The following is a 114103-nucleotide window of genomic DNA, read 5'->3' as shown; positions in this document are numbered from 1 at the left end:
CATGCCGCCGCCGAGCGCTACGGAAAGCAAGTATCTGGCAGCCGCACCGAGCGCAGCGCCAGCACCCACGACGAGGAATTGAGGCATGCGGCCTATGTTACTTCCAGTTCATCCCTTGGGACTCTACGAACGCGCGCACCTCATCCACTGGCTTATTAAGCTTGGGGTCGAAGGCTAGGTAGGCCTTGGTCTCGCGGGCCACAAGGCCGGAGAGGAGGAGCAAGCCAATGAGGTTCGGGATGGCGATGAGACCGTTAGCCAGATCAGAGAAGGTCCAAGCGAGCTCGAGCTCCGAGACGGAGCCGACAAAGAGTAGGCAGGCAAAGAACATGCGGTAGGGGATAGAGGCCTTGCGGCCGCAGAGGGACTCCAGGGAACGTTCGCCGTAATACGCCCAGGCCATGATGGTGGAAAAGGCGAAGAAAATAATGGAGAGCGAAACGATGGTGCCGCCCCAGTCGCCAGGAAGCACGCGAGAAAAGGCCTCGGCCGTCATGATTCCGGCCTCGTCGCGGCCCATATCCCAGGTACCGCCCACAACAATGACCAAGCCAGTGATGGTTACCACGATGATGGTGTCAATGAAGGTTTGCGTCATCGATACCAACCCCTGGCGCGCTGGGTGCGGGGTCTTGGCAGCCGCGGCGGCGATGGCGGCGGAGCCCATGCCGGACTCATTGGAGAAGATGCCGCGGGCAACACCGTATTGAATGGCCATCATGATGGTGGAGCCCACGAACCCGCCACCAGCGGCGGTGCCGGTAAAGGCATCGCTGAAGATCATAGCAAAGGCGGCGGGAATCTCCGCGGCATGCGAGAAGATTACATAGAGCCCGCCCAGGACGTAGACGATGATCATCAACGGGACGAAGGCGGCGGTAATGCGCCCGATGGCCTGGATTCCGCCAAGGAGTACGGAGCCCACCAAGACGAAGAGAATCGCACCGGTGGCCGCCGGGGCGATACCGAAGGTCGATTCCATATTGGTGGCCACAGCATTGGCTTGGGCGAGGTTGCCGATGCCAAAGGAGGCGCAAATTGCAAAGATGGCAAAGAATACTGCGAGTACCGATCCGAGTGGTCCGGGGATGCCACGCTTCAGGTATTGCTGTGGCCCGCCGGACATCTCGCCCTTGGAATCCGTGGTGCGAAAACGCACGCCCAGGTAGGCCTCGGTGTACTTGGACGCCATGCCCACGAGGCCGGTAATCCAGATCCATACCAGTGCGCCAGGGCCGCCGATGGACAACGCGGTGGCCACGCCCACGATATTTCCCACTCCCACGGTGGCGGCAAGGGCGGTGGTCAGCGCCTGATAATTGGAAATATCACCCTCAGTGGAGTCGTCGCCGGAGTCGCTGGCGAAGACGTGGCGCAGTGCGCGGCCGAGTGCGCGAAACTGGAGTCCGCCCAAACGAATGGTCAGCCACAGGCCGGTGCCCAACAGGAGGGGAATGAGGATGAACGGTCCCCACACCACGGTGCTGATGGCGGAGAGGATGGAATTAAGCGAGTCCATTCTGTAAATCTAGCGAACTATAGAAATGGAGTAAATTTGCCCATACCCCCAGCCGGGGGAATATTCGTCCTGCGCAACTACGGGAGAGCAGGCAAGCTGGGATGGCATACCACCCCAACCCTTCAAGGAGTACGCCATGGCCCACGAGCGCGCCGGCACGCTGGCACAGCCCGCGGATCTTATTGATATCGCAGAATTGGTCACCGCCTACTACACCCGTACCCCGGACGCCGATAACCCGGATCAGCAGGTGTCCTTCGGTACCTCAGGCCACCGCGGCTCCGCGCTGGATCGAGCCTTTAATGAGGCTCATATCCTAGCGATTACCCAAGCCATTGTGGATTACCGCGCGGAACAAGGCGTTGCTGGGGCGATTTTCATCGGCCGCGATACCCACGCGCTGTCCGAGCCTGCCATGGTCTCCGCCCTTGAGGTGCTGCTGGCCAATGGGGTGGAGGTTCGCGTCGACGAGCGCGGCCGCTACACGCCGACCCCAGCGGTCTCCCATGCCATCCTGACCCACCCTGGCGCCGATGGCATCGTGATTACCCCGTCCCATAATCCTCCCCGCGATGGCGGCTTCAAGTACAACCCGCCTACCGGTGGCCCGGCCGACGCTCAGGCCACGGATTGGATTGCGGGCCGCGCGAACGAGTACCTGCGCGCTGGGCTGGAGGGTGTGAAGCGGACGTCTGTCGCGGGCGTGCTGGACGAGCGCTGCGTGAAGCACGACTACGTGCACAACTACGTGGCTGACCTGAAGAACGTGGTGGATATGCAGGCCATTAAAGAATCCGGCCTGCTCATCGGCGCCGATCCCATGGGTGGCGCTTCCGTGGATTATTGGCAGGCCATCGCTGACCATTACGAGCTCAACATGACCGTGGTGAATCCGGAGGTGGATTCCACTTTCCGCTTTATGACCTTGGATACGGATGGAAAGATCCGCATGGATTGCTCCTCGCCGGATGCTATGGCCTCGCTTATTGACGCCCGCTCTAAGTTCGACCTTGCCACCGGCAACGACGCCGACGCGGACCGCCATGGCATTGTCACTCCCGATGCCGGACTCATGAACCCCAATCACTACCTCGCCGTGGCTATCGAGTACCTCTTTAGTCACCGCCCGCAGTGGGGGAGTGCTGGTGTGGGAAAGACCCTGGTGTCTTCCTCCATGATCGATCGCGTGGTGAAAAGCCTAGACCGCGAATTGGTGGAGGTGCCCGTCGGCTTTAAGTGGTTTGTACCGGGGTTGCTCGAAGGCACCATTGGTTTCGGTGGCGAGGAGTCTGCCGGGGCGTCTTTCCTGCGCTTCGATGGCTCCGTGTGGTCCACCGATAAGGACGGCATCATTATGGATCTACTCGCCGCGGAGATTACCGCCGTCACCGGCAAGACTCCGTCCCAGCGCTACGCAGAACTGGCGGAGAAATTCGGCGCCCCAGCCTATGCCCGCACCGACGCCCCCGCTAACCGCGAGCAGAAGGCCATCCTCAAGAAGCTGTCTCCTGAAAAAGTTTCCGCCACGGAGCTAGCAGGCGAGGACATTGTGGCCAAGCTGACGGAGGCACCCGGCAACGGGGCGGCGATTGGCGGTTTGAAGGTAGCGACGGAAAATGCCTGGTTCGCCGCTCGTCCTTCCGGCACTGAAGATAAGTACAAAATCTATGCCGAATCTTTCTTGGGTGAGGAACATCTCAGACAGGTGCAAGCAGAAGCACAGGCAGTTGTTGCCAATGTTTTAAAGGGTTAACGCTAAACTCATCCTCGTGAGTAGCAAGATTAATGGGAAGCTGATGCTTGATGTCATCAGCTTCATCGCCCGCTTTGGCATGGCCTGGGTGTGGATTGACGCCGGCGTGCATAAGCTTGGCAAGACCCTAGACATGACCCAGGCCATTAAAGGCTATGACATTTTTACGCCTGATTGGGCTCTTTACCTCGCAACGGTCATTGGCCCACTGGAGGTTATTGGTGGCGTGCTCTTGCTGCTCGGGCTGTTTTTGCGAAAGTCCTCCATCGTGGCCACCGTCGTGTTGCTGCTCTTTATGGTGGGCATCGCTCAAGCTTGGGCCCGTGGACTGGATATTGACTGCGGCTGCTTTGGCTATGACGCCCAAAATCCTGACCGAGGAATGGATTATGCGAAGACGCTGCTGCGCGACGCCGCATATCTATTCCTGACCCTATGGACCATCAAGCGCCCCTTCACCAAGTTTGCCCTTCACCCCTAGTAGTTGGGCAAGGTAGGCTGATCGAGTCCGAAGAATTGCAAAGGCAAGGTTCAAATGAGCAAAGTAACTGACCCGAACGCCAAGGGTGGCAACGGTTTTATCTGGGGAGTCGGAGTACTCCTCGTTATCATTGCCGTAGTTATCGGCTACATCGTGTGGAATGGCAAGCAGTCGTCCACGGATTCTGTCGATGCCCTTGACGCCAAGGACGTAAATATGTCCATGGAGTACAACGACGGTGCTATTACCCTTAAGTCTGAAAGCGCCAAGAAGGGCACCCCTGAGGTGGATCTCTACGAAGACTACTCCTGCCCGCACTGTGCCGAACTGGCTCAGGCCACCGACGGTGACATGCAGAAGGCCATCGAAGACGGCAAGCTGATCGTCCACGTGCGTACCCTCAACTTCTTGGATGGCAAGGACATTGAAAACCAGGAGGGCTACTCCACTAAGGCGGCAGCCGCTATGTCCGAGCTGGCCAAGTCTGGTGATATCAAGACCTACTGGAACCTGCGTGACTACATGCTGCAGAACCAGCAAAAGGTGGCTACTTCGTGGGACATCAAGGATATTGCTGACGCCGCCAAGGAGTTTGGCGCGGACGATGATGTCGTTGATTCCATCAAGGATGTAGACGTCAAGCAGGGCAATAAAATGGCGAAGACCAACTACGACAAGCTGGATAAGGAAACCGGCACCGTATCTTCGCCGCGAATCGTCAAGGATGGCAAGGATGTTCCATCAGAAAAGGATCAAAAGGCCGGCAAGAACCTGGGTGACTGGGTAGAGATCGTCACCAAGTAGCAGGCGATTTGGAGAGTTAAATACCCTCCATGTATATTTAAGCGAGTCGCAGCCCACAGGGTTGCACCTCGTTTGAGGGGCTATGGCGCAGCTGGTAGCGCACCACACTGGCAGTGTGGGGGTCACGGGTTCGAATCCCGTTAGCTCCACAATATAAAGGAGAGGAACATTAGTTCCTCTCCTTTTCTTATTGCGAGGCTAGAGCTCCCCGAGATCCTCATCGAGCATGCACTGATCGATGGCGATGCCGACGGCCGCGCCGCTGCCCATCGCTTGCGAGACCTGGTCTGGGGCGCTGACCACATTGCCCGCCGCCCACAGGCGCGGTACCGAGGTCTGGCCACGCTCTACGCTGATCCAGCCATCTGTTGATTCGCAGCCGGCATCCCGCAGCAGTGCGTCATTGGGCAGAAAATCGGGCCCAGTAAAGCACGCTTCGTAGGTGTCTTCTCCAGCAGAACTGTGCACCTTTACACCGGTTGGAGTCGCTTCATCTGCTTGAACCTGTGTCGCCTCTGCATCGACTACTTTTACGCCCAATCCGGCGAGTTGGGTGCGATCAAGCTCGGTGAGCTCAAGGCCGTTGGGGTAGAAGGTCAGTGTGCTCGTCCACTTGGACAGCAGTTTGCTGATGCGGATGGTAAAAGGCGGATTCGCGCCGCCGATGAGCGCAACCTTCTTCCCGGTGACTTCGTAGCCATGGCAGTACGGGCAGTGAAAGACCCTGGTGCCCCACAAATCGCTGAGGCCGGGGACGGCAGGGAGCCTGTCCGTGAGTCCCGTAGCGACGAGAACGTGGCGGGACTCGAGGACCTCGCCGCCGGCAAGTTCTACCTGCCAAGGCCCGCGCTCGGAAACACGGGTGAGTTTCTCCACCGATCCCTGGGTAATGGTTCCTCCGAACTTCTTGACCTCCGCGTGACCGCGCTGAAGCAATTCGGCGGGAGCCGCGCCATCGAGGCCAAGGATGCCATGGGCATGTTCGCTGAAGCGATTGCGGGGAGCGCCGGAATCGATTAACTGAATATTTCGGTTAGCGCGGGCCAAGGTGATGGCGGCTGCGGTGCCGGCAAAGCCACCGCCGATGATGATGACGTCCGAGTACATTGCTCCTCCTTTATAGGAAGTGGGTAGCATGGTGCGCAGCCGAGTATATGCAGACAACATCGAAGGGGCTCGCGCGCAGAATGACTGATGAATCCACAGGGTTCTTTACACGCGAAGCGATCTATGGGGCGTCACCTGTACAGGCGGTAGGCAGGTTCTTTGTAAAGTACTTCAACTTCCGTGGCCGAGCGTCCATGAGTGAGTTTTGGTGGGTTTTCGGTTTCCTCGTGCTGATTTCTGTGGCAATCGGCATTATCGATCGGCACTTCGGCGTGGATATTGAGACTATTGCAGAGGCGGTACTTGTGATTCCAGTCGTTTCCTTGATGTGCCGGCGGCTGCACGATTCCGGGCGGACAGGGCTGCTATGCCTGATAGGGTTCATTCCCGTGTTCGGTGGAATCGCGTTGCTCTTTATGATGGCTCTGCCCACGCGCGAGCATGCGGCGCTTTAGAAGTTTCCTTGCCTGATTAGGCTGGGCGGCATGCTGACTTTTTCAAAGCGAGTACGCGACACGGATCAAGCAGGTGCCGAGGCGGCTGGATTGCGGTGGCTCGGGGAGGCCACCGACGCGGTGGTCAACGTCGTGAGCGCCGACGGGCTAGAAATCGTTACCGAGCGCGTGGACGAGGTCATGCCTACGCCGGAGGCGGCGCGGACATTTGGTGCGGAGCTGGCGCGCATGCACCGTGGGGGAGCCGAAGCGTTTGGCGCGCCTCCTACCGGGTGGGAAGGCAAGAACTTCATCGGCAGTATCGAGCAAGACTGCATCCCGACGGATAATTGGGGCGAGTTCTATGTTGAACAGCGAGTGCTGCCCTTCGCGGAACTAGCGGGGATTAGTGCAGCGCAGTTGGACTTGGTAAGGCGTGCCTGCGATGCCATCGCCGCGCGCAGTTGGGATGTGGCGCCGGCGCGCATCCACGGCGATCTATGGGCGGGCAACCTGCTTTTTGGAGCGGATGGCGGCATCATGATTGACCCCGCCGCCCATGGTGGGCACCCGCATACGGATTTGGGGATGTTGGCGCTTTTCGGGGCACCGTACCTTGAGGAGATTTTCCGGGGATATGGTGCGCCTAAAGACATCGAAAAATGGATTCCCATGCACCAGCTGCATCCGTTGGCAGTGCATGCGCTGACGCACGGCGCCAGCTATAACCGGCCGCTGGAGCACGCTGCGGCCGCTACCTTGGAGGCACTGGGCTAAAGGTTCGGCCCCTGCGGCATGATGCGCTTGTGAGCGCCGCGGTGCCATAAGGTTTCGATGCGTTCGCGGGCGGCGTCGGGAACCGCTTTGCCCTCCAGGTAGTCATCGATGTGGGCGTAGGTGACGCCGAGGGCTTCTTCGTCGGGAAGCTGGGGCTTATCGTCCTCCAAGTCCGCGGTGGGGACCTTCTCCCAGGTAGAGCGCGGGGCACCAAGGTGCTCTAGGAGGGCGGCGCCTTGGCGCTTATTGAGGCCGGCCAAGGGGAGGAGATCCGCCGCGCCATCGCCCCACTTGGTAAAGAAGGCGGTGACGTTTTCCGCCGCGTGGTCGGTGCCGATGACTAGCGCGCCGACCTCACCGGCGATGGCGTATTGGGCGGTCATGCGCAGGCGCGCTTTGGTATTGCCGCGGTTGAAATCGGTGACGTCGGCAAGCTGCAGCGCATCTGCCACCTGTTCGTCGAGGGCCAAGGTAGCCGGCTTGATATCGACGGTGGGGCGGTGATCGGGCTGGATGAAATCCAGAGCAATCTGGGCATCGTCCTCATCGGCCTGCACGCCGTAGGGCAGGCGCACAGCCCAAAACTCCGCGCCGTCGACGCGGTCCACCGCCATCTGCGCGAGCTTTCCCGCCAAGGTGGAATCCTGGCCGCCGGAAATACCCAGCACGTAGCCTTTAGCGCCGGTGGTGCGCAGGTAATCAACCAGGAAATCCACGCGGCGCTGCACTTCGGCTTCTGGATCGATAAAGGGACGCACACCCAGGGTCTTTATGATGGTTTGCTGCAGTTTTTCGGCATCATTCGACATGACGTTCATGGTAGCCGCCTGACACAATATTGTGCTGTGAATAAGGAAGTTTATGTCAAGGTAGTAGCTGGAATAGCGGCCCTGGGCGGGCTGTTATTTGGATACGACACCGGCGTGATGTCCGGTGCCTTGCTTTTTATTAGTCCCGCATTCGACATGAGTGCCCACCAAGAGGGTTGGGTGACCTCGATGCTGCTCGTGGGTGCTGCAGTAGGGGCGCTGACAGCCGGGCGCATCGCCGATAGATATGGACGCCGCTTCACGCTGATTGCAGGCGGCATCATTTTCGTGCTGGGTTCTATCTGGTGTGCGCTTTCCGGCTCGGTGGGAATGCTGGCAACGGCGCGCACCTTTTTGGGCTTTGCCGTGGGTGCAGTGTCAATCGTGTCTCCCATGTACATCGCGGAGATCGTGCCCGCCAAGGTGCGCGGGCGCATGGTCTCGCTCAATACCCTCGCGATTGTGGTAGGCCAGTTGATGGCCTACCTGGTCAACTCCGCGCTGGCCTCCACCGGTAGCTGGGAGTGGATGCTGGGCCTAGCCGCCGTGCCGGGCCTAGCGTTAGCTCTCGGAATGGCTTTCCTGCCAGAGACGCCGGTATGGCTGGCAACCAACGGGCGCATGCCCCGCGCCCAAGAGATTGCCGGGCGCGCCGGGATGGATATCTCGGAGCTGACCTCGCAGGAGACCGCGCGAAAATCCAGCGGATCCGAATGGAAGGCGCTGAAGGCCAATCGGTGGATGCAGATTACGGTGCTGCTTGCCATGCTGATGGGCTTGACGCAGCAGATTACCGGCGTCAACGCCATTGTGTACTTCGCGCCGACCATGATGAACCAGGTGGGGATATCCACTGCCAACTCGGTTTATACCTCCATCGTTATCGGCACGGTATCCGTGCTGGCCTGTTGGGTGGGGCTCAAGGTCGTGGACCGCATTGGGCGAAAGCGATTGTTGTTGATCGGCCTGACCGGCAACGTGGTCTCGCTGTTTATCCTCTCCTTTGCCTATTCCCATGCGCAGGATTCCACCGCTATGGCGATGGTTTCTTTGGTCTTTATGGCGCTGTTTATCGCCTTTCAGCAGGCGGCAGTGTCGCCTACGACGTGGCTGCTCATTTCCGAGCTGGTGCCACTGCAGGTACGCGGCCTAGGCATGGGCATTGCGGGGCTCTCGCTATGGGCCACCAACTGGGCCGTGGCGCAGTACTTCCTGCCGCTAGTGGAGTGGCTGACCGGCCCGGTGGCGTTTATCGTCTTCGGAGTCTTCGGCCTCATCGCCATCGGCTACACCAAGGTTTTGGTTCCAGAGACTATGGGACGTAGCCTGGATGAGGTAGGCGAGGAGATGAAGTCGCGCTACGAGCGCGAGTCCGCACCCGTGAAGCCTTAGTGTTTTGGTATTGACGGCCGTGTGAGGTAACATTTTTCCTCGTGTCATGGCTGGGGATTCCCAGTCCGTGCTTTACTTATTCAACCGCATGTAGATTGCGCATAACGAAAGGAGCGCCCGATGAAGGTCCGTAAGTCCCTTCGGTCGCTGAAGAAGAAGCCGGGCGCCCAGGTTATTCGCCGCCACGGTAAGGTCTTCGTGATCAACAAGAAGGATCCCCGTTTCAAGGCTCGTCAGGGCTAATTGAGACGCGATTCCATCCGCTCCCTCCGGCTTTCCGGAGTGGGGCGGATTTTTTCATGCGTGAGCTCTGGCACAAAAGGATATATTCTCTTCAGCCCCGGTGAATATAAAGGCAAATATATGAATATAATTATTTTGCCTATTTATGTCGTGAGAAAGAAGAATAATGTCCCAGCGAATCGTTGCCGCGCTCACTGCCGCCGCACTCGGATTGTCTGCCCCAGTGGCTCATGCCGCAGAACCACAGTGGGAATCCTCTGCACCGGAGTCCCTTGGCATCAATGACCCGTCCTGTATGCCTTCAGGGGACATCACTGAGCCCGTTGTGCTGCTGCATGGAACCTCGAATAATGCTTCCGTGTGGGGAAACTTGGTCCACCTCCTGCAAGATCAGGGGGCGTGCGTGTGGGCCTTTGACTACGGCGCCGATGATGTCACCTTGCAGAATATGATTCCAAGCGTCAAAGCCATCGCGGACCTGGATGATTCGGCCGCGGAAATTGCAGATCAGGTGGACTATGTCCGCGAGGTCACTGGCTCGGACAAGGTGAACTTGGTGGGCCATTCCCAGGGCGGTATGCACATCAAGACGTATACGCAGATGCATGATGGGGCGGGTCATGTGTCCCATGCGGTGGCGCTAGGTGGCAACTTCCACGGCACCACGCTTAACGGGCAGGGGGAGACGCTTTCTAAATTCATTGCCTTCGCACCGCACCTCGCCGCGTTTATGGCAAGTACGGCCGGCATTCAGCAAGTAGTGGGGTCGGAGTTCATGCAACGGCTCAATGCGCTGCCAGATACCGCGCCAGGCGTGCTTTATACCTCCATTTACTCGCCGGGGGATACGACGGTGACTCCGAATAGCTCTTCGCAGCTGGCGCTTACCGACGGCGCCGATGTGGTCAACCTCGACCTAAGCGAAGTCTGCGGCGTGGCCCCTCGTCACGACAAGCTGCCGACCGACCGGACGGTGTTGAGTCAGGTCATTTTTGGACTGAAGCGTACCCCAGGGGAGGGGCCGGACCCGGCGACCTGCGCCTCTGGCGAGCCTTCGACAGTCGGCTCTTAAGGTGACATGCCAGCCCTAAAATGTGAACTTTGCCACACAAAATGGTGTACTCCAGGTAAACCTGCAGGAATCCCATTGGTGTAGTTTCATGGCTGTCTGTAGGTGTGGACAACATGTGGGGCCTGGGGGTGTGCCATCCTGGGAATACCACGGCTGTAACTACTACATATTGTGTTAGTTGCGGGCATTTCCCCCAAAGTATAGTGTCGTTGATGTTGCTCAGAGCGGCGCAGGAAGCGCCCGCATAGGCGGGAAAACGCGCCCCGCTCTGACGAATTTTTCAATGCAGGAGCTTTAAGGATCTATATGTCTATCACCGTTTACACCAAGCCAGCATGCGTCCAGTGCAATGCCACCAAGAAGGCTCTCGACCGCGCCGGCCTTGAGTATGACCTCGTCGATATCTCGGCCGATGAAGAGGCCCGCGATTACGTTATGGCACTGGGCTACGTTCAGGCCCCAGTGGTTGAGGCTAATGGCGAGCACTGGTCTGGTTTCCGCCCTGACCGTATCAAGGGCTTGGCTTCCGTAGCGGCCTCTGCTTAAGAGAATAGGGGAGGCCAGTAGCGATGTTGGTCGTGTATTTTTCCTCCGCGACGGAAAATACGCACCGGTTCGTGCAGAAGCTGGGCTTTCCTAGCGCGCGCATCCCGTTGCGCCGCACGGACGAGCCGCTTAAGGTTAACGAACCCTATGTTTTGGTGTGCCCCACCTACGGCGGGGGTGCGTCCATTAGCCACCAGAACTCCCGGCCCGTGCCCACGCAGGTAATCAAGTTCCTGAACGATGAGCACAACCGTAGTTTCATTCGCGCGGTAATCGCCGGTGGCAATAGCAACTTCGGCGCCGACTTTGGCAAGGCTGGTGACGTCATCAGCGCCAAATGTAAAGTGCCCTATGTATATCGTTTTGAGTTGCTGGGAAACGAAGACGATATAAAAATTTGTCGTGAAGGCTTATTGGCTAACGCCGCCGAGCTCGGGCTCGAGGCCGCGGCCTAGCGCCCACTACGACTTAAATAAAGATCCTAATTTTTAAGAAAGGCCTTGTCAGCTGTGAGTACGCAATTGGGGAAGACCGTCGCCGAGCCAGTAAAGCAAGAAGAGCAGTTGGACTACCATGCTCTGAACGCGATGCTGAATCTCTACGATGCAAACGGCAAGATTCAGTTTGATAAAGACCGTGAGGCCGCTAACCAATTCTTCCTGCAGCACGTTAATCAAAACACGGTCTACTTCCATGATCTGGAAGAAAAGATCGATTACCTGATTAATAACAAGTACTACGACCCGCAGGTTATCGAGCAGTATGATTTCTCCTTTATCAAGGAGCTATTCAAGCGCGCTTATTCCTATAAGTTCCGCTTCAAGTCCTTCCTGGGCGCCTATAAGTACTACACCAGCTACACGCTGAAAACCTTTGATGGCCGCCGCTACCTCGAGCGCTTTGAGGACCGCGTGTCCATGACCGCCCTGTTCTTGGCAGACGGCGACGCAGGCTTGGCCGAGCACCTCGTAGACGAGATTATGACCGGCCGCTTCCAGCCGGCTACCCCGACTTTCCTCAACGCTGGCAAGGCGCAGCGTGGCGAGCTCGTCTCCTGCTTCTTGCTGCGCATCGAGGACAATATGGAGTCCATCGGCCGCTCCATCAACTCTGCGCTGCAGCTTTCCAAGCGCGGCGGCGGCGTGGCCCTGCTGCTGTCTAATATCCGCGAGTCCGGTGCACCGATTAAGCACATTGAGAACCAGTCTTCCGGCGTCATCCCCGTGATGAAGCTGCTGGAGGATTCCTTCTCCTACGCCAACCAGCTCGGTGCCCGCCAGGGTGCCGGTGCGGTCTACCTCAATGCGCACCACCCGGACATCATGAACTTCCTGGATACCAAGCGCGAGAATGCGGATGAAAAGATCCGCATTAAGACCCTCTCGCTGGGCATCGTCGTGCCGGACATCACCTTTGAGCTGGCTAAGCGCAATGATGATATGTACCTCTTCTCGCCGTATGACGTCGAGCGCGTCTATGGTAAGGCCTTCGGTGACATCTCCGTCACCGAGCACTATGAGGAGATGGTGGAAGACCCACGCATCCGCAAGAAGAAGATCAACGCCCGCCACTTCTTCCAGACCGTGGCAGAGCTGCAGTTCGAGTCCGGTTACCCGTACATCATGTTCGAGGACACCGTGAACCGTGCGAACCCGGTGAAGACCTCGTGGATCAATATGTCTAACCTGTGCTCGGAAATCCTGCAGGTCAACTCCGCATCCGAGTTCAACGCGGACCTGACTTATGAGGAGCTGGGCAGCGATATTTCCTGCAACTTGGGTTCCCTGAATATCGCGATGACCATGGATTCGCCGGACTTTGCCAATACGGTGGAGACCGCCATCCGCGGCCTTACCGCCGTGGCGGATAAGACCTCCATTGATTCTGTGCCGTCCGTGCGCCGTGGTAATGATGAGTCCCATGCCATCGGTTTGGGCCAGATGAACCTGCACGGTTACTTGGGCCGCGAGCATATCGAGTACGGCTCGGAAGAGGGCCTGGACTTCACCAACGCCTACTTCGCGGCCGTGCTGTATGCGGCGCTGCGCGCTTCCAATAAGATTGCCCGCGAGCGCGGCGAGTACTTCACGGAATTCCCGCAGTCCGAGTATGCCTCCGGCGAGTTCTTTGACCGCTACGATCCGGAAGAGTTCAAGCCGAAGACAAAGAAGGTGCAGGAGCTTTTCGACGCCTCTTCGATCCACACCCCGTCCGCCCAGGACTGGGAGGACTTGAAGCAGGAGGTGGCTAAGTACGGCCTGTATAACCGCAACCTGCAGGCGGTGCCGCCGACAGGCTCGATTTCCTATATCAATAACTCCACCTCGTCCATCCACCCGATTGCCTCCAAGATTGAGATCCGCAAGGAAGGCAAGATCGGTCGCGTCTACTACCCGGCGCCGCACATGGATAATGACAACCTGGAGTACTTCAAGGACTCTTATGAGATTGGCTACGAGAAGATCGTTGATACTTATGCCGTAGCCACCAAGTATGTGGACCAAGGCCTATCGCTCACGCTCTTCTTCAAGGACACCGCGACCACCCGCGAGGTCAACCGCGCGCAGATTTATGCATGGCGCAAGGGTATTAAGACCTTGTATTACATCCGCCTGCGCCAGATGGCGCTGGAGGGCACCGAGGTCGAGGGCTGCGTATCCTGCATGCTCTAAACCGCAGGTAGGGCGCCTCGCTGCACGTCGCGGGGAAGGACGTGCAGCGAGGCGTTTAGCCGTTTTCTGCCCGGGTGCAGTCGAGAATGGTGCGGGAGGTCTCTTCGGCGGCGTCGGCAAGCCCGGCATTAATGGCGCGGGCCAGTTCCCTGTGGAGCTGTGTGGTGCCGCCGATGGGGTCGCGCTTGCGGGAGCCGAAGACGGACTTGCCCTTGAGCATCGCCACCAGGGAGGGGGCGAGCGCGGCCAGCATTTCATTTCCAGAGGCCCGCAGGATGAGGGTGTGGAAGCGTAAATCGGTTTCTAATTCTTCGCCCACGCGCGGAGATGGAGTGGATTCCAGCTCGGCCAATCGCGCGGCGAGGCGCAGCAATTCCGCCCGCTGCTGGGCGGTGGCATTGCCGGCAGCCAAACGGGCGGCCACCGGCTCGATGCCAAGCCGCAGCTCATTGAGGCGGGCCACTTGCTGTCCGCGCGTTTTATCGTTGTTTAGGCGCCAGCCAATGATCGCTGGGTCATATACAGCCCACTTGTCCATCGGCAGCACCGTGATGCCCACGCGGCGCCCGGAGCTCACCATGCCGAGGTGCTCCAGGGTGCGCATGGCTTCGCGGGCCACGGTGCGGGAGATGCCAAAGCGCTTTTCGACGTCCCCCAGCCGGAACCGCTCGCCCTCCGCGAGGTCTCCGCTTACTATATCCGCGCCGAGTTGATCCACCACGGAGCCGAGTAGGGGAGGGGTGGCGCTCATGGTGGGTGAATCCTCTCTGTGCAGGCACTCGGTATAGCTGGGATCAGTATAGGCATGAGGCATCCACCACAATGGCAAAGAGGCCGGGCGAATTGGGTATGCTGGGGAGCTAAAAGTGTCCGTTTTTAGTATTGGAGTGACGCCGCGTGTCGCACGAGTACGATGACTACGTTTCTAGTCATGAAAAGCCAGTTAAAGCCATTAACTGGAATAGCATCCCGGATGAAAAGGACCTCGAGGTATGGGATCGCCTCACCGGTAATTTCTGGCTGCCAGAAAAGGTCCCTGTCTCTAATGACCTGCCCAGCTGGAAGACGCTGACGGAGAAGGAAAAGGAAACCACCATGCGGGTCTTTACCGGCCTGACGCTGCTGGATACCATCCAGGGCACTGTGGGTGCGATTTCCCTCCTTCCGGATTCCCAGACCCTGCATGAGGAAGCGGTCTACACCAATATCGCCTTCATGGAATCCGTGCACGCCAAGTCCTATTCCAATATCTTTATGACCCTGGCGTCCACGCCAATGATCAACGATGCCTTCCGCTGGTCCGAAGAAAACGAGAACCTGCAGAAGAAGGCCAAGATCATCTTGTCCTACTACAAGGGTGATGATCCGCTGAAGAAGAAGGTGGCCTCCACGCTGCTGGAGTCCTTCCTGTTCTACTCCGGCTTCTACCTGCCGATGTACTTCTCCTCCCGCGCGAAGCTCACCAACACCGCCGATATCATCCGCCTGATCATCCGCGATGAGGCTGTGCATGGCTACTACATTGGTTACAAGTTCCAGCAGGCGTATAAGCAGCTAGATGAAGAGCACCAAGCAGAGCTGAAGGAATACACCTTCGACTTGGTCTATGACCTCTATGACAATGAGATCGATTACACCGAGGATCTCTACGATGATCTGGGCTGGACCGAGGACGTCAAGCGCTTCCTGCGGTACAACGCCAATAAGGCGCTGAATAACTTGGGCTTCGAGGGGCTATTCCCAGCCGATGAGACCCGCGTTTCCCCGGCCATCTTGTCCTCGTTGTCGCCGAACGCCGACGAGAACCATGACTTCTTCTCTGGTTCGGGTTCCTCCTATGTCATTGGCAAGGCTGAGGACACCACGGATGATGACTGGGACTTCTAAGCATTCCCGCTGATCAGCGTGGTCTAGCGGCACACCTTCTGCTCGAACTCAACCGAAAGGTTGATAACGAGCGGGGGTGTGTTTTTGCGTTTTGGGGCCGCACAATTCGGCGCGGCTGTGACATATAGCACTCTGCATCTTTGGCGAAAACCGTCGGTGGAAATAGTGGCCGCGCCACGTGCAGGGGCAATGTGGCAGATGTGGTCAGTGGTGAGGCGTGTTCTCGCGTCCGAGTATTGGGGGAAGCTGGAAAGAACAGGGGAAAATGGCCTAATATAAGGCGAGTAAACCTAGGTGTAGGTGGAGTCTGTCCACAGACACTTTGTTATTCAGGAGGATTTTATGACCGCTGTGGCGCCACGGGTCGACGATTACGTCGCCCCCACACGTCCAGAGCCAACCGGTAACGCGAAGACCGGTTCAAAGGCTTGGGTATTTCTAACCACCACCGACCACAAGCAGCTGGGCATCATGTACTTGATCATGTCCTTCAGCTTCTTCTTCCTCGGTGGCTTTATGGCACTGTTGATCCGCGCGGAGCTGTTCACCCCGGGTCTCCAGTTCTTGTCTAATGAGCAGTTCAACCAGCTGTTCACCATGCACGGCACCGTGATGCTGCTGCTGTTTGCGACCCCAGTTGTGTGGGGCTTTGGTAACTACATCCTGCCGCTGCAGATTGGCGCGCCGGACGTGGCCTTCCCGCGTCTGAACGCTTTCGGCTTCTGGGTTACCCTGCTGGGCGGCATCGTGATGCTGCTGGGCTTCGTTACCCCAGGTGGTGCAGCTGACTTCGGCTGGACCATGTACATGCCGCTGGCTGATGGTGTCCACACCCCGGGCATTGGTGCGGATATGTGGATCGTCGGCGTGGGTGCTACCGGTGTCGGCACCATTGCCTCCGCTATCAACATGATCACGACCATCCTGACCCTGCGTGCGCCGGGCATGACCATGTTCCGTCTGCCGGTCTTCAGCTGGGCTGTGTTTACCGCATCCGCCATCGTGCTGATGATTTTCCCGCTGCTGACCGCTGCGGCACTGGGTGTTCTGTATGACCGCAAGCTGGGCGGCCACATCTACGATTCCGCTAATGGTGGCGGCATCCTGTGGCAGCACCTGTTCTGGTTCTTCGGCCACCCTGAGGTTTACGTCCTCGCGCTGCCGTTCTTCGGCGTTGTATCTGAGGTCGTTCCGGTCTTCTCCCGCAAGCCGGTCTTCGGCTACATCGGCCTGGTCTTCGCGCTGCTGGCCATCGGCTCCCTGTCCATGGCTGTGTGGGCACACCACATGTTCGTCACCGGCGCTATCCTGCTGCCGTTCTTCTCCTTCATGACGTTCCTGATTGCGGTTCCAACCGGCGTCAAGTTCTTCAACTGGGTCGGCACCATGTGGAAGGGCCACATCACCTGGGATACCCCGATGATCTTCGCCATGGGCTTCATGGCAACCTTCCTGTTCGGCGGTATGACCGGCGTTATGCTGGCATCCCCGGCACTGGACTTCCACCTGGCTGAGTCCTACTTCTTGATTGCACACTTCCACTACACCCTGTTCGGTACGGTTGTGTTCTCCGCCTTCGCTGGCCTGTACTTCTGGTTCCCGAAGATGACCGGCCGCATGCTGGATGAGCGTCTGGGCAAGATTCACTTCTGGCTGACCTTCATCGGCTTCCACGGCACCTTCCTGGTCCAGCACTGGGTAGGCAACATGGGTATGCCGCGTCGTTACGCTGACTACCTGGAGTCCGATGGCTTCACGGTCTTCAACCAGATTTCCACCATCTTCTCCTTCGTCCTCGGCGCTTCCGTTATCCCGCTGGTGTGGAACGTATTCAAGTCCTGGCGCTACGGCGAGATTGTCACCGTGGATGACCCATGGGGCTACGGCAACTCCCTCGAGTGGGCAACCTCCTGCCCGCCGCCGCGCCACAACTTCGTGTCGCTGCCGCGTATCCGCTCCGAGCGCCCGGCGTTCGAGCTGCACTACCCGCACATGGTTCAGCGCATGCGCGAAGAAGCACACGTGGGTAGCCACTAAAGCGATATAACTCGCTAAAGCACTCCTGACTTAAGCCGCCTCCCAACCCGCAACGGGCCGTGGGAGGCGGCTTTGGCGTATCTTATTTGCCCTACGTGCGATAATGGGCGGCGTGAGTACCCAAGCTGATACCTATGCCGTCATTACCACCACTGGGCCGGACAAGCCTGGGGTCTCGGCGGCCTTCTTCCGCGTGCTGGCGTCTTATAGCGCCGCGCTTATCGACGTCGAACAAGCCATCTTTTCCGGCCGCATCACCCTCGCCGCCCATACCCGCATTCCCGGTACGCGCGCCGAGCAGATTGCACAGGGGTTGCGCAATACCTTGAGCATCTACGGGCAGCAGGTATCCGTGGACGTGCGAGAGGAGGAATCTAGCGCGCGAGCTCGCTCCACGCATGCGGTGGTCCTCATGGGAACGGAAGTAACCGCCCACCACGTAGAGGAGGTCGCCCGCGTATTGGCCAACTTCGATGCCAATATCGATCGCATCCGCGGGCTTTCCACCTCTCCGTTGACAGGGCTGGAGCTTTTCTTGTCCCTCGATGGTTCCGCGGCACCCGTGCGCCAGGCGCTGGCAGAGCTGGCACAGCAGATTGGTATCGACATTGCGATCGAGCCGGCGGGGCTGGGCCGGCGCTCCAAACGACTCGTGTGCTTTGACTGCGATAGCACCCTCATCCAAGGCGAGGTCATCGAGATGCTGGCCGCGCACGCCGGCAAGGAAGAAGAGGTAGCCGCCGTTACGGCTCGGGCTATGCGCGGCGAATTGGATTTTGAGGAGTCCCTGCGCGAGCGCGTGGCAGTTTTGGCCGGCCTGGATGCTTCCATTATCGATGAGGTAGCCCGCGAGATTCAGCTGACCCCCGGCGCCCGCGAGACCATTGCCACGCTCAACCGCATCGGTTATCGCACCGCTGTGGTCTCCGGTGGGTTCATCCAAGTTCTAGAGGGCCTAGCCGCAGAAATGCACTTAGATTACGTCCGCGCCAATACCTTGGAGATCGCCGAAGGCAAGCTCACCGGCCGCGTTACCGGCAAGGTGGTTGATCGCAAGGCCAAGGAGGAATTCCTGCGGGAGTTTGCCGCGGATTCCGGAGTGGGCATGCGTCAGACGGTCGCCGTGGGCGACGGTGCCAATGACATCGATATGATTACCGCCGCGGGGTTGGGCATCGCCTTTAACGCTAAGCCGGCGCTGCAAGAAGTGGCGGATACTTCGGTAAATCACCGGCGGCTGGATGAGGTACTACAGATTTTGGGAATCCCAGCCGAGGAGGTTGTTCGTGGATAAGTTTGAAATCGCTCACCAGCGCTTGGTAGAAGCCTGTGATGCGCGTTCGTGGCGCGATGACCCAGAAAACCCAGACGAGCCCGCCACTATCCAAGCGATGCAGATTGCACTGAACCTTCCCAAGCAGGAGCCGCCGGCGCGCACGGAAGTGCTGGAGGCAGCCGCTAGCGCCGTTGTGGCCGCGTGTTTGGATGAACGCGCGGGGGAGGATGGGGCCTTCGCCCACGCCCTGGGCCAGTGGTATGGACACCGCATCCGCAAGATCGCCCGTCGGGCGCGTAATAAGGCTTGGCGCGATGTGCAGAACCTGCCCGGCGTGACCGTGGCGGACCGTGCCCGGGCCTTTGCACCTTCGGCCGTGGGGGAGGTGGATCCGCTCATTGGCAAGCTGCAAATCGGCCACACTGACCTTGCCTATGATGAGCCAGGAGCCCCGCTTGGCGATGCCCCCGTCATCTACATCGACCGTAGCCTCGACATGTCTGCGGGCAAGGCCGCAGCGCAGGTGGGCCACGGTTCGATGATGCTCGCCGCGGCGATGTCGGTGGAGGAGGCCCGCGCTTGGGCCGACACGGGTTTTGAGCTTTCGGTGCGCGAGGTATCCGGGGAAGATTTTCGCACGGCCTGTGCGCAGGACGGCGCCGTGGTCATCGTGGACGCCGGGTTCACGGAGATTGCGCCCGACTCGGCTACCGTGTGCGCCCTGCGGCGACCAATCGCTTAAGCGCGCCGCGCACCGTATCCGCGTCGGTGGTCTGCCAAAAGCGTGGCATGGAGGCCTTGAGGAAGCTGCCGTAGCGCTTATATTCTAAGCGGTTATCGAGCACGGCCACCACGCCGCGGTCGGTCACGTGGCGCAGCAGGCGGCCTGCGCCCTGTGCCATGAGCAAGGCGGCGTGGTTGGCGGAGACCTCCATAAACCCGGAGCGGCCCGCAGCATCGGCCGCTTGGGCGCGCGCCTGCATCAGGGGATCGTCCGGCCGGGGGAACGGAATGCGGTCGATGATGACCAGCGAGCACGCCGGCCCCGGCACGTCCACGCCTTGCCACAGGGTAAGCGTGCCGAAGAGGCAGGAGTTTTCCTTTTGGGAGAACTTCTCTACCAGTGCGCCGATGGAATCCTCGCCTTGCACGAAAAGGTCAAAGGGGATGCGCGGCTTGAGGGCGGTAGCCGCCTCTTCTGCCGCGCGGCGGGAGGAGAACAGGCCAAGCGTGCGCCCGCCGGCGGCCATGATGAGCTCGTAGATCTCATCGATGGTTTCTTTGGGCAGGCCATCGCGGCCCGGCGCGGGCAGGTGCTTGGCGGTGTACAGGATGCCGGATTTGGCTGGGTCGAAAGGCGTGCCCGCGTCCAAGGTGTCGTAGGTGCCGCTCGGCATGCCCCACTGGGCGGCCATGGCATCGAAGCGGCCACCGAGGGCGAGGGTGGCCGAGGTCAGCACCACCGTTTGTTCCCCAAAGAGGTTCTCGCGCAGCATGTGGGCGATGGAGAGGGGCGCCACGGCGAGGGTCTCGGCGTCGCTGCGTGGATCGCGCTCGAGCCAGACGACGTCGTCTTGCTTGGCCGGGTCATCGGTGGCAAAGACCTCCAGCATGCGCGCCACGGCCTGCGCGAGGTCGGAGAGGTGGTTGCTCAAGTTTTGGCGCTCGGCGTTTTTCTCCGGGTCGTCGGTGGCTTCGCCTTCTGGTGCGCGAGAAATGAGGGACTTAACGCGCAGGAATTCGTCGGCAAGCGCGCGTAGGTGGCCCTGGGAGGTTTCCTCCAAGTCGGTCCAACGGCCTGGCTCTTGGATTTTCATCAGGTCATCGAATTCCTCGGCCAAGTCCGAGAGGTTGCCGGCATTACCCAGCGACTTCGCGCGGTTGGCCGCCATCTTGATGGCGCGGGTAGTAATCTCCGCGGTAGAAACGGAGGTGATGCGGCCGTCGAGCTCGTGGGCCTCATCGATAATGGCGACGTCGTGCTCAGGCAAGATATTTGCCTCAGAAACCGCGTCGATGGCGAGCATGGCGTGGTTGGTGACCACGATATCGACGTCGGCAGCCGCCCTGCGAGCCTCTTCCGCAAAGCAATCCGGCCCGTGCGGGCAGCGCGAAGCGCCCAAGCACTCGTTGGAGGTTACCGATACCGCCCGCCACACCACGTCCGGCACGCCCGGCTCTAGATCATCGCGGTCACCAGTGTCAGTTTCCTGCGCCCACTCGTGGATACGGCGCACGGCCTTGCCGCGGTGGGATATTTCGGATTCGTCGATAAGTGCTTCCGGGTCATCCGGGGTAGCCGCAATCTTATTCATGCACAGGTAGTTATTGCGGCCCTTCATGATGGCGAAGGTGGGCGTACGCTCCATTACAGGGGCGAGCGCCTCAGTAAGCCGCGGCAGATCGCGCTCCACCAGCTGGCGCTGCAAGGCTAGGGTAGCGGTAGAGACGATGACGGTGGACCCCGAGTTCATCGCATGCCGGATAGCCGGGACCAAGTAGGCCAGGGATTTACCGGTACCGGTACCGGCCTGCACTGCCAGGTGGCGCTCCTTTTCGAGCGCAGCCGAGACGGCGGTGGCCATGCGCACCTGGCCTTCGCGCCGGCTGCCGCCCAGCGCGTCAACGGCCTTGCCCAGCAGCGTTTCCGTGTCGAGGTTTAGGGGCTCATCTGCGTGCTCACTCACCCCACACAGTCTAGCGGCCTACTTTTTAAAGCCCACCATCCGCGTGGGTACGGCCGCCTCATCGCGCGAGAGCGCCAGGCCTTCCCATGGCAGAGTCTTGCGGGCCTGATCCAGATACTCGCGGGAGGCATGCAGATCCGGCAGTCCGTCGACGATGTGGCCATCGCGCATGAGCGGAATGGTCATCTCGCGGGTCTCGAGCTGGCCGGTATCCGGCGCTGGTGCGTCGAAGGGGTAGACGATCTCTTCCACCGCCACGCCTGAGGAACGGTAGGTGCGCAGCGCCCGCTTGGCACCGCCGACGGATTGCTTGGAGGAAGAGCGCTTTGCCACCGGGATGCCGTCTACCTCTACGACCTTGTAGACCATGCCGGCGGTGGGCGCACCGGAGCCGGTCGCTACGGACGTGCCGACGCCGTAGACGTCTACCGGATCGCCGCGCAGGCCGGCGATGGCGAACTCGTCGAGGTCGGAAGATACCACGATATTGGTGTTGTGATTGCCCAAATCATCCAGCTGCTTGCGCACGCGGCGGGTAACCGCACCCAGGTCACCGGAATCGATGCGAACGCCGCCGAGCTTCGGTCCACCTACCTTCACTGCGGTCTCGACGCCCTTGGTGATGTCATAGGTATCGACCAAAAGCGTGGTGTCTACGCCAAGGGTGTCGATCTGGGAGCGGAAGGCTGCCTCTTCATTCGGGGTACCATCCGGGTTGGTATGCGCCAAGGTCCAGGAGTGGGCGGCAGTGCCGGAGACCGGAATGCCGTAGCGGTAGCCCGCCTCCAAGTTGGAGGTGGCATTGAAGCCGGCCAAGTAGGCCGCGCGGGCGGAGGTTACCGCCGCATACTCGTGGGTGCGGCGCGAGCCCATCTCGATAATGGGGCGGCCGTCGGCTGCCGTGACCATGCGGGAGGCGGCCGAAGCCACCGCGGAATCGGCGTTCATGATGGACAAGATGACGGTCTCAAGAACCAAGCATTCCCCAAAGGTGCCGCGCACCGTCAGGATGGGGGAGTTGGGGAAATAAAGCTCACCCTCGCGGTAACCGTCAATCTGCCCGGAAAAGCGGTAGTGGCGCAGGTACTCCTTAGTCTGCTCATCCAGGAAGTCCATCTCCGCTAATTGATTGGCCGAGAAGCGGAAATCCTCCACTGCGCGCAGGACGCGCTCGGTGCCGGCAACCACGCCATAGCGGCGCTCATTGGGCAGGCGGCGGCTGAATACCTCGCAGGTGACCTGGCGGCTTGCTGAGCCATCGCGCAGCGCAGCCTGGAGCATCGTCAGCTCATATTTATCCGTGAGCAGTGCAGTAGAGCGATCATTAGGGATAGCTTTGTCATTCACGGGAGTGATAATACCCACTGACTAGGTGGTTTTCAGGGGTTTAGATTCTTTGGCGCCGGAATGTGCGAAGCCAGATTGCGCGGGCCCACAATAGATTCCCAAATATGGTTAGGCTAGAGGGCATGAAGGCGCAATTTCCTGTAGTCCGGATGAGCTCTCCGATGGCTACGCCCGAATTGGATGAAGAACTCGACGTAGACGTAGCCACGAGCGAGAACCTGCCGTGGATGTGCATCGTGTGGGATGACCCCGTCAATCTGATGAGCTACGTGTCCTATGTATTCCAAACAGTGTTGGGCTATGACAAGAAGCGGGCCAATGAACTCATGATGCAGGTCCACACCGAGGGCAAGGCCGCCGTGTCCAGCGGCGAGCGCGACAAGATTGAAGCGGACGTGAAAAAGCTCCAGATCGCCGGTCTGTGGGCAACGATGCAGCAGGCAGGTTAAATAGATGCAACCGTGGAAGAAAAAGAAGTCCCTCATGCGCGCGCCGAAGATCACGGCCGTATTCGAACCAATGGAGCGCGAGGTGCTGGGCGATCTCACCGCTACCGTCTCTGAGGCGATCATTAAGCGCGCCCAGTCCGCGCCCAAGGACGAGCTGGCGGAAATGCTGGACATGCCCACCGGCCACACCGAAGCCCCGGACGATCCCTCGCTGGCTCGTCTCTTCCCGGACTTTGAAATGCCCGGCGATGAGGAATATGAAGGCGATGCATCATTGCTGCGCTCCCTGCATGAAAACGACATTGCGCGCGCAAAGCTGGAAAACCTGCAGGTAATTGGCTCTGCCCTCGGGCCTACCGGTGGGGTAGAGGTCACCATCAACGAGCAAGAGGCCCAGGCCTTCGTCGCTGGCCTCAACGACCTCCGCCTCTTTGTCGCGGCGGGCGATGTGGCCGATAACAACCTGATGTCTGACCGCGATAGCCTCGTGGAATGGCTGGCGTTCTGCCAGGATTCGCTGCTGCAGGTGCTGATGGACTAATGCTGGACGGCATGAGCATCGGGCACTATAGCGGCACCGATACCGGAGTCACGGTGCTCTACTGCGGGCCGGGCGGAGCGCTCGGCAGCGTCGATGTGCGCGGCGGCGGCCCAGGCACCCGCGAAACGGACCTTTTACAGCCGCACAATACGGTCGAGCGCGTCCACGCCGTGGTGCTAGCAGGCGGCTCCGCCTTTGGCCTAGCCGCTGCCGACGGCGTGATGAATGAGCTGGCAGAGCAAGGGATCGGCTTTCCCGTCTTCGGTGAGGACAAGCCTGGGCCGCGCGTGCCCATCGTTCCCGGCGCCGTCATTTTTGACTTGCTGGTCGGGCCTTCTCGCCCTGGGCCGGAAGAAGGCGCAGCCGCGCTGCGAGCCGCGCTCATAGGCAGCGACGGATCCATGGGTTCGGTGGGCGCCGGAGTGGGAGCCACTGCTGGCAAACTACGGGGCGGCTTCGGGCTGGCCACGCGCCGGGTGGGTGACTACGAGGTCAGCGCCGCGATGGTTGCCAATCCCGTGGGCGAGGTCATCGAGCCGCAGTCCGGCCGGCTGTACGGCGCGCCGGGGCGCACCCCGGTCAATGCTGCCGCCTACCGCGCCTTGCCGCACCCAGCGGAGTCCAAACTCAATACCACCATTGGCGCCGTGCTTACCGACGCCCCCGTTACCACCGCCCAAGCCCAGCGCCTGGCCATGACTGCCCACGACGGCATCGCCCGTGCGGTGCGTCCTGCGCATTCGCCGCTGGATGGGGATACGATCTTTGCCCTGTCCACAGCCAAGCGCCCAGCTGAACTGAGCACGCAGGTGGTCACCCAGCTGTGCGCCGCGGCCGCCGACGCCGTGGAAGAAGCCATCGTCAACGCGGTCACCGCCGCCAACCCCGGCCTAGGCTTGAGCGCGTACCGCGATCTGCTGGACTAAGATAAGGCGCATTATGACTTCAGGTGGAACATCTAACTACCGGCCGGCGCCCACGGGCCAGGTCAATCGCGGCGATTCCAAGAACTACACCCGCAGCGGCCGCATCACCACCGGCTTTTCTATAGCCTTTGGTTTCCTCGTGGTGGAATGGGCGGTCCACATCATCAACGCCTTCCTCTTTGGCGGCCAGCTATCCAATTACGGCATCCGCCCGCTGGACTTCAATGGAATCTGGGGCATAGTTGCCGCCCCGCTGCTGCACGCGAACTTTGAGCACCTCATATCCAATTCGGTGCCCGGCGCTATCTTCTGCTTCCTCATCGGTCTGTCCGGCCGCAAAGCCTGGTGGGAGGTCACGCTGATTACCACGCTGGTGGCGGGCCTTGGAACCTGGTTCATCGGCGGACCCGGTACCTCGCATATCGGTGCTTCCAGCTTGGTCTATGGCTGGTTGGCGTATCTGATTGTGCGCGGAATTTTTAACCGTTCGCTCATCCAGACCATCTTGGGCATCGTGCTCGGCTTCGCCTACTCCGGCTTGGTGTGGGGCGTGTTGCCCGTCTACGAGGGCGTGAGCTGGCAGGGCCACCTCTTCGGCGCCATCGGCGGCATTTTGGCCGGCATGACCATTACTTCGGATGATCCGGTTAAGGCAGTGAAGCGCTAATGCCAACTGCGACCTCTCCCATCGGCATCTTTGATTCCGGCGTGGGTGGCCTTACCGTGGCCCGTGCGGTGATGGAACAGCTGCCGCACGAATCCGTCATTTATACCGGCGATACCGCCCATAGTCCCTACGGCCCGCGGCCTATCTCCGAGGTGCGCGCCTTTTCCCAGGACGTAGCCGATAAGCTCGTGGAGCGTGGCTGCAAGATGCTGGTGATTGCCTGCAATACCGCAACCGCCGCCTTCTTACACGATGCGCGCGAACGCTACGATATCCCCATCGTGGAGGTCATCCGGCCCGCGGTGCGCCGCGCCATGTCCACCACGCGCAACGGAAAAATCGGCGTCATCGGCACTGAGGGCACCATCAAATCCGGCGCCTATCAAGACTTATTCGCGCTCAACCCCAAGGTGCAGGCCTTTGCCACCGCCTGCCCGGATTTTGTTCCCTTTGTCGAGCGCGGCATTACCGCCGGCCGCCAGATCCTCGGCGTGGCCGAGGGCTACCTGGCCCCGCTGCAGGCACAAGGGGTAGACACGCTGGTCCTGGGCTGCACGCACTATCCGCTGCTGACCGGCATTATCCAGCTGGCGATGGGCGATAATGTTTCGTTGGTGACCTCCTCGGAGGAGACCACCAAGGACGTCATGCGAATTCTCACCGAGACAGATATGTTGGCGCCTGCGGATAATCAGCCGGTCCACACTTTTGAATCTACCGGCGATCCGGAAGCCTTTGCCCGCCTTGCCACGCGCTTCCTCGGCCCGCAGATTGTTTAAGTAGGCATAATTTCTCCCCCGTTTTGCACGTTGAGTACGCATGCGGGGCGATTTCATGGAACTATTGAGCCCATGAAGCTGACCATCCTAGGCTGCTCCGGTAGCGTCCCCACCGCCCAGAATCCCGCCTCAGGCTACTTGCTGTCCTTCGATAATGCGCCGTCCATCGTCCTCGATATGGGCCCTGGCACCTTGGCGCAGCTGGAACAGCAGCAGGACCCTTGTGATGCGCACGTGGCCTTTAGCCATTTGCATGCCGATCACTGCCTGGATTTTCCCTCCCTGATGGTGTGGCGCCGCTTCCATCCCACGGCTCCTGCGGCTTCGCGCAATATGTGCTTCGGGCCGAAGGCTACGCCCACGCACCTGGGCCGCCTGTCCTCCGATGAGGTCGATGGCATCGATGACATGTCCGATACCTTCGCCTTTAGCGCCTGGGAGCCGGGCGAGCGCCAGCTCGTGGACGATGTCTATATCACCCCCTTCCCGGTAAACCACCCGGTAGAGGCCTATGCCTTGCGCGTGGAGCACACGAAGACGGGCCAGACTATTACCTATTCCGGTGACTCTTCGTATACGCCCGCGCTTGTCGAAGCCGCCCGCGGCGCCGATATCTTCCTCTGTGAGGCGGCCTGGGGCGAGACCTCTGAGGGCAAGGCGCCGGACATGCACATGTCGGGCGCGGAAGCCGGTAGGGCGGCGCGCGAGGCGGGTGTGAGCAAGCTGGTGCTCATCCACATTCAGCCGTGGGGCGATGCGCAAGCTACTTTGGAGGCAGCCCGCTCCGAATTCGATGGCGAGATTGTCCTCGGCGCCGCGGGGATGGAGTTCTAAGATACGCTGGACGGCATGACTGAATTTACTCGTGCCGATGGGCGCGCGCTGGACCAGATGCGCAGCGTCCGCATTACTCGCAATTTCACCACCAACCCGGCCGGCTCGGTGCTGGTGGAGTTTGGCAATACCCGCGTCATGTGTACCGCATCCGTGGAATATGGCGTGCCGCGCTTCAAACGCGATTCGGGCGAAGGCTGGCTTACCGCCGAGTACGCCATGCTGCCTTCCGCCACCCATGACCGCATGCCCCGCGAATCCATGAAGGGCAAGGTCAAGGGCCGCACCCATGAGATTTCCCGCCTCGTCGGCCGCTCCCTGCGCGCTGCGGTGGACTTGGAGGAGCTGGGTGAGAACACCATCCAGCTCGACTGCGACGTTCTCCAGGCCGATGGCGGCACCCGCACGGCGTCTATCACCGGTGCCTATGTTGCGCTTGCCGACGCCATCGCACACCTCAAGGCCGAGGGCGTTGTCCCCGGCGAGCCGCTGCTCGATCCCATCGCTGCGGTCTCGGTAGGCATCATTGATGGCGAAATCTGCCTCGACCTGCCTTATGAGGAGGACTCCCGCGCCGAGGTTGACCTCAACGTGGTGATGCAAGAATCCGGCGATTTCGTAGAAATCCAGGGCACCGGCGAGCATGGACTCTTTGGCCGCGAAGAGCTTAACGAGATGTTGGACGTAGCCCAGAAGGGCTGCCGCGAGCTCATCGCCGCACAGAAGGCGGCGCTGGGGTGGTAATTCTCGTCGCGTCCAATAACCCGAAGAAGCTCGCGGAGCTGGAGCGCATCCTGGCCGACGCCGGCATCGAGGGCGTCGAGCTACGCCCGCTATCCGCAGTGGAGCCTTACCCGGAGCCGGTAGAAGACGGCCGCACCTTTGCCGATAACGCGCTTATCAAGGCCCGCGCCGGCGCGGCTGCGACCGGCTTTGCTACCGTCGCGGATGATTCTGGCCTGGCTATCGAAGAGCTCAACGGCATGCCCGGCGTGCTTTCCGCCCGCTGGTCCGGCCAGCACGGCAATGACCAGGCCAATAATGACCTGGTCTTGGCGCAGATGGCCGATGTCCCCGATGAGCGCCGCGCCGCCGCCTTTGTCTCCGTCTGCGCGCTCGTGACTCCCGATGGCACCGAGCACGTGGCTGAGGGCCGTTGGGAGGGCAGCTTCCTGCGCGAGCCGCGCGGGGACAACGGCTTTGGCTATGACCCGCTCTTTCAGCCAGAAGGCGAGTCCCGGTCGGCTGCGGAGATGTCCCCAGAAGAAAAGAACGCGGTCTCGCATCGCGGCCGCGCTCTAAGTCAACTAGTCCCCGCCATCGCGGAGCTGGTTCGCAGTTCCTAAAGCTGGAACTCCTCCTTAATCTCCTTGCGGCGCTTGTGCTCCATCCAGAAGGACAGGAAGGGCACCACGCCGGCAAGGGCGGTGGTAAAGAGCTTGCCCACCGGCCACAGCGCGCGCGGGCCGAGGATGAGGATGGACAGCAGGTAGGTCATGTACGCGATGCCGTGCACGATCGCGATATAGGTGGCCCACTCTGGGATCTCCATGCCGATGAGGTATTGGCAGACCATGCGGATGACCAGGATAATCAGGAAGACACCGGTCACGGTGGCCGCGATGGAGAAAAACTTCAAGGGGCCGCGGATACGGGCCTGGCGGGCGGGGTGAACTTTATTGGTCATAATCAGCTTTCTTCATTCTCGCCGCGCCGGCGGCGCGGAGTATTCATGGCGTTGAACGTTTCCACATCTATCTGCGGCCGCTGGGGCAGGAAATCCTCATCGATTTTGGTTTCCGCCTGCGGCTGTGCGGGAGATTCAGCCGGGGCCTCAGTGACGGTGCTATCCATGTCGCGGGCTTCTTCCTCGGCCGCGAGGCGCTCATTTTCATAGCGCAGCGTGGTGCGATAGGCGTAGACCACGAATACGGCAAACAGCGGCCACTGGAAGGCATAGCCCAAGTTTTGGAAGGTACCCGAGCCGGAGCGGAAACGCGTCCATTGCCAATAGGCCAGGAATAGGAAGAGCACGACGAAAAACGCGATGAGGAGGATGTGCCACCACCGCACCTGCACGCGCTTGTTCTTCTTTTCCTCTTGAGTGCTCACGCGATCCACCCTACCCACCAGTGGCCGGAAAACAGAACACCCCTGGTTTCTGGATTTCCGGCGTGCCGTGTACACTATGGCAAGTCCCCCGCGCCCGTGGCGGAATTGGCAGACGCGCTAGATTTAGGTTCTAGTGTCTTATGACGTGTGAGTTCAAGTCTCACCGGGCGCACAATCGGCGCCGTCGGCTCGCAGAGTCGGCGGCGCTTTCGCATATCACCGCCCGCATAGTCGTCCTAAGATGGTCATCATGAAAAAGCTGCTTTCCACCCTTATCGCCGTCATTCTCATTGCCACCGTGGCTGCCGCCGCGGTGTTCATTTGGCAGGTACGGGAACCGGTGGAGGTGGAGACCGAATCGAGTAATACCAAGGTCATCAAGGCCGTGGAGCGCGAAGAGCAGGTGGTGCTCGTCTCGCTGGGTATCGAGGGCCTATCGGAGGAATCCGCCACCAGCAAGCTGTGGAATTGGCAGGTCCCGGGCAGTGAGCGCACCCAGTACATCAAGTACTCCTACCGCGCGAAGCTCGGCATCGAAGGTTCCCAGGTGCGAGTGGAAGAAGAATCCCCGCACCACTTCCGCGTGGAGATCCCGGAGTTCATTTTCATCGGGCACTCGGATGAGAATTTCGAAACCGCGGTGGAGGACAACGGCGCGCTGAGCTGGATTACCCCGGATATCGATAAGGCGGAAACCATCACTAAAATCCTCAATGAGGACAAAAAGAAAGAGGACATCGCCGATAATCGCGATGTCCTCCAATCCCAGGCCAAGCAGTTCTACACCGGCATTATTTCCGGCGTGGACCCAGAGGCCGAAGTGGACTTTTCCTTTCGCTAACTAGTCCACCTCGGTGAACTTGCGGTCCCACGAGGAGCGGACCGGGTTGGCATCGGCCAGCAGGATATCGAAGCGGTCGTTGGCAATTTCTACGATTTCGCCCAGCGCGGTGCGGTACTCCTGCTCCGGGGAGTTGGCCAGGCGGCGCACGCCGGCATCAATGACGCGGTCGACGGTGTCATTGGTATCCAAATAGGCCACAAACGGCATATCAAAGCGCTCGCGGTAGGCGGCGGAAAGCTCGGTGATGCGCTCGGTCTGCACATCATCCAAGTCGGTCAGACCGAGGGAGCCGCGGTCAGCGGAGATGGTGGCGGCCTCGTCGGCGTCGGCAAGCAGCAGCTCATCCATGGCCGGGTAATCGTGGATGAGGGCGGCGCGGCGGGAATCATCCGCGGTCAGCACGGCCACCTGAATGGCCGCGCGCAGGTCATTAACATCGCCGAAGGGCCGCGACTCCCACGCCAGCTCCAGCGGCCAAGTCTCGTTATTAAACAGAGGGCGCAGCGCGGAGACGAATTCCTCGCGGGAGGCGGCATTGAGCTGCTGCAAGCTCACGCTCTTGCCGACGGCCCGAGACACCTGCGTTCCCTGCTTGCCCCCTGTGTGGAAGAACAAAAGGTTGAGCACGATGGCGGTAATGGCGCCGATGGACATGCCAGAAGAGACGAAGGTTTGCGCCCACTCCGGGAAGGCGGTGGCGATATCCGGTTTGAAGGTCACCAACATAGCCAGCCCCAGCGCGGAGGTGACGATGACGGAGTTGCGGCCATCGGAAAGATCGGCCTTGGCGATGGTCTGCAGGCCCACCCACGCCACGTTGGCAAAAAGTGCCAGGGAGGCGCCGCCGAGAACGGGGGAGGGGATGGAGGCCACGACCGCGCCGGCCTTAGGCAAAATGCCCAGCACCATCATGAACCCGGCGGCGGCAACGGCCACCCAGCGCGACTTCACGCTGGTCAGGCGCACCAGGCCAACGTTTTGGGCAAAGCAGGTATACGGGAAGGAGTTCATCACGCCGCCCACCAGGGTGGACAGGCCATCGGCGCGAATGGCACGCACGACGTCATCGCGGCGGATGCGCTTTTTTACAATCTCGCCGGTGGCAAAGACGTCACCGGTGGTCTCCACCATGGTGATGATCATGACGATGATGAGCGAGAAAATCGCTACCAGGTCAAACTTCGGCATACCGAAGTAGAACGGGGTAGTAATGCCGAGGGCGGGGGCGGAGGAGACCTCGTCAAAGGAGGCGTCGCCAAGCACGAGCGCCACGCCAGTGCCTAAGACTAGGCCGATGAGCACGGCCAGGGTACCCAGGAAGCCGGAGGAAAAACGCTGCACCAAGATGATGACTGCGAGCGTGACAAAGCCATAGAGCAAGTCGCGGGTGGCCGGCACGCCCTCGGCGTAATTGACAAAGTCATTGGCCGACACCCCAAGCAGCGACGTACCCATGACCAGTAGAACCGAGCCGGTGACCACCGGCGGGAAGAAGCGCAGCACCTTGCCAAAGACCGGCGCCGCAAAGAAGGTAAAAAGGCCGGCGACAATAATGGCGCCATAAATGGTTGGCAGCGAGGCCACCCCGCCCGCGCCGTCGGTCGCGCCCAAGCCAATGGCAATAATCGGGGAGACGGCCGTTGTAGTCACGCCCTGCACGATGGGCAGGCGCACGCCAATGCGCTTGCCGACGCCCAGGGATTGAATGATCGTCGCTATGCCACAGGTCAACAGGTCCGCATTAATGAGGTGGATGGTGGTTTCCGCATCCAGATTGAGCGAGCCGGCAATAAGCAGCGGGACGATGACTGCGCCGGCATAAAACGCCAGCACATGCTGTAAACCCAAGGCAGCTAGTTTGGGGGCGGGTGGGACGATATCTACTGGATGCTTGGGCTGCGAAGCCACGAAGTCCTCCTTTGTGCGGAAGCGAAGCTGAACGGGATTAACAGTAGAGGTTCGTGCAGGTAGGGGCCAAAATCTTAGGGTGATGAGGGACACGTTCGGGGCTAGTTCACCCCCGATAAAAGACGTACGTGCGTACTGCATGAAATCACTAACCAGCTAAACAACACGACCGGTTTATTACTTGGCTTTCAAACGTTTGCGAGACTTGTTATTACCAGGGAATTGGTCAACAATTGAGGCCAGAGGGGCTTGGTGCTGTGGCTCGAAGAAAGCGGCATTTATCCCCTGCTAGAAATTCGCCCGAAAGAAGGGAATTATGACTACCGCAACGCAGCCTCAACAGTTTGAAGCTTGGAAGGGATTTGAGTCCGGTCCGTGGACCGAGGGCATCAACGTCCGCGACTTCATCCAGCGCAACTACACGCCGTATGACGGCGACTCCAGCTTCCTGGCGGGCCCGACCGAAAAGACCAAGCGCGTCTGGGAGACCCTGGAAAAGAACTACCTGTCCGTCGAGCGCGAAAAGCGCGTTTACGACGTCGACACCCACACTCCGTCAGACATTGACGCTTTCCCGGCCGGCTACATCTCAGAGGACGACGACGTCATCGTCGGCCTGCAGACTGATACCCCGCTGAAGCGCGCCATGATGCCATTCGGTGGCTGGCGCATGGTCAAGCAGGCTATCGGCGAAGCGGGCAAGGAAGTAGATCCTGAGGTGGAGAAGATCTTCACCCGTTACCGCAAGACCCACAACGATGCGGTCTTCGACATCTACACCCCGCGCATCCGCGCTGCTCGTTCATCACACATCATCACCGGCCTGCCGGATGCTTACGGCCGTGGCCGCATCATCGGCGACTACCGTCGTGTTGCACTTTACGGTGTGGATTACCTGATCGAGGAAAAGCAGGCTTCCCGCGATTCTGTCGCAGATGCTGGCTTCTCTGAGCACTGGGCACGCTACCGCGAGGAGCACTCCGAGCAGATCAAGGCCCTGAAGAAGCTCAAGAAGATGGCCGAGTCCTACGGATTCGACATCTCCCAGCCGGCTAAGACCGCTCACGAGGCAGTGCAGTGGACCTACTTCGGCTACCTGGCTTCCATTAAGTCCCAGGATGGCGCCGCAATGTCCATCGGCCGCCTGTCCGCCTTCTTCGATTGCTACTTCGAGCGCGACCTTGCCGCAGGCATCATCACTGAGGAAGACGCCCAGGAAATCATCGACTCCCTGGTTCTCAAGCTGCGTATCGTTCGCTTCCTGCGCACCATCGACTACGACCAGATTTTCTCCGGCGACCCGTACTGGGCAACCTGGTCCGACGCTGGCTTTGGCAATGACGGCCGCCACATGGTCACCAAGACCTCCTTCCGTCTGCTGCAGACCCTGGTGAACCTTGGTCCATCACCTGAGCCAAACATCACCATTTTCTGGGATCCGAAGCTGCCAGAGGGCTACAAGGAATTCTGCGCCCACATCTCCATTGAGACCTCCTCCATCCAGTACGAGTCTGACCGCCAGATTCGTGAGCAGTGGGGCGACGACGCCGCAATTGCTTGCTGCGTTTCCCCGATGGAAGTTGGCAAGCAGATGCAGTTCTTCGGCGCTCGTGTGAACGCCGCAAAGGCACTGCTCTACGCCATTAACGGTGGCCGCGATGAGGTATCCGGCAAGCAGGTTGTCGAAGGCTACGAGCCCATCAAGGGCGACGGCCCGCTGGACTTCGATGAGGTCTGGCAGAAGTACGAGGAGATGCTGGACTGGGTTGTTGGCACCTACGTTGAGGCCCTCAACATCATCCACTACTCCCACGACAAGTACGCCTATGAGGCAGTCGAGATGGCGCTGCACGATTCCAATATCGTCCGCTCCATGGGCTGCGGCATCGCCGGCCTGTCCATCGTTGCCGACTCCCTGGCTGCTATCAAGTACGCCAAGGTCACCCCGGTACGCGACGAGACCGGTCTGATTACGGACTACATCACCGAAGGTGAGTTCCCGTTCTACGGCAACGATGATGACCGCGCCGATGATATCGCCGCTACCATTGTCCACACCGTGATGGAAAAGATTAAGGCCATCCCGATGTACCGCAACGCCATCCCAACCCAGTCCGTGCTGACCATTACCTCGAACGTGGTCTACGGCAAGGCAACAGGCGCCTTCCCGTCGGGCCACAAGGCCGGCACGCCGTTCTCCCCAGGCGCTAACCCTGAAAACGGTGCTGACAGCCACGGCATGGTTGCTTCCATGCTGTCCGTCGGCAAGCTGGATTACAAGGACGCCTTGGACGGCATCTCGCTGACCAACACCATTACTCCTTCCGGATTGGGCCGCACCCCAGAAGAGCGCATCAATAACTTGGTGGGCGTTCTGGATGCCGGCTTCATCATGGAGAAGTAAAAACCACCAACCCTCAACCATCCCGAAAAGGAGAAAATCATGGCAACCCCAACTTTCGAAGACCGCATGTCAGCAATGAAGGCAAACCGCGATGCACACCAGATGAACTCTGGTCTGTACCACGCAAACATCAACGTGCTGGACAAGTCCACCCTGGAAGATGCCGTTGAGCACCCAGAGAAGTACCCGAACCTGACCGTTCGCGTCTCTGGCTACGCAGTCAACTTCGTTAAGCTGACCAAGGAGCAGCAGCTCGACGTTATCTCCCGCACCTTCCACCAGGGTTCCTAATCATGGCTGATGGCGTTACTGGTGTCGTTACCCTCTCTCCTGAAGAGGGAGAGCGAGTCCGCGGCGCGGCCGCGGGCCTGGGAAACGACGTTCAATTCGATGACATTACCCGCCCCGAACTCATGGAGGCGCGCCGTACCGGCGATATTGCCCTCGTGCACTCTTGGGAGCTCGTGACCGCCGTCGATGGCCCGGGTACCCGCATGACGATGTTCATGTCCGGCTGCCCACTGCGCTGCCAGTATTGCCATAACCCAGACACCTGGGAGATGAAGACCGGCACGCTAGAGCGGGTCGAGGATGTGGTCAAGCGCATTAAGCGTTATAAGCCAATCTTCAACGCTTCCGGTGGCGGTCTCACCATCTCCGGTGGTGAACCCCTCTTCCAACTTTCTTTCACGCGCCGCGTGCTCAAGGAAGTTCACGATGCGGGCATCCACACCACCATCGATACTGCCGGTTATCTCGGTGCGCGTTTGCGTGACGAGGACCTGGATAATATCGACCTCGTGCTTCTCGACGTCAAGTCGGGCGACGAGGAAACCTATCGGAAGGTCACTCAGCGCGAACTCCAGCCCACGCTGGACTTCGGCGACAGGCTGAACAAGATAGGCAAACCGGTGTGGATCCGCTTCGTGGTGGTGCCAGACCTCACGGACTCGCCAGAGAACGTGGAAAATGTGGCCAATATCGTGGCGCGTTGGAAATCCAACGTTGAGCGCGTTGAGGTCCTGCCTTTCCACAATATGGGCAAGGACAAGTGGGATAGCTTGGGCATGAACTACCAGCTAGCTGACACGAAGCCACCAAAGCCGGAGGATGTGGAGAAAATCCGCGACGTCTTCCGCTCGAAGGGCTTGGAAGTCTACTAGCCTGGGAGGACATGACCTCCTATCGCCGCTTCGGCCACACAATTAAAGAGCACCACCTAGAAGTCCCGTGGGATTATTCCAATCCCCACGGGACTTTTGGGCTCTACGCCCGCGAAATAATCCCGCCCGGCGGAGAGGACCTGCCCGCATTGCTCTACCTGCAGGGCGGTCCCGGTTTCCCGGCGCCTCGGCCATTGGCGCCTACGGGGCTGATTGGCAAGGCGCTAGAGCGCTACCGGGTTATCCTCATGGATCAGCGCGGCACCGGCCGCTCGCACCGCATTGATGCGCTTAGCCCGGCGGCTGAGCGCACAGCCAAGCACCTGGCGTTGCTGCGCCAGGACAATATCGTCCGCGATGCCGAGCGCCTGCGCGAGCACCTCGGACTCGAGAAGTGGTCGCTGTTCGGGCAGTCTTTTGGCGGCTTTTGCATCACCGCCTACCTATCCCAGGCGCCCGAGCGCGTCGAGCATGCTTTCTTCACCGGCGGCATCCCCACGCTGAAGGGCGCGGATGAGCTCTACCGCGCTACTTTCGGCAAGCTCAAGGCCCGCCAGCAGCGTTTCTACCGCGAATTCCCGTGGGCACGGGGCCGTATCGAGGAGATCATTTCCCACCTGGACAATTCAGATGAGCGGCTCCCTACCGGTGAGCGCCTGTCCGCGCTGCGCTTTCGTACCATCGGCATCGAGCTCGGCCGCGGCACCGGCTGTGATTCGCTGGCCTATCTGCTGGAAGAGCCCTTCCGCACCGTGGCGGGGGAGAAGCGATTGCGAGGTGATTTCCTGGCGGACGTCGGCCAGCGCGTGAGCTTTGCGGACGCTCCGTTGTACGCCGCAATCCATGAGTCAATTTATGGCGGCGCCGGTGGCCAGGCCGCTACGAACTGGGCGGCGCACCGCGTGCGCGAGGAGTTCCCCGAGTTTGCCGAGTCCGGTACGTGGTTAACCGGCGAGCACATCTTTCCCTGGCAGTTCGACGAGGACCCAGCGTTGCACGCGTTTGCCGACGCCGCCCATGGCCTCGCCCACCACGAATTCTCCCCGCCCTATGCGTTGGGCGAGGTGCCGTCTACGGCCGCGGCCATCTACGTCGATGATATTTTCGTCCCGCTCGAGGAGTCCTTGGCTACGGCCGCGCACCTGGGAGATCTGCGGCCGTGGATTAACAATGAATTCCAGCACAACGGCATCCGCGAGGATGGTGCGACCATCTTGGGGAAGCTCTTTTCGCTTATCGACGATCACTAGCATTTCGCTATTTCCTATGCGAAAATATTAGTGATCATCACGACTTTTAGGGAGACTCAATGATTGCCACCATAGTAATAGTCCTTATCCTGCTGATTATCTTGGGAACGCTCTTCGATGGTTATTTCATCGTTCGTACTCGCGAAGCTGCCATTCTGGAGCGCTTGGGCAAATTCCAAAAGGTGGCGCATGCTGGCCTGCACTTTAAGATGCCGTGGATAGACCGTGTACGCGATAAGATTTCGCTGCAGGTGCGCCAGCTGGACGTGATGGTGGAGACCAAGACGAAGGATAATGTCTTCGTGCAAATCCCTGTTGCCGTGCAGTACGAGGTAGTCCAGGGCCGCGAGCGCGAAGCGTACTACATGCTCTCCAATCACGAGCAGCAGATTGTGGCCTACGTCCAGGACAATGTTCGTTCCTCCGTAGCGAATATGAACCTAGATGATTCCTTCTCCTCCAAGGACACCATCGCCCGCAATGTTGCGGCCTCCCTGCGCGACAATATGGCCGAGTATGGCTGGAACTTTGTCAATACCTTGGTCACCGATATCCGCCCTGACTCCCGCGTGCGCGAGTCCATGAACTCCATTAACGCAGCGCAGCGCGAGCGCGAGGCGGCCGTCGCCCAGGCGGAGGCTGAAAAGATCCGCGTGGTGAAGGAGGCCGAAGGCGCAGCCGAGGCGAAGAAGCTGCAGGGTCGCGGCGTTGCCGACCAGCGTAAGGAAATCGTCGAGGGCATTGCCCAGCAGTACGAGATGCTTCGCGACGCCGGCGTGGAAGAATCCCCCGAAGCCCTCATGCTGGTCTCCCAGTACCTCGACGCTATGGTCGACGTCTCCCACAATGGCCAGGCGTCCGTTCTTTATATGCCCTCTAACCCGCAGGGGATGGGCGATCTTTTCAGCGGCATGCGCGATGTGCTCATGGCCAACCGTGCCCTTGACTCCGCCGAGGAGCCGTCCCAACGCCGTCGCCCGCAGCCTAAGAAGCCTTCCCGTGCCGAGGAAATCGAGCGCGAATCTAAGCGTCAGGCCGAACGCGCCAAGCGCGAAGCCATCGCTGCCTCCCAGCACGCTGAGCAGCAACGCTCCGAGCACCAGCAGGCAGAGCCGCACCCGCAGCAGGGCCAGCACTCCACCGCGCAGCCCCAGGCTGCACGCGAGTACTTCCAGCAGCTGCGCGAGCAACTGAAAAACGAGGACTAGTCCTGAGCATCGATAACCTCTTTGATGCCTATACCGCTCAGCGTGGCATAACCCGCCGCGCGGAGGTGATCCCCGATCACGAGTGTCAGGTCTTCGCCACCGACGACCATCCTGACTCCGACCGTGATGCGTTAAGCGCCGCGCGCGACCTTGTCCACGACGTCCTTGTGGTCGATGACACGCCGAGTAGCGCTACCTCGCAGAGGCAGCGCTAACGAACCCAGCGGACCTTGCCATTGACTCGGGCAAGGCGTCCGCGCAGCGGTGGGGCATTTGGATCATCTTGGTTGACCCCGTTGTGGTAGGGGCAGCACACGGTCAGGTTTTCCATGTTGGTCAACCCGCCATGTTTCCACGCCTTGAGGTGATGGATTTGGGCCTTGTCCGCCGGATGGTTGCACGGCGGCCACGGGCAGGTGGGATTTTCGGCGGCGGCCATCTGTCGCTGTTTCTCGGTGGCGTAGCGCGATGTGCGATATAGGTTGACTGGGCCCTTGACGGGGTGGATAAGGGTGGCTAGGCCGTGCTCGGTGAAGGTGCGCTCAACGAGCTCGGCGCCGGTAATGGTGGCGCCATTGCTAAGGCGTAGCGTGACTTCGTCGCCGTCGCCGTCCAGGATTTGGTCTAGGGCGTTGAGCGGGATGATGACGTTAGTGGTGGTGCGCGCGGAAGGTGCGCCGGTGCCGCGAAGGAGGTCGCGGAGGGAATCGAGTGGGCGGTCGGGGTCGAGCGCGGCGTCGAATTCAGCAAGGAAGGCCGAGGGCGCGGTAATCCGCATAGTCCACGGGCCGTTCGGCCGGCGAAGGAGCTGGACGCCTTCGCGGGGTGGCATGCGGCGCGGGCGAAGTTCGCGCAGGCGCTGCTTGGCGCGGCGGGCGATGTCAGAAGCCGGACCACGCAGGCGGCACAGCTCCACGCGTAGGTTCCACGCCTCACGCTTAGTGCGCACCCGGGAGACGTACTTTTCAATCAGCTTGAGCGTTACGAGGTCGTGGTGTCGGGCAGCCGCGGCTGCGTGGCGTTGCTTGCGGCTGAAGCCGGTCGGGCCGAAGTAGACTGCGGCCAGCGCGCGGAGGTCGCGGGCCTCGACATCCGGCAAGCCCAGCTCGACAAGGGCGCGCTCAGACGCGCCGTGGGCCTCGGCGAGGATGTCCATCGCCGAGGCAATATGGGTGGCATAGGCCTTAAGTGCGCTCATGGCTGCAACTTTAAGCAGAGCCGGTGGGCGAGCCGAGGCGAAGACGTCCGCAGCCTGTGGATAACTTGTTTAAGCGTCAACTGCCCCAGTGGGCCGCAATGGCAAAGAGATACGAAACGAGCATGCGCTTAATCTCTACGACCACGGCGTCAAAGTCGCCTGGGTCGCCCGCAGTTGCGTAATTGAGTTGCGAGACCACGCTGTGGATAAGGAAGCCGGCCAGGTCAATGCGTTCGTCATCGCTCATGGACGGCGCGAGTGGGGAGAGGATTTCTGACAAGGGGAAAAGCAGCTGCCGCTCGGTATCTGCGGCCGTCGCGCGGGTGGCGGGGGTGGATTGCACGGCATGCCACACGGCGCGCCGGGAGGGATCGTCGCGCCACATACGCGCCAGGTGATCGATGGTTTCATCCAACACATCGGGCCATTGCACGTCCGGGGCGCGGCGGGAGAAGCGCTCGATTTCGGCCCGGCTGGCAGCTGTGTCTTGGCGGTCGAGCTCGCAGACGAGCACGTATTTATTGGCAAAGTACTGATACAGCGTGCCGATGGGCACCCCGGCGCGGTGGGCGACCTCGTCGACGGTGAAGGATTCAAAGCCGACGTCGACAAGCACGGCGCGTGCGGCCTGCAGAATGCGCTCGAAGCGCTCGCGACTGCGCGCCTGCGCTGGCCGACGCCGCGGTAGCAGAATCTCTCCCACGTGCTAGCTTAGCCCCATCATCACGCGGGCGACGTGGCCGGTGGCCTTGACGTTGTAGTGCGTTTGGCCGATGGTGCCATCCGGCTCGACCAAGAAGGTGGAGCGGATTACGCCCTGGACGACCTTGCCGTAGTTCTTCTTCTCACCAAACGCGCCGTAGGCGGTCATGACAGACCTATCCGGATCCGAAAGCAGCGGGAAGTTCAGCTCGTGGTCCGCGCGGAACTTCGCCAGCGCCTCCGGCTTATCGGGTGAGATACCCACGACGGCGATATTGAGATCATTGAGATGTTCCAGGGAATCGCGGAAATCGCAGGCTTCCTTGGTGCAGCCCGGGGTATTGGCGCGGGGGTAGAAGTAGACCAGTACGCGCTGGCCTGCGTAATCGGCGAGGGAAACGGTGTTTCCGGCGTCGTCGGCAAGCGCAAAGGCAGGGGCGGTATCTCCAACATTCAAACGGTTTTCAGTCATGGTTTCCACCTTACTTACCGCCCGGGCTGCACGCTTTTGGGCCGGCGGGGTAGAATGACCCCGTTAAGAGCGAACCTAAGTTAAGAGGAGAACTTCGTGGCACGCAACATTGAAGACATTCAGCGCGATATCGAGCGCACCCGCCGCCAGCTGGCCGGCACCCTGGACGAGCTGGCACAGCGCAGCAAGCCGCAGAACTTTGCCAACGAGGCTAAGACCGCGGCCACCGATAAGCTGCAGGACCGCAACGTGCAGATGGCCTTGGGCGGCGTCGGCGCTGCTGTGGTTGGCCTCATTGCTTTCTCGGTCTTCCGCTCTCGCCGCCGCAAGAGCGACTTGAAGGAGCTGCAGCGCCTGCTGTCCGAGCGCCACTAATTATGGAAGTCCCCGCACACCGCGGGGACTTTTTTCGTAGGCTGGGTTGGGATGAAGACACCAATCCCTTTTTATTTGCAGGAAATCCTCACTAAGGTGCGCGATAATCGCGACGGCGCCGTGGCGGATTATATTCCGGAACTGGCCAAGGCGGAGCCCGAATACCTTGGCGCCGCGATGTGCACCACCACCGGCCACGTCTATTCCGCGGGCGATGATGAGGTGGAATTTACCCTTCAGTCCCTGTCCAAGCCTTTTGTCTACGCACTAGCGCTACAGGAGCTGGGACTATCTGCGGTGCGCGAGATTGTGGGTATGGAGCCTTCGGGCGAGGCCTTCAACGAGCTTTCGCTCAACCGAGATGACCATCGGCCGGTCAACCCGATGATTAATGCGGGCGCGATTGCGGTCACGCAGCTGATTAATGGCGTGGATTCGGAGCCTGCCGCACGCGTGGAGCGCCTACGCACCTATTTTTCGCGCCTGGCGGGACGCGATTTGCTTATCGACGACGCCATGCGGTCCTCCGAGCTGGAAGTCAGCGAACGTAACCTCTCGCTGGCGCACATGTTGCGCAATTACGACATCATCCAGGACGAGGCACATGATGCGGTGTCAACATATATTGAGCAGTGCTCGATTGTGGTGACGGTGCGGGACTTGGCCGTGATGTCGGCAACGTTGGCGAATGGTGGCGTGCAGCCGGTGACGGGCGACAAGATTTTGGATGCGGATGTGTGCCGGTTGACGCTATCGGTGATGAGCTCGGCCGGCATGTACGACGGCGCCGGCCGATGGATGGCCGAGGTGGGTATCCCGGCGAAGTCGGGCGTTTCAGGTGGCCTGCTGGGCACGCTGCCGGGCCAGTTGGGCGTGGCGACATTCTCGCCGCGGCTTAATAAAGAAGGTAACTCGGTACGCGGTGTGGATGCGTTCAAGCTGTTGTCGAAGGACATGGGCCTGCACTTGATGTCTACAGACGAGCGCTATGGCGTGAACCCGGTGCGCAAGGTGGAGCAGGATGCGGAGCTGACCGTGATCTATCTGCAGGGCTTGATTAACTTCAACGCGGCCGAGACTATCTTGTACGAGCTGATGGAGTCAGATTTTGGCGAGGGCACGGTGGTGCTCGAGCTATCACATATTACGGGCACGAACCGCATGGGTCGACGCATGCTGAAGGAGGGGCTGCGCCGAATTCGCGAGTCTGGCTTTGATATCGCCATCGTGGATCCGGATGGGGAGCTGGAAGATCGCACCATGTCGGACGGCACGGAGGTGCCGAAAGGCGAGCCGGAGGACTACACCATCAACGGCGAACCTGTTTAGGTTTGGGTTGCCTTAGTTAATCAGGTTAGGATGTCCTATGTAAGGCTCATCGCGGCTGCCGCGAGGGCATCCAACGACCAAGGACTAAAAATGGCTCATACCCCCTTCAAGGTGATGGCGGTTGTGGCGGCGTCGGCAACCGCACTCGTCGGCTGCGGCGCAGCTGAGGAAGTAACTGGCGGCTCCAGCGGCGATGCTGAGTTCTCCTTCACCGATATCATCGGCCGTGACGTGGAACTGGATAAGGCTCCCGATCGTGTGATTTTGGGGGAGGGCCGATCGATTTTTGCTACCGGTGTACTCGACCCCGATAATCCACTGGACAAGGTCGTTGGCATCGGAACGGATCTCAAGCAGAACGTGCCCGATTACTACAACGCACTGGAAAAGGAGCTGCCCTCCGTTAACGAGGTTCCGGAGATTGGTGGCTTCACCAAGGGCGACGTTACCGTGGAAAAGCTTGTGAGCCTAGACCCGGACCTCATTGTCCTCTCGCTGGATCAATATGATGCCTCTCGCGAAGCTGGTCTGACCGACAAGATGGACCAAGCTGGCTTGAAGTATGCGGTCACCGATTTCCGCCGCGACCCGCTGGAGAATACGCCCAAGACTATGGACATCTTCGGCGAGATCTTTGGCCAAGAGGATCGCGCTGAGGAATTTAACTCGGATTGGCAAAAGACCGTGGATTTGGTCGAGGACCGCGCAGAGAAGGTAAAAGATAAACCAAAGACTTTCGTTTGGAGAGCAGCAGGTGTGTCCGATTGCTGCGGTTCCTGGAACGATTCCAATATTTCCCAGCTGGTCAACGCGGCCGGTGGCGAGAATATCGGCGATAAAGTCATTCCGGGCGAGTCTGGCACAATCACCCCGGAAAAGGTCCTGGAATCTGACCCGGATATGATCATCGCCACCGGTGGCGATTGGTCCGAGATGAAGGACGATGAAGGCCACCCTGTCGGATACGCTGCAGTGGGTTACGGCATTGATGAAAAGGAAGCCAAGGGCAGCATTGCGAAGCTTCCGGAGAAGCAAGCCGGCTTCGATAAGCTGCGGGCGGTTAAGGAGCATCACCTGCACAGCATGTGGCACCAGTTCTATAATTCGCCGTTTAACTACCTGGCACTGCTGCAGGTAGCGGAGTGGATCGACCCGGAGGCGTATGCCGATATGGACGTCGCCAAGCAGTGGATGGATGCGCAAGAAAAGTACTCGCCGGTCTCTGGTGAGGGAACCTTCTTTAGCACCAACTAATGGAGGGTGCAGAGGTAGCCGCCCTCGCGCGGCAACATAAGAAGTTAACCTGGCAACGCATAGGCATCGTTGCGGGCCTGACCCTGATTGCGGCCGCCGCATTTGTCATTAGCAACTTCGTCGGTGCAATTGATATCAGTCCGGGCGAGGTAATAAAGGGCATTGTGAATCCCGCGGGTCTGGAGGACCAGACGCGCACGGTGCTGTGGCAACTGCGCCTGCCTATGGCCGTGATGGCCGTGCTTATCGGTATGGCCTTGTCCTTGGCCGGCGCGGAGATGCAGACCATCCTCAATAACCCGCTAGCCGAGCCGTTTACCCTCGGCATTTCTGCGGCCGCCGCGTTTGGCGGCGCCACCTCCATCGTGCTCAAGTGGCAGCTGATTGCGCAGCCGCAGTTCAACCTGGCGCTGATGGCGTGGCTTGCTGCCGCGGTGGCTACGGCCATTATTGTTATCGCGGCCGTCATCCGTGGCGCGAAGGCAGAAACCATGGTGCTGCTGGGCATCGGCTTGGTGTTCTTCTTCCAGGCCATGCTGGCGCTTATCCAGTACCAGTCCTCGGCCGAGGCGCTGCAACAGATCGTCTTTTGGTCCATGGGCTCTCTTACCCGCGCCAATTGGGCGGCCAACGGCGTGCTGGCGGCCGTGCTGATTATCGCCCTGCCCATTCTGTGGGCGCTGGGCTGGCGCCTTACTGCCTTGCGGCTTGGCGATGCCCGCGCCACCGCCATGGGCGTTAATACCTCCCGCCTGCGCATCGTGGTGCTCATCGTCGTGTCGCTCGTCGCGGCGACGACCGTGGCCTTTGCCGGCATCATCGGTTTCATTGGTCTGGTCGGCCCGCATATTGCCCGCATGCTGGTGGGCGAGGACCAGCGCTACTTCTTGCCGGCCTCCATGGCGGCGGGCGCGGCCGTGATGTGTGCCGCGCATGCGGTGAGCCTGATGATTAAGCCGGGCCTGGCTATTCCCATTGGCATTGTTACCTCGCTTCTGGGCGTGCCATTCTTTATTGCCATCGTCATGACCCGAAGGAGGGCATTGTGGACGTAGAACTGACTATTTCCGGGCTGAGTGCGGCCTATGGCAAGCACCGCGTACTGGAATCCGTGGATGTGGAAAAACTCCACGGCGGGCAGCTGGTGGGCCTGTTGGGGCCGAATGCCTCCGGCAAGACCACACTTATCAAGTCCCTGGCCGGCGTCCACCGCGGCTGCCAGGGCGAAGTGGATTTTCGCGTCGATGGCACGGCACCGCGCGGCAAGCGCCGCCGGCAGCTCATCGGCTACGTGCCGCAGGATCTCACGAGCACGGCCGCGCTGCGGGCGTTTGAGGCCGTGCTGATCTCTGCGCGCCGTGAAGCCTGCGAGGACCCGATTACGCGCACCGGTGAGGTGCTGCACTCGCTGGGGCTGGATGCGATTGCCTCGCGCTACCTCAACGAGCTTTCCGGCGGCCAGCGCCAGCTGGTGGCGGTGGCGCAGATGTTGGTGGGCAACCCAGGCCTGATGCTTCTCGACGAACCTACCTCCGCCCTCGATCTGCACCACCAGATCTTCGTGCTGGACGAGGTGCGTGCCAAGGCGAAGCGCGACGGCAGCCTGGGCTTGGTGGCCATCCACGATATTAACCTGGCTGCGCGCATGTGCGACCAGCTGGTAGTGCTCAAAAAGGGCCATATTCGCGCCCAGGGCAAACCTTCGGACGTTCTCACGGGGGAGCTCGTGGAAGGTGTGTATGGGGTAGAGGCGGACGTCGTCCAGCATGGCGGCGCTCCACTCATTGCCCCGCTGCGGGTGAGATAACAAAAAGGCCGGGCTATTGCCCGGCCTAATTTTTTAACTTAAATTTTTAAGTGGTGCGCCATCAGGGAATCGAACCCCGAACCCACTGATTAAGAGTCAGTTGCTCTGCCAATTGAGCTAATGGCGCATTGTTGACTTCCTGCCGTGTGGCTCTCTGTGCAACGAGTAGATACTCTAGCAGCCATTCTTGAAAAGTGTAAAATCGCCTGGTTATGGCGTGTTTTTAGGGGTCTATAACGAATTGGTTAATGCCTGAAGTGGCTTCTGGTAATTGCTGGAGTGAGACGCTAATCTAAATTGGTCTTTGAAAGCAGCAATTACGTGTCTAAGGGCAACTCAGTGAAACATTCCCTCCCTATTGCGCGCCGCCTCATCGCGGCCGCGGGCGTTGCGTGCATTTCCCTAGCCGCCGCCTCCTGCTCCTCTGATTCCTCTGCCGAGGATCAAACCGCTGACCAAGAATCCACCGCCGCCGCGAGCGCGAGCGGCGCGAAGGATGGTGACAAAGAGTCTGACAAGAAAAAGGGCGGCCTCTCGGCTTCCGTGAAAGACGGTGCGCAGAACGTGGATCCGTCTAAGCCCGTCACCGTGGAGACCACGGGCAAGCTCAAGAGCGTCACCATGACCAATGAAATGGGCGTGGAAGTCAAAGAAAAGCTCTCGAAGGATGCCAAGACATGGTCTACGGCGGAGGACTTGGGCTATAACCACACCTATTCCATCGTGGCCTCCGATGTGGATGGCAACAAGAAGAACCTCAGCTTTTCCACCCCGCAAGCAGCGGGCGTTGCCGAGGTCTCGCTTACCCCTATCCCTGACTCTGAGGTGGGCGTAGGCCAGGTCATTGGTGTGAATTTTGGTGTGCCGATTACGGACCGCAAGGCGGCCGAGAAGACCATTACTGTGACCACCAACCCTGAGGTTAAGGGCGCTTTCTACTGGGTCAATAACCAGGAGGTGCGCTGGCGTCCAAAGGAATACTGGGAGCCTGGCACCAAGGTTGAGGTGAAGGTAGACCAGTACGGCAAGGACCTAGGCGGCGGAATTTACGGCGGCGAGAACGCCAAGACCAATTTCACCATCGGTGACCGCACCGTGGCGATTATCGATAACGCCACCAAGACCATGAAGGTCTTCAAGAATAAGAAGTTCTTGCGTGCCATCCCGGTCTCGCTCGGCCGCGATTATCAGTACGATACGCCAAACGGGCGCTACATCATTGGCGATGAGCACCCGCAGCTGCTGATGGACTCCGAGACCTTCGGTCTTTCCCGCTCCGCGGGTGGCTACCGCACGATGGTGGACTGGGCTACCCAGATGTCCTATTCCGGCATCTATGTTCACTCCGCTCCGTGGTCCGTATGGGCGCAGGGCAATACCAATACCTCGCACGGCTGCATTAACGTGACGCCGGAGGCTGCCCAGTGGTTCCAGGAGACGATGAAGCGCGGCGACGTGGTGCGCGTATTCAATACCTACGGTGAAACGCTTAATGCGATGGACGGCCTGGGTGACTGGAATATGTCCTGGGACGAGTGGTCCAAGGGCAACGCGGACGCCAATCAGTAGCGCCCACGAGCAGCGCAGGCGATGAGCGCATGGCTACAGTGGTGGCCATGCGCTTTTCTGTTTTAGACCGCGGGGCGGCCGGGCCGTTGGACCAGGTAGCTGAGCACGCGCGGCATGTGGAGCGGCTTGGTTTCCGGCGCTTTCTGGTGGCCGAGCACCACGGTGTGCCGGGAATTCCGGCGGGGCAGCCGGGGATGTTGGCGGCTCACGTGGCGGCGCACACGCAGCGCATTCGGGTGGGCACGGCCGGAATCATGCTGTTAAATCATCCGCCGTTTCTGGTGGCCGAGCAGATTAATCTTCTCGAGGCGCTGTATCCCGGGCGAATCGATATTGGAATTGGTTCCTCTGTCGGCTTTACCGGCCCGGTGCGGCGGGCACTGCGCCAGGGTGAACCGGCTGAAGTGAAGCAGCGCTTTGCGGCGGAGCTGGCGACGCTGTTGCGCTACCTGCGCGGCGAGGAGGCGGTGACGGTGCGGCCGGAGTATGCGGGCACTCCGATCTACGTGTTGGCGGGCTTTCGCTCAGCCATGGTTGCGGCCAAGATGGGGCTCGGCGTCATCTTGGGTGGTCCGGTGGCCACGCAGGAGGCGGCCGCGCGGGTGTATCGGGAGCATGCGCTTGCCGACGCCCCACCTATCATCTCCTCGCTCAATATCGCCGTTGCCGATATGTCCGCGGCCGCCCGTGATCTGTTGTTACCGGAGGCCTATGCCAAGGTACTCGCGCAATCCACCGGCGAGTTCGGGGCCCTGCGGCCTGCAGGAGAGCTGGACATGGATGCACTGACGGGGCAGCAGCGCCGGCGCATTGAGGCGGCCCTGGCTCATGACGTGTGGGGAACGGTAGGGGAAGTGGGGGAGGGACTTAGGGACGTCGGCAAGCGGCTGGGCGTGAGCGAGTTTGTGGTGACCGGAGACATGCCAGATGTGGACGGTCGGGCCCGTTCGGAGGAGCTGCTGGCGAGCCTGCAGGTGGAAAACTGAAAAAGCCCGAGCGCAAGGCTCGGGCACTTGGGGTGGCTGACGGGACTCGAACCCGCGACACCCAGGATCACAACCTGGTGCTCTACCAGCTGAACTACAGCCACCATCGCTGCGTGAAAGCAACGAGATATAGGTTAACTCACGCCGCCTAAATTACAAAAACGCCTGGTAATCTGCGGTGGTTTCGGCCTTGATCTCCTCCGCCTCGGGGGAGGTGGGGCCCTCGTCGGTGCGGAAGACGCTGCGGCGGTAGAAGTCCAACTCGCGGATGGATTCGATGATGTCCTGTAGTGCGCGGTGGGCCATGCCCTTATCGGGCTGGTTGAAGTAAGCGCGCGGGTGCCACCGGCGGGCAAGCTCTTTGATGGTGGAGACGTCGATCATGCGGTAGTGCAGGGCGCTGTCGAGCCGCGGCATATAAGCGCGGATGAAGGTGCGATCCGTGGCGATGGAATTGCCGGCTAGGGGAGCGGGGTGCTCGGGATCGCAATGCTCATTGATGAGCGCGAGTACGGCATCCTCGGCTTCTCCGATGGAGGTGGTGGACTCGCGGATTTCCTTATCCAGCCCGGACTTAGCGTGCATCTGCGTGACAAAGGAATCCATCTGTGCCAGCTCATCCTCGGTGGCGTGGACGACGAGGTCGATGCCTTCGCCCAGGATGTTGAGGTTGCCATCGGTGATGACGGCAGCGAACTCAACAATGACGTGGCGCTCGGGGTCGAGGCCCGTCATCTCCAAATCGATCCAGACGAGGCGGTCGTGTTTTGCGGCTATCTCGGAATGTGGCATGCGGCCCATTCTACGCCCGCGTGCTTTTACCCCTGTATGGGGTACGAGCCGGGCTGCCCTTGAGGGGTGATTACTACTGGACAACGCGACCTTTCGGAAAGTGTGGCACTGTTCTGCATAAAATTTATTGGTGATTTGCCTCACTTGTAGATGTGAGTTAGGGCATACTCTGGTTAATCGCTCTTCATTCGGGAGGTGCGACAGACTTAGGAGAGACCAGATGGCAAACTTTCTCGATGCCCTCAATACCGCAATTTGGTCCCCCGTCTTGGTGTTTTTATGCCTCGGCGCGGGTATTTATTTCACCGTGGTGACACGCGGCCTGCAGGTGCGCTGCATCCCGGACATGCTCAAGCAGATAGTTAACGGAGAAAAGTCCGCAGATGGCGTTTCTTCCTTCCAATCCTTGATGGTCTCGCTCTCCGGCCGCGTGGGCGTGGGCAATATCGCCGGCGTGGCCACAGCCATCGCCTTCGGTGGGCCAGGCGCCGTGTTCTGGATGTGGGCAGTGGCGCTTTTGGGCTCGTCCACCTCGTTCATCGAATGTACGTTGGCGCAGATTTACAAGGAAAAGGATCAGGACACCGGTGAGTACCGCGGAGGGCCCGCGTACTACATCGAAAAGGCCTATAAGCACACTAAGGCCGCGCCTTTCATGGTGGTCTATGGCATCGTGTTCGCCGTCGCCATGATCTTGGCTACCAGCTACTTCTTGCCTGCCATCCAGGCCAATGCGGTGGCCGCTGCGGCCGATACCGCGTGGGGGATCAACTCCACCTGGGCGGCCGTCGTCCTCGCGGGCATCCTGGCCATCATCATTATTGGTGGTGTCAAGCGCATTGCGAACTTCGCCACCATTGTCGTGCCCTTTATGGCGCTCATTTATATCGTGATTTCCGTGGTGGTCATGTGCATGAACTTCTCCCAGATTCCGGAGGTCTTCGGGCTCATCTTCAGGTCCGCATTCAATATGGAAGCCGGATTCTCCGGCATGTTGGGCGCGGCCATCATGTGGGGTGTTAAGCGCGGCATCTACTCCAATGAGGCCGGCCAGGGTACCGGCCCGCAGTCTGCTGCGGCCGCCGAGGTTTCCCACCCCGCTAAGCAGGGCTTCGTGCAGTCTTTCGCGGTGTACGTCGATACGCTTTTTGTCTGCTCGGCTACCGCGTTCATGATTATTTCTACGGACATGTACACCGTCTTCCGCGGCAGCTCCGAGGATGGTGAAGTGGTCTACAATGGCTCGCTTCCTGATGGCGTTGAGGTCGGCCCTGGCTACGTGCAGTCCGGCCTCGATAGCGTCTTTGCCGGTTGGGGCCCAACTTTCATCGCCGTCTCCATTGCCTTCTTCGCCTTTACCACGGTCCTGGCGTACTACTACATGTCCGAAGTAAACCTGACCTACTTCAACCGTTGGGTCCGCTCCCGCACGGCCCGCCGTAGCCTGATTTGGGTCCTGCGCGCGCTGATTATTGTTTCCGTCGTGGTGGGCGCCACCACCACCCCGGGTGCGGCGTGGGCGCTGGGCGATATTGGCGTCGGTACGACGGCATGGCTCAATATTATCGCCATCCTCTTCCTGCAGGTTCCTGCCATCAAGGCACTCAAGGACTACGAAAAGCAGAAGAAGGCCGGCAAGGATCCGCAGTTCGACCCAGAAGCTGTGGGCATTAAGAACGCGGACTTCTGGGTCGAGCGCAAACGAGCACGCGGCGAGGGCAGCGTGCTCAAAGACAAGGACTTAGAAGGCGCTGGGTCCTAGCCCATCTTGGCGTAGAAGCTGCCTACCAGCGGTGCAATCACCGGGGTGGGCAGCACCTGGCTGAGGGTATTCATCGCCTTAGAAAGCGGGCCGGGCACCACGCGGCGCTGATTGCGGCGCATGGCCTCGATGGTTTCTTGGGAGCACGACTCGTAGGTGGTCCACAAAAAGTCCGGGACCACCTTGTCCACGATCGACTGGTCCTCCTCTGCGATGGTGGCTTCGCGCACGGGGCCGGGGGCGAGCAGGGTGCACGAGACGCCGGAGCCCTTAAGCTCATAGTGCAGGGCCTCCGTAAACGCATTGACGCCCGCCTTGGTGAAAACGTAGGTGGCGTTATTAGGGATGGGGATATTGCCCGCGGCAGAGCCGACATTGCAAATGGCGCCGCTGCGGCGAGGCAGCATCTGCTCCAAGGCGGCTCGCGTGAGGTGGTGGACGGCAGTTCCGTTGAGCTCGAACTGTGTCGTCTCGTACGACCAGTCCTGGTCCATGAAGGGGCCGAAGCTGGCGATGCCGGCGGAGTTGACCAGGATCGACACCTCGCGGGTGGCGATGGTCTCGGCCACGCGGGCGACGTCGTCAGCCACCGCTAGATCCGCCGGCAGGGCAATGGCCTCGATACTATGGCGCTGCTCGAGCTCGGCGGCGATGGACTCCAGGAGCTCGCGGCGGCGGGCCACAAGGATAACGTTATAGCCCAGGGCTGCGAAATCTTGCGCCATGGCCTTGCCAATGCCTTGGCTGGCGCCCGTAACGAGGGCGTAGGACGTTCGGGAAGGAGCGGGAAGTGACATGGTTAAGCCTTTCCGGAGTGGGGGCATGGTGAGTCCTAGCGTAAACAAAAAGCCCTGAAGCGGCGAGAAACTCGGCGCCTCAAGGCTTTCGCGCGGTGCCCCCAGCAGGATTCGAACCCGCGACACATGGGGTAGAAACCCACTGCTCTAATCCACTGAGCTATGGGGGCTTACAACGCACTTATAGTAGCCCACGAGGGCGGCGAAACCTAAGCCAGGGTGCGCTGCGGCGAGCGCAGGATGTCCACCAACTCTTGGGCGGCTGCGGTCAGCTCGCGATCCGTGCGGTAGGCCGCGATGGCGTAGTAGCGGGGTAGGTCATCAGCAATCGGGCGGGTGATGATGCCGTGTGGCTGCACAGCAGGTGCGCAATTGGGCACGATGCTGACGCCGAGACCACTGGAGACCATAGGAATCGCGCTATTGAGGCTGGCGACCTCCTGGGTCTTTTCCGGCTTGAGGCCCGGGCGGCTATTCCATAGGTCTTGATAGAACTCGGCTAGTTCAGGAAGTTCGCGGCTGCGCGGTGGGACAAGCCATGTTTCCTTCTTCAGGTCAGCGAGGGAGACGGGGGATTCCAACTCGGCGAGGCGCTGGGGAAGGGCGACGGAGTAATCGAACGTGGCCACCTGGTGGACGGTGAGCTCGGGGGAGTAGCGGCGAATGAAGGCCTTCGGATCGGACGTCGGCAAGAGCGCTAGGTCCACCTGGCCATCCAGTAGGTGCTTGATAGCGGTAGCCGGCTCGGCGTCATCCAGCGAGATATTGGCGGTGGGGTAAATCCGCTTGAGCTCAGCGAGGGCGGCAGGGATAAATTCCCAGTTCAAAATGGCGCCGGAGGCGAGGGATACGGTGCTGGCCTTGTCGCCGGTGATTTCGCTGATATGGCGCTGGGTTTCGCTCAACAACGCATCAACCTTGACGGCCGTTTCGTAGACATAATCGCCAGCCTCAGTGGTGGAGACACCGGAGCGACCGCGTGAGAGTAGCTGAGCGTTTAGCTCCTTCTCTAGCTTCCGGATGGAAAGGCTCAGAGATGGCTGGGTCATATCGAGGGATTCGGCAGCGTGCGTGAAGGAGCCATGGTCTACAACGGCGCGAAAATAAAGAAGTTGACGGGTGTCCATAAGGTCCATGATGGCACATGTAAAGACAAAATGGGTGTTATGTGAGAAACCAGGTCGCGCTATACAATGCGCACTATGGCAAATGAGCAGGTTAACAGTGTGAACGCGGCGGGTAAGAAGCCCCGCCCTTCCTGGGGAATTTATATCGCAGCGATGCTTATTGCCGGCCTGATTGCCGGTTTTATTTCGCTGTTCCTTTTAGCCGATTCCCTGGCGGCCCTGGGTATCCCGGATCCCGGTCGCATAACTACCTTTGGCCTGCCACTCTTTCGTGGCATGGCGTGGGTGCTTATGGCTTTGTCCGTGGGCTCATTCTTGGCCTCGTCGTTCCTCATTGCACCGCGCGGGGACAATGCCACGCTTATCGATGCCCCCTTGTCCGTCGACGGCCACATCGCCGCCCGCACCGGTACGTGGGCTTCCTTTGGTGTGGCGGCCGTGGGTCTCGTGGAAATTCCACTCATTATGTCCGACCTCACCGGCGCGCCCTTTTCCCAGGTATTCGAGCCTTCCATCATGAAAATGGCGCTGACGGAAATTTCCACCACCATCGTGTGGGCAATCTCCGTACTCATCGCTCTCGTAGTGGGCATTCTCGGTCTCGTGGGCCGCGGCTGGTCCATGCAGCCGGTCCTGCTTTTCTTGTCCATAATGCAGGTCGTACCAATTGGCATGGAAGGCCACTCCGCGGCGGGCGGCGACCATGATTACGGCACCAATTCGCTCCTGTGGCACTTGGTCTTTGTCATGCTTTGGGTAGGCGGGCTTATGGCGCTAATCGCCCATGGTCGGCGCCTTGGCCCCAACCTCGCCTTTGCGGTGAAGCGCTACTCCGGCATCGCCTTTATGGCGATTGTTGTCTTGGCAGTATCGGGCTTGATTAACACGCTCATCCGCATGAATATCTCCGATCTGGTGGATTCCGCGTACGGAATCATTCTGATTACCAAGTTCGTGCTGACGATTTTGCTGGGCATTTTCGGCCTTGCTCACCGCGAGCTCACCATCCCGCAGCTGGGCAAGAATCCGCGCCTTTTCCTTCGCATTGCCATCGTGGAAGTAGCGGTCATGGCCGCCACTATTGGCGTAGCCATCACGCTGGGCCGCACTGTGCCCCCGGCGCCGCGCGATCCCAACCTCAACTCGATGCAGATTCTGATGGGATATGAGCTGTTTGAAAAGCCCACGGTGCTCAACGTGTGGACCATGTTCCGCTTTGACATCATGTTTGGCACCATTGGCCTGCTTTTGGCTGCGGCCTATGGCTACTGTGTCTACCGCGTGCACAAGCGCGGCCTGACCTGGAGTAAGGGGCGTACCGCATGGTTTATGTGCGGTGCGCTGGGCCTGACCCTTGTGATGTCTACCGGTATGGGCCTCTACATGCCGGCGATGTACTCCATGCACATGTTGGTGCACATGATTTTGTCGATGGCAATACCGCTCCTGCTCGTTCTGGGTGCGCCACTGACCCTGCTCATGGAGGCCTTTGAGGCAGGGCCGAAGGGAAAACCCAGCCTGCACGACTATGCGCTGGCGGCCACCCAGTCCAAGATCGTCGCGTTTATTACCAATCCGTTTGTCAACCTCGTGCAGTACCTATTTTTCCTCTACGTGCTGTATTTGTTCCCCGGCCTATATCAATTCGCTATTTCCGAGCACGCCGGCCACCTCATTATGAACTTTGCGTTTATCATCTCCGGCTGCTTCTACTTCTGGGAAATCATCGGGCCGGATCCGCTTCCCAAGCGCCACTCCACCCCGTTCCGATTGGCCGTGCTGTTCCTTTCCATGCCATTCCACCTCTTTGCCGGCGTGTACCTGATGCAGCTGCAAAGTGTGTTGGGTGCAGACTTTTACCAGTATTTGGACTTGCCCTGGGACCAGGATCTGCTCCAAGACCAACGCGTGGGCGGCGGCATCGCGTGGGGCTTTGGTCAGTTCCCGCTGGTTATCGTCTTTGGCAAGCTCTTCCTGGATTGGCTCAGCGATGATCGTGCTACCGCCCGCCGCCACGATATGCAGGCGGATGCGGACGATGATGCCGAATTGGAACGCTATAACGCAATGCTGCAGGATATGGGCCACGGCGATGAATCGAGCTTCCGCGGGCGCTAGCCTGTGGATAACCGGCCCAAAATCGCCCCCAAACCCGAGTTTTGTTGACGGGTACAACAAGTTATTCACAAGGTAGGGGTTGCCGGCATGGTGCGGCTTGCGCGCCGGTATCAGGATGTGGAAGCGAGCGAGGAAAACCGAACTCGCCTATCCAACTATCCAGCAAAGGATTTTCTAGCACCATGTCCCAATACCCAATTACCTTGACCGGTCGCCTTACTCGCGATCCCATCCTGACCAAGACTTCAACTGGGGCCTATAAGGCCAAACTGCGCGTAGCTTCCTCGCGCCGAATTCCGGACCGTCAGGTCGATGCCGGCGCCAATGATCCGGAAGGACACAACTCCAAGGCCCCGCAGTGGCGCGACGTAGACCACCTCTACATCGATGTCGAAATGTGGAATCAATTCGCCATCAATGTGCGCAAATCCCTGGCTAAAGGCATGCCGCTGGTCATCGTGGGCTCCTTAGTGACAGAACAATGGCGCGATGACCAGGGCACCGATCACTTCCGCACATTCATTAAGGCGCAGTACGTGGGCCTGGATCTGAACCGCCACGTTATCGGTACGAAGCGGCTCGCTCCGCAGTACAACCAGGAAAATATTGCGGTCCCAGAACTGGGGGACAATGCCATCGAACCGGACGTGGACCACAGCCTGCCGCCGCAGCAGACGGGGCAGGGAGATACCGCTGCCGATACCGCAGCGGACCGCTATCTAGCTGAACGAGCCGCACCTGGACGCGGTGGGGAAGAAGATACTTTCGACGCCGAAGTGGAAGAGGAGGCTGCCGAGGCAGAATCCGCCCCAGTAAACGCATAAACGTTTCCTCCCCGGCTTGATCGCCTCGGGTGTACCTGACCCGAGGCACTTGGGCGGTGGTTCTGATGTAGTGTTTGTGTAGATAAATACGTCTCCCAAATTTTTGCAAAGGGGTAAAAGTGGGCGAATTCATCTACACGATGAAAAACGTGCGCAAGGCAATTGGCGATAAAGTCATCCTTGACGATGTAACAATGGCGTTCTACCCAGGTGCCAAGATTGGTGTGGTCGGCCCTAACGGTGCCGGTAAGTCCTCCATTCTGAAGATTATGGCCGGCCTGGACCAGCCTTCCAATGGCGAGGCTTTCCTGGATCCGGGTGCCACCGTGGGCATCCTGCAGCAGGAGCCGCCGCTCAATGACGAGAAGACCGTGCGCGGCAATGTCGAAGAGGGCTTGGGCGATATCTTTGAAAAGAAGCAGCGCTTCGAGCAGATCGCCGAGGAAATGGCCACCAACTACAGCGACGAGCTCATGGAAGAGATGGGCAAGCTGCAAGAAGAGCTGGACGCCGCCGATGCTTGGGAGGTTGACTCCAAGATCGAGCAGGCAATGGAAGCTTTGCGTTGCCCGCCTTCCGACGCCCCAGTGACCAACCTTTCTGGTGGCGAGCGCCGTCGTGTAGCGCTGGCTAAGCTCCTGCTCACCGAGCCGGACCTGCTGCTGCTCGACGAGCCTACGAACCACCTGGACGCCGAGTCCGTGCAGTGGCTGGAGAAGCACTTGGCCGATTACCCGGGTGCAGTCTTGGCCGTGACCCACGACCGCTACTTCCTCGACCACGTCGCGGGCTGGATCTGTGAGGTTGACCGCGGCAAGCTCTATCCATACGAGGGCAACTACTCCACCTACCTGGATAAGAAGCAGGAGCGCTTGGAGGTTGCCGGCAAGAAGGACGCGAAGCTGCGCAAGCGCTTGAAGGACGAGTTGGAGTGGGTTCGCTCCGGTGCAAAGGCCCGCCAGGCCAAGAACAAGGCTCGTCTGGAGCGCTACGAGGAGATGGCAGCCGAGGCCGAGAAATACAAGAAGCTCGACTTCGAAGAGATCCAGATTCCTACCCCGCCGCGCTTGGGTAATAAGGTTGTGGAAGTCAAGGACCTGCAGAAGGGCTTCGATGACCGCGTCCTGATTAAGGACCTCTCCTTCACCCTGCCGCGCAACGGCATCGTGGGCGTTATCGGCCCGAACGGCGTGGGTAAAACCACCCTGTTTAAGACCATCGTTGGCCTGGAGCAGCCGGATGCCGGTTCCGTCGAGGTGGGCGATACCGTCAAGCTGTCCTACGTGGACCAGAACCGTGAGAACATCGACCCTGAGGCAACCGTCTGGGAGGTTGTCTCCGGCGGCCTAGATTACATTCACGTCGGCCAAAACGAGATGCCTTCGCGTGCTTACCTGTCCGCGTTCGGCTTCAAGGGCCCAGATCAGCAGAAGCCATCCAAGGTGCTTTCCGGTGGTGAGCGCAACCGCCTGAACTTGGCGCTGACCCTGAAGGAGGGCGGCAACCTGATCCTCCTTGACGAGCCGACCAACGACTTGGACGTGGAAACCCTCGGCTCGCTGGAAAACGCGCTGGAGAAGTTCCCGGGCTGCGCCGTGGTCATTTCCCACGACCGCTGGTTCCTGGACCGCACCTGTACCCACATCCTGGCCTGGGAGGGCAATGTGGAAGAAGGCCAGTGGTTCTGGTTCGAGGGCAACTTCGGCGACTATGAGAAGAATAAGGTCGACCGCCTCGGTGAAGAGGCAGCTCGTCCTTCTCGCGTGACCCACCGCAAGCTGACCCGCTAAGTAGCTGAAGCCTTTATTGAGGAGAATGATGGCAACCCCAAGTGTGCACACGTATCGTATTCAAACCCGCTGGTCGGACTTTGATATGTACGGCCACATGATGAACGCAAACTACATCGAGCTCGCCCAGGAAGCGCGCTTGGCCTTTGCGAAGGAGCATATCTATTCCAAGGGCCTTGACTTCATCGCATTCGTGCGCCACCTCGATGTGGACTTCCTTCGCCCGATGGAGTTTAAGGACACCACTACGGTGGAGGTAGAAACTACCATTTCGCAGATTGGCACGACCTCGTTTACCACTACCCAGCAGGTCAAGGATGACCAAGGGGAAGTCGCGGCAACTGTGGAGTGCGTGCAGGTAGTCATCGACCGTCAGCAGCAGACTCCTCGTCCGCTGACGGACCAGGAAAAGGATATTCTGCACAATACCGCTGCCAACTAGCAGCGGAGCAGAGCACAGATTAGAAAGGCAGGGCCCGAAGGCATGGTCACCGAGACTCTAGAAATTGGAAGCGGTGGACCTGGCCTTCGGGCCCTTGTCACGCGCGCAGCTGGCTTGGACGCGGGCGCTTCGGTGCGGCTGCGCCAGCTGACTGACGACGTCGTCGATGTCTTCGTTACCACCCCCTTCGAGGTGGTTGCCTCCCGCCGCGTCCAAGGCGTCGCTTCCCGCGATGGAGCTGTGGTTTCTGCTGCCACGCTCGCAGATCAGCTCAAAGAGCATGAATCTAGCGGCATGTTAGATTTGGGTCCTGCCCGCGATCCATCGTGGCCGGGAGCATTGCCGCCGGCGACTGGCTACAGTGTGGTCGATACCTTGCCAGTTACCGTTGTTCGTGAACTTTCCGATAAAGGTCAGCAACTGACCCGGCAATTTTCTGGCCCCATGGGCCCGCCGTCCAGCTTGTTGAATCAGACCGTAGTCACGGTGGAAGGCGATGGCGCCACGGTGGAAATTCCCATGCGCATGATCTTTGCCTGCACCAACCTGGGGCTTATTCCTGGATTTTCCGCCCCGATGGATGTGCCGCGGCACCTGCGGGTGGCCCAGCTGGGTCGTTGGGTGCGACTCGACGCCCCATTTGGCAGCATTTACCGTTCTACCCGCTTGTCCTTGTTCTAGCCTTCGCCGCCAGGGCACATACCCCTGGTGTTCAACAAACTCGGCGTGCCGGCGCCCCATAATGGGCGACATTGCCCGAAAAGTAGTCTGTCTTAGGGGGAGGGGGATCCTGGGGTGGTGGCGCCCGAATCCTTGTGAACAGCGTGTTTAACCGGGGCGTTGGAGTAATGCTACCCCCGCAGTGTGAATTAGTTAGCAGAGCGCCGCGCGCAAACGTGTCCTGCGTTACTCTTACATGGTCGATGTAATTTCCTGCACCCACAAGGAGACTATGTAATGCGTATTGCTGTGCCGAAAGAAATCATGAATAACGAGAATCGCGTGGCTCTTACCCCGAGCGGCGCGCAGACCCTCGTTCAGGATGGTCACGAGGTCCTCATTGAGACCGGTGCCGGTGAAGGCGCTTCTTTCCCGGACTCCGAGTACGAGGCCGCGGGTGCCAGCATCGTTGGCACTGCGGAAGATACCTGGGCACAGGCAGAGCTGCTGTTGAAGGTGAAGGAGCCGCTCGAGGCTGAGTACCAGTACCTGCGCCCAGACCTCACCGTCTTCACCTACCTGCACCTTGCGGCGGACCGTCCGCTGACTGAGGCACTTGTCGACGCCAATACCACCGCCATCGCCTATGAGACGGTCACCGACCGCCACGGCACCCTGCCGCTTCTCACCCCGATGTCCCAGGTGGCTGGCCGCCTTGCTGCCATCGAAGGCACCCATCACCTGCTGTCCACCCAGGGTGGCCGTGGCCTGCTGGTCTCCGGTGTTCCGGGCACCCAGCCGGCACGCGTCGTAGTTATCGGTGGTGGCCAGGTTGGCGCGTCCGCTGTAGCTATGGCCCACGGTCTGCGCGCCGAGGTGACGGTGTTGGACCTCGATCCGCACGTTCTCCAGCGCTTCGATGATCAGTACGCTGGTGGCGTGCGCACCCTGATTTCCGATCCGGCCACGATCGATAAGGAACTGCAGGAAGCCGACCTCGTCATCGGTGCCGTACTTATTCCGGGTGCCGCCGCGCCGAAGCTGGTGCGTGAGGAGACCGTAAAGAAGATGAAGAAGGGCGCGGTGCTCGTCGACGTGGCTATCGACCAGGGCGGTTGCTTCGAAAACTCCAAGAAGACCTCCCACGATGACCCCACCTTCAAGGTGCATGACACCCTGTTCTATTGCGTGGCGAATATGCCGGGTGCGGTGGCCAATACCTCCACCCGCGCGTTGTCTTCTGCGACCCTGCCGTATATCCGCGCGGTAGCCAATGACAGCCTGGATGCCGCTATCAAGCGCTTCCCAGGTCTGGAAGGCGGCGTCATGACCCGCGGTGGCCGTCTGGTTTCCGAGCCTGTGCGTAAGGCCTTTGACTGGGAAGACTAGTCTCCCCCTGCATAGTCTGCGCTAGATACACCACAAGCCCGGCTCCCCGCTAGAAACGGGGCCCGGGCTTGAGTTATCTGCGCTGAAGGGCCTCGCGTGGTTACGGGGCCTTGTTGATCATCATGGCGGCCACGCGCTGCATGTGATCCCACATCATCTCGCGGTAGGCGGGTGGGATGGTTTCCTCGTCTATGTCCGCGAGGGAGTTGCCCATGAGCTCTAGCCACCGATCGTGGGCGGTGATATCGATGGGGTAGGGGGCGTGGCGCATGCGCAGGCGCGGGTGCCCTCGGTTTTCAGAAAATAGCTGCGGGCCGCCCCAGTATTGCGCCAAGAACCAGGTAAGGCGCTGTTCTGCGCCTTCCCAGTCGTTATCGGGGTACATCGGGCCAATGACATCGTCCTCTTTGACCTGGGAATAAAAGCCGTGGACGAGGCGCTCAAAGGTCTCCATGCCGCCGATGGCCTCATAAACAGAATCCATTTACTCGTCTTCTTCCTTGCGGGGATCGGCAATGCCGATGCCGTGCGGGTAGGGGGTGGTAATACCTTTAGTGTGCATGACATTGAGCACGCGGGACTGTAGGAAGCGCTGCACGTCCCACTGCTTGCCCGGCAAGGTCTTGGTCGAGACTCGGAAGGAAACATAATCCGGCTCAAAGCCGGACATGCCGTCCACGCGGGGCGTGCTGAGGATGAGCTTGCGTACCTTATCGTCCTGTGCGGCTTCTTTCACTGCGTTCTCAATGACTTCGCCGGCCACTTCTGGGTCATTAGAAAGGCCTACTGGAATCTGGATGCGGGCAACGGAGTACTCATCGGAGTGGTTGGCCACCTGGAGAATTTCACCGTTGCGCACGTACCACAGGGCACCATCGATATCGCGGACCGTGGTGATGCGCAGGGAGATGGACTCGACATCGCCAAAGACGCCATTGCCCAAATCAACCACGTCACCAATGCCGTACTGGTCCTCAATGAGCATGAAGATGCCAGAAAGGAAGTCCTTCACCAGCGCCTGTGCGCCAAAGCCGAGGGCGACACCGATGACACCGGCGGAGGCGATAAGCGGTGCTACGTTGACCTCTAACTCATCCAGGATGGCGATAACGGCCCACACCCAGACGAAGATGGCGGCGGCGGAACGGGCTACGCCGGCAAGTGTCTTGATGCGGGAGGCGCGCCGGGTCTCGCGGGTTTGGCGCATGGCCTCTTCTTGTTGGCTGAGCTCGGGGCGATTGGCGCGGCCCTTGAATTTCCCGCGCAGGCGCTGCTTATCTAGCCCGGAGGACTTGATGCTATTTTCGGCCACTTTGTTGATAACTCGGTGGAGGAGCCAGTGGGCGATAATGGCCAGGATAAGGATGATAGCGATGCGAATCGGGCGCTCGATAAGCCAGCTTTGTACCTTCTCGTCATTCCAAAAATTGGACACGGACTCGATGGCCGAGTCCGTGGTGGAAGCGGCGGATGCTAAGAATTGCGTATTCATCATTCTTTCTTAGTCGAGGACAAAATGAACTGCGCCCATTGTAAGGGCAGAGGCTGAAAGTGCGATGAGTCGTGGGTGTCTGAGAGTGTGAAAATAAATACCCATCTCTCGGTTGGAAATGAACAGCTTGGTCTAGACTGTGGTGCTATGACTGAACGCAGCACGCAGAACCTCGCTCAAGGCTTTACGTCCCGTTCCATCCATGGCGGCTATCACCCGGATCCGCACATGGGCTCTATTAACGTGCCCATTTATGCCTCAACCACGTTTGCACAAGACGGCTTGGCGCAGCTGCGCGGCGGATTCGAATACGGCCGCGTGGCCAATCCAACCGTGCGTTCGCTGGAGCGCACTCTAGCGGCGCTGGAAGGCGCGGAGTATGCACGCGTGTTTTCTTCCGGCATGGCCGCTGCCGATACCTTGATCCGCATCCTGGTGCGCCCAGGAGATCACGTCATTTTGGGTAATGATGCCTACGGTGGTTCTTACCGTCTGCTCAATGATTTCACCGAGTGGGGCGTGGAGATGTCCATCGTGAACACCAGCGATACCGCCGCGGTTGCGGCCGCGGTCCAAGAAAATACCAAGCTCATCTGGCTAGAAACGCCCACTAATCCGGCGCTAAATATCACCGATATTGCCGCGGTGGCCAAGATTAAGGGCAATGCGCAGGTACTGGTGGACAATACTTTTGCTACGCCCTACCTGCAGAACCCGCTGGAACTCGGAGCGGACCACGTGCTGCATTCGACCACCAAGTACCTGGGCGGGCATTCCGATGTGCTCGGTGGCGCAGTGGTTACTAATGACGCCCACGTGGACGAGCGCCTGCTCTACTTCCAGGGCAATGTGGGTGCGGTGAGCTCGCCTTTCGACGCCTACTTAACCGCCCGCGGTATTAAGACGCTGTCGGTGCGCATGGACCGCCACTGCGCGAATGCGCAGCGAGTAGCGGAATTCTTGCAGGCGCGACCCGAGGTCAAGCAGGTGCTCTACCCGGGGCTCAAGGAGCACCCAGGGCATGAACTGGCGGCACAGCAGATGCGTGGCTTCGGTGGCATGATGTCCGTGCGCTTCCACAGCGCGGAGCATGCCAAGCAGATCTGCCTCAATACGCGGCTTATCTGCCTGGCAGAATCGCTGGGCGGAGTGGAATCGCTCATCGAGCATCCAAAGAATATGACGCACGTATCCGCGGAAGGGTCCGAGCTGGTGCCGCCGGAGGATCTGGTGCGCATCTCCATCGGTATCGAGGACATCGATGACCTGCTCGCGGACTTGGAGCAGGCCCTCGACGCGCTATAGGCCGCGGCACTGGGCCCATAGCGCAAGTGCGGTGGCTAGGAGCGCACCACGGCAAGGAGTGAACCGGCGGCCTTGTCGGTTTCCTGCAGCATGAGCGGGTCCGTGCCCGGCATGGGGGAAATGGTGGTGTCCGGCCACTGGGAATAGGTGGGGATGCCCACGATGTGCAGGCGTGCATCCAACTCGCCGTCCGGGTGAACGGTGCGGCGTGTGACCCCATCCGTTTCCGGCGAACCGGTGGGCTGGCCGTGATCGGGGAAGGGGCGCACGCGGGCGGAATCCACCAAGCAGCGCGTCATGGCATCGCCGGCGGTGCGGATATCGGGGCGGTGCATAAAGGCGTCGACAAGCGTGGGCGCCGAAGCCGAGCGCGGGCCGGAGGTCAAGGTGAAGTGATCGGCCTCGATGGACACGGTGGGGTGATCGCCTAGGAAGTGGGCCAGGCCGGCGTCGACAAGCGCGAGCAACTGGCGCACGCGGAAGAGCGGCGGGCCGGAGCCGATCATCTGGCCAAAGGACATGACCTGGCCGTAGCGGCCGGTGCGGGACTCGCGGGTGTAGCGGCCCTCTGCGCCGAGGATGGAGGCCGGCTTGCGCGATTGCGAAAGCGACCACAGCGCGGCCTTGATGGGGGAGTCGTGGCCGGCGGCGGCCTCCCGAATATCGCCTTCCATGGACTGGGCAATGTGCTCAGTGAGCTCAGCGATGTCCCCGGTAAACCCGGCAATCTGGTACATGAGATCGTTCATGTCCCATGGCTCGGTGACCATGGGCGCAATGGCCTCGCCCAGCTCATCGGGGGCGGTGGCATCGATGACCTCGAGGATTTCCGCGCGTGGGCGCAGGAGGGAATCCGGGCGCACGCGCTCCAAGGTGGTGATATAGGCCTCGTAGCTATCGCGCGCGATGGCAGGCCAAACCTGGGAGTCAAAGTCGATGTCCTGGGTGCCGCTGAGCTCCGCAATGACCTCCTGCAGGCGGCGGCGCGGCATGGTCGGCGGCAGCTCGCCGTACTCGGACTTGGGGTGGTAGGGGTAGCCGCGGCCGGAGGAAATGATGAAGTTGGGCTCCTGGCCGCAAGGCTCATAGCGCAGGCCGGAGCGCGCAGAAGGATCCTCCACGAACCTGCCGCCGCGCTCGATGGTGGTCAGCGCCATGATGTCATAAAAACCCATGCCCAGACCGCGCACCAGCACGTCCTCGCCGCCCGGAATGGAGGCGTAGTCCTGCTCTACCGGGTTATTGGGGGCGATCCAGTTCAAACCGGAAGCGGCCAACTGCTCTTCTTGCTCGTTGTATTCCGGAACCATCCAGCCATAGGCCAGCACCGTGGCATCGGCGCGCACCTCGGAGCCATCGGCCAGATGGAGGACGTCTTGGCGACCGTCCTCAGTGATGGTCTCCAACCTGCTGAAGTGATTCACGGTGGAAATGCTCTTGGGCAGCCGCGCAATGACCACGTCATAGACCCAGCGCAGGTATTCGCCATATAGTGCGCGTGAAGGGTTGGATTCGGGGCGGGTAGCCGCGAGTTCCTCGCGGTAGTCCTGGGCAATATGTGCGGCCGGAGGGTGCTGCTCAAAAAGCTCGCGCTTGGCGGCGGAGATATTCTCGCCATCGCCGCGCAACAGCTGAATCCACTCGTATTGAATGGGACCCTCGAGCACAGGGGCATCAACGGTGGAGCCGGGCTCGGTAAAGAGGGTGACCGCGCCGGCGCGAGTATTCATGCACAGGGTCTTGGTTTGGTCCGTTTCCCAGATGCGGCCGGCGCCATGTTGGGCGTCATCAATGAGGTGGACGGTAATGGGGTCGCTGGAATCGTCCATGCGGGCAGAGAGGCGTTCCAAGATAGAAATGCCGCGCGGGCCCATGCCGACGATCGCGATTGCTGGAGTAGACATACCTCCTATCGTGCCACATTCAGGCCCTTTCAGGATCATTGGACCTGGCAGTAAGAACAAAATAGACTAGGTAGTATACCGAGGTCCTGTTGTGTCGCCGTTTTGGCAGGTAATACGGTAGACCGCCCAGTCTTGTATTTTGAGGTATGGGTGTGGTCTAATGGGCGAGTACTACTTAAGACTTAAAGGAACTCGAGCTTTTATGAAGCAACTTTCTCGGCTCCTGCGGCCCGTGGCCGCGGTCCTGGCCAGCGGCGCGCTAGCTCTCTCGCTTACCTCGTGCGCCTCTACTTCCCACGCCGCGGAAGATGGCATGGTCACCTATGTCGAGCCCAATATGTTCAACAACCTCTATCCACCCTCCGGCGGCTATTACCCCAACGGTGGTGTGCTCAATAACATCACGGACCGCCTGCTCTGGCAGGACCCGGATACCCTCGAGCTGCACCCGTGGATTGCGGAGGAGATGCCCAAGGCAAACAAGGACAACACCGAATTCACCTTCAAGATTCGCAAGGGCGTGACCTACTCTGATGGCTCCCGCCTAGATGCCGCGAACGTGAAGAAGAACTATGACCTTTATGCCCTAGGCGACGAAGATCGCATGCTCACTCCATCGGAGCAGCTGCCCAACTATGAAAAGTCCGAGGTCATCGATGACTACACGGTGAAGTTCTACTTCAGCGAGCCTTCCCCAGGCTTCCCGCAGTCCACCTCCGTGATGAACCAGGGCCTGCTTTCTAATGACACCCTGGATTTGGATGACACCGGCTTCGCGCCGGGCAACGCCACCGCGATTTCCGGTTCTGGTCCCTTCGTCATTGAGGAAGAAGAGCTGGGCACCAAGCTGGTGCTCAAGAAGCGCGAGGATTATGACTGGGCGCCTCCGGCCCGCAAGGACCACCAGGGCCCGGCCGATATTGAGGGCATCAATATCGTGCTCGCGGCCGAAGACTCCGTGCGCGTGGGCTCGCTTGTAGCCGGCCAGTCCGATGTCGCGCGCCAGATCGAAGCTCCCGATGAGAAACACCTGAAGGATCAAAACCTGCAGATTTTCGCCGCCCCTACCCGTGGCGTGAACAATAGCTTCCACTTCCACTTCCGCCATCCACTCTTGGAAGACAAGCGAGTGCGCCAGGCCATCATCCACGCCATTGACCGCGACAACATCCTGGACACTCTCTTTTCTGATTCCTACCCCAAGGGCACATCGATTCTGGCCAAGACGGCTATTGGCTATAAGGATCAGTCCGCGAACTATGCCTTCGATCCAGAAGAATCCAAGCGCCTGCTCGATGAGGCCGGCTGGCGCCCAGGTGAAGAGGGCATTCGCGAAAAGGACGGCAAGCGCCTGTCCGTGACCTTCAATGAAGCCGTCCCACAGCCGCGCTCTAAAGAGATGTTCACCAAGGCTCAGGAGATGCTCAAGAACGTCGGCATCGAGGCCAACCTCAACCCAGGCGACCGCTCTGCGCAGCAAAAGGCCATGAAGGACCAAGACACCGTGCAGGTACGCCACAACATGACCGGCCGTGCCAATGTGGACACCTTGGCCACGTGGCTGGATGGCACCGGGCGCAATTCTTTCCTCAACTATGACGAGAAGACCGATAGCTTTGGCGATGAGAAGCTGCAGAAACTGGTGGAGGACTACTTCAACCTCAGCAGTGAAAAGGATCGCCTCGCCATGACCGGCCGCATGCAGGACTATCTGTCCGAACAGGCCTATATCCTGCCCATGTTTGAAGAGCCGCAGGTCTATGGTTTCCAGCCCTATATCGAGGGCTTTAGCACCGAGGCCATTGGCCGTCCGTCGTTCTATGCGGTAGACATCAACCCCACAGAAGGGGAGGACTAAACCATGAGCCTGAAAACTATTGCCCTGCGCATCGGCCAAGCCGTGCTCGTCATCTGGGCAACCTTCACCCTTTCTTTCATCCTCCTAGCAGCACTGCCTGGTGACGCCGTCGCGACCCGCTATGACAACCCCAACTTGGGTCTCAACGCCGAGCAGCTGGCCGCCATCCGCGAGGTTTATGGTGCCGATGAGCCGATCTTAAGCCGCTACTTCAGCGCGCTCGGCGGATTCCTCACCGGTGATTTCGGCTTTTCCGTCGCCACCGGTACCGCCGTATCGGAGATGCTGGCAGATGCCCTTCCTTCCACGCTGGCGCTGGCGGTCTTCGCCTTCCTCGTAGGCGTGGTCCTGGCCTTCGTGGTGGCTATTGTCTCCACCTTTGGCCCCTTTTCTTGGCTGCGCAGTTTCTTCCGCAGCCTGCCTTCCGTGATGGTTTCCCTGCCCACCTTCTGGATCGGCATCATCTTGATTCAGATATTCTCCTTTGGCTTGGGCTGGGTGCCGGTCATCGGCGCAAGCGATGCCCAAAGTCTCATCCTGCCGGTCATTACCCTGGCCATCTTTGTGGCCGCGCCGCTGGCGCAGGTGCTGCTGCGCTCCATCGATGAGGTCATGGATATGTCCTTCGTGCAGGTAGTCCGCGCCAAGGGTGCTAGCGGCGCCTGGTTGTTGTGGCGCAACGTCCTGCGCAATGCGCTGCTGCCGGCGCTGACCATGGCCGGCCTTACCTTTGGTGAGCTCGTCGGCGGCTCCGTGGTGACGGAAGCGGTCTTCGCCCGCCACGGCATCGGTGCGCTCACCGTGGATGCGGTGGCTAACCGCGATACCTCGGTGCTGCTGGCCATTGTGGTGCTAGCCGCCGCCGTCTTTGTCCTTATCAATCTGCTTGTGGACCTGCTCTACCCAGTGCTTGACGTGCGCCTGCGCGAGCGCGGCACTACACCTGACAGCTCCGCCACCGCTGCCACCACCGCCGGTACCACCGCAACGAACGAGAAGAAGGTCCAAGCATGAAGCTTAAATCCACACAGCTGAAGCTCACCCCGGGCACCATCATCTCGCTGATTGTGCTGGGCCTGGCGGTGCTCTGCGCGCTGTTCCCCCAACTATTTACCTCCCAAGACCCTAACCAGGGTGGGGACACCACGGCGCTCTTGCAACCCAGCTTCCAGCACTGGTTCGGCACCGATGCCGTCGGCCGCGACCTCTATACCCGCGTAGTCTATGGCGCGCGCCAATCCCTACTAGGCGCGCTCCTGGCCATCCTTTTCGGCCTCATCGTCGGTACCATCTTGGGCATCATCGCCGGCGTGCGCCGCGGCTGGGTCGATGCCGTCATCATGCGCATCGTGGATGTGCTGCTGTCCATCCCCGGCCTGCTGCTCTCCCTGTCCGTCATCATCGTGCTGGGCCACGGCATCTTCAATGCCGCCATCGCCGTAGGTATCACCTCGGTGGCCACCTTTGCGCGCCTTGCACGCTCCCAGGTACTTAGTGTTGCCGGCTCCGATTTCGTCGAGGCCGCCTATGGCTCCGGCGGTTCTTCCTTCCAGGTGCTCGTGCGCCATATTCTTCCCAATTCACTCACTGCGGTCTTCGCTGTAGCAGCCCTGCAATTTGGCCTGGCCATTTTGCAGCTAGCCACCCTTGGCTTCCTGGGCTATGGCGCTCCGCCCCCAACCCCGGAATGGGGCTTGCTCATCTCTGAATCGCGCGATTACATCGCCACGGCCGGCTGGTTGACCATCGCCCCGGGCATTGTGATCGTCGCCGTGGTCCTCGCGGCTAATCACCTCAGCCAGACACTGCGAAAGGCGGCCTAATGTCCCTGCTTAGCATTAGTGATCTATCCATTACCTACCGCACCGCGCACGGTGAGGTAGAAGCGGTAAGCGGCATTGAGCTCGAGGTAAACCCTGGCGAAATGACCGCCATCGTTGGCGAGTCCGGTTCCGGCAAGTCCACCTCCGCCATGGCCGCCATTGGCCTGCTGCCAGACAATGCGTCGATCGTTTCTGGCACCATTACTTTCGACGGCCGCGACGTTACCCAGTATTCCCAAAAGCAATGGCGGGAGCTGCGCGGTCGCCGCATTGGACTTATTCCGCAGGATCCCAATAACTCGCTTAACCCTCTCAAGACCATCGGTGCCTCGGTGGAGGAGGGCATGGCCATCCACGGGCAAGGCGATAAGGCCTCCCGGAAGAAGCGTGCACTGGAGCTTTTGGAGCGCGTGGGCATTGAAGATCCGCAGCGCCGCTATGACCAGTACCCGCATGAGCTATCCGGCGGCATGAAGCAACGCGTGCTCATTGCCGCGGCCGTGGCATTGGAGCCGGAGCTCATCATCGCCGATGAGCCTACCTCCGCGCTCGATGTCACCGTGCAGAAGATCATCCTGGACCTCCTGGATGAGATGCGCGAAGAGCTCACCATGGGCATCCTTTTCATTACCCATGATCTGGCCGTGGCGGGCGACCGTGCCAATAACATCGTGGTGATGGAAAAGGGCACCGTCCGCGAGTCGGGCGTTGCTGCCCGCGTACTCACCGATCCCCAGCATGCCTACTCCAAGCGCCTGCTTGCCGACGCCCCCTCGCTCACCGCCCCCACTTCCTCCCAGGCCGCAGCTCCTGTGCGGGCCGCGGCGCCCGCGCACCGCGAAACCTTGCTCGAGGTGGAAGGGCTGAGACAACGCTTCGGGGATTTCACCGCGGTGGAAGACATCAACTTTTCCGTGGCCCGCGGCACCACCCATGCATTGGTGGGGGAGTCTGGCTCCGGTAAGACAACCACCGGCCGAGCCATTTCCTTGTTGAGCACGCCCACCTCCGGCAGCATTCGCTTGGGCGGGGAAGAGATTAGCTCCGCCCGTGGCAAGCGCCGTCGCGAGCTGCGCCGTTCGATCCAGATGGTCTACCAAAATCCTTTTGGCTCGCTGGATCCGCGCTTGAGCATTGGCGATACCATCGCCGAACCGGTGCGCAATTTCACCGGCGCTTCCAAGCGGGATGCGCGTGCCAAAGCACGCGAGTTTCTTGATTTGGTGGCCTTGGATTCTTCCATGGCTTCCCGCCGTCCCCGCGAGCTCTCCGGCGGTCAGCGCCAGCGCGTGGCCATCGCCCGCGCCATGATCATTGAGCCCGATCTCGTGGTGCTCGATGAGGCCGTGTCCGCGCTCGACGTCACCGTGCAGGCGCAGATCCTGCGCTTGCTCGACGAGCTACAGCGCGAGCTGGAGCTTACCTATATCTTCATTTCCCACGATCTGGCGGTAGTCAACCAAATTTCCGATACCGTTTCCGTGCTCTCCCACGGCACGCAAGTGGAATCCGGACCTACCGCGCAGGTCTTTGCGCATCCGGAAACCGAGTACACGCGACAGCTAATTGACGCCATCCCAGGCTCCCGCTATCGTGCCGGAGACCTAAACTTGGGGCTATAACCGCGCCCCAGAAAGGTTGGACTGAGAATATGACCGACATTATTAATGAACTCTCCCACGCCAGCGCCGAGGTGCAACAGCTACGCCGTGCGCGCCACGATGCGCAGGACAATGCGCAACTGAGCTTTAGCGCTTTGCTCGAGCCAGCAGAACCAGGCGAGTTCTCCTATACGGAGCGCTATGCCGTGGCGGCTTTTACCGCTGCAATCCACCAGGCGAGCGAGGCTGCGGATTTCTACTTCGACTTGCTGGAAGATGAGGCCGACGAGGACCTTGTTGCCGCCGTGCGCGCCGCGAGCCAGCGCGGTGTGTCCACCGGCCCGTATCACCAGGGTGATTTCCTTATCTTCGGCGATACCGCCGCGGAAGCCGCGCTGGGCACGCGCCTAGCTGCGGCCTTCGATTGGGCGCACCTTCTGGCTTTCCACCCCAAGGATGCCTCCCCGCAGGCCATCGGGCACCTCGATGCCGCAGGATGGTCCGCCACGGAGATCGTCAGCCTGTCCCAGCTGGTGGCATTTTTGGCCTTCCAGCTGCGCGTGGTCCACGGCCTGCGCGTACTTTCTGGCGAGGATTCCGCGTCTCACCCCGCAGCCGAGCGCGCCGGCGGCGTGGCCGATCCGGGCTGGGAGGTAACCGCGACTACGTTGCAGCCCGATACCGTGCTGCCGGACCACTTTGTCAACCACTCTCTGGGCTGGAAGCCTTGGGTAGAGGCGCTGGCGAAGGGGGATTTTACCGCGGTGCATACCGATGCCCTCATCAAGCCAGAGCGTATCGATTCCGAGTACTTCCGCTTGCTCGCCCGCGACCCTGCGGCCTTGAAGGCGCGCACGCTGACTGACCTGGACATTTTCTATAACACCGAAGGTGGGCTCTCCCGTGCGGACCGCGAGCTCGCCGCTACTGTGGCCTCGCGCTACAACGGCTGCGAGTACTGTGCCTCCGTGCACCAGGCGCGGTGCGTCCAGGAGGGTGGCGACCGTGAAATCGTAGACCGCCTCTTGGACGAGGGCATCGACGCCGACCTTGGCTCAAAGGAATGGGACCTTATCCGTCGCGCCGCCGTAGCACTGACGGAAACCCCCTTCGCCTTCGATGCGGCACTATGCGCGGACCTGCGTGGGGCGGGATTCGATGAGCAGTCCATCTTGGACCTTATCTACGCTTCCTCCTTCTTCAACTGGGCTAATCGCTTGATGCTCACCCTGGGCCAGCCGGACGTGCCTAAGCGCTTCCGTTAATCGGCTACCGCCGGTGACTGCTCCGGTGCGGCGCTGAAGGCGAAGGATCCCTATGATGGGGCGGCATGACTGATACAAAGAATGCCACCGCACCAGCACACGCGGAGAGCGAAACCCCGCAGAAGGTCGCCGTTGTCACCGGCGCTACCGGCGGCATGGGCCGCGAAATCATCGCTGACCTGGCCGGTGATTACCATGTGTACGCACTGGGGCGTAGCGCGGCGGATCTGCCCGAATCGGACTCCATTACGCCGGTAGTCATCGACCTCGTCGCCGGCCTCGATGAAGGCATGAAACTGCCGGAGCTGGACCGCGTGGACGTGCTCGTCCACGCTGCTGCACGAGCTACCAAGTACTCCGTGGAGGAAGCCACGCCGGAAAATTGGCGTGCGCACATGGACCTCAACGTGCATGCCCCTGCAGAACTGACCCGCGCCTTGCTGCCGCAGCTGCGCAAAGCGGAAGGCACCGTGGTCTTTATTAACTCTGGCGCTGGACGCCACAGCTACGGCGATAACGTCATCTACGCGGCGACCAAGCACGCGTTGTATGCACTCGCCGATGGACTGCGCATCTCTGAGCCGGGAATCCGCGTATCCACCGTGGCTCCAGGGCCTACCGATACCCCGATGCTTAAGGGGTTGCAGGATTATGATCCCTCCCAGGTTATTGCCCCGGCTGAGGTGGCTCGTGCCATTCGTACCGTGGTAGAGGCAGGCCCCACCACTCAGCTGACGGAAATCCAGGTCAGGCCGCGAATCGAGTTACATCTGCGCAAGTAGGAACGCAAGTAGTGGTAATGGACATCACACATTAATGGGTTTGGTTTCCAGGGGTGTCCATTACACTCGGGGGCTGTGAATTCCCAAAGCCGAAAGCGGCCCGCCTATCTCCGTATCTCGGATGCCCTACGCGATAAGATCGAACGCAATGAATTAGAACCCGGTCAGCGTTTTCCTACCGAACGCGAATTGGTCCGGGAATTTCATGTTGCGCGCATGACCGTGCGCCATGCTTTAGACATATTGGAGGTAGAAGGCCTCATTGACCGCCGCCGCGGGCGCAGTGGTGGCACCTACGTGCGCACGGTTCCCCCTACACTGAGCCTGACCAACAAGGACAATATCGTCACCCAGCTGCGCGAGCGCGGGCACGACACCGCCGTACGCGTGGTCTCCGTTAACAAAGCCCACGTGCCCAAGCATGTGGCAGCGGTACTGGGTGTTAGCGATTCCACCTTTGCGTGGGATATCAAGCGCCTCTATACAGTCGATGGCAAGCCCGTCATCCTTTCGCGCTACACCATCCCGGTAGATATGGCTCCCGATCTCAATCAGCACGATCTGCGTGAGCCCATCATGGAAATCCTGGCTGGCTACAACCTCAAGCCCGTCTTTAAGCGCGAGAGCATGCGCGCCGCTACCGCTCGCACCGAAGAGCAGAAACTTTTGCACGTGAGCCGGTCACACCCGCTGCTTCGGTTCGTGCGGCTGTTAAAGACTAAATCGGGCGCGGTCTTTGCCTATATTGAAGAGTCGCTGCGCTCTGATATCGCCAACGTCGAGGTGGTCCTGGGTGAGGATCCCGCGCCGCAACCCCTACCGGGCCAGGGCAACGGCGCGGGAAAGCCGGCTTAGCTAGCGTCTACCTGGCGGTTGCGCAGCGCGCGGGACACGCGGTCACGCTGCTCGGTGACCGTGCGGCGCAGACCACCCGGCAGCTCCTTCTTCAAGAAGGCATCGGCGCGGTCCAGGCCCTTGTGCGTGATATCCCAGGAAGGGAAGAGACCCGTCACGGTGGTCAGCGCCACCTCGGAGGACTGGGAAGACCATACCTTTTCTGCGATGTCGAAGAACTCCGCGGTGGGCAGGAATTCATCGCTATGCGGGTAGAGCAGGCCTTCCAGCTTGGAGGTGAGCTCGCGGTTGGTGAGATTTCCCGCCACGATTTCTTCCCATACCGCGCGCTTGTTCTCGGCGGTTGCCACGGCTGCGCGGGCACGCAGGGAAGAGTAATAGCCGGTGGCGGAGTTATCGCGCTCGAGTTGCGCATCCGCGGCGGCCGGGACGTCTTCTACCGCGCCATCGGCGGCAAGTGCCGCCAGTGCGGACCAGCGCAGTCCCGCGTCCTCAGAGGACTCGAGTACGCCGCGCAGATAGTCGCGCGCGCTATCGTGCAGGCGAACCTTCGCCAATGCTTGAGTGCAGATGATGGAGCGCTGGGCATCGGGGCTGTGGGCGCCGTCGAGGAGGGCGTCGGCAAGCAGGGTGCTCTGGGCGGCCCAGTGCGGATCGGCATAGTTTTTCAGCGCGCTAGACGCCTGCAAGACAATACGTTCGAGGACGGCGAGCTCCGTCTCCGCCTGCATGCCGCGGGCAACCAGTTGGATGAAATCGCGGGCGCGCATAGTACCGGCGCGGGTCATCTCCCACGCGGTAGACCAGCACAGGGTACGGGCCATGGGATCGGCGAACTTATCAATATTGTCCAGCAGGAATTGCAGGGAACCCGCGTCCAGCTCGATGAGGCAATAGGTCAGGTCATCGTCGTTGGGTAGGAGGAAGTCAATGTCTCCCAACTGGCGGCCGATGAGCTCTGGAATCTCGGTGGAAGCGCCATCAATATCCATCTCGATGCGATCGGTGCGCACCACCTTGCCATCCTGCAGGTTATACAGGCCTACCGCCACGCGGTGGGTGCGCAGGGTATCGCCGGCCTGGGTGAGGTAAGCATGGGTAATCGTGCCAGACTCATCCGCATTGAGCGCCACGCTGAGCGTATTGATGCCGGAGGTCTTGAGCCACTGTTGCGCCCAGAAGGAAAGGTCGCGGCCGGAGGCCTCTTCTAGGTGGCGCAGCAGATCATCAAAGGTGGCATTGCCCCATGCATGGGCGGCGAAGTGGCGGCGCACACCGGCGAGGAAGTTGTCGCGGCCGACATAAGCCTGCAGCTGCTTGAGCACCGAAGCGCCCTTGGCATAGGTGATGCCATCGAAGTTTTGCTCCACCGTTTCGATATCGCTGGCGTCGGTGGAAATCGGGTGGGTGGTCGGCAGCTGATCCTGCTGATAGGCCCAGGATTTTTCCACATTGGCAAAGGTCACCCACGCGGTATCGTATTCGGTTTCCTCCGCCTGGGAGATGGCGGCGGACCAGGTGGCGAAGGACTCATTGAGCCACAAATCGTCCCACCACTGCATGGTGACCAAGTCACCGAACCACATATGGGCCAACTCGTGTAGGACGGTATCGGCGCGGCGCTCGTACTTGTAGTGCGTGGCCTGGGAAGTAAAGACGTACTCATCGCGGATGGTAACGCAGCCGGCATTCTCCATCGCGCCGGCGTTGAACTCCGGCACGAAGATCTGGTCATACTTGCCAAAGGGGTAGGGGAAACCGAAGTTGCGGTGGTAGAAATCAAAGCCCTGCTTGGTCTCGGTAAATAGGCGCTCGGCATCCAGTGCGTGGGCGAGCGAAGCGCGGCAGTAGATGCCGAGTGGCACCTCGAGTTTTTGGGCCGGCTTGCCCTCTGGGTGCGCGGTTAGCTCGCCGTGCCAGGTATCGGTGACCTCGTGGTACGGACCGGCGCACAGGGCTACCAGGTAGGTGGACAATGGATAGTCAATAGCCGTGCTGGCTACATCGCCTTCCCAGTTCACCGGGCCATTGCTAATGATGGTCCACTCTTCGGGCGCCTTGAAATGCAGCGCGTAGGTGGCCTTCATATCCGGCTGGTCAAAGCAGGCGAAGACTCGCTTGGCATCGGCGGTTTCAAACTGGGTATAAAGGTAGACCTTGTCATCGGCGGGGTCCACAAAGCGGTGCAGGCCCTCGCCGGTGCGGGAATACGGGATCGTAGCGGTGACTTCTAGCGTGTAATCGGCTACCTGGAGGCCAGACAGGGGAATGCCGTAGGTGGGGTTATAGGAATCAGTGGGCAGCGGGTTGCCGTTGAGGCGTACCTCCTGGATTTCCTCGGCGCGCAGATCGATAAAGGTCGAGCCGATCTCTCGCGAGGTAAAGCTCACCTTCGTGGTGGACAGGAAGTGGGTGTCTGAATACTTGAGGTCTAAAGTGACATCGTAGTGGTCTACCTCGATCATTCGGGAGCGCTGGGCAGCTTCCTCGCGAGTCAGGTTTATAGAGGTCATAGCCTATATTCTCCTTCTAAGCTGAAAAATAGTTCTGCATCCACAGTAGTCGTGCACCTAGGCTGGTGGGGCAAACTTTTTCAATCAGAGGAGTATTTATGGCTGACGCAGTAAAGTTCTGGTTCGACGTATCCTGCCCCTTCGCTTGGGCTACCTCGCGCTGGATTAAGGAAGTGGAAAAGGTACGCGACATCGAGGTCGAGTTCGAGCCGATGTCCCTCTCCGTGCTCAATGACGGCCGCGATCTTGACTCCACCTACATGGACATGATGAAGGCTAACTGGGGTCCAGCCCGCGTCTTTGCCAAGGTCAAGGCCGAACGCCCTGAGAAGGTAGACGAGCTCTACACTGCGATGGGAACCCTGGTTCACGCCAAGGGCAATGGCGGGCGCACCGGCTTTGGCGCTTATGATGACATCATCGCTCAGGCCCTAGCGGAGGTGGACCTCCCAGCAGAGTTCGCCGAGGTAGCCAATACCGAGGATTATGACGAAAAGCTGCGCGAGTACCACCACAACGGCATTTCTTCTGTGGGCGATGAGGTGGGTACCCCGGTTATCAAGCTGGGTGATACCGCCTTCTTCGGCCCAGTCATTACCCGTATCCCTACCGGTGAAGAAGCAGGCGAGCTTTTCGACGCCTCCCTGCGCCTTGCCCAGTGCCCCTACTTCTTCGAGCTCAAGCGCTCCCGCACCGAGATGCCGCAGGTGGAGGAAAACTAAGCGGTCTTTTTACGTCGGCGCAGCTGAATTGCGGCGCCGACACACAGTGCGATGGTCAGTGGGGTCAAGATGAATGCCGGCAGACCTGCGATATTGATAGAGGGAAGTTCCATGCCGGCCCGAAAGTCGTCCCACGCGACTAGCGCCCAGGATGCCCACGAGGCTCCAGCGAGAAGCGCGATAATGCCGGCCGCAATCGCGCCCCCGTTGGCCCGCGGGTTCCCGCGCACCTTTTGTGCAATCCACCACACACCCAGGCCTAGGTGAGCCAAAGTGGCAAGAATGCTCGTGATAAGCGGGAGGAGGAAGCCTCCGGCGCCGGAAACCTGAACACCAAGCAGGATGATGCAGGCGAGAAGGCTCCCGCCGTAGAGCGCGAGGACCGGTTTGGTTATAGGCATGACTTTCCTCCTTTATAGCGATAGTGGTTGCCCGCGAGCTTATCAAGACAATGTAATACGAAACAGGGTGGGCGCTAAGCCTCCTCAAGGCGCGCCGGGCCGGTAGGATGTGGGCCATGCGCGTATATCTAGGAGCAGACCACGCAGGTTTCGAAACCAAGAACCTGATTGCTGAACACCTCACCAAGCAGGGCCACGAAGTCATTGACTGCGGAGCCCATACCTACGATGCCGAGGATGATTACCCGGCATTTTGCATCGAAGCGGCACAACGCACCGTCAATGACCCAGGCTCCCTGGGCATCGTGCTTGGCGGCTCCGGCAACGGCGAGCAGATTGCCGCCAATAAGGTCAAGGGTGCTCGTTGCGCACTGGCGTGGTCCGCAGAGACCGCCCGCCTTGCCCGCGAACACAACAATGCCCAGCTCATCGGCATCGGTGGTCGTATGCACACCGAGGAGCAGGCACTGGAAATCGTCGATGCTTTCCTGGACCAAGAATGGTCCCGCGCGGAGCGCCACCAGCGTCGCATTGACATCTTGGCGGAATACGAGCGCACCGGCATCGCTCCGGAGCTGCCGGAGGCCTAAGCCACGAGGAATAAACGCCGCGGACCAAAGCTGGTTCCGCGGCGTTTATTTGTGTGGTTCGGCCGGCTCGGCCGAGGCGCTAAGGCTTAAGCGTCATTCATGTCATTCGGGTGCGGACCGCCGCGCCCCTCTTCGCCCTCATCCAGGGCGGTGATGGCAGCCATCTCGTCCTCGGTGAGCTCGAAGCCAAAGACGTCGAAATTCTCCGCGATGCGCGATGGCGTGGCGGACTTGGGGAAGAGGATGACGCCATTCTGCAGGTGCCAGCGGATGACGACCTGCGCTGGGCTGACATCGTGCGCCGCAGCGGCGTCGGTGACCTCGGGCGCGTCCAAGATATCGCTCTTACCCTGGCCCAAAGGCCCCCATGCCTCGATAGCTACGGTGTGGGCGCGGAAAGCATCCAGCTCGCGCCACCGCTGCAGGTAAGGGTGAAGCTCAACCTGATTGACCGCCGGCTTGACGTCGGTTTTGAGCTCCAGCTGCTCCAAGTGTTCCAGCTCGAAGTTGGAGACGCCGATGGACTTTGCCTTGCCCTGCTTCTGCAGCTCAATGAGCTGCTGCCAGGCCTCGACGTAGGTTCCCTTCGCCGGGGTAGGCCAGTGGATGAGGTAGAGATCCACATACTCTAGGCCGAGCTTGTCCAAAGACTCATCGAGTGCTGCGGCGGCATCGGTCTGGCGGTCATTCCACAGCTTGGTGGTGACAAAAAGTTCCTCGCGAGGGATGCCGGAGTTGGCAATAGCCTTACCTACGCCTTCTTCATTGCCATAGATAGCGGCGGTATCGATATGGCGATAGCCCACCCGCAGGGCCTCGGCTACCAGCGCTTCGGTCTTGTCCGGGTCCATCTGGAATACGCCGAAGCCCAGCTGCGGGATGGTATTGCCGTCATTCAGGGTGATGTTAGGTACGCTCATGCGCCCCAGACTACCTATCTACTGCAGCGGGCCGAGCGTGATGAATTTATTCCACGTCTCCCACTCATCTTGCAGGCGGGCGCGCTCATGGGGTGGGGTAGCGGTGTCGTCGATAAGCGCGGCATCTATCATGCGCACGCCATTGTCAAAGAACAACGCGGCGTGCCCCGAGGCACCATGGCGCAGTACCGGAACCAAGTTCAACCCATCGAAGGACAGGCGCGCATTGGGCCGCACATCCAGCCCGGCAATGGCGGCGAGGGTGGGAGCCAAATCAATAGGGGAGACTAGTTCGTTATTCTCTCCGCTTTCCGCCACACCCGGCCACAGCACCGACATCGGAGCATTTCCACCTAGCAGGGAGCAGACAGCAATGACGCCTTCAACCTGGTCGAGTTCCTCCAGGCTGGGCTGTTCTAGGAGGCGGAAGACGTCTTCACCGGCCGGTTGCGTGTCTTCGCGGACCTCATAGCCCACCCCAGCAAAAACCTCGCTGATGCGCGTGGTGGCCTGGCGCTGCGGGTACTGGCCGGTCAGGGTGCCGCGGCGGGAGTCCGCATACGTTTCCGAAGGCACCCACGTGTTTTTAAACCGAACGCCGCGCAGTGCGGTCTCAGGCGCATGGTCAAAGGTCGCAAGAGTGATATCCATGGACTCAATTCTATGCTTGCCGACGCCCCCTTCGGCCAACTTTGCCCACACAAATCACCGCCGCGGTATTAATCGAGCTCTAGTCCCTCGATGCCGTGCACCGTCACGGTCTCTGAGAGCGGCGCGCGGCCCGGAGCCGTGTTAAAGACTGGGCTAGATTCATCGGCCGTACCAAAGGTAATGGCGGTGACCAGTTTGTAGTCCTCATCCACGCCGAGGAATTTACGTGCGGTTGGCGCAATCAGGGAAATCATGCCTTGCGGGATGCCGTGATAACCATGTGCCTCGAGGGAAAGCAGGAAGTTTTCGGTGTAGGTTCCCTGGTCAAAGGCGGCGCGGATGTGGTCGCCCATCGGCGGGATAAAAAGCAGTACCGCATGGGGTGCGCCAAAGAAGCGCAGGTTTTCGCGGATGAACTCTACGCGGCCTTCTTTATCTTCGCGCTTAATGCCAAGCAGCCCGTACATTTTGGCGGCCAGTTCTTGGGAACGCTGGGGGTGGATGCCCTCACCGTAATCGGTGGTGAAGTCTGGGCTAAGGCCGTTGGTATCGAATTCCTTAATCAGCGCAGCGCTGAGCTCCTTGAGCTTTTCCCCTCCCACCACGTGCACGTGCCACGGCTGGGTATTGGAGTTGGACGGTGCGGATTGAGCATCCTCCAAGACCTGCTTGATGTCTTCTACCGGCATGGGTTCCGGCAGGAACGCACGGGGAGAATGGCGGTTGCGGATAAATTCGGAATACTTATTGGTTGAAGTCATGCGCGCCACCCTACACATCGGCGTATGTGTCCGCCTTAAACCAAGCGTGGCCAGCGCGGGTGAGCGGGTCTGGGGTAGGTAAAACGAAAAAATCGCCCACCTGAAAGATGGGCGAAAAATGGAGGGAATGACGGGAATCGAACCCGCGTCTTCAGCTTGGAAGGCTGAGGTATTAGCCACTATACGACATTCCCACAGCGCGCTATTGAAACGCTGCGCCATACTTTAGCGCACGCGAGGGCAAAAATGAAAATAGGGAACTAGGGTGGCGCTTGAGCCGTTGTTATAAGAGGAATGGCCCTACCAATAGAAAGCGATGATCGTAGTGGAAATTTTGCTCCTTGTGCTGGCAGTGGGCGGAGGCGCGTGGTTTATGTCTTCGCGCAACTCCCAAAAACGCCGCGAGGAACGAGAAGCGCAGCAATTGGCCGATGCACAAGCTGACGCTCGCCGGTGGATTGAACGCCTAGGCGGACAGGTGATGCAGATTTCTGGCACAGACTCTGCCTCCCAGCAGGCGATGGCCGATGCGTCCGAGCGTTTCACGGCAGCTAACTCGGCGATTTCGCGCGCCACCACCGCAAAGCAGGCGAACCTAGCGCGTGAGTCCGCCTTGGAAGGCATGCACTATGTGAATGCTGCGCGCGAGATTATGGGCATGAACCCGGGCCCAGAGCTGCCACCACTCGAGGGGCAGCGCGCCGCCGGCAAGGTGACGGAAAAGCGCACCGTGGAAGCGAATGGCCAGCAGATCACTGCTTCGCCGTACGCCTCCGCGGACACCCCGAACTACTACCCAGGCGGAACCGTGGCCGGCCGTCCGGTTCCGGCAGGTTGGTATTCCCGTCCGTGGTGGGCTGATGCATTGCAGACCGGCGTGTGGATGGTTGGCTACTCCATGATGTTTAATGCCCTATTCTCCGGTATGTCTGGCATTGGCTATTCCGCGGCCGCTGCTGAAAGCGGCGACTGGGGTGGCGGTGATGGCATGGGCGATGCTGGCGACATGGGTGGTGACGCTGGCGATGCTGGCGGCGCCGGTGACATGGGCGGTGGCGATGACGGCGGCGGCCTGTTTGATGGCCTTGGCGATGGCGATGGTGGCGGATTCTTTGATGGAATGTTTGATTTCGATTTCTAGCCGCTAGGCTGTCAAAAGTGGCCTCTGTGCTGCGTTGATTCTATTAGGTGGGGGTCCGTTTAGGAGATTTAAAACGGACACGGTACACTGTCTCAGGTATGCAACGCAGCCAAGGCAACTTGGTGGCCTACATACGGGGCGTGGCGCAGTTTGGTAGCGCACCTGCTTTGGGAGCAGGGGGTCGCAGGTTCAAATCCTGTCGCCCCGACGTATGGGGGTCTGGAAATGCCCTAATAAGGATTTCCGGACCCCCTTTAAGTTTATGTACGTAAAACAATGAAGCCAGGGAGATTCACTCGTGAAGACCACCGTAGACAAGCTGAGCGATACCCGCGTTAAGCTCACCGTCAACGTTCCGTTTGCGGAGCTGGACCAGGAAATCGATCAAGCTTACGCGGCAATCGCGCAGCAGGTTTCTATTCCAGGTTTCCGTAAGGGCAAGGCACCGCGCCAGCTTATTGACGCTCGCTTCGGCCGCGGCCCCATCCTGGAGCAGGTTGTCAACGACATGCTGCCTTCCCGCTACGAGCAGGCAGTCAAGGAAAACGATCTGAAGGTCATCGGCCAGCCGGACGTTGACATTTCCAAGATCGAGGACAAGGACTTCGTGGAGTTCACCGCCGAGGTTGATATCCGCCCTGAGTTTGAGATTCCGGACTTCTCCAAGATCTCCGTTACCGTCCCAGCCCTGAAGGCTGACGAAGAGGACGTCGACAAGGCTCTGGAGGAGCTGGCAGAGCGCTTCGGTGAGCTCAAGGACACCAAGCGCAAGATGAAGACCGGCGACTACGCCATCATCGACATCACCGCTGAAATTGACGGCGAGAAGATTGAAGACGCTTCCACCGAGGGTCTGTCTTACCGCATCGGCGACGATGATCTCATCAAGGGTCTGGACACTGCCCTGCGCGGCATGAAGACCGGTGAGGATAACGAATTCACCTCCACCATCCAGTCCGGCGAGCACAAGGACGAAGAGGCCACCATCAAGGTCCACGTCCAGCAGTCCAAGGAGCGCAAGCTGCCGGCTATGGACGATGAGTTCGCTCAGATGGCTTCTGAGTTCGACACCATGGACGAGCTGCGTGAGTCCACCAAGACCCAGGTGGAGGAGACCAAGAAGGCTGAGCAGGCAGCACAGATCCGCGATGAGGTTCTGAAGTCCGCACTGTCCGAGGTTGAATTCGAGCTGCCGCAGTCCGTAGTGGACGAGCAGGCACACTCCCAGCTGCACCAGATCCTGGGCCAGCTGGCTCACGATGAGAAGGCACTGGCTCAGCTGCTTGAGGCACAGGGCACCTCCCGCGAAGAGTTTGATAAGCAGACTCGCGAGCAGGCAGAAGAGTCCGTACGCACCCAGCTGTTCCTCGACGCTGTAGCAGAGAAGGAAGAGCCGGAAGTTTCCCAGCAGGAGCTGACCGACCACATCCTGTTCACCGCTCAGTCCTACGGCATGGACCCGAACCAGTTCATCCAGCAGCTGCAGTCCAACGGCCAGATCGCAAACCTCTTCTCTGACGTGCGCCGTGGCAAGGCACTGGCTGCCGCTATCTGCCGCACCACCGTCAAGGATGAAGAGGGCAACGACGTAGACGTTGACCAGTACTTCGGTGAAATCGAAGAAGAGGACGCTGCAGAAGCTTCCGAGGAGAAGTAATCTCCCGCTTGTAACGCGCTGCTGCCACATGTGTGGTGGCGAGCGCGCATGAAACCCCGGATTCAGGTAACTCAAGGATGAGCCTGAATCCGGGGTTTGTGTCATTGTGAACGCCCTCTAGGAGTCTTTGAGTACTTCGAAGAGGGCGTGATGTGTGTTGGCTGGGGATACCGCTAGCCGTTCTTGGCTCTAAAGGCCTCGTCGGTCAACTGCAGGAAGCGCATAACGTAATCCTTGACAAAGTCTGCGGTACGTTGATTGAGATGTCCGGACTCTTCGAAAAGGGTGGGGGATTGGCCCAGAAATACTTCGGGCTGACCAGGGAGCGGCATGTCGAAGTAGGACAGAGCGAGGCGAAGGTTCTTCTGTGAACTGTAGCCGCCCATGCGGCCTACAGAGTGGCTAATGATACCTACGGGAAGGTTCTTCCACGCCACATCTGAGTTGGGTTTAGAACCGATGTCCACTGCGTTTTTGAGGCAGGCAGGGATAGTGCGGTTGTTCTCTGGCGTAATGAAGAGGATCCCGCTCGAGTTCTTGATGGTCTCGCGAAAGGTGGTGTACTCAGCCGGAGTGGGCTTGTCCGTGACGGCGGGGTCATCGTAGTCGAAGTCATAGAGCGGCAAGTCACGGATTTCCACGATGTTTGCCTCGTAGCCTTCAGGGATCATCGTGAGCACCTCGTGTGCAATCTTGCGTGCAAATGACTCTCGGCGCAGGCTGCCGACGATAACGCTGATACGTGGGGTGGTCATGGTAAACCTTCTTTCTTAGTTGGGTGGAGGGAGACGTGGTCAAGGGAGAAAAGGCTTGCAGCCAAAGGCCGGCGGTGGGCCGGCAGCGTGGGCGGCGGTGAGGAAGCCATCTACTTTGTCTCCTTCTTCATGGCGGAAGTACAGTTCGATGAGTCCTAGAAGCCCCCCGAGGACGGCCTCTCGTGCGGCGGATGTATTCAACAGCCGCATGGCTGCGGGTTGGTTTCCTTCGCGGATGGCTTCAAACAGCGCGATGGTCTCAAGCCAGCTTCCTTGGTCCGGTCGCGGAAAAGGTTTAGAAATCCCAGTCATCATCACTCGTTTCTTCAGCAGTACCAATGACATAGGAGGAACCAGATCCGGAGAAGAAGTCATGGTTCTCATCTGCTCCGGGGGCTAGGGCCGCGAGGATTTCTGGGTTCACTTCCGTTTCTTCGGGCGGGAAATAATCCGGGTAGCCCAAATTCATGAGTGCCTTATTGGCGTTATAGCGAACGAACACGGCTACATCATCCATGAGTCCCAAAGGCTCATATAGCTCGCCGGAATAGTCCAGCTCTAGTGCATAAAGCTCTTCTAGCAAAGAAATGGTGAAATCATGCATCTCCTTCTGCCGTAGCGGGGTCGTGGATTCCAGACCGCGCTGATATTTGTAACCCGAGTAGTAGCCGTGCACTGCCTTGTCACGCAGAATGAGGCGGATCATGTCTGCCGTATTTGTCAGGGTGGCGTGGACAGAAAAGTGCAAGGGAAGATAGAAACCCGCGTAGAGAAGCAGCGAGGAAAGCAACGTCGATGACACCTTGCGTTTGAGTGGATCCGGCCCAAAATAGTGCGCGAGAACTTTCTTGGCGCGTGCCTGGAGAAGGTCGTTATTCACCGCCCAGCGGTATGCTTCATCAATTTCCTTTGTACTGCTCAGGGTAGAAAACACTGAAGAGTATGAACGGGCATGGACTGACTGCATGAAGGCGATGTTGGTATACACGGCCTCCTCGTGTTCGGTGCGGGCATCTTGAATCTGACAGATTTCACCCACGGTGGCCTGGACAGTATCCAGGGTGGTGAGTCCCGTGAACACCCGCATGGTGAGGTTGCGTTCCTCGGGTGTCATCTTCTGCCACGCCGGGAGATCATTAGAAAGCGGGACCTTCTCTGGCAACCAAAAGTTGGCGGTTAGACGGTTCCACACTTCAAGATCCTTGTCATCGCTCACCCGGTTCCAATTGATGGCGCGGATGCGGGCTGAAGGATCATGCCGGTAGCTCGGCGGAGTAACTGAAATGCTGGTTAGTTCAGCACTATTCGATGTTGATGACATAGCTTCTTTCTTTCTGAGTGAATGGTTGTGGACAAGGGGAGGACCGTGCTCCTACAAAGCACAGGAGACGCAGCCTTCGACCTCGGTTCCTTGGAGCGCGGATTGGCGTAAACGGATGTAGTAGAGGGTCTTGATTCCGGCTTTCCAGGCATAGATTTGTGCCTTGTTGATGTCCCGCGTGGTGGTATCAGCGGTAAAGAACAAGGTCAGGGAAAGCCCTTGGTCCACGTGTTGGGTGGCCATGGCGTAGGTGTCGATGATTTTTTCGTATCCCACGGCGTAGGAGTCATCGAAATACTCCAGGTTGTCGTTGGTCATTTCCGGCGCGGGGTAGTACACGCGCCCCAAGCGGCCTTCCTTGCGTATTTCAATTTTGGAGGCAATTGGGTGGATGGACGCGGTGGAGTCATTGATGTAGGAAATTGATCCAGTGGGTGGAACTGCCTGCAAGTAGGCGTTGTAGATGCCGTCTTGCATCACTTGATTCTTGAGCCGTAGCCAATCCTCGCGTTGAGGGATCTGCACGCCTGCTTCGTGGAAGAGCTGTTTTACGTGTTCAGTGGCTGGCGCCCAGTCTTGGTCGATGTATTTGTCAAAGTAGGCGCCAGTGGCATAGGTGGATTCTTCGAAGCCTGTGAATCGTTGACCTTTTTCAACCGCGAGTGCATGGGATGCGCGGAGCGCATGGTAGGTCACCGTGAGGAAGTAGATATTTGTAAAGTCCAGTGCCTCGGCGCAGCCATAAGGAATACGCTGTGAAGCAAGGAAGCCGTGGAGATTCATTTGGCCCAGACCAATGGCATGCATGGAAGCATTTCCGTGAGCGATGGAGGGAACAGCTTCGATATTCGTCAGGTCTGAAACCTTCGTGAGGGCACGCACTGCGGTTTCGACGGTCTCCCCGAAGTCCGGCGATTCAAAAGCCTTCGCAATGTTGAGCGAACCTAGATTGCAGGAAATATCCTGGCCAACGGTGGTGTAGTCACCCGAAGCTCCGTAGGTCGATGGCGTGTTGACCTGGAGGATTTCGCTACACAGGTTGGACATATTGATATGTCCTTTGAGGGGATTAGCGCGGTTGACCGTATCCTCAAAGAGGATGTAGGGGTATCCGGATTCAAACTGAAGCTCAGCCAGCGTGGTGAAAAACTCGCGGGCCTTAATGGTCGTGTGAGAGATTCGCGGATTGGCAACCAGCTCGTCGTAGTACTCGGTGATGGACATGTCAGACATGGCTACGCCGTACTCGCGAGCGATGTCATACGGGCTAAAAAGATGCATATCCTTGTTCTCTTTGGCCAGACGGAAGGTTATATCTGGAATAATAACCCCCAGCGAAAGAGTCTTGATACGGACTTTCTCATCGGCATTTTCCCGCTTGGTATCCAGGAAGCGAAGAATATCTGGATGGTGCGCATGCAGGTAGACGGCTCCAGCGCCCTGCCGGGAGCCCAATTGGTTGGCATAGCTGAAGCTATCTTCGAGAATCTTCATGACTGGGACTACGCCGGAAGCCTGGTTCTCAATCTTTTTGATCGGGGCTCCGGATTCGCGCAGATTGCTCAGCAACAGGGCCACTCCACCACCGCGCTTTGATAGTTGCAGTGCAGAGTTCACGCAGCGGCCAATGCTCTCCAAATTGTCTTCGATTCGCAGGAGGAAGCAGGAGACCATTTCGCCGCGCTGGGCTTTGCCTGCGTTGAGAAAAGTAGGGGTGGCGGGCTGGAAGCGTCCGGTCATGATGTCATCCACCAGCTTTTCTGCGAGCTCTTCGTCGCCCTGTGCAAGGTATAAAGCTGTGGTGGCGACGCGTTCTTCGTAGCCTTCTAGGAATCGGGAGCCATCAAAGGTTTTCAGTGCATATGAAGTGAAGAACTTAAATGCGCCGAGGAAGGTGCGGAACTGATGCTTAACTCGATGTGCTCTGTCGTACATGGCGCACAGAAAGGCGTCATCATAAAGCTCAAGGAAATCCCGCTCGTAGTACTCGTTATCAACCAACCATTCCAAGCGTTGCTTGGTGGAATCGAACTGATGCATGCGGGGAGCGACATGGTGCGTGACATAGTCTTGTGCTGCCTGAATGTCCTTGTCAAACTGGATTTTTCCAGAAGCGTCGAACAAGTTCAGCTGCGCGTTGAGTGCGTGGTAGCTCTTGCGCTTGCCGACACCGCCGGCATTGTCTGCTGAAGCGGTGCGGGGCGTAGCGCCAATAGTCTGTGTGGGGGTGGCATCAAGAGGCCACATTGTGTTTTCCAATCTGTGTGATGCGGATGTGTTCTTCATCTTGTGGGGGATTAATGGGGTGTCATCGTTAGCTGCTTTTGCTGCTCCCAAAACTTCTGAAGGCCCTGCTTTACGGCGGCGATGTCCTTCTGGGTGCCGAGAAGCTCGAAGTGATACAGCTCCGGTACGTGGCACTTGGCGGAAATGATGCGTCCGGCGACGCAGTAAGCACTTCCGAAGTTGGTATTCCCTGAGGTAATAACGCCCCGGATAAAGGAGCGGTTGATTGGGTCATTGAGGAAGTCGATGACCTGTTTGGGGACTGCGCGTTTGAGCGAGCCGCCGCCGTAGGTGGGAACGATGAGTACGTACGGGTGTGAAACCTGGATCATCCCGGTTTTCTTGGGGCGCAGTGGAATGCGCACCGCGGGTCTATCTAAGCGTTCGACGAATCTTTTCGTGTTCTCTGAAACGCTGGAAAAGTACACCAAATCTGGTGAGTCTGACATGGCAATCCTGCTCATCCTGGCCTTAGCCATAAGTGGGGTAGGTGATATTCGAAAAGACTAACTACGCAATGCCGTAGTTGCAACTACGGTCTAACGTAGTTTTGAAAAGGGCAGGTGAGAGCAGGATTAATGCAAAGGGGAATGTCTAAAGGTTGTGGTGTGCTACAAACACTGCGTCGGTAGCTGGGCGTCCAAGTACTACCCACTGAGTACCGCCGGCCACCTGTATTTCGAGAGAATCTGAAAAGGGCGCTCCCTCGCGCGTGCTAAGAACAGCCCCAGTGACAATGCCGCGCTCTTCAAGGAACTTCAGCAGTTGTGGGTCGGAATCAGAAATGCGTTCCACGGTCACCTGCGATTGTGCACCGCTGTCGGTGAGGCGATGCGCACTGGGGATGGTGATCTGTCCATCAACCGTAGGGATAGGATCGCCGTGCGGATCCCTAGTGGGGTAATCAAGGAACTTATCCACACGTTCTATGAGCATGTCAGACACCGCGTGTTCGAGATTTTCGGCTTCATTATGGACTTCGTCCCAGGTGTAGCCCAATGCTTGAACCAAAAAAGACTCAAGCAATCGGTGACGGCGCACCATGACCAATGCGTACTGCCTGCCAAGTTCGGTTAACTCCACAGCGCCATAGGGCGTGTGTGACACGAGCCCTTGCTTCGCCATTTTGCGCACTGCATCGGAAACCGAGGAGAGCTTGAGTCCCAGCTGTTTCGCTATAAGCGTGGCGGTAACGGGCTCGGATGACCATTCCTTTAGCCCCCAGATAGCTTTCAAATAGTTCTGGGTACTGGTGGACAGCTCGGAAACAGACATGAGTAAATGTTAACCCAGCTTCCGTGTGCGCCTTTGGCGCTGTGGCACAACGCTCATAGCGAACAGAGGCCAAGTTTGAGAGGAATGCCGGTAAGGTGGGGCCAGTTAAAGCATTCTTCACTTGAAGGAGAACCACTAATGTCTGAGAAGATTTCAATGAACTCGTCGTCTACGGGTATGAATCTGAGCGATAGCGTGTACGAGCGCCTGTTGCGCGAGCGCATTATCTTCCTGGGAACCCAGGTCGATGATGAGATTGCGAACAAGCTGTGCGCCCAGATCCTCCTGCTGTCCGCCGAGGACCCCACTCGCGACATTTCGCTCTACATCAACTCCCCGGGTGGCTCTGTCACTGCGGGCATGGCTATTTATGACACCATGAAGTACTCGCCGTGCGATATTGCCACCTACGGTATGGGCCTGGCTGCTTCCATGGGCCAGTTCCTGCTTTCCGGCGGTACCAAGGGCAAGCGCTACGCGCTGCCGCACGCACGCATCATGATGCACCAGCCTTCTGCCGGAGTTGGCGGTACCGCTGCGGATATCGCCATCCAGGCTGAGCAATTTGCTCAGACCAAGCGCGAGATGGCCGAGCTCATTGCCGAGCACACCGGCCAGACCTTTGAGCAGATCACCAAGGACTCCGACCGTGACCGTTGGATGACCGCCCAGCAGGCCAAGGACTACGGCATTGTTGACCACGTCATTGAGTCCGTTAACGGCCCGCTGAGCAACTAGGGAATAAGGAGAAAATCACTATGAATCAGTCCCAGATGCCAAGTTCCCGCTACGTTCTGCCGTCCTTCATTGAGCAGTCCGCACAGGGCACTAAGGAAACCAACCCATATTCCAAGCTTTTTGAAGAGCGCATTATCTTCTTGGGTACCCAGGTGGATGATACTTCCGCTAATGACATCATGGCCCAGCTGCTGGTTCTGGAGAGCCAGGACCCAGACCGCGATATCACCATGTACATCAACTCGCCCGGTGGTTCCTTCACCGCGTTGATGGCTATCTATGACACCATGCGCTACGTTCGTCCCGATGTGCAGACCGTGTGCCTGGGTCAGGCTGCTTCCGCCGCCGCTGTGCTCTTGGCTGCGGGTGCGCCGGGTAAGCGTGCCGCGCTACCTAACTCCCGCGTGCTCATTCACCAGCCGGCAACTCAGGGTACTCAGGGTCAGGTTTCTGATCTGGAGATTCAGGCCGCCGAGATTGAGCGCATGCGCAAGCTGATGGAAACCACCCTGTCTGAGCACACCGGTCGTACCGCTGAGCAGATCCGCATTGATACGGATCGCGATAAGATTCTGACCGCTCAGGAAGCCGTTGAATATGGCATCATCGATACGGTCTTTGATTACCGCAAGCTCAACGCTTAATTTGGAATAACTCATTCTAGGTAGCCCCTGCCGCTCAACCGAATTCCGGTTGTGAGGCAGGGGCTTTCAGCATTGTAGGGCAGGGAAGGGGCAATGCCCGGTAATTCTTGCTGCACCCGAATGGGGTAAGTCTCTCTGCGCAATATCTGCAGGTCGTTAGGTTTATTTCTATCGTGCGACACTAAACTTATAATGACTGATTTGTGATTTAGGCCTCCAAGTGGTCAGATATTTTTATGGAGAAACACACATCTGACGCGGTGGCCCAGGCTGCTACGCCCACGCCGCAGAGCGGCGAGCGTACATTCTTTGGCCACCCATGGGGCTTGGCCAACCTCTTTGGCGTGGAAATGTGGGAGCGATTTAGCTTCTATGGCATGCAAGCTCTTGTCTTGCTTTACATGTATTACTCCACTACCGATGGTGGTCTCGGCCTCGACCGAGCGGATGCGACGTCTATTGTGGGAGCCTACGGTGGCTTGGTCTACATGGCCTGCTTATTGGCTTCTCTTGTTGCTGACCGTGTCTTGGGTGCAGAACGCACACTGTTTTACTCGGCCAGCATGGTGATGCTTGGCCACATTGCTTTGGCATTTGTTCCCGAAATAACTGGTTTGGCTATTGGCCTCGTCCTTATTGCCATCGGCTCCGGCGGTGTTAAGACCACCGCGCAGGTCGTGCTTGGTGCTATGTACAGTCGCGATGACCCGCGCCGCGATGGTGGCTTCTCCATCTTCTATATGGGCGTTAATATCGGCGCGCTTGTTGGTCCGCTGCTCACCACCGCGCTGTGGGGCTGGCAGGGTTTCCATTGGGGTTTCGGTATTGCAGCAATTGGCATGGCGCTCGGCCTGATCCAGTATTCGCTCATGCGCAAGACCACCATTAAGGATGCGGGGCACGAGGTTCCAAACCCGGCTAGCCGGAAGCAATTGCTCATGGGTGTGGTGGTAGTTGCAGCCATCATCGTGGTTATGGTGGTGGCATTGGCTACCGGCGCTATTCAGGTTGATTGGCTGTCCAATATTGTCACCACGGTTGCTCTGGTTGCAGCAATCTATCTGTGGGCACAGATGTATACCTCGAAGTTGGTGACCCGGGAGGAAAAGAACCGCCTGTTGGGGTTTATTCCGATGTTTATTTCCGGTGTTTTGTTCTTCGGAATCTTCCAGCAGCAGTTTACGGTGATGACGATTTATTCGGATGTGCGCCTGGACCGCCACATGTTTGGCTGGGAAATCCCGCCATCACTGGTACAGTCCATTAACCCGATCTTTATTGTTATTTTCTCCGCTGTCTTCGCAACGATGTGGACGAAGCTAGGGGATAGGCAGTGGTCCACCCCAGTAAAGTTCGGCGTAGCCAATATCGTCATCGGCATCTCCTTGTTCTTCTTCCTTCCTTTCTCGGGTGCGGAAGCGAACTCCACCCCGATGTTTGTCATCGTTTTCATCCTCTTCCTTTTCACCATGGCGGAGCTCCTTCTTTCGCCGGTGGGCAATGCGCTTGCCACCAAGGTGGCGCCGGTGGCATTCCCGTCCCGCATGATGGCGGTGTGGATGATGGCGGTGGCTATGGGTACCTCGCTGGCCGGCTCCTTGGCTAGCTTCTATAACCCGGATGATGCAGGCGCGGAGAATACCTTCTTCATCTCCCTTGGTGTTGTATCCATCGTGTTGGGTGCCATCCTGCTTGTTCTAAGCCGCTGGGTGGTAAAGAAGTTCTCTACCTTCCGCTAGGTGCTGTAAAACACCCTTAAATGGGAGGTATGTCGGCGTGATGTTGACATACCTCCCTAAGTGGTTTTTATCACTCGGGTTAAACAGGGAAGGTGGGGGAACATAGACGGCATGAGCTGGGGAAGTTGTGTCCCGCTGGGCTTCTTTTGGGCTCGATTCTGAGCCCCAGCAGGTTAACAAAAGGTTAACCAAAGGGAATATTAAAGAAAAGCAATTGTCTGTGGTTGGGTGCAGGAGTACTCTGCATTTCGTCCGCGACGCGTGAAGGCGCCGCAGGTGCGTACCGTGTTCATCTTTTCTTTCCAAGGGGCCAACGCTGTGACAGCGACTCTGATTATCCTCGGCATTGTGGTGGTTACCGCCCTTGCCTTTGACTTTACGAACGGATTTCATGACACTGCCAACGCGATGGCTACGTCCATTGCCACCGGTGCTTTGAAGCCTTTTACTGCGGTGGCCATCTCCGCAGTGCTTAACCTTGTGGGTGCCTTCCTCTCGGTCAATGTTGCTGCGACCGTGGCAAAGGGCATCGTTAACCTTGATTCCTACGACCTATCTGGCGCCGCCGCTGACACCGACGGCCAAGCGCTGCTGATGGTCGTCTTTACTGGCCTTATCGGCGGTATTATCTGGAACCTGTTCACCTGGTTGCTGGGTATGCCGTCCAGTTCCTCCCACGCCCTGTTCGGTGGCCTCATCGGTGCCGCCTTCGCTGCGATGGGCTCGACTGGCGTGGAGTGGTCTTCCATTGCCGGCAAGATCATTATCCCGGCCGTTGCCTCGCCTATCATTGCGGCGCTGGTTTCGGCGTGTGCCACGTTCCTTATCTACTGGGTAACCAACACCATCCCGAATAAGGCTAAGAACGAGCACTTCCGCCACGGTCAGATCGTCACCGCCTGCCTGGTGTCCCTGGCGCACGGCGCTGGCGATGCGCAGAAGACCATGGGCGTTATCTTCCTGGCACTGGTTGCCTCTGGGCATGCGGTTGCCGACGCCCGAATTCCAACCTGGGTTATCGTTTCTTGTGCTGTGGCTATCGCGGCCGGCACTCTGTCCGGCGGCTGGCGCGTTATCCGCACCCTGGGCAAGGGGCTGGTGGAGATTGAGTCCCCGCAGGGTATGGCCGCTGAAGCTACTTCTGCAGCCATCATCCTCACTTCTGCTACCGGTGGTATGGCACTGTCCACCACCCACGTGTCCACCGGTTCCATCCTGGGTACCGGCCTGGGTCGCCGTGGTGCCGAGGTTCGCTGGGGTGTTGCCATGCGCATGGTGTCCGCGTGGCTCATCACCCTGCCGTGCGCAGCGTTCGTGGGCTTTGCTACCTGGTGGTTAGCGTATGGCGTCTCCTCCTTCACTAACGTGGCAACCGGTGCCATCGTGGACTTCGTCTTGCTGCTGGCAATGGCCGCGCTCATTGTCATCCGTTCCCGCATGAACCCGGTGGATGCTTCCAACGTCAACAACGACTGGGATCCAAACTCCGAGTCCGTGGATTCCTCCATGGGTGCGGGCTCTGACGGCAAGGAGCCAGTTGCTGCCGGCGCCGCACCAGTGTCCGCTACCAATGCGGAGGATGCCTCCGCGCCGTCTACTGCTCAAGAGGAGCGCTAAACCATGACTGCTGCAGAAATCTTCGAGTCCCTCATTCACGTTGCAGGCTTGGCCCTGGTCTTCGGCGCTGGCATTCCGCTCCTTTTCTCCTTGGGTATGCGGTGCATGACCGGTGACCCCATTCGTGATGACAATGGCGTTGTCGTAGGTGATACTCCGGCAAGCACGCAGATGAAGGTGCTTGGCTGGACTGTCTATGCGGTGCTGGCCGTAGTTATCCTCGTGGCCATCATGTGGATTGCCCGCGAGACGCTGGACCACTACTTTGGCTTCGCGCCGTTTGGTGACCTCTAAGTCACTGCCCTTCCTTGGGGGTAAACCTCTCATGTGGCGCGCGGCACACTTTTCGTAAGTTAGCAAAAGGTTAACTTAAAGCGACTAAAGGGTTGCTTAGTGGAGATGTGCCGCGTATATTCTTCTCTATCAAACAGAGAGAAAGCCACATGGAGGTGTGAGAAATGAACAAGATGCGTACTTTGATGGACGGCATCGCTGATGTGTTCAAGGGCTCCACCACTGGAACCGGCCTGGATACAGTTTCAGAAGCTCCGGTTCGTGCTTTGGTGGCAGAAACCCTGCTTGACGTTGATAAGACCCCTGCTACTACCAAGGACGTAGCAGAGGCACTAGAAACCGTCACCGGTCATGCTCCGGATGAACACGAGATGCTCGATGCAGAACTTTTCCTGCTCGACTTCGACTGGCTGCAGTAAGCAGCAACTGAATGAAATCCCCACGAAGCCCCTTGCCGCACATTGTGTAGCAGGGGCTTTGTGCTGCGTGGGGTACACGGGGGCGTCGGCAAGCGCGGCTAATCGCGTGGCGGCAGGATGGCCTCAGGGGTCTCGGGCAGAAGCTGGCCGCCATCGATAATTAGTGTTTGGCCGGTGATGTAGCCTGCCTCTTCCGAAGCTAGGAAGGCTGCTGCAGCGCCAATATCGCGCGGGGTGCCCAGGCGGTGTAGCGGTACCGACCGCGTCATTTGATCGAGGTATTCCTGGCCTTGGGACGCGAGGCCCTCGGTGAGGATATTGCCTGGGAGGACGCCGTTGATGGTGACGCCATCGCGGGCCACTTCGAGCGCGGCTGAACGCATAAAACCCTGCTGGGCGGCCTTGGAGGCGCCGTAGTGGGCCCAGCCCGGAAAGCCCGTGTGTGAGCCGGTGATAGATGTGGTGATGACGATGCGCCCATAGCGGCGTTGCTTGAGGTAGGGGAGTGCTTCCTGGACGACCTTGAAGGTGCCGTGGGTGTTGATGGCAAACACCGCCTCCCACTTATCATCGGTCATCTCTGCCAGCGGGCAGTTGGGAAAGACGCCGGCATTGGAGCACACAATGTCGAATCCGCCGTGCTCGGCAGTGACCTGGCGATACATGTCCCTAACCGAAGCGCGGTCGGTGACGTCCACGCGAATGGCACTGGCACCCAACTCCTTAGCGGTAGTGGCGGCGTGGTCTAGGTCGATATCGGCGATGGCAACGGTGGCGCCGGCCTCACGCAGCGAGGCGACGATGCCGCGGCCAATGCCGGAGGCGCCGCCGGTGACGATGGCTACCCGGCCTGTGAGATCGAACATGATGCTCCTGTTCCTAAAAGGGGTGGGATGAGGGTGATTTCACCTTCTAGTTTAGGCCGCAAGAGCAAGAAAGGCCTGGGAATTTCGCCACGCGGGAAGGAATGAATGAAGGGCCTGTCGGGTTGATTTACTAAGGTAGAAACAGATGAAGATGAAGCCGCTCGGAAGGGTAGAATCGTCCTTCCAACTGTGGATAGCGGTACGAAAAGCGAGTGTGAAAGAACTTAATGGCACGTATGCAAGAAAGCGCTGACCTGCTCAAGTGTTCCTTTTGTGGCAAGAGTCAGAAGCAGGTGAAAAAGCTCATCGCCGGCGGCGGTGTCTACATCTGCGATGAGTGCATCGAGCTATGCAATGAGATCATCGAAGAGGAACTGGGCCAAGAGCAGGCGCAAGAATCCTCCGATGCAGAGGTGCGCCTGCCTCGGCCCTCGCAGATTTCTGCCTTCCTAGATAAGTACGTCATCGGCCAAGACAAGGCCAAGCGTGTGCTGTCTGTGGCGGTCTATAACCACTACAAGCGCATCAAGGCCGAAGAGTCGGCGGCGTTGGAGGCCCGCCGCAAGAAGGCCGAGGGCGATGAGGTGGAGATCTCTAAGTCCAATATCTTGATGTTGGGGCCTACTGGTTCCGGTAAGACCTACCTGGCGCAGACCTTGGCCCGGCTTCTCGATGTCCCCTTTGCCATCGCCGATGCCACCAGCCTCACTGAGGCCGGCTACGTGGGTGAAGACGTGGAAAATATCCTGTTGAAGCTGCTGCAGGCCGCGGATTTTGACGTGGAGCGTGCCCAGCGCGGCATCATCTACGTCGATGAGGTGGACAAGATTTCGCGCAAGTCCGAGAACCCGTCCATTACCCGCGACGTATCTGGTGAGGGCGTGCAGCAGGCGCTGCTGAAGATCCTAGAAGGTACCGTGGCGGCCATCCCGCCGCAAGGTGGCCGCAAGCACCCGAATCAGGAGTTTATCCAGCTGGATACCTCCAATATCTTGTTCATTGTTGCCGGCGCATTCGCGGGCCTGGATCAGGTCATTGCGGATCGCGTGGGCAGGAAGGGCGTGGGTTTCGGCGCCAACTTGGATACCAAGGACGAGCGCGAAAAGGTTGACCTCTTCTCCCAGGTACGCCCCGAGGATCTGGTGAAGTTTGGCCTTATTCCAGAGTTCATCGGCCGCCTGCCTGTCGTGGCCACGGTGGATAACCTGGACCGCGAATCTTTGGTCAAGGTGCTCACCGAGCCAAAGAACTCCCTGGTTAAGCAGTACAGCCGCCTCTTTGAGATGGATGACTGCGAATTGGACATCGAGCCTGCGGCATTGGACGCCATCGCGGAGCTAGCCTTGGAGCGCAAGACGGGTGCGCGTGGCCTGCGCGCTATCATGGAAGAGCTTTTGGTCCCGGTCATGTACGATCTGCCGGACCGCGAGGATATTGCCACGGTGCACATTACGTCGGAGTGCGTGACCGAGGGCGCGGAGCCGCAGTTTAGCTACAAGGACGAGGCAAAGGAATCCGCTTAAGCCGGCGCTATTACTCCTCGTTGTAGATATCCTGCGGGGAGGCCTCGTCGCCTTCCTTGGTATCGAACGAGGACGAGGTGAGGTAGGACTCGTGGCCTGAGCCCGGAATATTGGCGGTCAAAAAAGCCAGCACAGCATCGACGGTGAGCCTATGCATGCCGTCGATATTTTCTTGGGTATTGAAGTTCACGCCCAGCATGTTTTCCACCATCACCTGATTGGTCACGCGGTAAACCGTCAACGAGGAAATCAGGGTGAAGATGTCATTGGCGGAAATGCCCGGGCGGAAGGCGCCGGCGTCTTGGCCCAAGAGCAGCAAGCGGTCAAGGTGGAGGGCCACCCCGGCGACGTCGGCAATAGCCTGCTGTGCCGGGTCCACAATCTGCTGGTTACTTTCCCATACCAGCATGCGGATGGCGTCCGGGTTGGCTACGCGCTCGCGGAAGAGCCAATCTACCAACTTGCGCACGCCTTCGACCGGAACTGCGGTATCGATTTCCAGGGCATCCTCAGGCGGATTGAGGCGCTGCGCGGCGGTGCTCAGCGCACGCAGGTACAAGCCCTTCTTATCGCCAAAGTGGTAGTGAATCATGCGCTTGGACATGCCGGATTCTTGGGCGATGGTTTCTAGCTTGGTTTCTGTAAAGCCGAAACGGGAAAACTGCTTGATCGCAACGTCCACCACGGAGTCAATGCTGACGGATTCCGCGTGGGCAGCGTGAGGAGAATCCGCCTGGTCTGCAGCCTGCAGTGGGTCAGTATTCTCTGTGCTCATTGCATAAGTCCTTAATCCTTGCGGCGCGGCGGTGGCGCGGTGAACTGATGTCTAATAGTGCGGGAGTAGGCAATCCCTCTGCATTCTGGGTGTGCAGCGTGGGGGAGTGTCCCGCATTTCCTTGTCCTATCATGCCCGATTAATCACCCCGTGCGGGAGTATCTGGCTCATTGGGGGCGCTAATTTGGAGGTAAATGGGGGTAATTTAACGCAAGTGTCCTAGATTTTCCCTCCAAAAGAGGGGGCCAGATTCACAGCGCGGAGGCGGGCGGTGGGGCTAAGCTCGGGGATGGATCACATTGTCGCAGCCCTTATTGAGGAGGCTTTACATCATGACTCAGCCCGTCAAGATCACTGTCACCGGCGCCGCCGGCAACATCGCGTATTCGCTGCTGTGGCGTATCGCTGCCGGCGATGTGTACGGAAAAGACACCCCGGTAGACCTAGCATTGCTGGAAATTCCCGCTGCGGTGGAAAAGGCCCAAGGCGTAGCCATGGAGCTCAATGACTCCGCCCTGCCGTTGGTTAACTCCATTACGGTTACTGATGATCTCAAGGAAGCCTTCGAAAACACCTCCGCCGCCTTTCTTGTAGGTGCTCGCCCGCGCAGCAAGGGAATGGAGCGCGCCGACCTGCTGGAGGCCAATGGCGCCATCTTCACCAAGCAGGGCAAGGCCATTAATGACTACGCCGCGCGCGATGTCCGAGTGCTAGTTGTGGGCAACCCGGCTAATACCAATGCCCTCATCGCGGCGAATAATGCCCCGGATTTGGATGATTCCCAGTTCACTGCCCTCATGCGCCTGGACCACAACCGCACCCTGAGCCAGCTAGCGCTGAAGACCGGAAAGTCCACCGCCGATTTCACCAAGGTGGCGGTCTGGGGCAACCATTCTGCTAGCCAGTTCCCGGATATCACCTACTCCAACGCCGAGGTGGACCAGGACTGGTACCGCGAGGAGATGATCCCCAAGGTGGCCAAGCGCGGTGCGGAGATTATTGAGGTACGCGGCAGCTCCTCGGCCGCTTCAGCGGCGTCGGCAGCCGTGGACCACATGCATGATTGGATTCATGGCACCGAGGACTGGCGCACTGCGGCGGTGCCATCGGACGGATCCTACGGCGTCGACAAGGGTCTTATCTGCGGATTCCCCACAGTCAGCCGCAATGGCCAGTGGGAGATCGTGCAGGGGCTGGAGCTCACTGAATTCCAAAAGGAGCGCATCGAGGCCTCCGTGGCCGAGCTGCGTGAGGAGCGCAAGGCCGTGGCGGACCTGCTTTAGAACCTGCTCGGTGCGCACCTCTTACTCGGTGCGCACCCTGCCTGGCTGAGCCGGTTGACGTGCAAGGTAGAATCGGCCAGGTGACTGAGCAAAATAATGAGCAATTAGTTGGTACCAACCGTGCCGATGCGCTGCCCAAGTCGTGGGAGCCGCAGGCCGTAGAGAAGGACCTCTATGAGGGCTGGGTAGAAAAGGGCTACTTCACTCCGGATGCGAATTCGGAGGCCGAGCCTTATTCCATCGTGCTGCCGCCGCCAAATGTGACCGGCCAGCTGCACATGGGCCACGCCCTGGACCACACGCTGATTGATTCCATTATCCGCCGCAAGCGCATGCAGGGCTACGCCACCCTGTGGCTGCCCGGCGCCGATCACGCCGGCATTGCCACCCAGACCAAGGTCGAGGCCAAGCTCAAGGAGACCGAGGGCAAAAAGCGCTGGGACTATGAGCGCGAAGAATTCATTGGCAAGGTCTGGGAGTGGAAGGAGCAGTACGGCGGCGCCATCCAGAACCAGATGCGCGCCATCGGTGACTCCGTGGACTGGTCCCGCGAGCGCTTCACCTTGGATGATGGCCTCTCCCGCGCCGTCCAGACCATCTTTAAGAACCTCTACGATGAGGGCATGATCTACCAGGCCAACCGCCTGGTGAACTGGTCGCCGGTGCTAGAGACCGCCGTCTCCGATATCGAGGTCGTGTACAAGGACGTCGAGGGCGAGCTGGTGTCCATCCGCTATGGCTCGCTCAATGACGATGAACCGCACCTCATCGTGGCCACCACCCGTGTAGAAACCATGCTGGGCGACGTCGCTATTGCCGTACACCCAGACGATGAGCGCTACGCCGACTTGGTGGGCAAGGAGCTGCCGCACCCGTTCCGCGATGACCTGAAGCTTAAGATCATCGCCGATGACTACGTGGACATGGAATTCGGTACCGGCGCGGTGAAGATCACCCCGGCGCACGACCCGAATGACTACGCAATGGGCACCCGCCACAACCTGGAGATGCCCACGGTCATCGATACCACCGGCCACATTGCCAATACCGGCACCCGCTTCGACGGCCTGTCCCGCGAGGAAGCCCGCGTGGAGATCCGGGAGGCGCTGCGCGAGCAGGGCCGCATTGTTAAGGAAATCCGTCCGTACGTCCACTCCGTGGGCCACTCGGAGCGCTCCGGCGAGCCTATCGAGCCGCGCCTGTCCCTGCAGTGGTTTGTGGACGTAGCCAAGATGGCCAAGGCCTCTGGCGACGCCGTGCGTGAGGGCGATACCACCCTGCACCCGCAGTCGCTCGAGCCGCGCTACTTCGAGTGGGTCGATGACATGCACGATTGGTGCATCTCCCGCCAGCTGTGGTGGGGCCACCGCATTCCTATCTGGTATGGGCCAGAAGGCGAGGACGGCCAGCGAGACATCGTCTGTGTCGGTCCTGATGAGGAGCCGCCGGCAGGATACGAGCAGGACCCGGACGTGCTGGATACCTGGTTCTCCTCCGCGCTGTGGCCATTTTCCACCCTGGGCTGGCCAGAAAAGACCCCGGATCTGGAGAAGTTCTATCCCACCAACGTGCTGGTCACCGCCTATGACATCTTGTTCTTCTGGGTGGCCCGCATGATGATGTTCGGCACCTTTGCCGGCACCCACACCCCGGAGCTTTTGGGCGAGGGCACCGATGGCCGCCCGCAGGTTCCGTTCAAGGACCTGTACCTGCACGGCCTGGTCCGCGATGAGCAGGGCCGCAAGATGTCCAAGTCCTTGGGCAACGGCATTGACCCGATGGATTGGGTGCGCGATTATGGTGCGGATGCGCTGCGCTTCACCCTTGCCCGCGGCGCCAACCCTGGCGTGGACCTGCCGCTGGGCTCCGATGCCGCCGCGGCCGCCCGCAACTTTGCCACCAAGCTTTTTAACGCCACCAAGTTCGCGCTCATGAACGGCGCTGGAGTGGCCACGCTGCCGAACCGCGCGGAGCTTAGCGACGCCGACCGGTGGATCCTTGACCGTGCCGAAGAAGTCCGCGCCAAGGTGGATGCCTACCTGGATGATTACCAGTTTGCTAAGGCCAACGAGCTGCTCTACCACTTCACCTGGGACGAGCTGTGTGACTGGTACCTGGAGATTGCCAAGACCCAGATCCCGCGCGATGGCGTAAGCGAGCAGGGCCGCAATACCCAGATCGTGTTGGGCCGCGTGCTCGACGTCGTCCTGCGCCTGCTGCACCCGACCATGCCTTTCGTCACCGAGGTGCTCTGGAAGGCGCTGACCGGCGGCGAGTCCATCGTCGTTGCACCGTGGCCTACCGTTGCCGATACCAATGGTGGCGCCACCAAGGATGAGGTGGCCGCCCGCCGCATCGAGGACGCCGATAAACTCATCACCGAGCTGCGCCGCTTCCGCTCCGACCAGGGCGTAAAGCCTTCCCAGAAGGTGCCGGGACGCCTCGACTTCGCCGCGGCGGATCTCGCCGGCCAAGAGGAACTGGTGCGCAACCTGGCCAATACCACCGCCCCGGGCGAGGATTTCGATCCTTCCGCCTCCATCGAGGTGCGCCTTTCCCAGACCACCGTGGAGGTCACCCTGGATACCCACGGCGCGGTGGACGTAGAAGCCGAACGCAAACGTCTGGAGAAGGACCTGGCCAAGGCCAATAAGGAACTGGAGCAGACCGGCAAGAAGCTGGGCAACGAGAACTTCTTGTCCAAGGCACCGGAAGAAGTGGTCAATAAGATTAAGGAGCGCCAGCAGGTCGCCCGCGAAGAGGTCGAGCGCATCACCAGCCGTTTGGAGGGGCTGAAGTAGTGGCGGACAAGGACAAGGAGACAGAGGACTTCGAAATCGTCGATGCCCTAAAAGAAGGAACCGACGGTGGCCCGGTGGAAATCACCGAGTCCGGCCTGACGCTCAACTTGGGCATGGGCAGCGAGGACGAGTACAACGAGGCCGCACCACAAGAGGTGTCGGCCGAAGAGCTGCGCGCCCTCGCGGAGGTAGAAGAAGAGCTCAACGAACGCTGGCCGGAGACCAAGATCGAGCCTTCGCTTGATCGCATCGAGATGCTCATGGATCTGCTCGGCCATCCTGAGCGTTCCTTCGACGTCATCCACATTGCCGGCACCAACGGCAAGTCCTCTACCGCGCGCATGGTGGATTCGCTCCTGCGCGCCTTCCACCGCCGCGTCGGCCTTGTCACCAGCCCGCACCTGCAGCGCGTTACGGAGCGCATCGGCATCGATGGCCAGCCCATCCACCCGCGCGATTATGTGCGCATCTGGCACGAGATCAAGCCCTTTGTGGAGATGGTCGATGCCCAGTCGGACGTCCCCATGTCCAAGTTCGAGGTCCTCGTCGGCTTGTCCTATGCCGCGTTTGCCGACGCCCCCGTGGACGTCGCCGTTGTTGAAGTCGGCCTCGGCGGCCGGTGGGATGCCACCAACGTGGTCAACGCGGACGTCTCCGTCATTACCCCGGTGGGCTTGGACCACACGGACTACTTGGGCGATACTCTCGCAGAGATTGCCGGTGAAAAGGCCGGCATTATCAAGCCGCGCGAGGATGCCGATGATCCGCTGACTCCAAACGAAAACATTGTGGTCATCGCGGAACAGGATCCGGAAGCAATGCGGGTTATCCTGCAGCAGGCCGTGGACGTCGAGGCGGGCGTCGCCCGCTCCGGCTCCGAATTTGCCGCCCTCGAGTCCCGCATCGCCGTCGGCGGTCAACAGGTCAACATCCAGGGCCTTGGCGGCCTGTACGAGGACATTTTCCTGCCCCTGCATGGCGAGCACCAGGCCAAAAATTCCGCTGTGGCTCTTGCTGCGGTGGAGGCTTTCTTCGGCGCCTCGGCCGGCCACCCGCTGGATGTTGCGACCGTGCGCAATGGTTTTGCCCAAGCTATTTCACCCGGCCGCCTGGAACGCGTGCGCACGTCGCCGACGACGTTTATTGACGCCGCCCATAATCCACATGGTGCCAAGGCACTAGGTGCTGCGCTGGACCGCGATTTCGACTTCGCCCGCCTCATCGGTGTGCTCTCCATTTTCGCGGATAAGGACGCCACCGGCATCCTCACCGCACTTGAGCCGTACCTCACCGAGGTAGTCATCACCCAAAGCTCCTCGTCGCGCGCGCTGGATGCCTACGACTTGGCAGAGACCGCCCGCGATATCTTTGGCGAAGAGCGAGTGTACGTAGCCGATAACCTGCCGGGCGCCTATGCCCAGGCCGTGGAGCTTGCCGAGGACGCCGAGGTCCAGTCCGGCTCCGGCATCATCATTACCGGCTCGGTCGTCACCGCTGGTGATGCCCGCGCGATGTTTGGAAAGGAACCCGCATGAGCCGCGATAATCACCACCCGCGCGGAGAGCACCAGCCTCGCCCGCCCCGCCGCAACCGCGCCCGTGGCCGCGAAGAACAGATCCCGGAAAGCGAGATCGGCCCGCTTGGCATGGGCCAAGCCCCAGTCAAGGACCCACTCAAAAGCTTTAACGGGATGGTCATTGCCAGCTCCCTGACCATGGAGGCGCTCGCCCTATCCTTCGCACTGCCGATGCTGTACAAGCTCTATGACGGCACCTTGTGGACCCCCTTCAACTACGGCTTTGTCATCGCCGCAGTGGTATTCCACCTCGTGATGATCGCGTTCATGAATAAGAAGTGGGCGCTGTCTGTCATCGTATGGGCGCAGCTGTTGTGCGTCATTGTGGGCTTTATGGTCCACTGGGCTGTGGCCGCCATCTTTATCATCTTTGGCATGGAGTGGTTGCTGGCCGTCTACCTGCGCAGCAACCTCATCGCCCGCATGAAGCGTGGATACCTCACCACGCAGCACCTCAACGAGAAATAGGCTCGATACCTTCGGCTGGTGGGGCAGACGCGATAGACTAGCGCCCATGCGCAATCTCTATCTCGTCCTTGCCGCACTCGCCTGCATCGCTGCGGTGGTAGCCCGCGCCGCTACGGGAACGCCATGGCTACCGCTAGTTGCCCTCATCGTTGGCGGCGTTTTTCTGGTTTTGGCGCTGCGGAGCAACTTCGAGCCGGCCAAAGAAGCCACCTTCGAGGATTTGGATAAGGAGCAGCGCGCGGAGCTGCAACGCCTGCTGGCTAATGGCCAGTTCGGTGCCGCAGTAGGCCAAGTACGCCTGTGGTTTCGGGGCACTTCCCAGGAGCGCGCCGAAGAGATAGTTAAACAACTCGCATAGCCCTGGATTCCCACACTTTTACCCCAAAGGAATACCCCAGCGCGCGACGCATGCGTGCGGTTTCGGTACAGTGTGGGGCATGACTGAACGTACACTGATTCTCATCAAGCCAGACGGCGTAAAGAACGGCCACGTAGGCGAAATCATCTCCCGCATCGAGCGCAAGGGCCTGAAGCTGGCCGAGCTCGACCTGCGCGTTGCAGACCGCGAGACCGCGGAGAAGCACTACGAGGAGCACAAGGATAAGCCATTCTTCGGTGACCTCGTAGAGTTCATCACCTCCGCACCGCTTATTGCTGGTGTTGTTGAGGGCGAGCGCGCCATCGAGGCATGGCGTCAGCTGGCTGGCGGCACCGACCCAGTCTCCAAGGCCACCCCGGGCACCATCCGCGGCGACTTTGCTCTGACCGTTGGCGAGAACATCGTCCACGGCTCTGACTCCCCAGAGTCCGCAGAGCGCGAAATCGCTATCTGGTTCCCGAACCTTTAAAGCCTTTATAGCGTTTCTTACGCATTTAAGCCCGAGCCACCGGCTCGGGCTTTATTCATAGCGTCACCTGGTCCTCCGTAATTTGGGCAGCGAGCAGGAGCGCAACATGCCTACACTGGTGCGGCTAGGAACTGTTTTCAACAAGACGTGGGGAGGCGCATATGCGCGGCTACGCGGTCGTAGACATTGAGACCACCGGATTTTCCTATAAGCACGGGCACCGCATCGTTGAAATTGGCGTCGTGGAGCTATCGCCGGAAGGAGCAGTGCAGGATTCCTGGGAAACGCTCATTAACCCGCAACGCCATATCGCGGCCACGGAAATTCATGGCATTTCCGCCTCTGATGTTCTAGGCGCGCCCACCTTTGCGCAAGTAGCGGACAAGCTGGCTTATTCTCTCGAAGACCGCATATTCGTTGCTCACAATGCGGGATTCGACCGGACCTTTATTCAGTCCGAGCTGCTGGCTTGTCGCGCCTGTTCTGAAGAGGCGTTGCCGGCGATCGATACGGCCGTATTGGCACGCAGGTATCTTGGTCTTCCCAAGGTGAAGCTGGGGGATTGCTGCGCCCATCTGGGAATTCATAATGAGTTGGCACACTCCGCATTGGCGGATGCGATGGCCACGGCGCAACTATTCCAGCATTTCCTCGCCAATACCCCAGCCGCCCAAGAAAGCTATATGAGTGAGCGCTTGGCTGAGCAACAGCGGTATCGCAGCCTGGCACCCCAGCCGGGCTGGGCGGAGCCGGCACTTCTCAGCCGCGCAGCTGCGGAATCCGCCAAACAAGCGGCACAGGATGGCGGCTGGTTCGCCGGGCTCGTCGCACAACGAGAGGCGCCATCGAATACGGCTGCGGAAGACTATTTCAAGCTTCTCGACGCCGCCTTGCTCGACCGCCGCCTCTCCGCCACCGAGCAAACCCAATTGCTGGCCTTTGCTCAAGCACATGGGCTCGATGAACATGGCCTGCGTGAGCTGCATGAAGCCTATATCACGCTGCTGATTGAAGAAGCCTGGGCTGATGGTGTTGTCACGGCTGAGGAACGCGCTATTTTGGCTTCTGCCGGCCGAGCTTTGGGGATTGCAGCCGCCGATTTAGAGGCAGCTCTGGGCCCCGAAAACGCCCCCTCCGAGGAAAGCCGCCACGCCGCACCCAGCAAAGAATCGCCGCAAACTGCCGCGGGGGCCGGCGAAATGGGTAACTTCGGCACCCTGGGTGGAGTCGTCCTGCAGGCTGGGGAGCGAGTGACCATTACCGGTGCCAAGGCCTACTCGACTGCGGAATGGGAAGAGTATTTTGCCGCTCACGGTGTGGAAATTGGCGGCCTAGCCAAAAAGACCAAAGTGCTCATCGCCGGTGATCCGGACTCACAATCGGGCAAAGCCAAGAAGGCGAAGCAGTACGGCATTCCTATCGTCGCGGAAGACGTCGCCCGCGAGGTCATTCGCTTTGCTGAATAGCCCCAGCATCGTTTTAGTCGAATGAGAGGAGCTGGCGCAGGGCAGTAAAGGCCTGCTTTTGTACTTGGTGGGTAACTGTCCGGCCAGATCGTTGCTTGGTTAAGAGGCCAGATTCTCGGAGCCGAGCGAGGTGATGCGAGACTGTCGGCTGGCTCAGCCCAGAAAGCTTAGTTAATTCCGTAACGCTCATCGGTCCGCAGCCCTCATCGCACAATATGGATAGCAGTCGCAGACGAGCTGGATCGGCAAGGGTTTTAAACTGCTGAGAAAAATGCAGGGAATCGGTCTGGCTGAGTGGGCCTTTGCTGAGCGAGCAACACTGTGCAGCGGGGGCTTTTTCCGTATCGCAGGTGGAAGATTCCATGAGCACAGTATAAAGACCTCGGCGCGAGCACCGTTATATTGACGTCCATCAATATGTGGGGCTAAAGTGCTGCTTTGGTATCTGAATTCTTCACAACCAAAGGAGGGCCATGGCTGCCCCGCAGCGTCCGCGACTGTCATTTCTTGACCGATTCCTCCCCCTGTGGATCATCATGGCAATGGCCGTGGGGCTGCTAATTGGTCACTTTTTGCCGGGCATCGGGGAGACATTGTCGGCCTTGGAGGTCGGCGGTATTTCCCTTCCCATCGCTCTCGGCCTACTAGTCATGATGTACCCGCCCTTGGCTAAAGTTCGCTACGAAAAGACTCGAGACATTGCTGCCGATGGTCGCCTGATGGTGATATCTATCGTGCTGAACTGGGTGGTGGGGCCCGCGTTGATGTTTACCTTGGCGTGGATCTTTTTGGCAGACCAGCCGGAGTTGCGAACCGGCTTAATCATCGTCGGATTGGCGCGCTGCATCGCCATGGTCTTGGTATGGTCCGACCTTTCCTGCGCGGATCGAGAGGCCACCGCCGTTCTTGTCGCCATAAACTCTGTATTCCAGGTAGCCATGTTTGGCGTCATGGGTTGGTTCTACTTGCAAGTTCTACCTGGATGGCTAGGCCTAGACACCACAACTGTTGAATTTTCTTTCTGGTCCATTGTCACTGCGGTTCTTGTGTTCCTAGGAGTACCCCTGCTGCTTGGTGTGCTCTCACGGGTGTGGGGAGAAAAGATCAAAGGACGCGAATGGTTCGAAGACCGTTTTCTCCCGGCAGTCTCGCCTTTGGCGATGATTGGTTTGCTCTACACCATCGTGCTGCTGTTTTCGCTGCAAGGGGAGCAGTTGGTAGCGCAGCCTACTGCGGTGGTTAGAGTGGCGATTCCACTGGTTATTTACTTCGTTGGAATGTTTTTCCTTGCCTTGGGCGTAGCAAAAGCCGGGGGAATGAACTACGCACAGTCTGCTTCCGTGGCTTTTACCGCAGCCGGAAATAACTTCGAGCTAGCTATTGCAGTTTCCATCGGTACATTTGGTGCTGCGTCAGCACAGGCCCTTGCCGGTACCATCGGGCCACTGATTGAAATCCCAGTGCTCGTGGGTCTCGTTTATATAATGCTCTGGATAGGGCCGAAGCTTTTCCCAGGAGACAAAAGCTTGCCACGCTAACGCCGGCCTACTTGATAGAGACACCGCACCCCAGTCGGCGTGATGGTGATGGTCCACTTTGCGGGCGCGGTGCGCAGTCCCATGCGGCTGAGCTTCACCAGGTCCGCCTTTGCTAAAGCATCGAGATGCTCGCAAAGTGGGTCGAGGTCTACCCGCATGAACTTGGAGAGGGCAGTGGAATTAATCGTGTTTCCCTGCACCGCGCCGGTGGCGACGAGGGCGGTGAGGATGTCCGAGTGGGCGTCGGCAAGCTGCAAGCGAGCCTCCGTAACCCCGTCGAGCGGGTCTTTTTCAAGAATCTTGTTAATGCGGCGCCGGCCGATGCGAAAGGACCGGGAAAACATGCCCCATATACCCAGCGGCAAGCCAAAGGCCCACCACGCCCCGGACAGCATCCCGGCAACGGGCGGGGCCAGCTCTACCTCTGGAAGCAGACCGGCCGCGCTCAGTGGAGCCATGACCAGTGGTGCCGCGATGGGGATAAACGGCGCTATATAAGCAATCGTGGGATAGTCACCATCGCGGAATTCCTCTTGCGCAGCGTTGATGCCACGCGGGTAATTGCGGATGAGGTGCACCAACCCCAGCACCGCAAAGATGGCAAAAACAGCGGCTCCCATCAGCATATAATCCACGCCTGTGTTGGCGAAGCCAATGGCAAAGCCGGTCGGCACGCCAAAATAAAGTGCCGAGCGCACCGGGACTTCATTGCGCTGTCGGTACTGCGCGAGTTCGCGCGCGGGGATTCGTGCTAGTTCTGCCACCCCGCCAACATAACACCGCCTGCCAGCTTGCCCGCGGTTCTGTGACACAATGGGGGATAGCGCGTACGAGACGCGGCATAACTTCATATCCCACAAACTTTTTTAGCGCGCACTATGCCTCGTGCGGCGGCGGTACGGTCTCCGGCCGTGCCTGCGCCCGAGGCGGCGCCTCATACAGACGATGTACAGGAGTAAGCCCGAACATGGTGGCACAGAACTCTCAAGAAACAACTGAAAGCCTCAAGGCAGCGGCGTCTTTGGCCCAGAACCTAGACCGCGGCCAGCTCAAGGACAAGACCCGCGTGTATTCCCTAGCCAAGCAGCTGGGGCTTTCCTCGCGCGAGCTGGTGGCACAGCTCAAAGACATGGGCCTGAAAAAGAGCGCGCAGAGCTCCCTTTCCCGCGAGGAAGCAGGCCAGGTGCTGGACGCTGTAGCGAACGCCGCCGCGGTTGCCGACGCCCCCGCGAGCGACACCACCGAAGTGCCGGCTGAAGAGCCCGAGGACAAGGCCGTCGCACAATCGAAAGAGAACGCGGACGAGGAAAAGGAAAAGAAGCCAGCTAAGAAGCGCGCTAAGCGCGCCCGCAAGGCCACCCGTAAGTCCGCTGCCGTAGCGCCTGAAGAGTTGGCAGATGCCGCCGAGTCAGGGGAAGGGGAGCAGTCCGCAGAAGATGAAGAGCACCTGCGCCACCGCGTGCGCAAGAACGTGGACAATGAGATCTCCCAGATCGAGGACAAGGTAGAGGCATCGCTGGCCCAGGCCGCAGCCGAAACTGGCGCAGCCGCCGAGGACGCTGAGCACGCTGAAGCGGCACACCCCGAAGCAGCTGAACCCACGGATGGGGCAGACGAAGCACCGGCTAGTGCCCTCGATACCGGAACGGTTGATGCGGCGAAATTGCACGAGGTGCTGGCCGAGGCCGGCGAGGACTTCGAGGATGACTACTACGCCCCGCACATCGTCCCGCGCGCCGAGTCCGAGGAAGACTCCGGGCACTATGACTTTGCGCCCATCTTCATGGCCCCGCAGCAGGACGAAGCAGTGGCATTCGCACCGGCTGTAGATGCAGAGGAGGAGGACTTCTCCGCCGACGACTCCGCACGCGATGACAATGAGGACGCTGCGGATTCCGCCGACGAAAGCCGCGAGCATTCCGGCTCCGGCCGCGGTTCCGGAAAGTCTGAGGGCCGCCGCCGTGGGCGCCGCGGCGCATCCCGCGGACGCGGCGCGGGTGCGAAGCGTGAAGAGCAGGCACACGAGCCCGAGCACATTGAAGAGCCGAAGGCGATCCGCGGCTCCACGCGCATCGAGGCGCAGAAGCGCCGTCGTGCCGAGCTGCGCGAAAAGGGCCGCACCCGCCAGCACATCGTCTCCCAGGCGGAGTTCCTTGCCCGCCGCGAAGCGGTGGAGCGCACCATGGTGGTGCGCGATAAGGAGCGCGAGGACGGCGCCGGCATTATCACCCAGGTGGGTGTGTTAGAAGATGACCTGTTGGTCGAGCACTTCGTGACCACCGAATCCCAGGCCTCGCTCATTGGCAATATCTACTTGGGCCGCGTCCAAAACGTGCTGCCGTCCATGGAGGCGGCCTTCGTGGATATCGGACAGGGCCGAAATGGCGTGCTTTACGCCGGTGAAATCGACTGGCGGAAGACCAAGCTGCACGGGCGCGCCCGCAAGGTAGAAAACGCCCTGAAGTCTGGTGACCAGGTGCTGGTGCAGGTGGCTAAGGATCCCATCGGTCACAAGGGCGCGCGTTTGACCACCCAGATTTCCCTTGCCGGCCGTTACCTGGTCTACGTACCAGGCGGGCGCAGCGCCGGCATTTCCCGCAAGCTGCCCGCTCCGGAGCGCAAGCGCTTAAAGGATATCCTCGGCCGCGTGGTTCCAGGCGATGGCGGCGCCATCATCCGCACCGCCGCCGAAAACGTCCCAGAAGAGGCAATCGCTACCGACGTCAACCGCCTGCACAGCCGGTGGGAGGACATCGTGGCACACGCTAAGAAGGAGAAATCCTCCAAGGGTGCCAAGCCGGTGACCATGTATGAAGAACCAAACATGCTCATCAAGGTGGTGCGCGATCTCTTCAACGAGGACTTCACCGAGCTCATCGTCGATGGCAAGCGTTCCTTCAATACCGTCCGCGCCTATGTAGATTCCATGGCGCCGGACCTTGCGGACCGCGTGGTGCGCTACCGCGCCAAGGACCACGGCGGGCAGGATGCCTTCGAGGCTTACCGCATTGATGAGCAGCTGCATAAGGCGCTCTCCCGCAAGGTATGGCTGCCCTCGGGCGGCACGCTGGTTATTGACCGCACCGAGGCCATGACCGTCATCGACGTCAATACCGGCAAGTTCACCGGTTCCGGCGGCAACCTGGAAGAAACCGTTACCCGCAATAACCTCGAGGCGGCCGAAGAAATCGTGCGCCAGATGCGCCTGCGCGATCTCGGCGGCATGATCGTCGTGGACTTTATCGATATGGTCCTGCCAGAAAACCAGGATCTGGTGCTGCGCCGCCTGAAGGAAGCCTTGGGCCGCGATCGCACTCGCCACCAAGTCTCCGAGGTTACGTCGCTGGGTCTGGTGCAGATGACCCGCAAGCGCCTGGGCACCGGCCTGGTGGAGACCTTCTCCACCGAGTGCGAGTGCTGCAACGGCCGTGGCATCATCATTCACCAGTATCCGGTGGACGAGGCCGAGGACGATCAGCGCTCCAAGCATTCTGGCCGAAAGTCCAAGGGGCACAAGAAGCACCACCATGATCCGCAGCAGCACCCGGCTGCGGTGGCGATGCATAAGCACGAGCTTGACGACGCCCCCGAAAGCTCCTCCAAACCCAAGCGCTTCAAGAAAACCCAGGCGCCGGTCTACGGTACCGAGAGCGAAGAGGCCGCACGGGAATCTGCCAAGACGTCGTTAGAAGACCTCGTAGCAAACGTCGTTGTGGACGAGCGCGGTCCGGCTCAGTCCCACGCTGGATCGGAAGAGCAGAGTGGAGACCACGACCGCAACAAGGATCGCGGACGTGGACGCGGTCGCCGCCGCGCGCGCAAGCGCACTCAGACTGAGGTATCCGATATCGAGGCTATCGCGTACGCCGCGGCGGATAATGCTGCCGAGAGCGATGAGGTGCAGGAATTTAATTCCTACGTCCCCGATGCCGATACGGACGCGGACTCGGGCGCCGTTGCTCAGGCACACCCTGGTGCTGGGGCCGGCTCCAAGCGTGGCAAGAAGCCGCGCCGGGCGACGCGCCGGTCTAAGGCCACGCACACGGCTGCAGGCGGCGAGCAGAAGGCACCGGAAAAGGAAGTTGCTCCGGAGAAAGCAACTGGAAAGACCTATGCCGAGGCAGTAGCCGAGTTTGAGGCTTCCCCGCGCCGTAAGCGCCGCACCCGCGGCAATTCGCGCTCCGATAGGCGCCCGCAGCCGCAGGATTTCGCGGTCTCTGGTGAGCAGGACTCTGCCGACGCCGACGGTAATGCCAGCGGGGCTAAAGACCAGCACGGACAGAAGACCTCGCGCGAAGAGCGCAAGGGACGCGGGCGTGGCCGCCGTCGTTCGGTGCGCACCCAGCAGGCCAAGCGCCGGAGCACCTCGCGCGTGCCGCACGAGGTCAAGGAAAAGGCGCAGGAGCACGAACACAAGCAGGCGGGCGGGTCCGCCGAGCAGCGTCATGAAAAGGCCGCTGGCGCCGCACGCGCGGAGCGCGCCGGTGGCAAGGGCCGTGGGCGTCGCCGTGCCGTGCGCCAGGCCGCTCCTAAAAAGGCGGTAGCAGAGAATCCGAAGGTAGCGAAGACCGCCCCGGGCCGTTCGACGCAGGAGGATGGTTCGCCGGAGCGTTCTGGTGCTGGCCAGCAGGCGACCACGGGCGAGACCATGGTGCTGCGCCGTGGAAAGAAGAGGGCGGTGCGCAAGAAGGGGACGTCGGCAAGCGCCAAGGCCCCAAAGGCGCAGGATAACGCCGCTCAAAAGCAGGCTGCAGGAAGCGGTGCACCCCAGGAAAATGCGCGCGCTAAGTCTGGGCGTGGCCGACGCCGCGTAGCACGGCGAAGCACGTCTTAGGGCTACGCCACGCGGGCACAAAAAGCGTGGTTTGTATTTTGTGCCCGCTACGGGGTAGTCTTTGACAGTCGCTGTTTAGTACTCACGGCGCTGGATCAGTCCGACACTCACTTAGTGAGCTGTGCGGGCATGTTCGCGCGGGAACTAAACGCAATGTGTAAGTGTCCATTCGGAACGCGGCCTCCCCGGTTGCTTCCGAGCGAGTTTAGATAAGGGGTAACCCTCTATGTACGCGATCGTCAAGACCGGCGGCAAGCAGTACAAGGTTGCTGAAGGTGACCTCGTCAAGGTCGAGAAGATCGAGGGTGAGCCAGGCTCTGCCGTAGCTCTCACCCCGGTTCTGCTCGTCGATGGCGCCGATGTTAAGTCCAAGGCTTCCGACTTGGAGAAGGTTTCTGTCTCCGCAGAAATCGTTGAGCAGGGTAAGGGCCCGAAGGTCGATATCCTGAAGTACAAGAACAAGACTGGTTACAAGAAGCGTCAGGGCCACCGTCAGCCTGTGACCACCTTGAAGATCACCGGTATCAAGTAAGCCTTAACCGGCTGTAATTATCCCTAAAGGAGGGAAAACCACATGGCACACAAGAAGGGTGCTTCCAGCTCCAGCAACGGTCGCGATTCCGAGTCCAAGCGTCTCGGCGTCAAGCGCTTCGGTGGTCAGCAGGTTAATGCCGGCGAGATCATCGTGCGTCAGCGCGGCACCAAGTTCCACCCAGGTGAGAACGTAGGTCGCGGCGGCGACGATACCCTGTTCGCGCTTGCAGCTGGCTCCGTTGAGTTCGGTATCAAGCGTGGCCGTCGCATGGTCAACATTGTTCCGGCTGAAGAGGTTGCTGCAGAGGCGACTGCTTAACTAAAGTCGACTAAGAATAGATCCCCGAACAAGCTCTTACTTAAAATGGGAGTGGTTCGGGGATATTTTCGTTTTACAAGCGATCTTGGTTCTGGTGCTGCGGAACCACAGACCGCTCCCTTCTCACGTCGGCTTTGGGGGAGGGCAAATAAACTGCCTTACCGATGTAGAGCTTTAGGAATCTGGTAGGCGTCACCTAGGTGACACTGTGCCGCATATGCGAATAACAATGAATGCGGTGGTTTCGGGGTAATTGAGCTATTGGAATAGCGATGGCGTAATGTCGCTCAGAACGCTTCAAGTTTTGCTTCTCAAGAACCGACTTGCATGCAGAGCCGTTCCTCCAACTCGCCAGTGATGGAGCACTTGAAGGAATAGATTCTATGGGGAAATAAAATCCTTGATTTTAGCTTGACGGGAACCCAATAAGTTCTTCATTTATCCTTGTCACACGGTTGGAAAGGTCTAATTTACCGAGTAACATACTTGAGGAATAGCGCTGAGATTGTGCGTTTATGCGGTAAACGGATCATATAGTTTTCGGCGGTTTTGTAACCGGAAGGATTACGCAAATATGGCTTTTTCTGCCAATAGCCAGCATCGTTTCCATAGTCCGCTCACCGTGCGGTTGATGGCCTGTGTAACGATCCTTTTAGTCGGGTTCACGCTCCTTGTAGTGCCTCACAATGAGCCTCAGGCTGAGGCCGCTACTACCTCGACGACCACTGGCTCGCCATTTGGGGACTGCGCCTTCCGTAAGGGAACCGGCGTAACCGAGCCATGGGCGAGCCAAATTTGTTGGTTGGATGTTAGCAACATGACCACGCCTGGTCACAAGACCAGAAAGATTGGCGACTACACCATTGAATTTGATCTCTCGATTGCTGCTAAAGACTCGGCGACCAACTATACTGCGGAACCCAATCCTTCGTGGAACCTAGCCGTCTTTGGCAAGCCTGGCTTCTTTGAAAAAGGAAGTGAAGATCTCAAGGACGTCCTGCAAATGACGGGCGGCAACAATAGCTTCACTAGGTTCACGTTGGATAACATAGTGGTCAAACGAGGGGACAACTCTTCTCCCGTGTCGAATTATCGGTTCGCAGTCGCCGATGCGGAATCAACCGGTGCGGGCGGTCCCGGTGAAATGATCAGCGTGGACGGAGGACAAGTAAGCGCACCCACCGAGCTCAAATCAGGAACCGGTGAGAAACGTGCCTGTGAACTCAAGTTTGGTGCGGGTACTGAACCAATAGAGAAGGAGTGGGGCTCAGCCGCCGATGGAAGGAGCCGCGGTTTTGTCTGCCATTCAAAGCAAACCGGCAGTCACGCTTCCTGGATCGTTGGAGTGGATAAACCGCAAAAAATGGAAATCAGCATGGGCTCTTTTCGCAACGGTACCCAAGCCGTCGCCATGGGCGTGGCATTGAGCCGAATCAATTTCGGTTCCGCCAAGGATTTCGCCCAAGTAGAATCCACGACCGAGGAAAAGCTGAGCGGTCAAACCCGAACTGCTAGCTATACTCCGTTCCTACGTGACGGGAATGCGGATACCGATTTGCCGGCACCAGAAAATGGTTATACCACTGCGATGCGCAGGTTGGACACGACGGGTACTGCGCAGGACCGGCTTGGCTTTCGGTCGCAGACTAATCCAAAGGACAAGGCATTCGATCGGTATGACCCCGTATGGACCTGTACGCTTAAATCCTCCGAGGGAGCTAGCGAGACCAAGGTAATTAAAGGGGGTAGCGTTCCTGATGGGTACTCTCTTGAAAAAGATACCGCGAGTGGAACGTCTCGGCTGCTATTGCCTTCAAGCGAAACTAGACAACCTAATTGTAGCGTTGTATGGAAGTCAAAATTTAAGCCCGCTTCTTTGACCCTGGGCAAGAACGTAGAAGGTTCAGCTGCGAACTTTAGTGACGTGCAGCTACAAAAATTTACGTTGCATTATAAGTGCACCGCGCCTGCTGGGTTCACGACTGCATACCCAGACATCAAGCTGGAAGATGACGTACAGCTCGAGCGTGGTACAAACACCGTAATCGATCGATTGCCTCAGGGCGCTAGTTGTACTGTAACTGAGAAGTTGACGGATGGTGGTCAACCCGGTGCAGGGATCGATTTCAGTCTGTCTTGGAATGGGCAACAGGCCTCAGGAAATATTAATAGCCCCGTTAAGGTCGATCTTAGCCCCGCAGCAGGAGACACCAGTGGTGTTGTTGCGGGTTCAGCCAAAGCTTTAAATAACTATGACTATCAAAAAGCTTCGCTGAAACTGAGCAAGCACATTTTGGGAAAGCCTGTCAGCGACGGGAAGGTAGGGGGAACCTACCGATTCGGCGTGCGGTGTGAGGGCACCAATTTGGGGCAGCGAGAAGTCTCCTTTGATCTGACTAAATCTAACCCCACCAACGCCGTGACGATTCCGGATCTTCCAGTGGGGCGCGACTGCGTCTTAACCCCGTTGACTGACCTTACTGAGCAGCAACGCCAAACGATCAAACTGGATAAGCGCGACGGTTCCCTTAACGGCCAGCACCTTGATCCTGATGGAAACAATGGCTTTCACTTCACCTTGGATAAGCAAGGCGAAACAAAGGAACTACACTTCGAAACCAG

106 protein-coding genes, 7 tRNA genes and 1 pseudogene (2 of these 114 only partly in view) are annotated in these 114103 nt (G+C 59.5%); 76 read left to right on the top strand and 38 right to left on the bottom strand.

Annotated elements, in window-relative coordinates; translation table 11 throughout:
- Positions 1-87, bottom strand: the 5' end (the start) of a protein-coding gene (locus tag QP965_RS04940) for a fluoride efflux transporter family protein (protein WP_269953659.1). Its footprint begins 216 nt before the window's first position; 87 of the gene's 303 nt are visible here — the first part of the coding sequence; its start codon is at positions 85-87; its stop codon lies beyond the left edge, outside the window.
- 10 nt (positions 88-97) lie between these two features.
- Positions 98-1519 (bottom strand): alanine/glycine:cation symporter family protein, encoded by a 1422-nt coding sequence (locus tag QP965_RS04935; RefSeq protein WP_284844154.1) that lies wholly within the window; start codon positions 1517-1519, stop codon positions 98-100.
- A gap of 136 nt (positions 1520-1655) precedes the next feature.
- Here QP965_RS04935 and pgm point away from each other — a divergent pair, with 136 nt between their 5' ends.
- From pgm to QP965_RS04915, 4 genes are all read left to right on the top strand, one after another.
- Positions 1656-3272 carry a phosphoglucomutase (alpha-D-glucose-1,6-bisphosphate-dependent) gene (gene pgm / locus QP965_RS04930; protein WP_284844155.1) on the top strand — a complete coding sequence of 539 codons (1617 nt, stop codon included), beginning with the start codon at positions 1656-1658 and terminating at the stop codon, positions 3270-3272.
- 43 nt (positions 3273-3315) lie between these two features.
- The gene (locus QP965_RS04925; protein WP_284844284.1) at positions 3316-3753 is read left to right on the top strand and encodes a MauE/DoxX family redox-associated membrane protein; all 438 of its coding nucleotides are present in this window, start codon (positions 3316-3318) and stop codon (positions 3751-3753) included.
- 54 nt (positions 3754-3807) lie between these two features.
- Complete coding sequence (locus QP965_RS04920) at positions 3808-4557, top strand: DsbA family protein (RefSeq protein WP_284791488.1); 750 nt, start codon at positions 3808-3810, stop codon at positions 4555-4557.
- 76 nt (positions 4558-4633) lie between these two features.
- A tRNA-Ala gene (locus QP965_RS04915) sits at positions 4634-4706 on the top strand.
- Positions 4707-4755: 49 nt separating this feature from the next.
- On the opposite strand, the gene QP965_RS04910 is transcribed toward QP965_RS04915, so the two are convergent.
- On the bottom strand, positions 4756-5664 hold the full coding sequence (locus tag QP965_RS04910; protein WP_284844156.1) for an NAD(P)/FAD-dependent oxidoreductase: 909 nt from the start codon (positions 5662-5664) through the stop codon (positions 4756-4758).
- 80 nt (positions 5665-5744) lie between these two features.
- Between QP965_RS04910 and QP965_RS04905 the strand changes: the two genes are divergently transcribed.
- Together QP965_RS04905 and QP965_RS04900 are read left to right on the top strand one after the other, a co-directional pair.
- On the top strand, positions 5745-6119 hold the full coding sequence (locus tag QP965_RS04905; RefSeq protein ID WP_284844157.1) for a DUF805 domain-containing protein: 375 nt from the start codon (positions 5745-5747) through the stop codon (positions 6117-6119).
- Positions 6120-6149: 30 nt separating this feature from the next.
- Positions 6150-6875, top strand: a complete 726-nt coding sequence (locus tag QP965_RS04900; protein ID WP_284844158.1) for a fructosamine kinase family protein — start codon at positions 6150-6152, stop codon at positions 6873-6875.
- On the opposite strand, the gene nadE is transcribed toward QP965_RS04900, so the two are convergent.
- Complete coding sequence (nadE, locus tag QP965_RS04895; protein ID WP_284844159.1) at positions 6872-7693, bottom strand: NAD(+) synthase; 822 nt, start codon at positions 7691-7693, stop codon at positions 6872-6874. The two genes, QP965_RS04900 and nadE, sit on opposite strands and share 4 nt — an antisense overlap.
- Positions 7694-7720: 27 nt before the next feature.
- On the opposite strand from nadE, the gene QP965_RS04890 reads away from it, so the two are divergent.
- The 6 genes from QP965_RS04890 (at position 7721) to nrdE (QP965_RS04865) (ending at position 13609) form a co-directional block, all read left to right on the top strand.
- On the top strand, positions 7721-9076 hold the full coding sequence (locus QP965_RS04890; RefSeq protein WP_005327336.1) for a sugar porter family MFS transporter: 1356 nt from the start codon (positions 7721-7723) through the stop codon (positions 9074-9076).
- A 120-nt stretch (positions 9077-9196) separates the two neighbouring features.
- Positions 9197-9319, top strand: a complete 123-nt coding sequence (gene ykgO, locus QP965_RS04885; protein ID WP_003847162.1) for a type B 50S ribosomal protein L36 — start codon at positions 9197-9199, stop codon at positions 9317-9319.
- 166 nt (positions 9320-9485) lie between these two features.
- Entirely contained in the window at positions 9486-10391 is a 906-nt protein-coding gene (locus QP965_RS04880) for an esterase/lipase family protein (RefSeq protein WP_284844160.1), read from the top strand.
- 306 nt (positions 10392-10697) lie between these two features.
- Positions 10698-10937: a glutaredoxin-like protein NrdH gene (gene nrdH / locus QP965_RS04875; protein WP_204611069.1), complete on the top strand. Its 240-nt coding sequence runs from the start codon at positions 10698-10700 to the stop codon at positions 10935-10937.
- Positions 10938-10960: 23 nt separating this feature from the next.
- A complete protein-coding gene (gene nrdI, locus QP965_RS04870) occupies positions 10961-11392 on the top strand; it encodes a class Ib ribonucleoside-diphosphate reductase assembly flavoprotein NrdI (protein WP_204611071.1) in 432 nt (143 codons plus the stop codon).
- 54 nt (positions 11393-11446) lie between these two features.
- Positions 11447-13609, top strand: a complete 2163-nt coding sequence (nrdE, locus tag QP965_RS04865) for a class 1b ribonucleoside-diphosphate reductase subunit alpha (protein WP_284844161.1) — start codon at positions 11447-11449, stop codon at positions 13607-13609.
- A 55-nt stretch (positions 13610-13664) separates the two neighbouring features.
- Here the strand turns inward: nrdE (QP965_RS04865) and QP965_RS04860 are convergent, their stop codons facing one another.
- The gene (locus QP965_RS04860; protein ID WP_284844162.1) at positions 13665-14360 is read right to left on the bottom strand and encodes a FadR/GntR family transcriptional regulator; all 696 of its coding nucleotides are present in this window, start codon (positions 14358-14360) and stop codon (positions 13665-13667) included.
- 146 nt (positions 14361-14506) lie between these two features.
- Here QP965_RS04860 and nrdF (QP965_RS04855) point away from each other — a divergent pair, with 146 nt between their 5' ends.
- The 4 genes from nrdF (QP965_RS04855) (at position 14507) to QP965_RS04840 (ending at position 19551) form a co-directional block, all read left to right on the top strand.
- Positions 14507-15496 carry a class 1b ribonucleoside-diphosphate reductase subunit beta gene (gene nrdF / locus QP965_RS04855; protein ID WP_005323941.1) on the top strand — a complete coding sequence of 330 codons (990 nt, stop codon included), beginning with the start codon at positions 14507-14509 and terminating at the stop codon, positions 15494-15496.
- A gap of 342 nt (positions 15497-15838) precedes the next feature.
- On the top strand, positions 15839-17533 hold the full coding sequence (gene ctaD / locus QP965_RS04850) for an aa3-type cytochrome oxidase subunit I (protein ID WP_284767069.1): 1695 nt from the start codon (positions 15839-15841) through the stop codon (positions 17531-17533).
- A gap of 103 nt (positions 17534-17636) precedes the next feature.
- On the top strand, positions 17637-18827 hold the full coding sequence (gene serB, locus QP965_RS04845) for a phosphoserine phosphatase SerB (RefSeq protein WP_284844163.1): 1191 nt from the start codon (positions 17637-17639) through the stop codon (positions 18825-18827).
- Complete coding sequence (locus QP965_RS04840) at positions 18820-19551, top strand: peptidyl-tRNA hydrolase (RefSeq protein ID WP_284844164.1); 732 nt, start codon at positions 18820-18822, stop codon at positions 19549-19551. Before serB ends, QP965_RS04840 begins: the two co-directional genes overlap by 8 nt.
- Here QP965_RS04840 and QP965_RS04835 read toward each other — a convergent pair.
- Together QP965_RS04835 and QP965_RS04830 are read right to left on the bottom strand one after the other, a co-directional pair.
- Positions 19517-21496: an ATP-dependent DNA helicase gene (locus QP965_RS04835; RefSeq protein WP_284844165.1), complete on the bottom strand. Its 1980-nt coding sequence runs from the start codon at positions 21494-21496 to the stop codon at positions 19517-19519. The genes QP965_RS04840 and QP965_RS04835 overlap by 35 nt on opposite strands.
- A gap of 18 nt (positions 21497-21514) precedes the next feature.
- A complete protein-coding gene (locus QP965_RS04830; protein WP_284844166.1) occupies positions 21515-22843 on the bottom strand; it encodes a nicotinate phosphoribosyltransferase in 1329 nt (442 codons plus the stop codon).
- A gap of 122 nt (positions 22844-22965) precedes the next feature.
- Between QP965_RS04830 and clpS the strand changes: the two genes are divergently transcribed.
- The 8 genes from clpS to rdgB all read left to right on the top strand — a co-directional run bounded on the left by clpS (position 22966) and on the right by rdgB (position 28385).
- Positions 22966-23292 carry an ATP-dependent Clp protease adapter ClpS gene (gene clpS / locus QP965_RS04825; RefSeq protein WP_005323948.1) on the top strand — a complete coding sequence of 109 codons (327 nt, stop codon included), beginning with the start codon at positions 22966-22968 and terminating at the stop codon, positions 23290-23292.
- A 4-nt stretch (positions 23293-23296) separates the two neighbouring features.
- Entirely contained in the window at positions 23297-23833 is a 537-nt protein-coding gene (locus tag QP965_RS04820) for a DUF2017 domain-containing protein (protein ID WP_005327313.1), read from the top strand.
- Positions 23833-24759 carry a P1 family peptidase gene (locus tag QP965_RS04815; RefSeq protein WP_284844285.1) on the top strand — a complete coding sequence of 309 codons (927 nt, stop codon included), beginning with the start codon at positions 23833-23835 and terminating at the stop codon, positions 24757-24759. The genes QP965_RS04820 and QP965_RS04815 overlap by 1 nt, the downstream gene beginning before the upstream one ends.
- A gap of 13 nt (positions 24760-24772) precedes the next feature.
- Positions 24773-25426: a rhomboid family intramembrane serine protease gene (locus tag QP965_RS04810; RefSeq protein WP_284768751.1), complete on the top strand. Its 654-nt coding sequence runs from the start codon at positions 24773-24775 to the stop codon at positions 25424-25426.
- Complete coding sequence (gene murI, locus QP965_RS04805; protein WP_239278392.1) at positions 25426-26205, top strand: glutamate racemase; 780 nt, start codon at positions 25426-25428, stop codon at positions 26203-26205. Before QP965_RS04810 ends, murI begins: the two co-directional genes overlap by 1 nt.
- A gap of 72 nt (positions 26206-26277) precedes the next feature.
- Entirely contained in the window at positions 26278-27039 is a 762-nt protein-coding gene (locus tag QP965_RS04800) for an MBL fold metallo-hydrolase (RefSeq protein WP_239194593.1), read from the top strand.
- Between the two features lie 15 nt (positions 27040-27054).
- Positions 27055-27783, top strand: coding sequence for a ribonuclease PH (gene rph / locus QP965_RS04795; protein ID WP_005323955.1), 729 nt, complete (start codon positions 27055-27057; stop codon positions 27781-27783).
- A complete protein-coding gene (gene rdgB, locus QP965_RS04790) occupies positions 27777-28385 on the top strand; it encodes an RdgB/HAM1 family non-canonical purine NTP pyrophosphatase (RefSeq protein WP_284844167.1) in 609 nt (202 codons plus the stop codon). The genes rph and rdgB overlap by 7 nt, the downstream gene beginning before the upstream one ends.
- Here rdgB and QP965_RS04785 read toward each other — a convergent pair.
- The gene (locus tag QP965_RS04785) at positions 28382-28726 is read right to left on the bottom strand and encodes a DUF3817 domain-containing protein (protein WP_204611086.1); all 345 of its coding nucleotides are present in this window, start codon (positions 28724-28726) and stop codon (positions 28382-28384) included. The genes rdgB and QP965_RS04785 overlap by 4 nt on opposite strands.
- A gap of 2 nt (positions 28727-28728) precedes the next feature.
- On the bottom strand, positions 28729-29151 hold the full coding sequence (locus tag QP965_RS04780; RefSeq protein ID WP_225746501.1) for a hypothetical protein: 423 nt from the start codon (positions 29149-29151) through the stop codon (positions 28729-28731).
- A gap of 90 nt (positions 29152-29241) precedes the next feature.
- Here QP965_RS04780 and QP965_RS04775 point away from each other — a divergent pair.
- Positions 29242-29323: transfer RNA gene (locus QP965_RS04775), tRNA-Leu, on the top strand.
- Positions 29324-29401: 78 nt separating this feature from the next.
- Positions 29402-29992, top strand: a complete 591-nt coding sequence (locus tag QP965_RS04770; RefSeq protein ID WP_284844168.1) for a hypothetical protein — start codon at positions 29402-29404, stop codon at positions 29990-29992.
- On the opposite strand, the gene QP965_RS04765 is transcribed toward QP965_RS04770, so the two are convergent.
- A complete protein-coding gene (locus QP965_RS04765) occupies positions 29993-31903 on the bottom strand; it encodes a solute carrier family 23 protein (RefSeq protein WP_284844169.1) in 1911 nt (636 codons plus the stop codon).
- A 316-nt stretch (positions 31904-32219) separates the two neighbouring features.
- Here QP965_RS04765 and pflB point away from each other — a divergent pair.
- The 4 genes and pseudogenes from pflB (at position 32220) to QP965_RS04745 (ending at position 37928) form a co-directional block, all read left to right on the top strand.
- A pseudogene (gene pflB / locus QP965_RS04760) lies at positions 32220-34598 on the top strand (formate C-acetyltransferase).
- A 2-nt stretch (positions 34599-34600) separates the two neighbouring features.
- Positions 34601-35470, top strand: a complete 870-nt coding sequence (pflA, locus tag QP965_RS04755) for a pyruvate formate-lyase-activating protein (protein WP_284816028.1) — start codon at positions 34601-34603, stop codon at positions 35468-35470.
- A gap of 11 nt (positions 35471-35481) precedes the next feature.
- On the top strand, positions 35482-36720 hold the full coding sequence (locus tag QP965_RS04750) for an alpha/beta fold hydrolase (protein WP_284844170.1): 1239 nt from the start codon (positions 35482-35484) through the stop codon (positions 36718-36720).
- 59 nt (positions 36721-36779) lie between these two features.
- Positions 36780-37928 (top strand): SPFH domain-containing protein, encoded by a 1149-nt coding sequence (locus QP965_RS04745; RefSeq protein WP_284816026.1) that lies wholly within the window; start codon positions 36780-36782, stop codon positions 37926-37928.
- A gap of 211 nt (positions 37929-38139) precedes the next feature.
- Here QP965_RS04745 and QP965_RS04740 read toward each other — a convergent pair whose 3' ends face one another.
- From QP965_RS04740 to bcp, 3 genes are all read right to left on the bottom strand, one after another.
- Entirely contained in the window at positions 38140-39126 is a 987-nt protein-coding gene (locus tag QP965_RS04740; protein ID WP_284816024.1) for an HNH endonuclease signature motif containing protein, read from the bottom strand.
- Between the two features lie 76 nt (positions 39127-39202).
- On the bottom strand, positions 39203-39829 hold the full coding sequence (locus tag QP965_RS04735) for a TetR/AcrR family transcriptional regulator (protein ID WP_284767081.1): 627 nt from the start codon (positions 39827-39829) through the stop codon (positions 39203-39205).
- A gap of 3 nt (positions 39830-39832) precedes the next feature.
- The gene (gene bcp / locus QP965_RS04730) at positions 39833-40300 is read right to left on the bottom strand and encodes a thioredoxin-dependent thiol peroxidase (protein WP_284844171.1); all 468 of its coding nucleotides are present in this window, start codon (positions 40298-40300) and stop codon (positions 39833-39835) included.
- A 96-nt stretch (positions 40301-40396) separates the two neighbouring features.
- Between bcp and QP965_RS04725 the strand changes: the two genes are divergently transcribed.
- The 5 genes from QP965_RS04725 to QP965_RS04705 all read left to right on the top strand — a co-directional run bounded on the left by QP965_RS04725 (position 40397) and on the right by QP965_RS04705 (position 45065).
- Positions 40397-40675 carry a DUF3618 domain-containing protein gene (locus QP965_RS04725; protein WP_005323988.1) on the top strand — a complete coding sequence of 93 codons (279 nt, stop codon included), beginning with the start codon at positions 40397-40399 and terminating at the stop codon, positions 40673-40675.
- Positions 40676-40726: 51 nt separating this feature from the next.
- Positions 40727-42004 carry a glutaminase gene (locus QP965_RS04720; protein ID WP_204611101.1) on the top strand — a complete coding sequence of 426 codons (1278 nt, stop codon included), beginning with the start codon at positions 40727-40729 and terminating at the stop codon, positions 42002-42004.
- A gap of 90 nt (positions 42005-42094) precedes the next feature.
- Positions 42095-43258, top strand: coding sequence for an ABC transporter substrate-binding protein (locus QP965_RS04715; RefSeq protein ID WP_284844172.1), 1164 nt, complete (start codon positions 42095-42097; stop codon positions 43256-43258).
- Positions 43258-44313, top strand: a complete 1056-nt coding sequence (locus tag QP965_RS04710) for a FecCD family ABC transporter permease (protein ID WP_049377258.1) — start codon at positions 43258-43260, stop codon at positions 44311-44313. Before QP965_RS04715 ends, QP965_RS04710 begins: the two co-directional genes overlap by 1 nt.
- A complete protein-coding gene (locus QP965_RS04705) occupies positions 44304-45065 on the top strand; it encodes an ABC transporter ATP-binding protein (protein ID WP_284767084.1) in 762 nt (253 codons plus the stop codon). The genes QP965_RS04710 and QP965_RS04705 overlap by 10 nt, the downstream gene beginning before the upstream one ends.
- Positions 45066-45116: 51 nt before the next feature.
- On the opposite strand, the gene QP965_RS04700 is transcribed toward QP965_RS04705, so the two are convergent.
- Positions 45117-45192, bottom strand: a tRNA-Lys gene (locus QP965_RS04700).
- A 212-nt stretch (positions 45193-45404) separates the two neighbouring features.
- Between QP965_RS04700 and QP965_RS04695 the strand changes: the two genes are divergently transcribed.
- Both QP965_RS04695 and QP965_RS04690 read left to right on the top strand, forming a co-directional pair.
- Positions 45405-46634 (top strand): L,D-transpeptidase, encoded by a 1230-nt coding sequence (locus tag QP965_RS04695; RefSeq protein WP_284844173.1) that lies wholly within the window; start codon positions 45405-45407, stop codon positions 46632-46634.
- A gap of 29 nt (positions 46635-46663) precedes the next feature.
- The gene (locus tag QP965_RS04690) at positions 46664-47620 is read left to right on the top strand and encodes an MsnO8 family LLM class oxidoreductase (RefSeq protein ID WP_284844174.1); all 957 of its coding nucleotides are present in this window, start codon (positions 46664-46666) and stop codon (positions 47618-47620) included.
- 28 nt (positions 47621-47648) lie between these two features.
- Here the strand turns inward: QP965_RS04690 and QP965_RS04685 are convergent.
- Positions 47649-47724: transfer RNA gene (locus QP965_RS04685), tRNA-His, on the bottom strand.
- 49 nt (positions 47725-47773) lie between these two features.
- Positions 47774-48421: an oligoribonuclease gene (gene orn / locus QP965_RS04680; RefSeq protein ID WP_284844175.1), complete on the bottom strand. Its 648-nt coding sequence runs from the start codon at positions 48419-48421 to the stop codon at positions 47774-47776.
- A gap of 211 nt (positions 48422-48632) precedes the next feature.
- Here orn and QP965_RS04675 point away from each other — a divergent pair, with 211 nt between their 5' ends.
- Positions 48633-50174: an alanine/glycine:cation symporter family protein gene (locus QP965_RS04675; RefSeq protein ID WP_284844176.1), complete on the top strand. Its 1542-nt coding sequence runs from the start codon at positions 48633-48635 to the stop codon at positions 50172-50174.
- Here the strand turns inward: QP965_RS04675 and cmrA are convergent.
- The 3 genes from cmrA to QP965_RS04660 form a co-directional block, all read right to left on the bottom strand.
- Entirely contained in the window at positions 50171-50971 is an 801-nt protein-coding gene (cmrA, locus tag QP965_RS04670; protein WP_225746516.1) for a mycolate reductase, read from the bottom strand. The genes QP965_RS04675 and cmrA overlap by 4 nt on opposite strands.
- Before the next feature lie 96 nt (positions 50972-51067).
- Positions 51068-51141, bottom strand: a tRNA-Arg gene (locus tag QP965_RS04665).
- A gap of 39 nt (positions 51142-51180) precedes the next feature.
- A complete protein-coding gene (locus QP965_RS04660; protein WP_284844177.1) occupies positions 51181-52098 on the bottom strand; it encodes a LysR family transcriptional regulator in 918 nt (305 codons plus the stop codon).
- Between the two features lie 66 nt (positions 52099-52164).
- Between QP965_RS04660 and QP965_RS04655 the strand changes: the two genes are divergently transcribed.
- From QP965_RS04655 to ald, 6 genes are all read left to right on the top strand, one after another.
- On the top strand, positions 52165-54216 hold the full coding sequence (locus tag QP965_RS04655) for a bifunctional copper resistance protein CopD/cytochrome c oxidase assembly protein (RefSeq protein WP_284844178.1): 2052 nt from the start codon (positions 52165-52167) through the stop codon (positions 54214-54216).
- A 182-nt stretch (positions 54217-54398) separates the two neighbouring features.
- The gene (locus QP965_RS04650) at positions 54399-55040 is read left to right on the top strand and encodes a single-stranded DNA-binding protein (protein ID WP_284844179.1); all 642 of its coding nucleotides are present in this window, start codon (positions 54399-54401) and stop codon (positions 55038-55040) included.
- Between the two features lie 119 nt (positions 55041-55159).
- Complete coding sequence (ettA, locus tag QP965_RS04645) at positions 55160-56830, top strand: energy-dependent translational throttle protein EttA (protein ID WP_204611117.1); 1671 nt, start codon at positions 55160-55162, stop codon at positions 56828-56830.
- A 25-nt stretch (positions 56831-56855) separates the two neighbouring features.
- A complete protein-coding gene (locus tag QP965_RS04640) occupies positions 56856-57272 on the top strand; it encodes an acyl-CoA thioesterase (RefSeq protein WP_150851297.1) in 417 nt (138 codons plus the stop codon).
- A gap of 42 nt (positions 57273-57314) precedes the next feature.
- Complete coding sequence (locus tag QP965_RS04635) at positions 57315-57953, top strand: DUF8185 domain-containing protein (protein ID WP_284844180.1); 639 nt, start codon at positions 57315-57317, stop codon at positions 57951-57953.
- Between the two features lie 276 nt (positions 57954-58229).
- Positions 58230-59321, top strand: coding sequence for an alanine dehydrogenase (ald, locus tag QP965_RS04630; RefSeq protein ID WP_005324009.1), 1092 nt, complete (start codon positions 58230-58232; stop codon positions 59319-59321).
- A gap of 100 nt (positions 59322-59421) precedes the next feature.
- On the opposite strand, the gene QP965_RS04625 is transcribed toward ald, so the two are convergent.
- Positions 59422-59805, bottom strand: a complete 384-nt coding sequence (locus QP965_RS04625) for a globin (RefSeq protein ID WP_150851439.1) — start codon at positions 59803-59805, stop codon at positions 59422-59424.
- Positions 59806-60816, bottom strand: coding sequence for a mechanosensitive ion channel family protein (locus tag QP965_RS04620; RefSeq protein ID WP_284844181.1), 1011 nt, complete (start codon positions 60814-60816; stop codon positions 59806-59808).
- 144 nt (positions 60817-60960) lie between these two features.
- Here QP965_RS04620 and QP965_RS04615 point away from each other — a divergent pair, with 144 nt between their 5' ends.
- Positions 60961-62118, top strand: coding sequence for a cystathionine gamma-synthase (locus QP965_RS04615; RefSeq protein WP_005327269.1), 1158 nt, complete (start codon positions 60961-60963; stop codon positions 62116-62118).
- Between the two features lie 35 nt (positions 62119-62153).
- Here QP965_RS04615 and QP965_RS04610 read toward each other — a convergent pair whose 3' ends face one another.
- Positions 62154-64022 (bottom strand): FAD/NAD(P)-binding protein, encoded by a 1869-nt coding sequence (locus tag QP965_RS04610; RefSeq protein ID WP_284844182.1) that lies wholly within the window; start codon positions 64020-64022, stop codon positions 62154-62156.
- A gap of 202 nt (positions 64023-64224) precedes the next feature.
- Here QP965_RS04610 and QP965_RS04605 point away from each other — a divergent pair, with 202 nt between their 5' ends.
- The 7 genes from QP965_RS04605 to QP965_RS04575 all read left to right on the top strand — a co-directional run bounded on the left by QP965_RS04605 (position 64225) and on the right by QP965_RS04575 (position 72206).
- Positions 64225-65880: a TIGR04028 family ABC transporter substrate-binding protein gene (locus QP965_RS04605; RefSeq protein WP_284844183.1), complete on the top strand. Its 1656-nt coding sequence runs from the start codon at positions 64225-64227 to the stop codon at positions 65878-65880.
- A gap of 3 nt (positions 65881-65883) precedes the next feature.
- Positions 65884-66894 carry an ABC transporter permease gene (locus tag QP965_RS04600; protein WP_284844184.1) on the top strand — a complete coding sequence of 337 codons (1011 nt, stop codon included), beginning with the start codon at positions 65884-65886 and terminating at the stop codon, positions 66892-66894.
- The gene (locus QP965_RS04595) at positions 66891-67703 is read left to right on the top strand and encodes an ABC transporter permease (protein ID WP_284844185.1); all 813 of its coding nucleotides are present in this window, start codon (positions 66891-66893) and stop codon (positions 67701-67703) included. Before QP965_RS04600 ends, QP965_RS04595 begins: the two co-directional genes overlap by 4 nt.
- A complete protein-coding gene (locus tag QP965_RS04590) occupies positions 67703-69325 on the top strand; it encodes a dipeptide ABC transporter ATP-binding protein (protein WP_284844186.1) in 1623 nt (540 codons plus the stop codon). Before QP965_RS04595 ends, QP965_RS04590 begins: the two co-directional genes overlap by 1 nt.
- Before the next feature lie 29 nt (positions 69326-69354).
- Complete coding sequence (locus tag QP965_RS04585; RefSeq protein WP_284844187.1) at positions 69355-70569, top strand: alkylhydroperoxidase domain protein; 1215 nt, start codon at positions 69355-69357, stop codon at positions 70567-70569.
- 65 nt (positions 70570-70634) lie between these two features.
- On the top strand, positions 70635-71351 hold the full coding sequence (locus QP965_RS04580) for an SDR family oxidoreductase (RefSeq protein ID WP_284844188.1): 717 nt from the start codon (positions 70635-70637) through the stop codon (positions 71349-71351).
- Between the two features lie 75 nt (positions 71352-71426).
- On the top strand, positions 71427-72206 hold the full coding sequence (locus QP965_RS04575) for a GntR family transcriptional regulator (RefSeq protein WP_284844189.1): 780 nt from the start codon (positions 71427-71429) through the stop codon (positions 72204-72206).
- Here the strand turns inward: QP965_RS04575 and pepN are convergent.
- A complete protein-coding gene (gene pepN / locus QP965_RS04570) occupies positions 72203-74719 on the bottom strand; it encodes an aminopeptidase N (RefSeq protein WP_239278337.1) in 2517 nt (838 codons plus the stop codon). The two genes, QP965_RS04575 and pepN, sit on opposite strands and share 4 nt — an antisense overlap.
- 98 nt (positions 74720-74817) lie before the next feature.
- On the opposite strand from pepN, the gene QP965_RS04565 reads away from it, so the two are divergent.
- Positions 74818-75441 carry a mycothiol-dependent nitroreductase Rv2466c family protein gene (locus QP965_RS04565; protein WP_284844190.1) on the top strand — a complete coding sequence of 208 codons (624 nt, stop codon included), beginning with the start codon at positions 74818-74820 and terminating at the stop codon, positions 75439-75441.
- On the opposite strand, the gene QP965_RS04560 is transcribed toward QP965_RS04565, so the two are convergent.
- Complete coding sequence (locus QP965_RS04560) at positions 75438-75842, bottom strand: MFS transporter (RefSeq protein ID WP_225746538.1); 405 nt, start codon at positions 75840-75842, stop codon at positions 75438-75440. The two genes, QP965_RS04565 and QP965_RS04560, sit on opposite strands and share 4 nt — an antisense overlap.
- Positions 75843-75958: 116 nt before the next feature.
- Here QP965_RS04560 and QP965_RS04555 point away from each other — a divergent pair, with 116 nt between their 5' ends.
- Positions 75959-76432 (top strand): ribose-5-phosphate isomerase, encoded by a 474-nt coding sequence (locus QP965_RS04555; protein WP_005327249.1) that lies wholly within the window; start codon positions 75959-75961, stop codon positions 76430-76432.
- A gap of 86 nt (positions 76433-76518) precedes the next feature.
- On the opposite strand, the gene QP965_RS04550 is transcribed toward QP965_RS04555, so the two are convergent.
- From QP965_RS04550 to QP965_RS04535, 4 genes are all read right to left on the bottom strand, one after another.
- Positions 76519-77352, bottom strand: a complete 834-nt coding sequence (locus QP965_RS04550) for an aldo/keto reductase (RefSeq protein ID WP_284844191.1) — start codon at positions 77350-77352, stop codon at positions 76519-76521.
- 18 nt (positions 77353-77370) lie between these two features.
- Entirely contained in the window at positions 77371-78003 is a 633-nt protein-coding gene (locus QP965_RS04545; RefSeq protein WP_239278334.1) for a hypothetical protein, read from the bottom strand.
- Positions 78004-78071: 68 nt separating this feature from the next.
- Entirely contained in the window at positions 78072-78764 is a 693-nt protein-coding gene (locus QP965_RS04540) for a nitroreductase (RefSeq protein ID WP_284844192.1), read from the bottom strand.
- Between the two features lie 119 nt (positions 78765-78883).
- Positions 78884-78958, bottom strand: a tRNA-Gly gene (locus QP965_RS04535).
- Between the two features lie 122 nt (positions 78959-79080).
- On the opposite strand from QP965_RS04535, the gene QP965_RS04530 reads away from it, so the two are divergent.
- The 3 genes from QP965_RS04530 (at position 79081) to tig (ending at position 81562) form a co-directional block, all read left to right on the top strand.
- Positions 79081-79905: a DUF1542 domain-containing protein gene (locus tag QP965_RS04530; RefSeq protein WP_284844193.1), complete on the top strand. Its 825-nt coding sequence runs from the start codon at positions 79081-79083 to the stop codon at positions 79903-79905.
- Between the two features lie 134 nt (positions 79906-80039).
- Positions 80040-80113 (top strand) — tRNA-Pro (locus QP965_RS04525).
- A 90-nt stretch (positions 80114-80203) separates the two neighbouring features.
- Positions 80204-81562: a trigger factor gene (tig, locus tag QP965_RS04520; RefSeq protein ID WP_005324044.1), complete on the top strand. Its 1359-nt coding sequence runs from the start codon at positions 80204-80206 to the stop codon at positions 81560-81562.
- 173 nt (positions 81563-81735) lie between these two features.
- Here the strand turns inward: tig and QP965_RS04515 are convergent, their stop codons facing one another.
- The 6 genes from QP965_RS04515 to QP965_RS04490 form a co-directional block, all read right to left on the bottom strand.
- Positions 81736-82317, bottom strand: coding sequence for an NADPH-dependent FMN reductase (locus tag QP965_RS04515; RefSeq protein ID WP_239204981.1), 582 nt, complete (start codon positions 82315-82317; stop codon positions 81736-81738).
- A 39-nt stretch (positions 82318-82356) separates the two neighbouring features.
- Positions 82357-82527: a hypothetical protein gene (locus QP965_RS04510; protein ID WP_005329175.1), complete on the bottom strand. Its 171-nt coding sequence runs from the start codon at positions 82525-82527 to the stop codon at positions 82357-82359.
- An 85-nt stretch (positions 82528-82612) separates the two neighbouring features.
- The gene (gene nrdF / locus QP965_RS04505) at positions 82613-83638 is read right to left on the bottom strand and encodes a class 1b ribonucleoside-diphosphate reductase subunit beta (protein ID WP_023020918.1); all 1026 of its coding nucleotides are present in this window, start codon (positions 83636-83638) and stop codon (positions 82613-82615) included.
- A gap of 51 nt (positions 83639-83689) precedes the next feature.
- On the bottom strand, positions 83690-85885 hold the full coding sequence (nrdE, locus tag QP965_RS04500; protein ID WP_284844194.1) for a class 1b ribonucleoside-diphosphate reductase subunit alpha: 2196 nt from the start codon (positions 85883-85885) through the stop codon (positions 83690-83692).
- Positions 85886-85935: 50 nt separating this feature from the next.
- Complete coding sequence (gene nrdI / locus QP965_RS04495) at positions 85936-86403, bottom strand: class Ib ribonucleoside-diphosphate reductase assembly flavoprotein NrdI (RefSeq protein WP_005324049.1); 468 nt, start codon at positions 86401-86403, stop codon at positions 85936-85938.
- Between the two features lie 115 nt (positions 86404-86518).
- Positions 86519-87199 carry a metal-dependent transcriptional regulator gene (locus QP965_RS04490; protein WP_284844195.1) on the bottom strand — a complete coding sequence of 227 codons (681 nt, stop codon included), beginning with the start codon at positions 87197-87199 and terminating at the stop codon, positions 86519-86521.
- A 138-nt stretch (positions 87200-87337) separates the two neighbouring features.
- On the opposite strand from QP965_RS04490, the gene QP965_RS04485 reads away from it, so the two are divergent.
- From QP965_RS04485 to QP965_RS04460, 6 genes are all read left to right on the top strand, one after another.
- Complete coding sequence (locus tag QP965_RS04485; RefSeq protein ID WP_005324051.1) at positions 87338-87937, top strand: ATP-dependent Clp protease proteolytic subunit; 600 nt, start codon at positions 87338-87340, stop codon at positions 87935-87937.
- A 20-nt stretch (positions 87938-87957) separates the two neighbouring features.
- On the top strand, positions 87958-88581 hold the full coding sequence (locus tag QP965_RS04480) for an ATP-dependent Clp protease proteolytic subunit (protein ID WP_005324052.1): 624 nt from the start codon (positions 87958-87960) through the stop codon (positions 88579-88581).
- A 236-nt stretch (positions 88582-88817) separates the two neighbouring features.
- Positions 88818-90320, top strand: coding sequence for a peptide MFS transporter (locus QP965_RS04475; RefSeq protein WP_284766978.1), 1503 nt, complete (start codon positions 88818-88820; stop codon positions 90318-90320).
- Between the two features lie 318 nt (positions 90321-90638).
- A complete protein-coding gene (locus QP965_RS04470) occupies positions 90639-91937 on the top strand; it encodes an inorganic phosphate transporter (protein WP_284844196.1) in 1299 nt (432 codons plus the stop codon).
- A 3-nt stretch (positions 91938-91940) separates the two neighbouring features.
- Complete coding sequence (locus QP965_RS04465; protein WP_284844197.1) at positions 91941-92231, top strand: hypothetical protein; 291 nt, start codon at positions 91941-91943, stop codon at positions 92229-92231.
- A 164-nt stretch (positions 92232-92395) separates the two neighbouring features.
- Positions 92396-92650, top strand: a complete 255-nt coding sequence (locus QP965_RS04460) for a hypothetical protein (protein ID WP_284844198.1) — start codon at positions 92396-92398, stop codon at positions 92648-92650.
- A gap of 98 nt (positions 92651-92748) precedes the next feature.
- Here the strand turns inward: QP965_RS04460 and fabG are convergent, their stop codons facing one another.
- Positions 92749-93516: a 3-oxoacyl-ACP reductase FabG gene (fabG, locus tag QP965_RS04455; RefSeq protein WP_284844199.1), complete on the bottom strand. Its 768-nt coding sequence runs from the start codon at positions 93514-93516 to the stop codon at positions 92749-92751.
- A 227-nt stretch (positions 93517-93743) separates the two neighbouring features.
- Here fabG and clpX point away from each other — a divergent pair, with 227 nt between their 5' ends.
- A complete protein-coding gene (gene clpX / locus QP965_RS04450) occupies positions 93744-95039 on the top strand; it encodes an ATP-dependent Clp protease ATP-binding subunit ClpX (RefSeq protein ID WP_284844200.1) in 1296 nt (431 codons plus the stop codon).
- A gap of 10 nt (positions 95040-95049) precedes the next feature.
- Here the strand turns inward: clpX and QP965_RS04445 are convergent, their stop codons facing one another.
- Entirely contained in the window at positions 95050-95814 is a 765-nt protein-coding gene (locus tag QP965_RS04445; RefSeq protein WP_284844201.1) for a TetR/AcrR family transcriptional regulator, read from the bottom strand.
- Positions 95815-96146: 332 nt separating this feature from the next.
- Between QP965_RS04445 and QP965_RS04440 the strand changes: the two genes are divergently transcribed.
- The 7 genes from QP965_RS04440 to QP965_RS04410 all read left to right on the top strand — a co-directional run bounded on the left by QP965_RS04440 (position 96147) and on the right by QP965_RS04410 (position 104256).
- Positions 96147-97097, top strand: coding sequence for a malate dehydrogenase (locus QP965_RS04440; protein WP_284844202.1), 951 nt, complete (start codon positions 96147-96149; stop codon positions 97095-97097).
- Positions 97098-97177: 80 nt separating this feature from the next.
- Positions 97178-99898: a valine--tRNA ligase gene (locus QP965_RS04435; RefSeq protein ID WP_284844203.1), complete on the top strand. Its 2721-nt coding sequence runs from the start codon at positions 97178-97180 to the stop codon at positions 99896-99898.
- Positions 99898-101433 carry a bifunctional tetrahydrofolate synthase/dihydrofolate synthase gene (gene folC, locus QP965_RS04430; protein WP_284844204.1) on the top strand — a complete coding sequence of 512 codons (1536 nt, stop codon included), beginning with the start codon at positions 99898-99900 and terminating at the stop codon, positions 101431-101433. Before QP965_RS04435 ends, folC begins: the two co-directional genes overlap by 1 nt.
- Positions 101430-101942 (top strand): DUF4233 domain-containing protein, encoded by a 513-nt coding sequence (locus QP965_RS04425; protein ID WP_284844205.1) that lies wholly within the window; start codon positions 101430-101432, stop codon positions 101940-101942. Before folC ends, QP965_RS04425 begins: the two co-directional genes overlap by 4 nt.
- A gap of 46 nt (positions 101943-101988) precedes the next feature.
- A complete protein-coding gene (locus tag QP965_RS04420; RefSeq protein ID WP_284844206.1) occupies positions 101989-102300 on the top strand; it encodes a hypothetical protein in 312 nt (103 codons plus the stop codon).
- Positions 102301-102379: 79 nt separating this feature from the next.
- Entirely contained in the window at positions 102380-102790 is a 411-nt protein-coding gene (gene ndk, locus QP965_RS04415; protein WP_005324068.1) for a nucleoside-diphosphate kinase, read from the top strand.
- 161 nt (positions 102791-102951) lie between these two features.
- Positions 102952-104256 (top strand): exonuclease domain-containing protein, encoded by a 1305-nt coding sequence (locus tag QP965_RS04410; RefSeq protein WP_284844207.1) that lies wholly within the window; start codon positions 102952-102954, stop codon positions 104254-104256.
- Positions 104257-104269: 13 nt separating this feature from the next.
- Here the strand turns inward: QP965_RS04410 and QP965_RS04405 are convergent, their stop codons facing one another.
- Complete coding sequence (locus tag QP965_RS04405; RefSeq protein WP_284844208.1) at positions 104270-104620, bottom strand: metalloregulator ArsR/SmtB family transcription factor; 351 nt, start codon at positions 104618-104620, stop codon at positions 104270-104272.
- A gap of 109 nt (positions 104621-104729) precedes the next feature.
- Here QP965_RS04405 and arsB point away from each other — a divergent pair, with 109 nt between their 5' ends.
- Positions 104730-105794 (top strand): ACR3 family arsenite efflux transporter, encoded by a 1065-nt coding sequence (arsB, locus tag QP965_RS04400; RefSeq protein ID WP_284844209.1) that lies wholly within the window; start codon positions 104730-104732, stop codon positions 105792-105794.
- Here arsB and QP965_RS04395 read toward each other — a convergent pair.
- Positions 105791-106558, bottom strand: coding sequence for a hypothetical protein (locus QP965_RS04395; protein ID WP_284844210.1), 768 nt, complete (start codon positions 106556-106558; stop codon positions 105791-105793). The genes arsB and QP965_RS04395 overlap by 4 nt on opposite strands.
- Positions 106559-106761: 203 nt before the next feature.
- On the opposite strand from QP965_RS04395, the gene QP965_RS04390 reads away from it, so the two are divergent.
- From QP965_RS04390 to QP965_RS04375, 4 genes are all read left to right on the top strand, one after another.
- Positions 106762-110628 (top strand): translation initiation factor IF-2 N-terminal domain-containing protein, encoded by a 3867-nt coding sequence (locus QP965_RS04390; protein ID WP_284844211.1) that lies wholly within the window; start codon positions 106762-106764, stop codon positions 110626-110628.
- A gap of 226 nt (positions 110629-110854) precedes the next feature.
- Positions 110855-111160 carry a 50S ribosomal protein L21 gene (gene rplU / locus QP965_RS04385; protein WP_005324077.1) on the top strand — a complete coding sequence of 102 codons (306 nt, stop codon included), beginning with the start codon at positions 110855-110857 and terminating at the stop codon, positions 111158-111160.
- A gap of 42 nt (positions 111161-111202) precedes the next feature.
- Positions 111203-111481 (top strand): 50S ribosomal protein L27, encoded by a 279-nt coding sequence (rpmA, locus tag QP965_RS04380; protein ID WP_005324079.1) that lies wholly within the window; start codon positions 111203-111205, stop codon positions 111479-111481.
- A gap of 574 nt (positions 111482-112055) precedes the next feature.
- Positions 112056-114103, top strand: partial view of a DUF5979 domain-containing protein gene (locus tag QP965_RS04375; protein ID WP_284844212.1) — the beginning only. The gene runs 3865 nt beyond the window's last position; only the first 2048 of its 5913 coding nucleotides appear in the window; the start codon lies at positions 112056-112058; its stop codon lies beyond the right edge, outside the window.

Origin of the sequence: Corynebacterium sp. MSK074 (assembly GCF_030229735.1) — a bacterium.
Taxonomy (GTDB): domain Bacteria; phylum Actinomycetota; class Actinomycetes; order Mycobacteriales; family Mycobacteriaceae; genus Corynebacterium.
Note: the sequence above shows the minus strand (reverse complement) of the source record. Positions and strands in the feature narration are given on the sequence as shown.

Excerpts from the sequence above, each read along its gene's own strand:
- serB (WP_284844163.1), top strand. The coding sequence starts at position 17,637 with ATGGGCGGCGTGAGTACCCAAGCTGATACCTATGCCGTCATTACCACC.
- QP965_RS04815 (WP_284844285.1), top strand. The coding sequence starts at position 23,833 with ATGCTGGACGGCATGAGCATCGGGCACTATAGCGGCACCGATACCGGA.
- QP965_RS04710 (WP_049377258.1), top strand. The coding sequence starts at position 43,258 with ATGGAGGGTGCAGAGGTAGCCGCCCTCGCGCGGCAACATAAGAAGTTA.
- pepN (WP_239278337.1), bottom strand. The coding sequence starts at position 74,719 with ATGACCTCTATAAACCTGACTCGCGAGGAAGCTGCCCAGCGCTCCCGA.
- QP965_RS04620 (WP_284844181.1), bottom strand. The coding sequence starts at position 60,816 with ATGATGAATACGCAATTCTTAGCATCCGCCGCTTCCACCACGGACTCG.
- nrdI (WP_005324049.1), bottom strand. The coding sequence starts at position 86,403 with ATGGCTAAGGCCAGGATGAGCAGGATTGCCATGTCAGACTCACCAGAT.
- QP965_RS04635 (WP_284844180.1), top strand. The coding sequence starts at position 57,315 with ATGGTCACCGAGACTCTAGAAATTGGAAGCGGTGGACCTGGCCTTCGG.
- QP965_RS04880 (WP_284844160.1), top strand. The coding sequence starts at position 9,486 with ATGTCCCAGCGAATCGTTGCCGCGCTCACTGCCGCCGCACTCGGATTG.
- QP965_RS04485 (WP_005324051.1), top strand. The coding sequence starts at position 87,338 with ATGTCTGAGAAGATTTCAATGAACTCGTCGTCTACGGGTATGAATCTG.
- QP965_RS04565 (WP_284844190.1), top strand. The coding sequence starts at position 74,818 with ATGGCTGACGCAGTAAAGTTCTGGTTCGACGTATCCTGCCCCTTCGCT.
- nrdF (WP_023020918.1), bottom strand. The coding sequence starts at position 83,638 with ATGTCATCAACATCGAATAGTGCTGAACTAACCAGCATTTCAGTTACT.
- murI (WP_239278392.1), top strand. The coding sequence starts at position 25,426 with ATGCCAACTGCGACCTCTCCCATCGGCATCTTTGATTCCGGCGTGGGT.
- ykgO (WP_003847162.1), top strand. The coding sequence starts at position 9,197 with ATGAAGGTCCGTAAGTCCCTTCGGTCGCTGAAGAAGAAGCCGGGCGCC.
- QP965_RS04785 (WP_204611086.1), bottom strand. The coding sequence starts at position 28,726 with ATGACCAATAAAGTTCACCCCGCCCGCCAGGCCCGTATCCGCGGCCCC.
- QP965_RS04585 (WP_284844187.1), top strand. The coding sequence starts at position 69,355 with ATGACCGACATTATTAATGAACTCTCCCACGCCAGCGCCGAGGTGCAA.
- nrdI (WP_204611071.1), top strand. The coding sequence starts at position 10,961 with ATGTTGGTCGTGTATTTTTCCTCCGCGACGGAAAATACGCACCGGTTC.
- orn (WP_284844175.1), bottom strand. The coding sequence starts at position 48,421 with ATGGGCCGCATGCCACATTCCGAGATAGCCGCAAAACACGACCGCCTC.
- QP965_RS04530 (WP_284844193.1), top strand. The coding sequence starts at position 79,081 with ATGATCGTAGTGGAAATTTTGCTCCTTGTGCTGGCAGTGGGCGGAGGC.
- fabG (WP_284844199.1), bottom strand. The coding sequence starts at position 93,516 with ATGTTCGATCTCACAGGCCGGGTAGCCATCGTCACCGGCGGCGCCTCC.
- QP965_RS04820 (WP_005327313.1), top strand. The coding sequence starts at position 23,297 with ATGCAACCGTGGAAGAAAAAGAAGTCCCTCATGCGCGCGCCGAAGATC.
- QP965_RS04715 (WP_284844172.1), top strand. The coding sequence starts at position 42,095 with ATGGCTCATACCCCCTTCAAGGTGATGGCGGTTGTGGCGGCGTCGGCA.
- QP965_RS04860 (WP_284844162.1), bottom strand. The coding sequence starts at position 14,360 with ATGAGCGCCACCCCTCCCCTACTCGGCTCCGTGGTGGATCAACTCGGC.
- QP965_RS04920 (WP_284791488.1), top strand. The coding sequence starts at position 3,808 with ATGAGCAAAGTAACTGACCCGAACGCCAAGGGTGGCAACGGTTTTATC.
- QP965_RS04720 (WP_204611101.1), top strand. The coding sequence starts at position 40,727 with ATGAAGACACCAATCCCTTTTTATTTGCAGGAAATCCTCACTAAGGTG.
- QP965_RS04610 (WP_284844182.1), bottom strand. The coding sequence starts at position 64,022 with ATGTCTACTCCAGCAATCGCGATCGTCGGCATGGGCCCGCGCGGCATT.
- QP965_RS04625 (WP_150851439.1), bottom strand. The coding sequence starts at position 59,805 with ATGGATTCTGTTTATGAGGCCATCGGCGGCATGGAGACCTTTGAGCGC.
- QP965_RS04800 (WP_239194593.1), top strand. The coding sequence starts at position 26,278 with ATGAAGCTGACCATCCTAGGCTGCTCCGGTAGCGTCCCCACCGCCCAG.
- QP965_RS04600 (WP_284844184.1), top strand. The coding sequence starts at position 65,884 with ATGAGCCTGAAAACTATTGCCCTGCGCATCGGCCAAGCCGTGCTCGTC.
- QP965_RS04420 (WP_284844206.1), top strand. The coding sequence starts at position 101,989 with ATGCGCAATCTCTATCTCGTCCTTGCCGCACTCGCCTGCATCGCTGCG.
- bcp (WP_284844171.1), bottom strand. The coding sequence starts at position 40,300 with ATGACTGAAAACCGTTTGAATGTTGGAGATACCGCCCCTGCCTTTGCG.
- QP965_RS04905 (WP_284844157.1), top strand. The coding sequence starts at position 5,745 with ATGACTGATGAATCCACAGGGTTCTTTACACGCGAAGCGATCTATGGG.
- QP965_RS04650 (WP_284844179.1), top strand. The coding sequence starts at position 54,399 with ATGTCCCAATACCCAATTACCTTGACCGGTCGCCTTACTCGCGATCCC.
- nrdE (WP_284844194.1), bottom strand. The coding sequence starts at position 85,885 with ATGTGGCCTCTTGATGCCACCCCCACACAGACTATTGGCGCTACGCCC.
- QP965_RS04580 (WP_284844188.1), top strand. The coding sequence starts at position 70,635 with ATGACTGATACAAAGAATGCCACCGCACCAGCACACGCGGAGAGCGAA.
- ndk (WP_005324068.1), top strand. The coding sequence starts at position 102,380 with ATGACTGAACGTACACTGATTCTCATCAAGCCAGACGGCGTAAAGAAC.
- arsB (WP_284844209.1), top strand. The coding sequence starts at position 104,730 with ATGGCTGCCCCGCAGCGTCCGCGACTGTCATTTCTTGACCGATTCCTC.
- QP965_RS04615 (WP_005327269.1), top strand. The coding sequence starts at position 60,961 with ATGACTGAACGCAGCACGCAGAACCTCGCTCAAGGCTTTACGTCCCGT.
- QP965_RS04465 (WP_284844197.1), top strand. The coding sequence starts at position 91,941 with ATGACTGCTGCAGAAATCTTCGAGTCCCTCATTCACGTTGCAGGCTTG.
- QP965_RS04660 (WP_284844177.1), bottom strand. The coding sequence starts at position 52,098 with ATGGACACCCGTCAACTTCTTTATTTTCGCGCCGTTGTAGACCATGGC.
- QP965_RS04410 (WP_284844207.1), top strand. The coding sequence starts at position 102,952 with ATGCGCGGCTACGCGGTCGTAGACATTGAGACCACCGGATTTTCCTAT.
- QP965_RS04900 (WP_284844158.1), top strand. The coding sequence starts at position 6,150 with ATGCTGACTTTTTCAAAGCGAGTACGCGACACGGATCAAGCAGGTGCC.
- QP965_RS04555 (WP_005327249.1), top strand. The coding sequence starts at position 75,959 with ATGCGCGTATATCTAGGAGCAGACCACGCAGGTTTCGAAACCAAGAAC.
- QP965_RS04390 (WP_284844211.1), top strand. The coding sequence starts at position 106,762 with ATGGTGGCACAGAACTCTCAAGAAACAACTGAAAGCCTCAAGGCAGCG.
- QP965_RS04740 (WP_284816024.1), bottom strand. The coding sequence starts at position 39,126 with ATGAGCGCACTTAAGGCCTATGCCACCCATATTGCCTCGGCGATGGAC.
- rph (WP_005323955.1), top strand. The coding sequence starts at position 27,055 with ATGACTGAATTTACTCGTGCCGATGGGCGCGCGCTGGACCAGATGCGC.
- QP965_RS04475 (WP_284766978.1), top strand. The coding sequence starts at position 88,818 with ATGGAGAAACACACATCTGACGCGGTGGCCCAGGCTGCTACGCCCACG.
- QP965_RS04770 (WP_284844168.1), top strand. The coding sequence starts at position 29,402 with ATGAAAAAGCTGCTTTCCACCCTTATCGCCGTCATTCTCATTGCCACC.
- QP965_RS04480 (WP_005324052.1), top strand. The coding sequence starts at position 87,958 with ATGAATCAGTCCCAGATGCCAAGTTCCCGCTACGTTCTGCCGTCCTTC.
- QP965_RS04810 (WP_284768751.1), top strand. The coding sequence starts at position 24,773 with ATGACTTCAGGTGGAACATCTAACTACCGGCCGGCGCCCACGGGCCAG.
- QP965_RS04675 (WP_284844176.1), top strand. The coding sequence starts at position 48,633 with ATGGCAAACTTTCTCGATGCCCTCAATACCGCAATTTGGTCCCCCGTC.
- QP965_RS04545 (WP_239278334.1), bottom strand. The coding sequence starts at position 78,003 with ATGGATATCACTCTTGCGACCTTTGACCATGCGCCTGAGACCGCACTG.
- clpS (WP_005323948.1), top strand. The coding sequence starts at position 22,966 with ATGAAGGCGCAATTTCCTGTAGTCCGGATGAGCTCTCCGATGGCTACG.
- QP965_RS04550 (WP_284844191.1), bottom strand. The coding sequence starts at position 77,352 with ATGAGCGTACCTAACATCACCCTGAATGACGGCAATACCATCCCGCAG.
- QP965_RS04925 (WP_284844284.1), top strand. The coding sequence starts at position 3,316 with ATGCTTGATGTCATCAGCTTCATCGCCCGCTTTGGCATGGCCTGGGTG.
- QP965_RS04425 (WP_284844205.1), top strand. The coding sequence starts at position 101,430 with ATGAGCCGCGATAATCACCACCCGCGCGGAGAGCACCAGCCTCGCCCG.
- pgm (WP_284844155.1), top strand. The coding sequence starts at position 1,656 with ATGGCCCACGAGCGCGCCGGCACGCTGGCACAGCCCGCGGATCTTATT.
- pflA (WP_284816028.1), top strand. The coding sequence starts at position 34,601 with ATGGCTGATGGCGTTACTGGTGTCGTTACCCTCTCTCCTGAAGAGGGA.
- QP965_RS04540 (WP_284844192.1), bottom strand. The coding sequence starts at position 78,764 with ATGACTTCAACCAATAAGTATTCCGAATTTATCCGCAACCGCCATTCT.
- QP965_RS04910 (WP_284844156.1), bottom strand. The coding sequence starts at position 5,664 with ATGTACTCGGACGTCATCATCATCGGCGGTGGCTTTGCCGGCACCGCA.
- cmrA (WP_225746516.1), bottom strand. The coding sequence starts at position 50,971 with ATGTCACTTCCCGCTCCTTCCCGAACGTCCTACGCCCTCGTTACGGGC.
- QP965_RS04590 (WP_284844186.1), top strand. The coding sequence starts at position 67,703 with ATGTCCCTGCTTAGCATTAGTGATCTATCCATTACCTACCGCACCGCG.
- QP965_RS04560 (WP_225746538.1), bottom strand. The coding sequence starts at position 75,842 with ATGCCTATAACCAAACCGGTCCTCGCGCTCTACGGCGGGAGCCTTCTC.
- QP965_RS04595 (WP_284844185.1), top strand. The coding sequence starts at position 66,891 with ATGAAGCTTAAATCCACACAGCTGAAGCTCACCCCGGGCACCATCATC.
- rplU (WP_005324077.1), top strand. The coding sequence starts at position 110,855 with ATGTACGCGATCGTCAAGACCGGCGGCAAGCAGTACAAGGTTGCTGAA.
- QP965_RS04935 (WP_284844154.1), bottom strand. The coding sequence starts at position 1,519 with ATGGACTCGCTTAATTCCATCCTCTCCGCCATCAGCACCGTGGTGTGG.
- QP965_RS04490 (WP_284844195.1), bottom strand. The coding sequence starts at position 87,199 with ATGTCTGTTTCCGAGCTGTCCACCAGTACCCAGAACTATTTGAAAGCT.
- nadE (WP_284844159.1), bottom strand. The coding sequence starts at position 7,693 with ATGAACGTCATGTCGAATGATGCCGAAAAACTGCAGCAAACCATCATA.
- QP965_RS04690 (WP_284844174.1), top strand. The coding sequence starts at position 46,664 with ATGGCTACAGTGGTGGCCATGCGCTTTTCTGTTTTAGACCGCGGGGCG.
- clpX (WP_284844200.1), top strand. The coding sequence starts at position 93,744 with ATGGCACGTATGCAAGAAAGCGCTGACCTGCTCAAGTGTTCCTTTTGT.
- QP965_RS04605 (WP_284844183.1), top strand. The coding sequence starts at position 64,225 with ATGAAGCAACTTTCTCGGCTCCTGCGGCCCGTGGCCGCGGTCCTGGCC.
- QP965_RS04745 (WP_284816026.1), top strand. The coding sequence starts at position 36,780 with ATGATTGCCACCATAGTAATAGTCCTTATCCTGCTGATTATCTTGGGA.
- ald (WP_005324009.1), top strand. The coding sequence starts at position 58,230 with ATGCGTATTGCTGTGCCGAAAGAAATCATGAATAACGAGAATCGCGTG.
- QP965_RS04640 (WP_150851297.1), top strand. The coding sequence starts at position 56,856 with ATGATGGCAACCCCAAGTGTGCACACGTATCGTATTCAAACCCGCTGG.
- QP965_RS04655 (WP_284844178.1), top strand. The coding sequence starts at position 52,165 with ATGCGCACTATGGCAAATGAGCAGGTTAACAGTGTGAACGCGGCGGGT.
- ctaD (WP_284767069.1), top strand. The coding sequence starts at position 15,839 with ATGACCGCTGTGGCGCCACGGGTCGACGATTACGTCGCCCCCACACGT.
- nrdH (WP_204611069.1), top strand. The coding sequence starts at position 10,698 with ATGTCTATCACCGTTTACACCAAGCCAGCATGCGTCCAGTGCAATGCC.
- QP965_RS04460 (WP_284844198.1), top strand. The coding sequence starts at position 92,396 with ATGAACAAGATGCGTACTTTGATGGACGGCATCGCTGATGTGTTCAAG.
- QP965_RS04510 (WP_005329175.1), bottom strand. The coding sequence starts at position 82,527 with ATGCGGCTGTTGAATACATCCGCCGCACGAGAGGCCGTCCTCGGGGGG.
- QP965_RS04440 (WP_284844202.1), top strand. The coding sequence starts at position 96,147 with ATGACTCAGCCCGTCAAGATCACTGTCACCGGCGCCGCCGGCAACATC.
- QP965_RS04750 (WP_284844170.1), top strand. The coding sequence starts at position 35,482 with ATGACCTCCTATCGCCGCTTCGGCCACACAATTAAAGAGCACCACCTA.
- rpmA (WP_005324079.1), top strand. The coding sequence starts at position 111,203 with ATGGCACACAAGAAGGGTGCTTCCAGCTCCAGCAACGGTCGCGATTCC.
- QP965_RS04405 (WP_284844208.1), bottom strand. The coding sequence starts at position 104,620 with ATGGAATCTTCCACCTGCGATACGGAAAAAGCCCCCGCTGCACAGTGT.
- QP965_RS04445 (WP_284844201.1), bottom strand. The coding sequence starts at position 95,814 with ATGAGCACAGAGAATACTGACCCACTGCAGGCTGCAGACCAGGCGGAT.
- QP965_RS04515 (WP_239204981.1), bottom strand. The coding sequence starts at position 82,317 with ATGACCACCCCACGTATCAGCGTTATCGTCGGCAGCCTGCGCCGAGAG.